Source organism: Pseudoalteromonas sp. S2721 (assembly GCF_005887425.1).
Taxonomy (GTDB): Bacteria; Pseudomonadota; Gammaproteobacteria; order Enterobacterales; family Alteromonadaceae; genus Pseudoalteromonas; species Pseudoalteromonas simplex.
The window spans coordinates 173,015-256,375 of record NZ_PNCZ01000014.1; the positions used below are offsets into that span (position 1 = coordinate 173,015).

An 83,361-nucleotide genomic window follows, 5' to 3' on the forward strand; every position below is an offset into this window, starting at 1 on the left:
AATCTCGTAAATTAAAACGCGCGTATAATAACATAAAAACGCATAATCACTGATATGTTATCTAGTTAATCAGGCTGGCTTACAGGTAAATAATGAACTCTTTTCACTCCTTTGAGACTGTTAAGTGTTTGAATGTGGGACTTTAATAAGCTTGGCTCTATGTTTTTATCGAACTCAATGATTACACGCCCGAGCTCTGGGTCTACAGCTCTTAAATAGCCACTATTCACTTTTGAAAAATCAGCTAACTCAGCAGACTCAACATATTCTTTTGCTACAGACAAAACGAGTACACCACATTCATACTTTAAACCTTCGTAAACGCACTGATTTCGATCTTGCTTACAAGCACTTATAAAGCTCGTAAACAAAAGGATGTTGAAAATAAAAATACGCTTAAACATTATTGCCCCTAAAAAGCGGGTATTTATTAAAAATACCCGCTATTACTTTACTCTGCTACAGGAACTGTAATTGGTAGAACAACCCTTCTTAGAACAGCACTTTCATCACCTCTAACCCATAAAATAACTTCATAGTTTAGTGGTTCTATTGATGCACTTTTAACGCCTTGCAATGTTACATCAAAAGTTACTGTGTCACCTGGTTTAGCCGCCTGGATGACTTCTGGTGTGATATTAGCTACCCACTCTTCTCCAGAGATATGTTCAATCGAAATATCAATCTCTTTCAGCGCTTCATCTAATGCTTCAGAGATTCTATCTGCGATTTCATTACTGTCTGTTGATAGCATAAATGATACACCGCCCGTTGCGCTTACAACACGGTTGATATCTTCTGTTGTATCACTGTTACTACCACTTTGAAGTCCAAACACCGTGATGCCGTTATCTTGCAGCTCACTAATAACTTGTGTGAAACCTGCACCTGGATAGTCAGTTTCGAGATCAGAATCATGGAAAGCGGCATCGGTCGCAAGTAGCACAACCTTTAATGCCCCTTCACGCCAACCTATACTAGAAGGCGATATTTCACCCGCGTCTGTGTATTGACCGTCGTCGTTGATATCGCGTCCTGCACCTGTTGCTACTTGATAAAGGCCTTCAAGTTGTGACTCTTGATAATCACCGCCATAAAAGGTCTCTAAACTAGTAATACCTGACTTCACATCATCAACATTAGTGGTAACTTCTTGAAGTAAATAAAACGCTTCATCACCACTTCCTGCACTACCATACCCATCAATTGGAAAATCAGAAAATGCCGATACACCAAAGGCTACGTTAATACCCCGACCAGTTAAGTTATCAAGGATTGCATCAGCTTGTGTCTTTAAATTACTAATGTCATCGTCATAGCTACCGCTAACATCAATTAAAAACATAATATCTAATGCATTTACTGTTGTTTCTGGTAAAGAAAACTCAATGGTTTTATTAATTTCAGTGCCTTTGCTCAATGAAGTAGCTGCCATAACCTCAAGATCAGAGTCCACTGTTAATTGTGCTGTTTTAACTGCCGAATTAAGGTTTAGTAGTTTTGTAGGTGATGTAGTGCCTACATCTTTAGACTCATCAGATAAAACAACTGTATTACTTGCAGTTGAAAGTAAAATATCACGAACTTCAGCGGCTTTTAACGATGAGTTGATACCTTTGATCAAACCAGCAGAACCTGTGACTAAAGGCGCAGCATATGATGTCCCGCTTCCAACTTCGCCATTACCCCAACCTAAATCGACACCGGGCGCAGCTATATTTACCACTTCTCCCATACGTGAAAAAGTAGCATCCATATTGCTACTATCAGTCGCAGCAACAATTAGCGCGTTTGTTTTCCACGCATCAGCGCCAATATCATCTTCAGATAGTAATAGTTGGTGATCAGCTTTTTCGCAGTTGTTACCTGCAGAATACACAAGTAACGCATCTTTTGATTTTGCATATTCAACAAGGTTGGTTTGATTTAATCGCCAGCTACGACGGCTTTGTAACCTTACTTCAGTTGGATCTGAGCACTTACTTGTATCACCCCAAGATAAGTTAACAATACTTGCGCCATTATCTATTGTTGCTTTAGCACCAGCAATTAAGTCAGTTACAAATGTTTTCTCGCCAATGCCAAATGGGCAATCAGCCGCATTTAAAATTCCATCACAACGTCTAAAATACACATCGGCATGAATAACATTTGCATACGGGTTAACCCCCGAATAACTTTTACCTTCTGCCATATTGTACGCTGCAACAAAGCTAGTAACCCACAAGCCATGCTCTGAATCAGTATCGTCAGTATCTGTGGTTACATAACCTCCGTCTGCTAATATCTGTAATCGAGATAGTCGTGACTCACCTAAACTAGTTTGTGAATCTGAGATACCTGTATCTACAACTCCCACTTTTACTGATTCTAAACTGTCTTCTTCAATAGCTTGCCATGCTTTATCTGCAGAAATGATACTGTGCCAATAATCACCTGTGTAAGTCGATTCATCTTCAACACTTGCAACCTTCTTAGCCATTGCCAGCTGCATCGATTTATTCGATTTTCGCTTTTTAAATTTGATCGGATTTTCTCGTAGGCTATCTGGCGCTACAATTTCATTTAATCCAGAGTGACGTACCCCTTCAAGGTTTGCTAGATCATTAATCAACACAGACTCTTCAGCTGTATCTCTAACCCTTACTTGCATTAATTTTAATTTTTTGTCGTAGCTGTTTAATGAACCACCCAATGAATCAATTTTATCGAGTACTGCCTGCTGCTCTTCAAGGGTAATATCTTCTTTTAAATGCACTAGTACTTCATTTTGAGCTGCTTCAACGCTTCTTCCATTAACCTCAATAGTTTCTAAGCCTTTAGGTGAACCAAGCGCGTCTGTAGGTACATTGACAACAATTACATCAAGCGTTTGAGTAAATGTTTGACCATCGTTATCAGTAACAAGAAGCTCAAATTGAAGCTCTTCATCAAAGTCTACATCTGGGGCTGTGAACTCAAGGTTAGTGTTTGAATTATCGGCTATTTCTACCTCAACGCCACTTACTTGCGACCATGCATAAGAGATAACTTCACCATTTGGATCAGATGCCTCAAGATTTAAGGTCGACGCTGTATTTTCATTAATTTCTTGGGGATCTTTAGCATCAATTACAGGAGCAATTAATACATTTTTAATAGTCAATGTTGTTGTATGTTTAGCCGAAGCACCTTGGTTATCTGTTGCTGTTAATTCAATTTCAACAGTCGTATCTTCATCAACCTCGGGGGCGGTAATTGAAAAAGTAGCGTCAGTCGTATTAGATAAATCTATTTCTGGGCCTGAGAGTTGTGCCCATTGATAACTACTGATAGTGCCATCGGAGTCCGTTACTTCAGGTTCAAGAGTTAAAGTTGTAAGTTCATCGAAGCTAACTTGATTCTCTGCGCTTATAACAGGTGCAATATTTTGTTTTTCATCATTACTGTCATTATCGCTACCACATGCTGCTAACAATGAAGTAGCAATTAAGGTAAGCGCAAAATTGCGAGGGTGTTTCATTATTTAATCCTTAAATAATTTAATCGTTATTACGAATAAAAGAACACTTTGGAGATATAAGCCTTTCCATGGTTTATTAACTAGAAATGCTAGGAAATATAACAATGGGCTATATATCCAAAACATAAGCACGCTAACATCTTGTCAGTGCGCTCTAGGTGGGAAAGTTTAATACAAAAGAACTATAATGCAACAATCACAAACAAATTTTTCATTTAAACACAACAATTTAACAAGCGAAGCTTACTAAAACCCACTAATAGCAATAATACAAAAAGATGAATTTTGCTCATTTTGTCATCAAGCACCTTGCTATATAGCTAGTTAAATCCTGCCGTTATTTATTTGAATGATGATTTATAAAACCAGTAATTAAGAAAAATTGCGCAATGTAATACATTATCATTATTGCGATATCTGCATGCGCTATTTCTAAATAAAAACGGTTAAGGCCAAGTATAGAGTCTGATATAACAAACACGGCCCCACCTAACACTAAAAAGCCGTTCGATTTATCCGTCATCCAAGTAAGGCTTGCCATTATAGTAAGCACCAGCATGTAGAAAAGCACAGGAAAGAGCATGTCATTTAAGTTTGGATAAAATAAGCAAAAAATGATGATGGCCAAAAAGAGATAAAGAAGTAAAACGTCTAGTCGCCAGTTTTTAATTGGCAACATGGTAATGATATAAAAGGTATGGCTTATAAAAAATGCCGCTAAACCGCCTATAAACAGTTGCCCTGTATCAAGGGCTAGCAGCACATCACCTAGTGCTGAAAAACTAAGAGCGACTAATAAAGTAATAAAAGTGCGATTTTGTAACTGATTGCGCCCTTTTAACACCATCACAATCAACAGGCCGATTGGTAATGTTTTAAATAGCGCCATAATAGGCTGAGTTAATGATGGTATAAAGAGCAGTAAAGCAATGTAAACCGAGCTTAGGGTTAGAAAGAGAATGTTCATATTCTTATTATTGTTACTTGTTCCCAATAACGAGAATAGCAAGCTTTACTCTAAATGTTTATAAAAAATGCTGCTTTTGTCTTTCGGTCAGTAACTTACACTGTGTCCGTTTGCCAAAAAAATGATAACGATGGCGGCCAACCCAATCATACATACGATCGCGAAAGCCTTTTGGCAGCAGCTTGAGCACCTTAGCCAAAGAGAATGGAAAACCTAATTGAGCTGCGATAAATAACACAGCGTCACTTTGTTTATATAACTGGTTATTATCAATCACTAACATTGAAGAGAGTGGATCGTCAACTTGATGCGCCTTTAGTAAACGCTCACCTTTATCGCTTTGCATGGGGCATAACTTAAAGGTTATTTGCTTATCAAAGCGAAGAATAAACTGCACACAAAAATGGCACAGATTGCACTGACCATCAAACAAGATGACTGGGCAGTGAGTTTGCAAGATTAGCCGCTTACTTGCACAACTTGTTTACCGGTAAAGCCACCAGCAAGTTGTTTATTTAAAGCTGCTGAAACAGCCTCTGCGATAAAATCAACGGCATGAATTTGTGGCAGTTTGATCTCGCCACGGGCTGCATTATCGAGTAATAAGTTACCCATAAAGCTCAGCTTTTGCTGCGCACATAAGCTATTTGCAAGCCACGCTCCGCCTAAGGATACAATGCCAATATTTGGTGCGCGCCTAAACATAAGTTCTTGTTCAAATTTAGGTAATTCATTTAAACAGGCAATACGGCCACAAAAGCGCATTAGCTCAACATTACGAATGGTGGTATCGCCACCAATACAATCAAGCACCGCGTCAAAGCCTTGTGGACCTAATTCACGGCGAATTTTATCTTCAAGTTTTGGGTCTTTGTAATCAAACACCACATCAGCACCTAATTGCTTAAGTAACTTATGATTGTGTTTGCTGGCAGTGGTAAACACGGTGGCACCACGTTGCTTAGCAAATTGAATAGCGAATTGGCCAACACCGCCCGCACCTGCATCAATAAACAGTGAATCCCCTTCGCTTAGCTGCAACTTATCAAGAGCAATTAATGCCGTCATACCTGAACAAGGTAAGGTTGCAGCATCTGCCGGTGATACGTTATCTGGCACAACCGAAACCGCATAGTTTGGTACCGTTGTGTATTCAGATAACACACCTTGGTCACCAAGACTGGCGTGCCATACAACACGCGCGCCCACACCTGGGAATACACCTTTATTTGCCTGAACAACCACCCCAACAGCATCATGGCCTAATACATGAGGGTAATGCCATTTACAAAAACCTTGTTTTGCAAAGTTGGCATCACCATGATTTAAGCCTACATATTCAACTTTAACCAAAAGCTCATTGCCTTCAGGGCTCGGTACTGGCACAGAAAGCTCAGATAACGCAATCGCGTCATTTGGCTCAAGCAGTGCAAGCGCGCGCATTGTTGACGGAAGATCTGTAGTTTGTTGAATATGTGACATTGAATACTCTGGGTTAAAGGTTGTTTAGTTCAAAGCTCCAACGACCATTAAATGCTTGATAAGCACTTACTTTGGCCTGTAATGAAGCAATTGTTGAATCAACAGCGTTCTCTTGCGCTATTAAAACATCCTGTCTCGCATCTAACAACTCTAAGTAAGGAATTTGTCCTTCTTGGTACATTGCTTGTGCCTGACCAAATGCTTTATTGGCATAATTAAAACGTTGATCAGCATAACTTAACTGTTGCTGCTGTTTGACTAGTCTTTGTAAAGTAAGTTCACTATCGCTAATGGCTTTTAATACTTTACTTTGATAGTCACTGTAAGCGGCTTCACTTAAAAATTGCTGTGCATCACGCTGCGCTAATAATGCAGGATAGCTGAGTAATGACCATTCAACTTTTGGGGTTACTTGCCATTGTTGCACGGTATCTTCTAAGCCATTGCTGGTTAAGCTCACCACACCTGCAAACCCTGCCAGACTAATATCTGGCATTAATGCTTTTGAGGCGGCAACACTTAGCGAATAAGCCTGACTAAACTGATATAAAGCACTGGTGATATCTGGTCTCAGTGCCATTGCTTCACTGGCTTTAGTAAACGATACGCTAAATTCGTGACTGAGTAACTCAGGCTCTTCTATCAAAGTTATGTCACTGGCAAGTCGCCCTGTTAGCACCGCAAGGGTTGCGAGGTCGCGATATTGCAAGTAACTAAGCTCAGGAATAAGCGCTTGTTGCTGCTTTAACTGCGCAAGAGTACGGTTAAGATCAAGCTCATTCGCAACCCCTTCTTCTACTCGCGCTTTAAGCACATCAATACTTTGCTCGAGCGCCTCGATTTGCATTTCAATAATCGCTTGCTTTTGTACATTACCTTGATAGCTGACATAGCCTTGCACCACGGCAGAAACCACTTCAACCTGTAATGCTCTTAACTGCTCGGCTTGGTTTAGCGCGCCCGCATTAGCTGCATCAACAAGTGCGGTAATACGACCAAACAAATCAAGCTGCCAATTTACGTTCACACCTGCGTTTGATTGGCGCGTAATTGCGCCATCTAAGCTGCTGCGCTCTGCGCCCACACTTAGGCTGCCCTGCGGATAATAATCCGCGCGGGCTGCACCTAAACGGGCAATGGCTGCATCAAGCTGAAGTTGACTGGTTTTTAGGTCGTGATTCATTGCTAATGCATCAGTCACTAAATTGTTTAACTGCGGCGAATCTAAACGGCGCCACCAATTATTCTCGCTTGCACCTTCGTTTTGTTCACCAATTTGTGTATCGCTAACAAATTGTGTCAGGCTCACTTGCTGCTCTTGCATATCAACGCTTTGTGCGCAGCCAGCCAGTGCTCCAGCTAACAGCATCGCACTGACTAGTTTGCCGTGTTTAAAGATTCCATGAAGAGGCTTATGCATCGTGTTGCTCCTTCTGCGATTTTTTAGTAACTAACATATAAAACACCGGGGTGAACAATAAGCCAAACACAGTTACACCAATCATGCCTGAGAACACTGCGTTACCCATGGCATGACGCATCTCTGCACCTGCCCCTGTGGCTAAAACAAGAGGTACAACGCCTGCCGTAAAGGCAATTGATGTCATTAAAATTGGGCGAAGTCGTAAGCGACACGCTTTAATAATGGCTTCAAGGTGAGACAACCCCGTTTTATGCTGATCTCGTGCAAACTCTACCATCAAGATGGCATTTTTACTTGCCAGTGCAACCAGTACGATTAATGCGATTTGCGTAAAGATGTTGTTGTCATCACCAACAAACCACACACCTAATAAGGCGGAGAAAATCGTCATAGGTACAATCAGAATAATAGCCAGTGGTAATCTTAAGCTCTCGTATTGCGCTGCAAGTACCATAAACACAAGCAATACAACAAGTGGGAAAACATACACCATGGTATTACCCGCTAATATTTGCTGATAAGTTACTTCTGTCCACTCAAACTCAATACCATTTGGTAATGTATCGGCAAGGATTGCTTCAATAGCATGTTGCGCTTGATCAGAGCTATAACCTGGTGCTGGGCTACCATTTAATTCAGCTGTAGGGTAACCATTGTAGTGCATTACACGATCTGGGCCTGTTGTTGGTGTGACCGTTAATACAGAGCCTAATGGCACCATTTCACCCATGCGGTTACGTACTTTAAGATTCAAGATTTGCTCAGGATCTTGGCGGTAGTCAGCATCAGCTTGCGCATTAACCTGATATGTACGACCAAACAAGTTAAAGTCATTCACATACACAGAACCTAAGTACACTTGTAAGGCATTGAATACTTCATCAAGTGGGATACCTTGGATCAGCGCTTGCTCACGGTCAATGTCGATATCCATTTGCGGTACTTGAATTCTAAAGCTTGAATAAAGTCCCATTAATGCTGGGTCTTGCTGCGCTTTCGCAATAGTTGCTTGTAAGCTGTTAAAGAGTGCTTCAAAGCCTTTGTTTGCACGGTCTTCAATTTGCAGTTTAAAGCCACCCGTTGTACCTAAACCTTGAATTGGCGGTGGCGGGAATACCGCAACAAATGCTTCATCAATACTAGCAAACTTTTGATTTAACTGAGCCGCAATCGCCATTGCCGACATGCTCGGATCTTGACGCTCTTCAAAAGGGGCAAGCGGTGTAAATACAATGCCGCTATTAGGGCTATTTGTGAAACCATTCACCGATAAACCAGGAAACGATACTGTGTTTGCAACACCCGGTACTTGTAATGCAATTTTTTCCATTTCTTGCACGACTTCTTGGGTTCTGTCTAAACTTGCCGCATCAGGCAACTGTGCAACAGCCACTAAATATTGCTTATCTTGCTGTGGGATAAAACCACCTGGTACTGCGTCAAACAATTTTACTGTGCCACCAACAAGTGCAACATAAGCAACTAATACAATCACACTCATACGAATTAGCTTTTGTACCAGCTTTTCGTAGCCATTGGCGCCTTTATCAAATAAGCGGTTAAAAGGTTTAAATAACCAGTTACCAAATACACGGTTTAATAGTTTAGTTAAACGATCTGGTTTTGCATCATGACCTTTTAATAGTAACGCCGATAACGCAGGCGATAGTGTTAACGAGTTAAACGCAGAGATAACCGTCGAAATAGTAATGGTTAAAGCAAATTGCTTATAAAATTGACCAGATAAACCCGTAATAAATGCCGTTGGAATAAATACCGCACACAATACAAGTGCAATGGCGATAATTGGCCCTGTTACTTCTGTCATTGCAACACGGGTTGCTTCAAGTGGTGATAAACCCTGCTCGATATTACGCTCTACGTTCTCAACCACAACAATGGCATCATCAACAACAATACCAATGGCAAGAACCAAACCAAATAGCGATAAGGTATTAATCGAAACCCCCAACCATTGCATAACCGCAAACGTACCAATTAAAGATACCGGTACTGCAATCAGTGGGATTACTGATGCACGCCAAGTTTGTAAGAACACCACAACAACGATTACAACTAATGCGATTGCTTCTAGTAGCGTTTTAATAACAGCATCAATTGAACCGCGTACGAATACAGTTGGGTCATAAACAATGTCGTATTCAACACCTGCCGGAAAGTCTTTTGATAATACTTTCATGGTTTCACGCACTTGATCAGAAAGCTCAATCGCATTTGAACCTGGGCGCTGGAAAATCGGCATTGCAAGTGCAGGTTGACCATCTAACATCGCTCTTAATGCATAGGTGTTTTGGCCTAATTCAAGGCGTGCTACATCACTTAGGCGTGTAAGCTGACCTTGCTCACCTACTTTGATGATCACATTTTCAAATTCTTCTTGTGAGCTTAAGCGCCCTTTTACATTCATCAGAATTTGAAATTGATTACTTTTCGAGGTAGGTTGCGCACCTAAACTACCCGCAGCAACCTGTTGGTTCTGAGCGCGTAATGCATTTACTACGTCCATTGCTGTTAAATCGCGAGCAGAGAGTGCATCAGGGTTAAGCCAAACACGCATTGAATATTGACCACCACCAAACATTTGCACATCACCCACACCGCCTAAGCGCGCAATTTGGTCTTTGATATACAAATCAGCATAGTTCGCTAAGTAAGTCGTATCATGCGTTTTTTCAGGCGAATACAAATGCACCACCATGGTTAAATCAGGTGATGATTTTTCGGCTACAACACCTAAACGCTGAACTTCTTGCGGTAAGCGTGGAAGCGCACTGTTAACACGATTTTGCACTTGAACTTGTGCACGGTCTAAATCAGTACCTAATGCAAAAGTAACTGTTAAAGTCATGCGGCCATCACTGGTTGCTTGTGAAAACATATACAACATGTTTTCTGTACCATTGATTTCTTGCTCAAGTGGCGTTGCCACTGTTTCGGCAATCACCGTTGGGTTAGCACCCGGGTAATTTGCTGTAACTACAACCGTTGGCGGTACAACCTCAGGGTACTCACTCACTGGCAATTGAAATAGCGAAATTGCCCCTGCAATGAGAAATATAAGCGACAGCATCGCTGCGAAGATGGGTCGCTGGATAAAAAAGTGTGAAAATTTCATTTTGACCTACTGTTTAGCAACCAAATCTGAGTGATTATTTGAAAGAGTAAATGCAATTCCGTCACTATTGATTGTGACTGTGTTTGGTGAAATTGGCATACCAGGGCCAACACGCGCCGGGCCATTCACAGCAATCACATCGTTTTCGTTTAGTCCTGATGTAATCGCACGTAAACTGCCGTAACGCTCACCCACCGTTACTAATTTGTATTCAAGAACATTGCCTTCACCCACAGTGAGTACAAAGCGATTCTTTAAATCAGTCCCAATTGCACGCTCAGGCACAATGACTTTTTCACTTACTTTATTGGCAGCAAGCTTAATACGTGCAAATGAGCCCGCACGTAATTGTTGTTCATCGTTTTCGAACACCGCACGCACACGAAGAGTGCCGGTAGTTTCATTAATTTGGTTATCAATGAAGTTGATTTTGCCATTGTAGTTAAAGCTGGTTTGACCCACTTTTTGCATCACAACCGCTTGTTCACTTTGCGCTGTCACATCAGTAAAAGATTGATTCCATGTACGCTCATCAATATCAAAATAAGCATACATTTGCTGGTTTGAAACAATGCTTGTTAACACGCTTTGACCAGCAAGCACGTTATTACCTTTGGTAATATTCGCACGCGATACAACGCCATCAATGGGTGAACGCACTTGAGTAAATTCTAAATCAAGCTCTGCGGCCGTAAGTTCAGCCTGTAGCGCTAGCAATTGCGCTTCGCGTTGTCTTAGCGTTGATTTACGAGACTCCGCTTGCTCCGTTGAAATTGCTTTACGCTCAGTTAAGCGCTCTGCACGTTTTGCTTCACTTTTAGCCTGCTCTAATGCGGCCTTGGCGCTCTCTATCTGCGCTTTTAAGCTATCTACTACTGCTGCAAAAGGGCGTGCATCAAGGGTGAAAAGCAAATCACCTTCTTTAACACTGTCACCTTCTTTAAAGTTAATTTTATCGATCACACCTGAAACACGCGGCATAAGTGCAACCTCTTGCGGTGCCTCTAAACGCGTTGTGTAGGTGTGCCAATTTTGTACTGGCTTTACAAGTACTTGCGCTACATCGATAGGTTGTAATTGTTGCTGTTGCGCTGATTGGCTAGCTTCGCTACCACATCCTGCCAACGTTAAGCTCGCAATGGTCACTGCCACTGCAAGAATAGATTTGTTCATAACGACTCTCCTGTATTTAGATAGGAGACAATGTTACGCAACTAATTAGTGGATAAAAATGATAGATTTTTAAATTCATTAATGCCAGAATTGCACCAATAGAATTTAAGGAACTGCTATGGATACCACCAGCCGCTTATTAATGTTGCTTGAAGTAATTGAACGAGGCTCATTTGCCAAAGCCGCCGAATCTAGAAATATAGATCGCTCAGTTATTTCAAAACAAATTAGCCGCCTCGAAGATGAATTAGGTGTTCGTTTACTAAATCGTACTACACGTTCTTTTTCGTTGACTGCCGCTGGTGCTGAAATGGTAAAAAAAGCAGCTGAACTGAGAGATTTGTTATCAGATACCGTCAGACTTGCTGAAAATTACCACCAAGAACCCCGTGGTACGTTAAAAATTACCTCATCAAGTATTATTGGTAAACGCTATATTCAACCAGTCATTAACGACTTTCAAAAACGCTTTCCGCAAGTTGAGGTGGAACTTCGTTTAGACGACAGGCTGATTGATTTAGTATCAGAAGGCTATGATTTAGCTTTTCGTGTTGGCGAACCAAAAGACTCGTCATTTATTGCCCGTAAAATTGCCCGCAACCGTATGTTGCTGTTGGCTTCACCGGAATTTATTGAAACTTACGGTATGCCAAAACAGGTTGAAGATTTAAAAGAGCTACCCGCTGCTAGCTATTCAAGCCCAAGTAAACGCATCAGCGGAATTCGTTATCGTAATGCCGATGGCGATATTATTGAGCAAAATATTAAAAGCGTCTTTCGTGCGAACGATGCAGAAGTACTTTTAATGAAAGCTATTTCAGGCAATGCGTATGTTTTGGCGCCGGCATTTATTCTTGACGATGAAGTTAAGCGAGGCGATCTCGTACCCATTTTAACCGATATGGAATTACTCGATTACAGCGCGGTGTATGCTGTTTACCCACACAGAGACTTACCAGTAAGAACGCGTTTATTCTTTGATGCTATGCGTGAATACATAGGCAAAGATATTCCTATTTGGGAGGCAAACATCCCTGATTTCGACACCATGTACAAAAGCTAAATTTATAAACGCTAACTCGCTTTATTATGCTCAATTGACTCTTGGCTCAACTCATAAGCTGTTACAACTTTATTTCGTCCTTGCTGCTTTGCTTGGTATAGCGCATCGTCAGCACGTTTAATAAAGTTTTTCAGGGTTTGATTTGGCATGTAGCAAGCAACACCAATACTAATGGTCAGATTAATTACTTGCTCATCAATATTGTGGATAGTGGTTGATAAGTGCTCGCGCAGCATATCTGCGAATTCATAAGCACTTCTTGGGTCACTACTGGGTAAGAAGATAGCAAACTCCTCACCGCCAATACGAAATACATAGCCTTTACTAATGCGTTGCCTAAAGAAACTGGTTACTTCAATCAAAATGCGATCGCCAACATCATGGCCATACTGATCATTAATATTCTTAAAATAATCAAGGTCGAGCATTAAGATAAACAAGCCATTTTTGTTTTTTAATTCAACTTCAAAATAATGGGTCATTGCCAAGCGGTTCCCCGCGCCAGTCAAAGGGTCGAGCAAGGCTAAGTTTTCAAGTCGCTGTCCATATTCAGCACGACTATTTTCAAAGGTGTGAGATACTGCCCAAATACAGATATATGTAAATGAAAAATTGAGTAAAAAATTAACACTATTGAGAGGTTCAAGACTTGATTTACTAAATAAAATCAGTGCTTGTAATAGTGCAACCATCAAAGACAACACTTGCCCATATTGCTTACCAAGTAATAGATAGAACAATACAGGCAATGAACATGTCCAGATAAAAAGTAAACTCTTAATACTGCTTAAGTAAGTACCTAATGTAATGAGTAAACTTAAAAACAAACACAGAGTAAGTGATTGCCAGAGCTGAGCATTACGTTTTCGGGTATAGAAAAAGATATAAAAACAAAACGAAGCAAAAACGACTTCTAACGCACCTAGAACAACAAAGTCATTTATAAATAGATTAAAAACCGCGAACACGCCCGCTAAAACACCTAGACAAAAGCCCATCCATTTAAGAACGTTATTACGTAAAGCTTGAGTGCCTCTTAGCGCACCAATATCCATTCAGTTTCTCGTTATTATTCTAGTGACTAGATTTTAACTCCAAATTAAAAAATTAGGAACAAATTATTAAGCGAACCCTCATTAAACTACGTTTATTAACATAAAATCTTGAAAAACTGATACTTACTAACTTTTATTTTCAAAACATAAGCTGCTAGCTGCCATCGATTTCATATCACGTGCAAACACATCTAGCCCATTAATCATCAATCAAGTCACTTACCTCTTCGATTAACTCATCAAACTCATCGCGAACGTTACGACGCTGTTTATCGGTTAATGTAGGTTTTAGTTCCACTAACAAATTAACGTAGTTATCGAGATTTTTATCATCGGCTGCAATTAACTCGTCGCTCATAAAAGCTAAGCGATTATTAATGATGACTGCCAACTGGCTATCAAAGTCTGTTGGTTTTTGCTTTTGCATAAATAACGTTTTTAATGCATCTAAACGCCTTTGTTTGTACTGCATCCACATTAAAAATGTACTGACTCGAGAATTTGATGAACTCTCTATGAGTGTTTTTTGCTGCGCAGTGAGTTTGCTACCGAACCACTCTTTATAGTTTTCAAGGTTTTCTTCTAAACGTTCTTTTTTATGTTGCTCAGGCGATCTTTCTTCGTGTTCTTTGTACTCATCATTAATGTTTTCTTGCAGTGCAGCAACAAACTCTACGCGCTGCTTATAAGAAAGTGAATTCGCTAAAGCGATAAGTTCAGGCTCAATTTTATTAATCAATGTTTGCCAGTGCTGCTTCGCTTGTACAAAGTGTGCTTTAAGCTCGTTATGGTCAACTTGCTTATCTAACATGGTCTTTAAATTTTCAAGGTCGCGTTTATATAAGGGGAGTTGTGTTTCTCGATGCCAATCTCGGCTGGCTTTGACAATATGCTCAAATTTATCAGCCTGGTCACTGTTAAGGTCAACATAATCATCAATCCAAAACCCTGATAACCAACCTAAATTATTGTAAGTAAAGCTCGGAGAACACCCTGCTGCTGTAAACAATAAACTAAATACTATTAGATACTTTGATAGCTTTTTCATTGTAGTTTTTTCAAATCCTATTTCAAAACAAAGTAAACTTACCACTAAGAACAAAAATTCAGCAACCAAATTAAATGAAATTAATTATCATTTGAGTATTGACGAACGGTTAAACCTAAGTAATAATCGTTATCAACAACTTGGTTCGCTAGACTATTCTCACAGCAACATCATACTGTTAAAGGTTTTGATGCTGTTTTACCAAGTTAGTTCAAGATGTAACTCTTGATTGTCATCTGTTTCCTCGACCCAAACATAGACATAAAACGTTACACTTTACTTGCTACATTGCTCATATCGGTGACGGTAGATATGACACGAAAAAGCCCGCTAAGGGCTTTTTTTATTTCTTTAATTTTTCTGGAAAATCTGTATCTTAAGCCTACTTGTTAATTGCAAAGCTTGCCGCTGTCTATAAATTGGGCATTTGCAGCTGTTGGGGCTAAACTAAAAGTGATGTTTTGCTCTGAGGCTGTTTGGCAAGGCATTTTATCAATAGCTCAATGCTTTGTTATTGATACCTAACACACATTTGGAGGCAGACTATGATCAAGCCTAATTTTAAATCACTATTGCTCGCTAGCACGTTAATCTTGTCACCTTTAGCAAATGCCAGTCTTGAAGATGCCCAATTAGCGGCAAATGAAGGACGTTTTGAAGAAGCGCTTCATGAATTTAATTACCTTGCAGACAGAGGTTATGCCCCTGCAATGTATGAGCTTGCTAAAATGTACGAAGGTGGCTTTGGTGTGCAACGAGACTATCGTAAAGCAGCAGAGTTGTACGAAAAAGCAGTAAAGAAAGTGCATGCTGATTCAATGTTCGCATTGGGTGTACTTTATCAAGAAGGTAAAGGTGTCAAACTTGATAAAGAAAAAGCCATTTCATTGTATGAAATGGCGTCACAAAAAAACCATCCAGCGGCACAGTTTAATTTAGGGGTTATGTATGCCAATGGCGAAGGGGTAATTCAAGATTACCGTACCGCGCTTAGTTGGTACCAAAAGGCGGCTGCAAATAACTTTACTCTTGCGCAATTCAACATGGCTTTAATGTATTACGAAGGGTTGGGAGTTCCTAAAAATCTCGAAAAATCATACATTTGGAATACCATTGCTGAATACAACGGCAACATGGATGCAAGCCATAGCCGTAAGCTTGATGAGCGAAGTATGATGCCTGCAGAAATTGAAGCTGCTAAAGAAAAAGCAGATGCCATTTATGCAAAAATACAGGCTGGTTTATACGCACCTGACGGTCGTCTATAAATAAACTTCGTACTTGCGCTTAAGGGCGCAAGTACAGCCATTTTAATAGTTTGATCAGCAACTTATTTTGTTTTAGCAATAAGCTAGTGCGAGGGTTAAACTTACCGGATACCAAGGTATTTCGTGCATGGCTAAAGGTTTTAAAACCTTCAATGCCATGATAGTGCCCCATCCCTGACTCACCAATACCACCAAACGGTAGCTGATCTGCTGTTACCTGCATCAATACATCATTAATTGCTAATGTACCGCTTCTGATTGATGTGCTTAATTTACTGATTTTCTCTTTATCGTGCCCCAAAATATACAAAGCAAGAGGTAATGAGTCACCATTGATCGTATCAATCACCTGCTGCAATGACTCATAACCGATAATGGGCAGTAAGGGGCCAAAGATCTCGTCTTGCATGACGCGCATATCATCATTCACTTGCGTTAAAATGTGCAAGCCCATACGGTGTTTTAGTTCATCAACTTGATGACCTTCTATCGGCTCAAATACTTGCGCGCCTTTGTCTTTTGCGTCAACTAAATAAGCAGCTAATCGCTGGTATTGACTCTCGGAGATAATTGAAGTTAGGTTTTTACCTTCAACACCTTGTTTAAAATGTTTTCGGTAAATATCACAAAGCTGCATTACCAACTGATGTTCAAGGCGCTTTGGAACAAATACGTAATCAGGAGCAACACAAATTTGCCCTGCATTGTTCAATTTACCAAATAAAATTGTTTTCGCTGCTTCTTTGATATTTGCATCATCAAGAACAATTACTGGCGATTTACCACCTAGCTCTAACGTCACTGGGGTAAGGTTTTTACTAGCACTTTGCATTACTTTACGGCCGACAGCGGTTGAACCAGTAAACAGCATATGAGCAAAAGGAAGTTGGCAAAATTTTGCAGCAAGTTCTGCTTCGCCTTCAATCACGATACAATGCTCTTTCAATTCATCAGCCAAAATCGTTTTTATAACTGCGTTAGTGTGAGGTGTATATTCGCTTAACTTTAGCATTACGCGATTGCCTGCGGCTAATGCGGTTATGGCAGGAACTAACGCAAGTTGAATTGGATAATTCCATGGGGCAATGATGCCTACAACCCCTTTCGGCTGATAACTGATATGTGCAGACGAAGGCCATAAACTAAGTCCAACACCACGAGATTCATTTCTTGCCCACTTTGGCAAACGCTTAATCACATCACTGATTGTTTTAACTGTTGGGAAAATATCGCCTAGTACAGTATCGAAAGCTGTACGGTATCCAAAATCTTTACTTGAAGCATTCACTAAAGCCTGTTCGTTCTCAATAAGCGCTGCTTTGACGCGTTTTAGAAGCTTTATTCTAATATCTATTGGTAAGTAAGGTTCAGCTAAAAATGCATCGTTCAGCTGATAATATTGTTCTTGTAATTGTGAATCTAGATCGACCAAAACGAGTACTCATCAAAAAGGTTTAAACAACTATAACGATGAATAAAATCGAGAGCAAATAAAAACAGCGCCCATAAAGAGCGCTGTGAGTGGTTGGTAAGAGTTGAAACTATTGTTCTGTATTCATTAATTTTTACATTTAAAAAGCAAATACACTCGCTGCTAAAGTCATTGTTACTAAGGTGATCATGGCAATAGCTATTAAGTTAAGTGCGAACCCAGAACGGATCATATCGCGCATTTGAATTTGCCCTGATCCAAACACAATCGCGTTTGGTGGTGTCGCGACTGGCATCATAAACGCACAGCTACATGCAATTGCAGCAGGAATGACCCACACAAGCGGTGTACCAAATACTGACTCAGCAACTGGGCCTAATAGTGGTAAGAAACCTGCAGCTGTGGCTGTGTTACTGGTTATTTCTGTTAAGAATGTAATAAGAGCCGTTACCGCTAAAACACTTAAAACTAACGGAATAGCGCTTGCGCCCTCGATCATATGGGCAATATATTCAGCAAGGCCAGACGACTTGATTTGTGCAGCTAGTGTTAAACCGCCACCGAATAGTAGCAACACGCCCCACGGCACTTTAGCTGCACTTTCCCAATCAAGGATTCGTTCACCATCGCCTTTATTTGCTGGTAACACAAATAACATCAATGCTGCAGCAATCGCTATGCCCGTATCAGAAATTTTAAGGCCAGAGAAATCAGCAATCATAGGTCTAAAAATCCAGCATACTGCAGCTAAAGCAAATACAACAGCTACGCCTTTTTCAGCGCGCTGCATAGCTCCTAACTCTTGTAACTGTGACAAGAATAAAGATTTAGTGTCTTTGCTTGCACTTTTTGCACATTGTGTATCAACTTTATAAGCAAACTTAGTTAACCACACCCAGCATAAAATAAGCATAACTGTCGCAAGTGGTACACCTACTTTCATCCACTCAGCAAAGCCAATATCAATCTTGTAGCTATCTGATAGGTATGCAGCCATTAATGCGTTTGGTGGCGTACCGATTAAGGTTGCGATACCACCGATGCTAGCACCATAGGCAATTGATAATAACAATGCTTTACCAAATTGGTCATTATCTGGGTTAGACTGTTTAACCAACATAGTAATCGACATTGCAATCGGTAACATCATCACAGCAGTCGCTGTATTTGACATCCACATTGATAAAAATGCCGTTACTAACATCATGGCTAAAATTTGTAGGCTTGGCTTAGTACCAGCACGAAGCATGGTATTAAGTGCAATACGCTTGTGTAAACCCCAACGCTCCATCGCGATTGAGATCAAAAAGCCGCCTAAGAATAAAAAGATCAAAGGGTGTGCATAAGGTGACGCGACCCCTTTGATTGCTGCAATGCCAGCAAGAGGTGATATAACCAGTGGCAATAAAGACGTAGCAGGAATTGGCACAACTTCGCTTACCCACCAAGAAGCCATCCAAAATGCAAGGCCTGCAGTACGTAATGCAGATACACTCATACCCGCTGGTGGATCAATTAAGCAAGTTAATAACATCACTAATGGGCCTAGCAGTAACATCACTGTGCTCATTAATGGGCGTGGCTGTGAGCCATCTTTTGTTTGATTTACTAATGACATACCGACTCCTTAGAACTTGTATTTAAGGCCAAGTGCAACGCTGTTATCTGATTCAAGTTCTAAATCTAAATCAGTATAGAATAAGTAAGCAGTGGTTTGTTTATCGAACACATAGTCAACACCTGCTGTCCATTGTTTACCTTCTTCAGCATGGCGAATCTTTGAGTCGTCTTTAACGTATTGCAGTTTAGGTACCCATTTATCGATTGCATAGCTTGCACTAATTGCATAGCCATTGCCTTCTTTCGTACCATCGGTAGATTCGCTACGCTGGAATAAACCCGCTAACTGTAGGTTTTCATGTTTCCATGCGGCAACCACACGACTTGCTGTTAACTTGTTCAGCGCATCAACATGACTGATAGCGACATAGTAGTCTTTAGATTTTAATGCACGGTCACCATAAATAACCGTTGCCGCAAAACCATCTTCATCGTTGCTACTGTCATCTTTTGGTGCATAAGTTAGCGCAAGTGATGCACCACCATACGTTTTTGAGCTGTAAGTAATGGTATCGCCGATACGGTCTTGACCCGGGATCAACTGAGCGATATCAGCTTGGGTTTCGTTAAAGCCGTCTACTTTACCTTCTGAATATTTAAAACGCGTGTCGTTACGACCGACAACCACTTCACCAAAATCGCCTGCAAGACCTAAGTAAGTATTACGAGCTGAAAATGGCTCATTTGTATCATCATGCTCAAAGCCTTTTACTTGTACTTCGTATTTGAATACTGCTTTAAGTGACTCAGTTAGTTTGTGACTACCTTTAATACCAATACGAGAAAAAGGTGCTTCGATTTGCGTACCTTCATCTGCATAGCGCATAACGCCTGTATCTGTGTTTGCTATTTGAACTTCTGCTTTACCGTATACCGCGTAGTCTGCTGCCATTGCTGAGCCAGCTGTGCTCGCTAAAATCACAGCCGCTGCTACGCGTGTTTTTGTATGAGTGAATATTGTTGTCATTATGCGCCCCTTATTAGGTTCAAATTGTTGTTCCTAACTATTAAGGCAAGTTGGTTGCCAACTTAGATAATTTCAAAAAAGCTTTTAAATAACAGTAAATTAACTTTGCTGACGTAAAAGAGGCTGTTTTTTATGGGTGGATATCCACACATTTTTAAAAGTGTGCTGTCACCAGTTCCACCCATTGTGAAGAGTTTAATGTGAGAGAGTTGCTTAGTCTTTGAACATTTCGCGATTAATACCGTACTTGGTCATCTTGTCGTAAAGGGTTTTACGAGCAATTTGTAATGTAGCCATAGTCTCTTTTATGCTGCCGTTATTACGCTCGAGCGCTTCTTCGATAAGTGATTGCTCATAAAAACTAATCTTTTCGGCAAGACTTAAATCCTGAGCAAGTTCATTTTGATTATTTGTGTCGCTATAAGAAGCAAAAGCCAGATCAGAACCTAGCAATACCGCACGTTCGGCCTGATTTCTTAGTTCTCGCACATTACCCGGCCAGTCATAAGCAAGGAGTCGTTGTTTAGCTTCACTACTCAATGGCGCAGGCGGCTTATGAAAACGTGTCGCCGCTATCGAGCTGAAGTGTTTAAAAAGCAGTGGAATATCAGCTTTTCTATCGCGTAATGCCGGGATGCTCACTTTCACTAAGTTTAAGCGGTAATATAAATCGGCTCTAAACTCCCCTGCTTCGACTAGTGTCATTAAGTCAACTTTGGTAGCAGCAACTATACGTACATCTAAATCAATGGCGTGGTTGTCGCCTACAGGGGTTACTTTGCGCTCTTCAAGCACCCTCAACAACTTTACTTGTAAACTCGCAGGCGTAGACTCTATTTCATCTAAAAAGACAGTGCCGCCTTTGGCAAATTCAAACTTACCTTGGCGAGATTGTGTCGCCCCTGTGTATGCACCACTGGCTGCACCAAAAAGCTCACTTTCAATAAGTTGCTCAGGTATTGCGCCGCAGTTTATAGCAACAAAATTAGCCGCTGAACGATTACTTTGATCGTGTAAATAGCGAGCAACTAACTCTTTACCCGTGCCTGTTTCACCTTCTATTAGCACATCTGCTGGCGTATCGATTACCGCATTAAGTAAATGCATCATTTGTTGCATTTGTTCGGTTTCACCCAAAATACGCACACCGGGTGCAGAGGTTTTCTCTACAGCAATTTTTAAGGCTCGGTTTTCCATCACTAAAGCACGTTTTTCTGAAGCGCGCGCAATACAGTCTAATAACTGCTCAGTTAGCGGCTTTTCAAATAGATCATAAGCACCAAGCTGCATGGCTTTAACGGCTACAGATACATCAGCAAAGCCGGTAAGAAAAATAACGGGTAGCTCGCTATCAAAGGCTTTAACTTGCTCTAAAAATGCCAAGCCATCCATTTTTGGCATGTTTATGTCGCTTAGTACAATACCTTCGAAGCGACGACTTAATTTTGAAAGTGCCGCTGTAGGCTCACTAAAACACTGAACTTGATAACCTTCAATCTCAAGGAGCTGCTTCAATGAATCACGGATCACCGCTTCGTCATCGATAACGATTACCTGATCACAGGTCGCTGCAACTTCACTCATGATGTTTCCTTGTTAGTTTGTAAAGTTATAATAAATTGTGCTCCGCCCTTAGGGCGATTATGGGCCGTTAGGCGGCCATTAAATGAGTCGATTATTTGCCTTGAAATAGACAAGCCCAGGCCTAAACCATTGCTGGTTTTAGTGCTATAAAATGGCTCAAAAATATTACCTAATGCATGTTGATCAATACCCGGGCCAGTATCGAGAATTGATAGCTTTACTCGGTCGTCAAACAGTTCAAGCTCAAAGCTCAGTTCGCGTTTGTCAGATTCACTCATTGCTTGGCTGGCATTAGTGATCACGTTAACCAAGACTTGCTCAAACTTAACGCTGTCGACCCATACTGTTATGTTTGCATCAATATCTGCAGCTTTTACTTCGATATCATCTTGCTTTAACTGTGCGCTTGCAATCATTAAAGCATTTTTTAACATACTCGCTAGGCTTTGCTGTCTCAGTTGAGTTTGTGCCGGTTTACTAAAATGCTTTAGCTGTGCAACAATTTTGTGTACACGCTCTATTAACGACTGCACCAAGACTAAATTTTCGCTGGCTTGCTCAATATTTCCTTTGATAAGTAACCTTTTTGCACTCACTAAGTAGGTATTCATGGCACTTAATGGCTGATTGATTTCATGGTTAATGCCTGCACTTAACTGACCAATAGTCGCAAGTTTAGCTGTTTGGATCAGCGCTTTTTGAGCCTTTTCGAGAGCCTGAGTACGCTCTATAACCTCTTGCTCAAGACTGTGCCTAGAAAACAAAAGCTTTTTATAACCAGCAAAACGTACCATTGCCGTATGAATAAGTACTACCGCAATAGCATAAAACACACTAAACCAAAGAAGCCTAGGGATTTGTGCAAGCTCGACATTCGTCACATCCACCAACACACTCGCTTTGGCGTTAATGATATCAATGCTTTCAACAGCACTAATAAAGCGCGATTGCTTACCGTTTAATAAAACTTTTTGCAGTATGGTTTGTTCATTTAGAGGCTTATGGGTATAGGGCAGTAAAGTGGGTTTATGTGACAGATATCGGCGCGATTTAACTAATGCAGCCATTTGTTCATTATCAAGGGGCTTAAGTGACTTTAAACGCCAATCAGCTACATCAGACATAACAATAACGTTGTCTTCAAGAGCAATGTAGAAATGTGAAGTGTCTGATGCATTGAGTAGCTGGCGGTCTTGTTCAAATTTTTTGGCATTAACTTTTAGTGCCACTACCGCAACCACCTCGCCTTGATAAAATAACGGCTCAGAAAAATAAAAGCCTCGCTCACTAGAGCGCATACCCAAAGCAAAATAAGCAACTTTTTCACCTTGTTTGGCTAAATAAAAATACGGCCGAAAAGCAAAATTACTTCCTAAGAAAGTATAGTCAACTTGCCAGTTACTACTTGCTAAAACAGTGCCTGACAAATCCATTACGTAAACATCTGAAGCCCCACTCGCTCGTTGAATATCTTCAAGATAATCATTGACCGCATCTCCACCAGCACCTTTTTCGACAATAAATGATTTTACCAAATCATTGGCACTTACTAAGCTAGGTATGGTTTTAAATCGTGCTAATTCACTTGCGATATAATGGCTTAGCTGAGTAGCTTGTGTTTGACTTTGATGCTGAGCTTGTTCGTAATCATGGCTTCTACCGAGATAAAAAACTAATATTAACAGCATTATTAGCAATACACCTGCTGCAATAAATTTTTTACTTAATGACGACATTCAAACCTTACGAACAGGACTACTAGAAATTGAATTGGTAGTGTAACGATAATTCCTCAGTTGTACCAGCGACTGCGCCATTGTCAATGCGAGGATCAAATGCGTTGTATTTTTTTCCTAACAAATTTTCTGCTTTTAGCATTAGTTGGCTGTTGTTGTTTAACTGCCATTTTAAACTACCACCCAATAAGCTGTAAGCAGATTGTTTAAAGTGAGCACCTGTATCTGAGCTTACTTCAACTGTATCGCGCCACAATAAGTTTAAGCTCACCTGCCATGAATCAGATAAGTTATAACTACTGATTATGCTTGCAAAGCGCTTAAAGCTCGCATTGATTGGATCTTCAAAGTATTGCGTATAAGTGCCTGTAATCGAAAAATCTTTACTTGATTGCCAAGTGCTATCAAGCTCGATACCACTGTTTTGGGTGTTGAATGAGTTTGTAAAGGTAAACAATGCATCATCTGATAATGTTGGCTCAATATTTATAAAATCATTAAGTTCATTATAAAAAAGCACTGCATTAGCTTGTAACTCTGAGGTTTTATAATGCCAAACAAGCTCAGTGGTTTTAATCGACTCAGAGCGAAGCGATGGGTTACCTATTGTCACATCATCATTTGAAAACAGCTCATTGGTAACCGGTGTTCTAAACGATTCACCATATTGCAGCTTAACAGTATGCTCTGAATTTATTTTATAGACACCCGCAAGACGTGGAGAAAGTTTACTGTCAATGTCCTTCACATCGTCATAGCGTGCGCCAATAAATAAAGTAAGTGCATCTGAGTATGGTATTTTTAGCTGCCCATAAGCACTCAAGGTTTCGAATGTAAACCTAAGTGACGAAAACTCAGGAAAGTCCATCACAGACACGATCCCTTGCTGTTCAAAGGCAGGGTCGATAATTATTTGCTCTGAATCGAAATCATAATAAGACGTGCGAACTCCTGCTTCAGTTTGCTTAGCTTCTGAGTATTCAATTCCCGCAGCAAGCTGCCATTGGTTATCGAATTGATAACTTAACTCAGTTTCGAATTTACTGTCAGTTGTTTGCCACGCAGGGCCAACGAGAAAGTCTGGAATATCGTCAAATGTAGCGATTAACCCTGCACTTGAAATATTATGCTTTGTGAATGAGTAACTAGAATCTAGCTTTAACTTATCGTTATTGATCCAGTTGTATTTAATTCCCACAAAGGTGTTATCACTGTTATGTTGGTTTTGCTTAGAATATCCAGCGAGGTTTAAAAATTCATCAAGAGAGGTTTCGTTGTAACGGGCACGTAATTGCAGTTTTTTATAATCAATACCTGCGTCTAGATAAATTGCCTCAAGTGGATCTTTGACCCCCTGCGGATAACTTTCACCGTCCTTTTGTTCATAAGCGAAATTTGCAAAAATACGTGTATTGTCACTAAATATCCTGTTGAACTGACCTGTTGCACCGTATCGGCCATTGTTACCAACTACAAATTGCAGTGCATTTCGCTCTTTAGACGTAACAATGTTCATAACACCTAAAAATGCATTACTGCCATAAAGTGCTGACCCAGGGCCGCGAATAAACTCTATTTTTTCGATAACTTCCACAGGTATGTAAGGCAAATAAACAGAAGCCTTACCAAATGATGATTCATTTATTCGCTCACCATTTATCATCACCAAAACATTACCGCTATCTAGATAAACGCCCCGAGCATGATCTTTAGGCACCGCCCCTACCCAATCACCTCGAGTTGATTGCATACCAGGCACAAAATTCATCACTTCGTAGGCGTTATCAACCCCTAATGCTTGAATTTGCTTACGACTAAAAACACTTATTGTAGAAGGGACTGATGATAAAGTTTCGTTGGTTTTACTTGCTATATCGACTTGAACATTAAGTAAGTCTTCAAAACTTAAAGAGAATAAGTCTTGCTCTTCAGCCGCGTTTGCAACCACTGGCGAGGTTGAGGCAACTGCAATAGTAAAAAGTGCTGAACATCTGAAAAGATCCACGGTAAGCGATACCTGTACTTATAGCCCGTGTTGCAAAAGCAACACCATGTTTACACTATTAATACAAAAGATTGGTAAGCTTGCAATGTTTTTATAATTTTAGTTTATAAAGTTTTCTTAAATAGCGACAAAAAAACCCATTTTCAACTGTAAATGGGTTTCTAAAAACGTCTGTTTTAATGAGCCAAGCTTAATTAAGCTGTTTCAACATTTCCAGTACGCTTTGCTTTGATGTACTTATATAATCCAATAAGTGACGCCGCTATCCAGAAAATCTCAATAACAAAACTAGCAAGGTTAAAGTTATAACAAAGACTGATCAGTAACAGAATTGCGCCCGTTAAGTTCATCATGTTATACACAAGGCCGGTTGGCGATGCTTTATTCAGTTGTAGTAAAAAGAAAGCACCAACCACTAAGAATGTGCCTGTCATGCCAATAATATCAAATAAAAGTGCTATCACGTGCGTGAGTCCATTTTGTTCATATGTTTATACCCATACAACTGGCCCAATCCATGGGGAGGGTTGTTTTCATTCATTGAAACAGCAAACCGGTCAATAGTATCAGAGCATGAGTAAGAAACGAGGATAAATGTCCGTATTCTAATTCTATTTATGTGTCACCTTACCACCGATTATTTTTAAAGCTGGAGTACCACGGATCATGGTCTGGCGGGCAAATGGGCGTTGGCAGTCAGGGCAAATACCGGTGTCATTGGTAAAATCTTGGCTAATCCGTTCAACAAAGCATTTAACCAACGCGCCTTTTCCACCTTTACGGTATTTAAATAACTGCGTTTTACATTGTGAACAAAAAATATCGACCGTTTTAGTTGGCCCTTTTTTATTTGGTTTTGCCATTAATCCATTCATTATTTCAAAAAGTGCATGCTATCACGCTATGACCAGAGACCCAAAACCAAGCCAATTAATGAAAATTGTAAAATAGCATAACCTGAATTTACCAAAAACAGTTTTAACGGCCGCTGCTCGAATATGTAGCCTATGCCTATAGCAAGGCTTACCCAACATAAACCAATTATAAAACCTGTACCAACAGCTACCCCAACAGCAACATTGGGCCCAACAAATAATGAAAAGCTAAATGAGATCAAACAGCATAAAATTAAACTGCTACCAAAAACTTTAAATGGATTAATTTGTTGCAAATCTAACTCAGTTAGACCACAGCTCTCCATCCAAATACGCTTAAATAACCAAGGTGAATACCAGACAATTCCCAATAAGAATGAAGCAAGACCTGCAAAAAAAATTGCGAAAAAGTTAAGTTGATAAAAATGCATACACCAGACTCATACAACGATTAGGTTTAACATGACTTTAGTTAAGGATCAGCGATGCAGCAAATTTAAAACACGTAATTTTGTACCTATTTAGAATTCAATCCTGTACTGATTTACGCCTTCTAATTATTTTACTTACGTTAATAATCACTTTACTGCTTAACTGGTTTTTTCTGTAATTTACGCTGTAATGTTCTTCTGTGCATATTCAGTTGGCGCGCAGTTTCGGAAATATTACCATCGTTACTGTGCAAAACATGTTGGATATGCTCCCACTCAAGGCGCTCTGGCGACATAATTTTGTTTGGCTTTGATTCTTCAAGTGATAGGTTTACCTCGGCGTCTCCCAAGATTGTTTTTAAAAGTGAATTAAAATCGACAGGTTTTGGTAAATAGTCGTCAGCACCTAATCGTATGGCTTCGACTGCACTGGCAATACTGGCAAACCCAGTGAGTAACACAATACGAGCTGAAGGAAATTGTTCTCTTAAGGGTTTAATTAGCGCAAGGCCGTTATCATCCCCGAGTTTTAAATCCACCAGAAAATGGCTCGCCTCAAAAGTGGTTATATGCTGTAAAGCTTGCTCAGCGTTATGAGCAAGTGAACATGTGAAGCCTTGTTTTGTAAAACGCCTTGCCAGTGTGCTGGCAAGATTTTCATCGTCTTCAATAATTAAAAGTTTCATACAATTTTTAAACTAACCATCGCAATTGCACCTTGCTGTGGGTGATTGCTTAGTGTTAATGAGCCATTTAAGCGCTCTAAAGTCACATTCGAAAGCATAACTGCCATCCCCATACCATTGTTACTTGGCATGAGTTGGCCACCTAATGATGCCATTTGTTGTTCGCTAAAACCTTGACCGAAATCACGTAACGACAATGAAACTGTTTGCTGATCTATGTGCCACTTAGCTTCTACGCAGTATTGCTGATTATGGTTATTCGCCGATACGGCGTTTTGCAGCAAGTTTAAAATAGCCGGTAACAGCATGGCATCACTTAAAATCGAACAATCAGGGGCGTTATTTAGCCACTGTAAGTTTTGCTCTGGAAAATGCAGTGTCATCGCATCTTGAATGGTGCTTTGTAGTGTTTCAGCGCTGATCACTTGCCGTGTTTGACCGGTCCTTAAGGCATTTGAAAGCGACCTAAAATGAGCAAGCTGTTCTTTACACTGGGCTAATGGCTTAGCCATTTCTTGTACAATGGGGTCATCAGCTCGTTGTTCTTTCAGTTCTTCAAATAACAGCTGTAAGTTTGCGATAGGCGTTGCAAGTTGGTGCGTTACTTGTGCAGCAGCGCCATCAAGCGTTAATAATTGCTCATGCCTTAATTGTTGCTCACGAGTTCGTGCAATGGTGGCTTCTCTTGCTCTCAATGTACTGTTTAATGTACCAATAACAAAAGCAATAACAATGGCGCTAATAACAAAGTTAATCCACATACCAATAAAATGATGCGTCATCTGCATTTGGTGCATAGTGTGCTCAGGCATATTTATCAGTAAAAAGCTATAAGCGGCGATTGCCAGCACTGCGGTATAAGCAAGCCCTTTCGCATTAACAGAGACCGCAGCGATCATTATCGGTAACAGTAATAACGACACAAATGCATTGGTAGCCCCGCCACTTAATGACAGCAAAATCGTTAAAAACAGTAAATCGGCTGTCAGCTGCATCAGTACAGCGGCTGGTCTGGCTTTGGTTACTTTTCTATAAGCGAATATACTTAGCAGCTGAAAGATTGCTTCAACACAAATAACAGCAAGTAAAGGCAGTAAGGGGATTTGGTATTCAAATAGAAAGTACACCGCAATAACAGCAACAAATTGTACGGCGATTGCGGCGCTTCTTAAAATTAGTAGGCGACTAATCGCCGGATCGGTTTGCATAACGGACTCTTTAAAACTTAATCATCGTCCATTGAAATTGTAAAAACAGCACAAGGCGTTCCTTGATGAAACACCATTTGCCATTGTTTACCATTAAAACGCCACAGTGACATACGAATGGAGTAATTAAACTCTGACCGCGCAGAACGTCTAAAGGCTGCTTGATAGCTCAGCTGTGCAATATCATCACTGAGCATTCGACCTTTAAAGTGTTGATTATAAAACTGCGGTACTACCTCAGTTGGCAGACGGGTTAACACTTGGAACTTATTAAAAGACGTACCATCAGCAGCTATTTCAATAAAATCATCATCAAGTAATGCATCAAGCGCTTCAGCAGATTGCCGAACTTCTGGCTCAAGTAGCTGCCGCTCAGCATCAATTAAATGATTAAATAACGTCTCTTTAATTTTACCGCCCATAGTAACCCTTACTGTTTGAGCACTTTACCGCCCTTCATAACAAACTGAACCTGACTAAGTTCATTAATGTTATCAAGCACATTCATATTAACGCTGATAATATCTGCTTGTTTACCAACACTCAAGTCACCGAGGTTATCACTTTGACCTAATAGTTTAGCAGCTTCAACGGTGGCTGATTTAATTGCTTGTTTTGGTGTCATGCCATATTTAACTAATAACTCGAACTCTTTAGCATTATCACCATGCTTAGATACGCCTGAATCTGTACCAAAGGCTATTTTAACCTTGTTTTTTAATGCTAATTTAAACGACTCTTCCATTTTTGGCGCCACAAATTCAACCTTCTCAGCAATAGCTTTTGGCATATTAGGGTTATTTAGCACTTCTTCTTTTACTGTCGCGCCAGCGAGTAAGGTTGGAACTAAATACGCGTCTTGCTTTTTAAATAATTTAACTGTGTCTTTATCTAAAAAAGAGCCATGTTCGATTGAATCAACACCCGCTCTGAGAGCTGCTTTTATACCTTCTGTGCCATGAGCATGAGCGGTGACTTTTCGGCCTAAATGATGAGCAGTGTTAACAATGGCACTGAGCTCTTCATCAGTAAATTGCTGATTAACCCCGGCCGCTGTATTACTTAAAACACCCCCTGTTGCCGTAATTTTGATCACATCGGCACCACTTTTAATTACATCGCGTACCGCACGAGTACAATCGTCAGCACCATCACACACACCTAAGCCCCCACCCTCTGTCGCTTTGGTAATATCACGGCGATAGCCATGCATGTCAGCGTGGCCGCCGGTCGGTGTGATCATATCACCTGCTGCAAAAATGCGCGGGCCAACAATGTCGCCACGCTCAACCGCTCGTTTTAATGGGAAGATAACTTGATAGCTGCTACCTAGGTCGCGCACAGAGGTAAAACCCGCATTAACCGTGCGTTTTAAGTATTTTAAAGAACGTAGTGCATAATCTGCTTCGTATTCAGTGACCCATTGATGTGGGTTACGCGTTGCATCTCGCTCAAAGGTAACATGAACGTGCATATCAATTAGACCCGGCAAGACCATCTGATTTTTTAAATCAAAAACATCTGCATCACTGAGGCCTAACTGCTGTGTTGTTAAGTAGCCTGCTTTTATTGCAGCAATTTTATTACCTTCAATAACCAGCGTTTGCTGCTCTTTAACACTCTGTTCAGTGCCAACAAGTACCTTTCCTGCATGAATAAGGGTGGTTTGTGCATTAACCACAAACGTAGATAACAAAGATAGTACCGATAATGTGCTTATTTTTAGATTTATTTTTTTCATAATCGCCTCTTTTTTATACTAGGTTTAACTTAAATACTGAGTAAATGCCATTATTTACGACATAGCGCGGCAATGAACTAGTGTTAACAAGTGAATTTTGATATAACTTCGGGAAAATTTAACAAGTCTGACCACATAAAGAGAACACATTATGTCTTATGCCCAAATTACTGGCTGGGGTAAATGTATACCACCAGCAAGCATCAGCAATGATGAAATTAGCAATATTGTTGATACCAATGACGAATGGATCACAACACGTACAGGCATCAAATCTCGCCGTGTCAGCCATGTTTCTACTGCCGATTTAGCGACCGTTGCCGCAAAGCAAGCGCTTGCTTGTGCTGGTGTTGATGGTAAAGACATTGATCTTGTACTTCTTGCGACTTGTACACCATCAACCATGGTGGCAAATACGGCCTCTTTAGTGCAAAAAAACATTGGCGCGATTGGCGCTGCAGCAATGGACACAAACGCTGCATGTTCAGGCTTTTTATATGCATTACAAGCAGCAACGGCACAAATTCGTGCAGGTATGATCAAAAAAGCAGTCGTTATTGCCGCTGAACGTATGACGTGGTACATCAACTGGGCTCGTCGCGACAGTGCTGTATTATTCGGTGATGGTGCTGGTGCCGTGGTATTAGAAGCCTCAGACACACCATCAGGTTTACTTGCCACTAAAACAGGTTGCGACAGTGAAGATCGCGACATTCTGCATATCGAAAACTTCGGTAGCGATTTAAATAAGTACGAGCCAATTGGCCCTTCTAACTTATTATTCGAAGGTCGCGAAATCTTCAAACGTGCTGTTAAAGGGATGAGCGAAGCTTGTGACGACGTGCTGAACCAGGCGCAGTTAGAGCTTGATGACATTGACGTATTAGTTCCTCACCAAGCCAATTTACGTATTATCCAAGCTATTCAGCAACGTTTGAAAGTAGCTGACGAAAAAGTCATGGTGAACATTGCCGATTACGGTAATACGTCTGCTGCAACAATTGCGATTGCCATTTGTGAAGCGGTTGAGCAAGGCCTTATCAAACCTAACTCAAACATTATGTCAGCAGCCTTTGGTGCTGGTTTAACTTGGGCGGCGAGTTACATTAAATGGGGCGAGCGTGTAACACCTATCGCGGTTTCTGATGCAGCTCTACCTGAGTATGATAAAACAGGTCTTGAACTGGTTGCACCGGCTGTTGCAGCATGTAAAGCGGCAGAGTAATACCCCTATCATTTATAGAGAAGCGCGGCTTAGTCCGCGTTTTTTTATGGGCATAAAAGGATTAATTTATGGATCTATTAGGCATACATCATGCTGCAATCATCTGTAGCAACTATGAAAAATCAAAGCATTTTTATAATGAAATATTAAAGCTACCAATCATTCACGAACAATACCGCGCTGAACGTGACTCGTATAAATTAGATTTAGCACTTCCTGATGGCAGCCAAATAGAGCTTTTTTCGTTTCCTGGAGCGCCACCGAGACCAAGCTATCCAGAAGCACAAGGGCTACGCCATTTGGCGTTTAAAGTCGCCGATATTGCAAAATCTAAGCATTATTTAGAACAACAAGGCATTTCGGTTGAAGAAATAAGAGTGGATGAAATCACCGGGAAGCAATTTACGTTTTTTGCCGATCCCGATGATTTACCGTTAGAGCTTTACCAGCTTTAACTTATTGGAAGCGATCTTGTAGGTAGTTGAACACAGCACGAATACCCAGTGCCTCACCGCCTGCAGGACGACCCGGTAATGCACGTAAGTTCCAGGCCATCACATCAAAGTGCACCCATGGCGTACTTGGCTCGACGAACTCTTTTAAGTAAAGTGCCGCGGTGATCGCACCACCAAATGGAGTGGAAGCACAATTAGCAATATCTGCTACGTCACTTTTTAATAATGCTTTGTATTGATCAAATAACGGCAGTTGCCATACAGGATCATGACAGCTTTCACCTGCATCCATCAGTTTATTAGCCACTTCACGGTTATTTGCGAAAAAGCCAGGTAATTCTGTACCGAGCGCAACACGACAAGCACCAGTTAAGGTTGCAAAGTCAACGATAAGATCGGGGTTATCATTTTGCGCTTCAGCAAGTGCATCACACAGCACTAAACGGCCCTCAGCGTCCGTGTTATCAATTTCTACTGTGATCCCTTTACGTGTTTTGATCACATCACCCGGTCTAAATGCATTTCGAGAAACCGCATTTTCAACCGCAGGTACCAGAACACGTAAGCGAATTGGTAAGTTGGCAGCCATAATTAACTGCGCAAGGCCAATAACATGTGCCGCACCGCCCATGTCTTTTTTCATGTTGCGCATACCAGAGCTTGGTTTCAAATCTAAACCGCCAGAATCAAAACACACGCCTTTACCGACTAAGGTAATTTGCGGTGCATCTTTTGCGCCCCAACGTAGATCAAGTAAGCGAGGTTTATTCTCAGACGCACGACCAACCATATGAATCGTTGGGTAGTTTTGCTCTAATAATTCATCACCCACCCACTCACTGAACTCACCATCAAAGGTATCAGCTAAATCAGCCATTACTTGTGATAAATGCTGCGGCATCATATCCGCAGCAGGCGTATTCACTAAATCACGCACTAAATTAATTGCACTTGCATACTGAGATAAACGCTTTACTAACGATTCGTCTTTAATTGCAAGGGTAGCGCGTGGCGAAGGTTTTTCTTTATATTCACTAAACTCGTAACCGCCTAACACAAAGCCCAGTGTTACTTGCTCTACAAACTTTTCATCACCTTGTATTTGGTAACAACCTGCTGGCAGTTTTGTTGACAAGTCACCTGCTAACCAAAAGTCTTGTAAATCATTTACCAGACAATAAACATGCTCAAGTGAGCCGGTTTCATTATTAGCAACTAAGGCCATGCCTTTGTTTTTAAAATCACAATTTGTTAGCCAATTTTGTAAGGCTTGCGGCTGCTCGGTTAACCACGTTGATAGGTCAGCTTTAGCAATAAATGACAGGGGAATTCCCGAAGAAGAATGGCGAATTAATGAACTCATTAAACGACTCGATATAAAGAAAAGGTATTTAAGCATACCAATATCTTGATACAAAAGGTATAGGCAAAATCAGATAAAAAACCTAATCAGTCTTTGTTTTGTTTCTCTTTTTCTTCTTTTGCTACTTGTTGATCTAGCTCTTTAATTGACTTATTAATATTGAATGAACTAGGTAGCACATCGACACCCACCCATTGCCCCAGCTTTACAACCAAAGGAATAGTAATAGGTGCAAAGGGTAAAACTGCAAACACACCTAAACCAAGCCCTTTTAAGATATCTAAAAACTGCTCATTAGCAGTATGTAACTCTTCTTTAGTAGCTTGGCCTTGGGTGTATCGTCTATAGATATGAAGCATTTCTTTTGTTTCTTGCTTTTCTTGGGCAAGTGCGATTTTGAGTGCTACCATAGCGCGCTTAAAACGTAATGTTTGACGCTTTTTGGTAATTTTAGCCACTCGAAATGGGGCTCGATGAATAACTTTATATAATCGCATTTAGTTATTTTCACACAGCATGCGACGTTCACAAAGCATAATTTACTTATATTAGATTTTACTTTATCCTTAATACTCTATTCGTAACTATTTTTCAGTATTAAAAATGAACCAACCTAAACAACAAGCTGAGCCAAAACCCAAAAAACCAGCTTCAGATGAGTGTTGTGGAGGTGGTAGCTGTTGCCCATGTGTATGGGATGAATACCGAGAAAAACTGCAACAATGGCGGTTAAGCAATAATCCACAACAAGCTTAATAGACCGTTCCAAATCAAAAACCGCTCAAAAACCATCCAAAAAAGCCTTCTATCTAATTATTTTTGCATAATCTATATATTTTCTTACGCTGAAATCCAATATCGAGAATAAATTATCCCCTTTACTTTCAATAAGATAATCCACAAAAGAACGACAAAAAACAAAGAAACACCCACAAAACAACATAAAATTAACAATTTGCAAAAATTATTTACAGGATGTATAAGAGATTTACACCAGGTTCTAATACTTTATTTGGTGACATAATCATAACTATTCTAACTGGGGAAGTCGGAATGAAATTCAAAAATAATGCGCTACAACAAGCAATTAAATTTGCTTTAGCGACAACAACAGCAGGCCTGTTTGTGTCGGGTTCGGTTGTTGCTGCAGAGCAAGCAGCTGAAGAGACGAAAGTTAACAAAAATGTAGAGAAAATTGCCGTGGTGGGTACTCGTTCAGCACCACGTTCAATCGGTGATTCACCAGTACCCATTGATATCATTGGTGGTGAAGAGCTAGATAAAGGTGGTAACACCGATATGCTTGAGCTTTTAAAAGGCTCCGTTCCTTCTTTTAACGTTCACCAAAACCCAATTAGTGATGCTGCGTCACTTGTTCGCCCAGCTAACTTACGTGGCCTTCCTTCTGACAGTACTTTAGTACTTGTTAATGGTAAACGCCGTCACCGTGCATCTGTTATCGCTTTCTTAGGCGGTGGTATTAATGATGGTGCTCAAGGTGCCGATATCTCTGTTATTCCAAGTATTGCCTTAAAGCAAGTAGAAGTACTTCGTGATGGTGCTGCTGCACAGTATGGTTCTGATGCAATCGCGGGTGTAATGAACTTTGTATTAAAAGATGCCTCTGAAGGCGGCTCATTCGAAATACGTCAAGGTGAATACTACGAAGGCGATGGCGATACAACGCAAATTTCTGGTAACGTGGGTCTACCGTTTACCGATAGTGGTTTTGCTAACTTAAGCTTCCAATATAAAACAGCTGATGCGACTAGCCGCTCAGTACAACGCCCTGATGCAGCCGCACTAGATGCCGCAGGTGTGCCTGAAGTATCTTCGTTAGCACAAGTTTGGGGTGCGCCAGAAGTTGATGATGATATTACTATCTTTGGTAACATCGGTCTTGAGTTAAGTAATTCATCTGAATTCTACATGTTTGGTAACTACTCTGAGCGTGATGTACGTGGTGGTTTCTACTATCGTAACCCACACACTCGCCCAGGTGTTTACTCAAATGACGGCGGTGAAACACTGCTTGTTGGTGATTTAACTGGCGATATGAGCGGTAACTGTCCTACCGATATCATGATTGATGATAACGTTTTAGATAACCAAAGATACATCGATGAAGTTGCTAACAACCCAGACTGTTTTGCGTTTAACGAAATGCTTCCGGGCGGTTTTACACCTAACTTCGGTGGTAACATCACAGATACTGCATTAACAATTGGTACTAAAGGTGAAATCACATCTGGTTTCCTTGAAGGTGCATACTATGACTTAAGCGGTACAGTTGGTTACAACGAATCACGCTACTTCATCTATGACACAATCAATGCGTCATTAGGTCCAGAAAGCCCGCGCGATTTCAGCCCAGGTAAATACTCACAGTTAGAGAAAAACTTTAATGCTGATTTATCAAAAGGTTTTGACTTTGGTTTAGCTTACGATGTAAACGTTGCCGGTGGTCTAGAATGGCACGAAGAAACATTCACAGTTGTTTCTGGTGACGAAGCGTCTTTCACAGCTGGCCCACTAACAGAACAAGGTTTTGGTATCGGTTCAAATGGTTTCCCTGGTTTCAAACCATCTGATGCGGGCGAGTATACACGTCGTAACTATGCTGCATACGTTGATGTTGAAGCACCATTCACAGAAGACTTCTTAATGGGCTTAGCACTACGTTATGAAGATTATGATTCATTTGGTTCAACAACTAACTACAAGTTAACGGGTCAATACCACGTAACTGAAGACTTGAACATTCGTGGTTCAATCAGTACTGGTTTCCGTGCACCAACAGTTGGTCAAGCAAACGTAAGTAACGTTCAAACTAACCTAAGCAGCGGTGTACTTGTTGACTCGGCACTTTTACCACCAACAAACCCAATTGCAGTGCAATTAGGTGGTACAGAGCTACAACCTGAAGAGTCTCAAAGCTACACGTTTGGTGCAGTATGGACACTTGGCGACTTATTCTTCACAGTTGACTACTACAACATCCAAGTAGATGACCGTATCAGTCAATCAGATAAAATTGAATTAAGTCAAGCAGATAAAGACACACTTGAAGCAGCAGGCGTGCCAAACGTACAAAACTTAGCGCAAGTAAGCTTCTTCACCAATGACTTTGATACAACAACGCAAGGTATTGATGCAGTAGCTAACTACTCAACTGATTTGTTAGGCGGTAGCTCAACATTCAGCTTAGCGTACAACTGGAACGACACTGAAGTAACTAAGTCAACAGACATTACTGGTGAATTTAAAGTAAGCCGTTTAGAAAATGACTTACCAAACCACCGTGCAACACTTAGCTGGGCACAACAATGGGAGAGCTTCTCTGCATTTACACGTGTTAACTACTATGGCGAATACCAAGGTGTTCACGTAGATTACGATGCAACAGCGAAAACAGCTGATGCTGCAATAACGATTGATGCAGAAGTAACTTACTTCCTAACTGAAGAGCTTAGCTTCTCTGTTGGTGCGACAAACTTATTCGATCAAGAAGCAGAGAAACTTGATTTCTTCGATAGTACTGGCATCCCTAATAATAACTGGGGTGGTAAATACTACGAAACGTCGCCATATGGTATCAACGGCGGCTTCTATTACGTGAAAGCTACGTATACTTTCTAAATAGAACAGCTTTCTAGGTTGAGCAATCAACCTAGAAAGTCGATACCCCGGATTTTTTCTGGATATTTATAGTTAACCAAGGCGAAAGACATTTCGCCTTTTTCGTTTTATAGTAAATAAAAATAACAAATAACCCGCCATTCCTATGCTGTTAGAAAAAGCGAATCAACTACTGAATGAAAACAAGCTTAAAGAGGCCGAATTTCATTTTAAAACCATTCTCGATTCAGATCCTGAAAATGGCGAAGCGTTATTTGGATTGGGCCGCATTGCACTGCGTTTAGAACGTTATGATGCAGCGGTTTACCTTCTACAAAGAGCCTGTGAACGACTACCGCACATGCTTGAACCACTCCATGCCCTTGCCGATGCTTTTAATGGCGTGCATTCACCGCAAGATGCCTTAACTGTACTCGAATATGCTAAATCAATTGCCAGCCATAACCCTGAGCCACATTACTACCTTGCCCAGCATTATTTAACTTATGGTGAGTTAGACAAAGCGTACAGTATTTTAAAGCATGCACTCGGTATGGGAAATTACCCAGTGACGGCGTACATTTTATTTGAAATAGTGCAGTTTGGGCGCTTTAACAACGAACAAAATTACATAAATGAGCTACACCAGTTTTTAACTTTGACCAATAACCTGCGCTTAAAAATGGTGTGTTATTATGCCCTTGGTAAAAGCTATGATCAGTTAAATGATACAGAACAAGCTTTTAACTACTTCAGCCTAGCTAATAAGCTACAAACAAAACTCACGCAGTTTAAAACCCGTGACTTAGTGCCTTTTTATCAGCGCATCATAGAGCAAAATACAGCTGAGCTAATTGATGCCAGAGACAAAACATTTACAGGCACAATTACCCCCATTTTTATAATTGGCATGCCAAGAAGTGGCTCAACGCTGGTAGAGCAAATGCTGGCAAGCCACAATGACTTTGCCAGCCTTGGCGAAGATGCCAGTATCAGTAATCAGGTTGTTGCATACCTTGAACAACAAACGCAACTCCCCTACCCAGATTGCCTAGCAGAGCTAAACCAAGGGCTAATTAACAATGCCCGCAATATTTATATTGAACGAATAAAACAAGCGCCAGTTGTGCGCCCTTTTATGATCAACAAGCTACCTGCTAACTATCAGTCACTTGGATTGATTTACTTACTCTTTCCTAACGCCAAGTTTATTAATATGCAGCGCGAGTATGATGCAATTGCGTGGTCGGTGTTTAGCAACTATTTTGCTGAAAACGAACCTTATTTTTGTTCACTCCCAGAGTTTAAACAGTACTTTGATTTGTATCAGCAATTAATGGAACATTGGCAAAATGTGATGCCAGAAGCGGTTTTTTATTTAAGCTATGAAGCACTTATCAGTGACAGCGAACAAACACTAACAGCCCTGTGTAAGTTCTTAAACATCGAGTACAGCACACAGTTCTTAGATTTTTATAAGTCAAAAAAACCGGTGGCAACGCTCAGCAAAACGGCTGTAAGACAGCCGTTAACTGATAAAGCATTAGAAAAATACAAACGCTACGAGAGCGCAATGCACACGCTTATACGTGAGTCTCAAACCAGTTCAACAAGTCAACAAACTGATCAAAACGCGCCTGTGGGTGAGTAAGCATATTAATGTGATCATAATCGACCTTATGGCCAAACTTACGGCCATAAATGGTCATCCTTTGCTTACCGATGCCCGACTCTTCCATAAATTTTTCAATATCAATCGGCTGGCATAGGGCTTTATCTTTAACACCCGCCACATGCATAATGGGCGGCAGTGCCTTATCAGCTAATGCGTTAGCGTAATCAAAGCCATCGTCAGTATCGACCCAAGGTTTTCGCTTAGCCCACTGCATACTTTGATAATGTGATTTACGGGTTTCATCATCACTGCCCCATTTCAGTTTTTTAGCCGGCACAAAGCCATGCTTACGGGCAACTAAGGGCGCCAACCCATACCAAATCAAATTACCTTGAATATACTTGCTTGGATGATGGTTATACAAAGACCGTTTAGAACCAAAATAGCCGCAGGCTTTCACATCATCAATCAACTCGGGAAAACGGGCAAACACACTGTTCATTAGCACCCCGCCCCATGAGTGTGCCACCCAATAACGAGCAGGCTCACCTTCAAGCTGCTTAATTTTATCTAAAAATGCGGGTATATCTTCTAAAATAGCCTCGGTTTGACCATACTTTGCATGCTTTGAAATCGCAGGTTTACTCTCACCACGACCACGCAAATCAGCCACATAGCAAACATAGCCATGCTCAGCTAAAAATGGTGCTAAACCCTTATTGCTGTGGGTGTAAAAGATTTTGCCATTTTCAACGGCACCATGCATAAAAAACACCGCAGGGCCTTTCGCATCAGTCTTACTGATACGGCGTAAATGTAAAGTTTGGCTTTCGGCGAGTTTAATAAACACCGATTCTTGTTTAATCGTCACGTTTGACCTTTTTATTCTTATAGACTCATCGTACCAGTGTTAAGTTACGCCAGTCTATTTAGCAAAGCAAGTTTTGCGTGTGGCGATTGCCATTCAATATGAGAATCTCAGGCACGATGAAATTTTGATTAAATAGTAACACCAATGCAGAGCCATTATTCGTTGAAGTTAGAAGTCGACTCTCAGGAGCCTCTTACTAAATGCTTGATGATTCATATGTTACGTAATTAACATATGCGGAGGGGATGGCCTTTTGCCATTAGCCGCCTTAAGGCCTTCATTCAATGTGAGCAAACGTTGCGTATAACCATATTTGGATTAAAACGTTTAGAATATTAATTCGGTAACGTTCCATTAAGTGAAAATTTATAGTAGGTTAAAACGTTTGTACGCAGTGAAACCAGCCAAATGTTAATTATCCCGCTTCACTGCCTTGTTGGTATGCAATTTATAACCAGCCATCTTTTTGCGGATCATCGCCCAATACTTCAATTGCAACAGCGCACAAATCTTCACCTAATATTTGATTGGTACCCCAATCTTTATCCCATTTAATTGCGCATTCCTCTGCAATACCACGGAACGAGTACTCTTCGTCAACTCTCAAATATTTAATCCATTTGGCAGCTTCAATGCTTATCAATGGTCTTAATTCATCCTTAAAATCCAAACTCCTACTCCTTGCCGACTAACACCCGCATACTGGGCAGATAATGCTTGGCTAAAACTAGTGAAGAATCAGTGCCAACCAAGCGTTTAGCATCATTTTTGATGCACTTATTAGGTTTACCTTATTGACTGTACTTTAATTTCCCTAACTCTTTTGCTTCTGTAACTGCTTCAACACCATCATCCAAAAGTATTTTACCTAATATTTCCTTACTTCTTTCCGCTGCCATTTTCGAATATTTGTTGCCAATTTTTTCAGCGACGTAGCACCACGAATAAGCTTCTTTTAAATCCAAAACCTCTTTTGTAGTTGATAAGGAAACACATAACCCGAAAGGAGCAAACTGATATTTGAATTTTGCTGATTCAAGCATGAATTCTAAACCCAATTTAGGATTAAATTCATTTCTTTCTTCTTTGAATAATTCAGTACCAATAACAAACAATTGCTCTGGTGTGTATTGAGTCTTATCTATTGCAAATGCATTCAATGAAGTTATACACAATGCAAGAAATATGCATGGTCTCATTAGTACTCCTAATGCCCCAATAATGGGCTGGTAATATCTGGCTAAACTGTTTTTCGAAGCGGAACCGAGCTAAGCTTTAGTAGTCCATTCACTTAATGCGTTTGTTAGAGGTTCTGAAATTCCTTCTCAAATTCTTCTTTTGAACCGTGAAAAGGAACTTCCTCAATACGATGATTTATAACCTCACCATTTTCGTCAAAATCCAAAAATATATAGTGAATTAAATGCATTTCAATTTCTTGAGCTTTCTCATCAACGTAAACAATACGCTTATGATTTGAGCCTTCAACGAGAGAGTTCGAATGCATAAACATAACATTAAGGTTATAATGTTGATGTTGAAACGAATAACTAGCATTAACTCGAATTAGCTTTATCTCAACACTCTTTAGTTCTGGGAACTTTGATTTAATGTAGTCATCTGCTTCGGTGGCAAGTACATGATGATTAATCTCAGCCACGCCTTTCCAATTTATTTTATCTGATGCGTACGTAGCGAAAGAAACTACACATACTAAGGTGAAAACAATTAACCAGAAATTTTTCATAGATCTTCCCTGAAACTCTAACGCCTTATTAATGGGCGTAAAATACTTGGCTAAAATTAGCGTCGAAGGAGCACAAGCCTGCTGTTTTGCGTCCTTTGGTTTAGATACTTGTTAGGTACAACTTACCCATCAAGGTTATTTAGATCTTTACTTTCATATTTATGCAACTGGTTGAGTTTAACTTTTTTTAATAAACGCAACAGGCCTAAAATAGAAAACAATAAAGCTAAACCAAAAAATATGAATGTGATAACACCAACAGATTGAAAGTCACTACATACTGCGCCATAACATCCATCTCTTGGAACACTCACGACAGATAAAATACCAAACGAAAGAGCTAGAATTATATATACGATTGATAATTTCATCTCTAACCTCTCGTTTTACCTAACGTTCAGCACAACGGCAATAGCGCGGGGCTGTATATTTGTTAAAGCAAAAAATAACTTTTTAATAGTGCGCGCGACACGCACCTTTCTGCCAATGTCACGCTCAGGTATTAATCAATCTATTAGTAACAAATAACGTAAAGCATTGCCAACTCGTATTTTTAATTAATCCTAAAGGGTTTCGGAAAAATAAAATGCGCTCGTCGCTAATTATCTTGAATATAAGAACGAAATAACTATGCTGTGTATTTTTACAGCAACCGATATTGGTATCACACAAAACGTCTCATCTGAATTTTAATTAATCTTGTCATGTGATGACTTACACAGTTCATGATGCCTGAGGCGGTTACCAAACAACGAAGTGAGTCTATCTGTACCACCTGTTTTTTCATAAAACTCTTGTACTGTGATTTCTTTTTGCTCGTAGTTCAATAACTGCCAAAAACCGTAAAAGCCTCTAAACCAAAAATAATAGAACACAGCTCCTACGCCTAATAAAAGATATACCGCTTTACCTGCTTTTTGTTTGTATTTTATGGCGCAATAAAAAAACCAGATACAACTTAGTACAGCGACAATGGAAAACCCTAAAAAAGGTGTCACTACAGAGTTGGCATTATCCCAAAGTGAGCTTAGACAGGTTGAATGCCAATTTAACTGCATAGAAAAAATTAACGTAATTTTAAAAAGGAAGTACAATAAAACGGTTGTAAATACAGCATATAAGATACCACTTTCCTTGCTTTGTTCTTTTTTCAATTCTTTCCCTTTATGTTATTAAAAGCCCTGCATGATTATTTTACTGTTGAGTGGTTAGGTTGCTGTTTAAACCAAGTATGATAATTTCAGGTGTACTATTTGTTTTACTAATCTCGATTAGTCTTTACACTCAAAACCTTTAGAGTCGACTTTAGCGATGTTGTCTTTATTGCCACACTCTTTAATTGCCATCTCTGTGTGATTGTGCTCATTGTATTGTTTAGCAATTGCGCCAAGGCTTAGCACAATTACTACAGCTATCACTATTTTTTTAATTTTAGACATAAACATTCCTTTGAAAATAAACTATTTAAATACAACCAGTTGCGCGCACTATTTTTGATAAAACTTAATCAATAAGCGCCATCGAATTTAAATTGAAGTTATAAATAGAGAATGACTCACCTTCTTCTTTTAACGTGACGGTTATTTGTGCGTCTCCATTAGTATATGAAGCTGGAATTAAATAAGTAACATAAGTACCAGAACCACCTCCGGTAACAGCATTAGAGCTAACATTTATAAATTCAAATTCACCTAGTTCTTTTAATTCGCCCAACTTTGAGAATGCACGCATGATTTTAGAAATATCTTCATCTGTGGCATTTTCAATTGATGATGGGGTCATATAGTTTTTGAGAATTTGAGGGTCCCATTTAGAGATATCTGTAATTGCTGAATTTAGGTAAGGAATAGCAGTTTCTTTGTAAGCAGAGGATTTATTCGCAGTCCAAATTGCTAAAAGTACAAATAAGCTAATTAACACTAAAAATGTTATACCAATTCCTTTAAGTATCTTTTTAACCATGATTTTTATTATTCTTTCCTTAATTGAATCACTTACGAATTTATCAGCTTTAGGTGTTTTATGGTAGTACCCAATGTGACCCAATTTGAGTAGAAATTTTTAAACACTAATTTTAGTTGCTTGTATCATGGCCAATATACCCGATCTTTCGCTCTTAACCTCAAGTAGCCCATACTTTAAGCAAAGCAACCTATCAGTTATCAAATAATTTTGCTTACCATATTTAATAGACTAAATAAAATAGCCAGAACCACTGGCTATTTTTATAAACACCGCCTATTCGCAGTAGTTATCTACGAAAGTTAAATCATTAATGTGCTCTGGTGCATCCATAACGTAACTAGAGTCAGCCGTTTGAGGATTAACACTGTAAATCTTCGCATTTTCGCCTGCTTTTCTTCCTGAAACATACAACGTTCCATCATCAGCAATCGCTAATCCTGAAGCCCAATTAATGCCGTGTTCACCAACTAAGGTTAACTCCATCGAACCATCATCAATGGTATAGAGTGATTGACCTGTTAATACGTAAAGTACATTATTATCAGCAGAATATGCTACATCACCATGTGAGAAAGAATCTCCCGAATAGCGCATCTTGCCTAGTACTGTTTTTTCTCCAGTTTGCAAGTTGTAGTCATACATATAAGTTTTACTTGTCGCACGTAAAGATTGTCCGTCTGCCGTGACTGCTGAACGATAAATTGGCCAAGATGTAGCATCAGCCTCAGCAACTTGAGCGCCCGTTTCTAAATCTAACGACCAAAGTTTTGACGCTTTCGTGCCCGACTCAAGTTGTTCCATAAAATAAAGTTTGCCATCATAACTTGCAATGTTTGAAGCCGTATTTTGCGCTCCTGCGACCACACTGTAAGTATTTGTCTCTAGGTCAAATTTATAAACATAACCCGTTTCAGAAGAACCAAAATTGTTAATACCAAATATACCAGAATGACAAGCCTGCTTTTGAGTGACAACAACGTTATCAATAAAACCGCCTAGACTATCACTCGCACCTGCGCCGCTAAAACGAATTTCTGAAGAGTTTGAATCTGCTTCTACAGATAATGTAAATGATTGCCAGCCTCTTTGCGTCGCATTTACGTTTAGTACTGTTGTTCCATTCCACTTCACATCAACTTTATTTGTATCATTGTTACCGTTAATACGAGGCGAGTAGTAAAATGAAACTTCATAAGTTTTTCCAGCCTCAGTTGCGACTGTTTGAAAGATGCTGTAATTAGAAGTAGAGTCTAGCTCGACATATTGATTACCTTGCTGAGCAGTAATAAGACCTAGACGCGATGTTTGAATTTCAAATCTTGCACCTTCACTTTGCCATCCGTTAACTTCATCTAACAATGTCCATGTTGAATTTACGACATCCAGTTCAAATGAGCCGTTTGCAATTAAATTGTCTGCAATTGCAATTTGCGAAGCAAAAAGTGAAGACATTGCTAAAATAGATAACTTCATATAATAATTCCCCAAGATTAGTTGTATTCACTGCATTGTGAAAAAACAAACCACCTCAATCATTAAACTACTTATGAGTAGAAAAAGTTAATTGATAAAAAACTAACTTCTCTCTGCAATTGAGCGGTTTGAAATGGACTGTACATAAGAGAAAGCACAAATGATGCCAAAATTAAAAAATTGATTATCAGCGTGCTCTGAATCGCACGAAAGTTAAATTATCTATAATTAGTGAATAACTGATAAAGTGATTATTAGATTAGCACTCCTACATTTTAAAAATTTATTTGGTACAATCAGCCTTTGATATGGCTAACAGATAGGTTTTCCTTAATGCATCCGCGAAATCGCCACTTTAATGGCTACGACTTTACTTTGCTATGTAAAGATACTCCTGCCCTAACACCTTATATAACGCAAACGCCAGCGGGCACTGATACCATTGATTTCACCAATGCGTTAGCAGTTAAAACCCTCAACCAAGCGTTATTAAAAAGCCATTATAAAATCGATTTTTGGGATTTACCCGACAACTACCTTTGCCCGCCAGTTCCTGGCAGAGTGGATTACATTCATCATTTGGCCGATTTATTAGCAAGCGATAGCCAAGGTCGTATTCCTACGGGTAAGCAAGTAAAAGTGCTTGATGTAGGCACGGGTGCAAATGTGATTTACCCGCTTACGGGTAATCACGAATATGGCTGGCACTTCACAGGCTCAGATATTGATGTATTGTCTGTTAAAATTGCTAAGCAAATTGTGCAATTTAACCGCCTCAAAATAAATGTTAAGCAGCAAAGTAACGCCAATAAAATGTTTACGGGCGTAATATCGAATAAAGATGTCTTTCATCTAACTTTATGCAACCCACCGTTTCATGCCAGCGAGCAACAGGCAAATGCAGGTACTGAACGTAAATGGAAAAACTTAAACAAAGCGCCACAAAAAGCGCTTAATTTTGGTGGCCGTCAAAACGAGCTTTGGTGTGAAGGCGGTGAACGCGAATTTATCAGTAAAATGTGTATTGAGAGCCAAGAGTTTGCAGAGCAATGTATTTGGTTTACATCACTTGTTTCAAAGTCTGACACTTTACCTCATATAAAAAAGTTACTCAGCACACTTGATGTGAAAGAAGTAAAAGTTATAAAAATGGCACAAGGCCAAAAAATAAGTCGCTTTATTGCTTGGAGCTATTTTGACCAAACCGACCGCGAAGCCATTCTTAACGAACTAGTATAAGGATAATAAAATGATCGACTTTCGTTCAGACACAGTTACAAAACCAACAGCAGCCATGCGCGCGGTCATGAATGACGCCCCAGTAGGCGACGACGTTTATGGTGACGACCCAAGCGTTAATCAGCTTGAACAATTTGCTGTTGAGCGCCATGGCTTCGAAAGCGCCCTTTATTGTTGCTCAGGTACGCAAGCCAATTTACTAGCATTAATGGCGCATTGTGAACGTGGCGACGAATACATTTGTGGTCAACAAGCGCATAACTACAAATTTGAGGGTGGCGGTGCCGCTGTATTAGGTTCTATTCAGCCGCAACCAATTGAAAATAATGCCGATGGCAGCATAGATTTAAACAAAGTTGTGGCTGCAATTAAAGCTGATGACTTTCACTTTGCTAGAACCAAACTACTTAGCTTAGAAAACACCATTGGTGGCAAAGTTCTCCCGCTAAGTTATCTTAAACAAGCTAGAGAGTGTGTTGATAAACATAACCTTGCTCTGCACTTAGACGGTGCCCGCGTGTATAACGCGGCGGTTAAGTTAGGTGTTGATATCACTGAGATCACCCAGTATTTTGATTCAGTGTCTATTTGCTTATCAAAAGGACTCGGTGCGCCGGTTGGCTCACTATTACTAGGTAGCAAAGCACTGATTGATAAAGCGCGCCGCTGGCGTAAAGTACTTGGTGGTGGTATGCGCCAAGCGGGTATGCTGGCAGCCGCTGGTCAGTATGCACTTGAGCATCACGTAACAAGACTTGCTGAAGATCACGATAACGCGGCGTATTTAGCAGAGCAATTAAACACGTTAGCTGGTTTTGATACATCACCTTTTCAAATCGATACCAACATTGTTTACGCAAACGTTGCCGAACATATCGACTTAAAAGCAGTGGCACATGCGCTAAAAGAACAAAATATGTTATTTTCGCCAGGAAAACCACTGCGATTAGTGACCCATTTAGGCGTCACTAAGCAAGGTATTGATAGCTTTATCTCAGCATTAGCGGCCGAGATTTAACGCTTCTTTATAATGTTTGCGGCACACTGATACATACCGGTCGTTGCCGCCAATTTCTACCTGATTACCGTCTGCAATCGCATTGCCATGCTCATCGGTACGCAGTACATGATTAGCTTTACGACCACAATGACATACTGTTTTCAACTCAATTAGTTTGTCAGCCCATGCAAGTAAGTATTGTGAGCCACTAAATAACTCACCTCTAAAATCGTTACGTAAGCCATAACACAGCACTGGAATACCAAGCTCATCAACCACATCCGTTAATTGCATTACTTGGTCTTTTGATAAGAACTGGCATTCATCAACTAAAATACAATGGCGCTTTTGCTCTGCATTTAAAGATTTGATTAGCTCAAATACATCTTTCTCTGCATCAAAAATATGCGCATCAGCCTGTAAGCCAATACGTGAAGACACCTTGCCAACACCTGCTCTATCATCAATAGCCGCTGTTAAGATAACCGGTTCCATACCACGTTCGCGGTAGTTAAATGCAGATTGTAAAAGTGTGGTAGATTTGCCTGCATTCATTGCAGAATAATAAAAGTACAGCTGTGCCATGATGTTGCCCAAATTTTAAAGTCGCAATATGCTACCCTAATCGAACGACAACATCATCCTTTACCTTATTCTTTTGTCCCATAATGAGTGTTTTGTTCTGAGCTCATATTTTGCAACATTCTTGCATAAACCCCTGCCAATTTTTTACTAGCGAGCTGCTCCCAAACTAGGTTTGCATCTAGTTTATGCTTATAGAAAAACTCATTTGAAAAAGCCAAATATGCTATTGAGGTATTGATCGGTGGGAACAGTGGAGCAAGTTTAAATTGGTAGTACTGACTAAGGTCGACTTTATTCTTAGAAATCTCACAAATCACAAGTGCTGCATCAGCATTTCCCTGAGCAACTCGTTCAATCGCAGTTTGTAACGTAAATGTGTGCTCAATAAAAAACGCATCTTCACTTGCGGCATCACCAACAAAATGGCCATTAGCAACAGCTAACGAGAATGCTTTTGATTGAAATACCTCACGTGAATTCCACTTTGAATGAAAACGTCGTTTACCGATTAAACATTGGCTCAAAGATGCGAATGAATATTTATCGAGAGGTTTGCCCTGTTTATTAACAGGGAAAACAGCATAGTCACTTTTAAGCGCGTTAAAACCAGAAATAAATGCATCAACAGTGCCGTGCTTTATTGATGATATACATTCTTGCCAAGGCATTTGTTGGTATTGAAATTGAACTTCATCTATTGCGAGATCTAATTCCTTTAGAGTATTAATTTGTGCTTGGCTATTAATAATGGGGATTTCGTTTTTAGCATCGATAAACATCGGCGCTTTATTATGATCCGCCACACAAATTTTAATTAGTAAGGGAGACGCCTCTTTCGCATAACAAGTAAAAGTAAAAAACAACCCTGTACACAAAAATACTCTAGTAAAAAACAACATCACTGTCATAATAAGTTACTAATTTAGTTAAGCTTTAAATAGTGTAGATGGCAATTTAACTTTTTACAAAATTCCTTCGTGTTTCAGTAACCACTCTTTTCTTTCAAGGCCACCCGCATAGCCTGTGAGTTTACCGTTTGCGCCAATAATCCGATGGCACGGTACAATAATGCTAATCGGGTTTTTACCATTTGCAGCCCCCACTGCACGCACCGCTTTTGGGTTATTAATCGCAAGTGCAATATCTTGGTAGCTTTTGATTTGACCAAACTCAACATCCATCAGCGCACGCCACACTTGCCTTTGAAATTGGGTACCTTGGGTATCAAGGGGTACTGTAAAACGTGTACGCTCACCGTTAAAGTATTCATTAAGCTCACTTATACAAATTAAAATGGGTGTAAGGGTGTGCTCATCAACAACCTCTGTTTGCATTGCAACCACCGGATAAAAGCCAACGTAACTGACGCCTTTTGATGTACTTTGAATGGTAATATCGCCAATCGGGCTTGGCATTATAACTTGTTGCATACTCATAATTGTTGCCATAGTTGAAAAGTTAAATAAGAGCGAAATGGCGCGCAGTGCTCGCTATTAAATTCGCTTATTCCAGCGAGGGCTTTTTTAACCCCTAAGTCGCCCGCCAATAGAATATCGGGGTGGCTTTGACCGCGTAGTTTGGCGTAATTAACTGTCCACGGGCCAATACCTTTGAGCTCAAGCCAATTATCAAGCTCTTGATTATCTGGGTTTTGCTGACAATAAGCACTTAAACGCCTTAGCGCATCTTTGCGTGATTGTGGCATTTTAAAAAAATCGAGTTCAGAATTGGCAACCCAATCAGGGCTTGGAAAATAGTGGTTAGTACTTTGCTGATTAAATTCATTCACAAGCTGAGTTACGAGATTGTGAGCCGCAGTAACACTCACTTGCTGACCAAGAACCGCACGTATGCCCGCTTCATAGTCTGACCAAATTCCCGGCAAACGAAGCCCAACACAAAGCGGCATTGCGCCTTTAAGCTCTGCATCTAAATGCTGTTCAATAGTGTGCGTGTCGGCGTCTAAATCAAGCACACGACGAATGTTATGGATCACTTGCTGTAAATAGCGGGTGTTATCGATATCAATAACCACTTTAAAATGATTTTTATGCTCAACAAAATGCGCTGTGAATTGCCCTTGGCAATATTTGTCTTTAAAAGTGCGTCCATAGCTTGTTGCGCTCAACCATTCTAAACCACTGATTAATCTGCGCTGCAAAAAATCATGGAGTGCTTGCCAGTTATAAGGCGGCCTAAATGCCAGTGTTAGAGTTAATGTTGAGGCTGGTTTTTTATCTGTCTTACGTAACTTTGAAGGGGCAATATTTAACTGCTTTAAAAAAGCATCATTAAAACGACGAATACTATTAAAGCCAGAAGCAAATGCGATATCTGCCACCGACAAATCTGTTTCTTGTAATAACTGTTTAGCAAAATTACATTGGTTAAATAATCGATATTGGGTGATCGAGAGTCCAAAGTGTTGGTTAAACAAACGGCGTAAATAGCGGCTCGACACGCCGAGTCTGTCGGCTAAAACCTCACAATCGTAGGCCTCGCCTTTATCAATCAGTTGTTTGGCGCGTAATGCGGTGGTTTTAGTACCTAACCAAGCAGGGCTATTCGGTGCGCTATCTGGGCGACAGCGAATACAGGGTCGAAAACCATCCTGCGCAGCCAAGTGCGCGTATTGGTAGTATTCAACGTTCTTTTCTTGTGCTGTTGGTGCGGGGCAAATGGGTCTGCAATAAATGCCAGTACTTTTTACCGCCACAAAAAACACCCCATCAAAGCGTGGGTCGCGGCTTTGCCTCGCAGTTTGCCATTGTTGGCTAGTCATAATTTTTCTCGTTACACGCTAATACCGTTAGCTTAACTGAATATTATTTTTTGACTAGCCAGTTTCGGACCTTAACTAATTAAACAGCTATTTAATTGCAGCTAAATATCGGCGCTCAACTTCCGGCCAATTGATCACTTCGTAAAATGCCGCAATATATTCAGGGCGACGATTTTGATACTTCAAGTAATATGCATGCTCCCACACATCTAGCCCTAAAATAGGTATGTGATTTTGCATAAGTGGACTATCTTGATTGAGGCTACTTTCAACAATCAATTGGTTATTTTCATCAACACATAACCACGCCCAGCCACTGCCAAAGCGACTTACCGCTGCATTCGTAAATTGCTCTTTAAATGCGTCAAAGCTGCCAAATGTATCAACAATGGCGGTGTTTAACTCTGCACTTGGCTCACCACCGCCGTTTGGTGTCATTATTTGCCAAAATAATGAATGATTATGGTGACCACCCACATGCTCTTGTACTGCTTTTTGTAAAGACTCAGGCATTGATGAAATAGTGCGTAGTAATGTTTCAGCATCTTGTTCAGAGTAATGGCTGCCCTCGAGTGCAGCATTCGCTTTATTGATATAGGTTTGATGATGCAAGGTGTGATGTATTTCCATGGTTTTCGCATCAATGTGCGGTTCAAGTGCATCATAGTCATAAGCTAAATCGGGTAATGTAAAAGGCATACTGATTCCTTATCGTTAATGTAATAACTGCGTTTTATGGGGATGGTCAGCTAATAGCTGGTTGATTCGGTTAATGAGTGTCGGAAATGCCGATGCCATGCTGGCAAACTTAACCAGTTCATAATAGGTTTTGTGATGATGGTGCAGCACCAAGATGCGGACCTGCTGCTCTGGGTGATTTAACAGCGCGCTTAATCGCTGATGAGCATGACAAAGCCAGGTGCAGGCTTTATCTGGTTTTTGCATTACCTTAAAGGTGTCGGCAAGATTCAAAGTGGCAACAACAAATGCTGCAATACAATGCTCTAACGAGCGTGTTACCGACTGGTTGATTGGGATATTAGAAAACTGTGCGAGTAGTGTTTCAGCGCAGCTGCTGGCAACCGTGTAATGATCACGCGCAGTAATGAGCTCACCAGATTCAAATGCTAAGTTGCCTTGATAAATTGCACTTTGCCAAGGGGCCAGCGCATCATCAATGGCGTTCGAAGTTAACGGTGTGTGGCCTGTTGTTTGAGTCATAAAAATCACCTGCACTTATACCAATCATTCTATGTGTATTTAAACTACACACAGAAAAGATCAAATGCAAATGATTTTTATTTATATTGTTATTTGTTAATTTTAAGCTATAACAACATTAGTTATTGATGCGCAAAGTCGATAAGCTCTTGGCCTGTTAGGCGGTAAATAATCCATTCGTTTTGCGGTTTAGCACCAATGCTGTCGTAAAAATCAATGGCTGGTTTATTCCAATCAAGTACCACCCACTCAAAACGACCACAGTCTTTTTCGAGTGCTTGCTTAGCTAGATATTGCATAATTTGCTTACCAGCACCTTTACCACGGCTATCTGCACTGACGTAAAGATCTTCTAAATACAAACCATTTTTGCCAAGCCATGTAGAGTAATTATAAAAATAAACTGCAAAACCAATTGGTGTGTCGCCCTCTAAACAAATAACACTGTGAGCTGTAGCACCTTCACTGAATAACGTTTTTAAAATAGCTTGCTCGTCTGTTTTAACTGCGTCAGGTTCTTTTTCGTAAATAGCAAGTTCGGTAATAAAATGTAGGATTGTTGCAGCATCACTTGCGACTGCCGGACGAATTGTAATTGCGTTACTCACTCTGTATTCCTTTTTTACATCATTATTGTAACGCCCAGTTTATAAGGGCTTTAGCATGGTGTAAACGCCCTTTACAGAAATACACGGCATTAAAAAGGGGCTACTAAAAGTTAGCCCCATATGCTTTATTTACTCATCGACTTATTTTATTTACTCATCGACTTATAAAGTACCGGAAGTACAAATAAAGTTAAAAAGGTAGCACTAACCAAGCCGCCAACAATAACCGTGGCAAGGGGCTTTTGTATTTCAGCCCCTATGCCAGTGCTAAGTAGCATTGGAATTAGCCCAAGCATTGAAGTAAGCGCAGTCATGAGTACGGGTCTAAGCCTTGAAACAGCGCCTTCAAATACTGCTTTGTCTTTGCTATCTCCCGCACTAATCCTTTGATTAATGCTTTCGACCATCACCACACCATTCAATACCGCAACACCAAATAGTGTAATAAACCCTACTGAGCTGGGTACAGACAAGTATTGCCCAGAGACATACAATGCAATCACTCCCCCAATCACAGCCAAAGGAACATTGACAAGAATAAGTACCACTTGCGATAGGTTACTAAAGGCAAAATACAGCAATAACGCAATGAGTAATAAGGCTACTGGCACTACTATCATCAGCCGCTGCTGTGCCCTTTGCTGGTTTTCGAACTGCCCACCAATGGCTACACTGTAACCACTTGGTAGCTGTATTTTATCGGCTATGGCAGCGCGTATATCGGCAACTACAGAGCCCATATCTCGCCCCTGCACATTCGCTTGAATAACCACCCGCCTTTGAACATCATCGCGACGAACTTGTGGAGCGCCAGACTCTATTTGTACATCGGCTACATCCCCCACCCTAACAATGGCACCCGCTGGGGTTCGCAGTCGAAGATCAGCGATCACATTTGGGTTTTGCCGAAAGCTTTTTGCTATACGCACATAAATATCATAGCGCTCATTGGCATTAATGATTTGCCCTGCAGATTGCCCGCCAATACCGTGCTGAACTACATCCATCAAATCAGACACCGATAAACCAAAGCGCGACAATGCCAAACGGTTAGGTTTAACTATCAGCTGCGCTTCACCGCCTATTTGCTCCATAGCAACATCTTTTGCACCAGATATTTGCTGAACTAGCTGCTCAATTTGTTGGCCTTTTTCAGTTAAAACGCCTAGGTCACTGCCGAATAATTTAATGGCCAATTGCGCTTTAACACCGGATAAAAGCTCATCGACTCGGGTTGCTATGGGCTGCGAAAAGTTAAACAAAAGCCCTGGGAACTGCTCAAGCTTGGCTTCCATTAGTTGCTGTAATTCGACCCGCGTTTTCGCGTTTACCCATTGCTCATGAGGTTTTAAGCCTAAATAGATTTCAATGTTATTAACCGGTTCAGGATCTCCCCCCACTTCAGCCCGACCGATTCGGCTCAGCGCATATTCCACCTCACTAAATTCAAGCAACATGGCTTCAAGCTTAGGCGCCACTGAGATTGCCGTATCGAGACTTGCTGATGGAGCAAGTGTCACACGTAGGTTAATAGTGCCTTCTTCAAGCTCTGGCACAAATTCAGTACCCAGCCTTGGTAGCATAACGGCCGCTACAATTAGTAATAACCCTGCTATCGCTAAAACGCTGCGTTTAGCCTGCAATGCTTTTTGTAAAGCCCGTTGATAAAGCATATCGATAGGTTTTAACAGAATACTTTTCTTTACTGTCACGCCCTTAGCAAATAAGTACACACACAGAGCTGGCACCACAACCAAGGCAACGAACACAGCACTAATAATCGCAAGCATAATACTTACAGCCATTGGCTGAAATAACTTCGCCTCAACGCCTTCAAAGCTAAACAGCGGTAAAAATACCGTTAGTATGATCAAAGAGGCAAAAAAGATAGGCCGTGCGACTTCTTTTGCAGCAATAGCCACCAGCTGCGAAGAAGGCTTATGTTGATTATGTTTAAGCCCTAAGTGCCTAAATACATTCTCAACCATCACAACAGAGCCATCTACCAGCATACCGATTGCAACAGCAATCCCACCTAACGACATTAAGTTTGCCGACAAGCCAAGCCATGCCATTACACTCAGTGCTAAGCCTATCGAGATAGGGATCGACAACAACACCAAAAATGTTGCCCTTAAATCCAACAAAAATAGCGCTAATACAATGATAATAAATACAAAAGCTAAAAGCAGTGCGTCAATAACCGTTTGTACCGCTTGGCTTATAAGCTCTGCTTGGTCGTAAATGGCTTTAAATTCAACCCCTTTTGGCAGTGCTTGATTTATCATCTCGACACGCGCGTTAATGCCATCAATCGTTTGCTTGGTATTAGCGCCCATTCGCTTGAGCACTATACCAGTCACCACTTCACCACGATTGACTATTTCGCCTTGTTCATTGCGTTTAGATAAGGTGACAGCGCCTTGGCGAATTTCACTACCAAGCTCAACATTCGCAACATCAGCCACTTGAACAACCGTCCCATCAATGGTTTTGATAGGTGTTTGTGCAATCTCAGCAAGCCCTTTTTCGCCTGGGGTAAACCAACCTGTACCACGAATAACAAGCTGCTCTTGACCACGGTTCATATACCAGCCACCCACATTACTGTTGTTAGCATCTAGTGCGTTACTAACATCTTGCTGTGTTAAGTCATAAGCAAGGAGCTTATTGGGGTTTATGTTCACTTGATACTGCTTTACCTCACCGCCAAATGACAGAATATCGGTCACACCATCAATAGGTAATATAAGTAATTTAACCACCCAATCATTTAAACTACGCAATGCCATGCTATCTATGTTGGCATCTGGCTTTGCTTCAAGTAAATACTGATAGACTTGTCCAAGTCCTGATGTATTAGGGCCCATGGTTGGCATACCCACACCAGCTGGGATCAACTCTTTAGCAGACTGCAAACGTTCAAAAACCAGTTGCCTAGCAAAGTAAATATCGACACCTTCTTTAAACACCACAGTGACGCCCGATAACCCTGTTTTAGAAATAGAGCGTACCTGCTCTACATCGGGCAGCGCATACATAACCGCTTCTATCGGGTATGTGATCAGCTGCTCAACTTCTTCAGCCGCAAGCCCTGGCGCTTCGGTATTCACTGCAACTTGCACATTCGTCACATCAGGAAAGGCGTCTAAATTAAGTTTTGGGATCATAAATGCACTCACTGCAATCGCTGCAAGCAAGGCCAATACAACCAGTAAACGGTTCTTTATCACCGCCTCTATTAATAAATTAAACATATATCACCTCTAGTGGTTATGCGGATCAAATCCGCCTTTAGCTAGCTGTGATGCAATAAAAAAAGCACCTTGGGTGACAACTTCAAGCCCGGCTTTGATACCTAACACTTCGCGATAATCACCAAAACGTCTGCCAAGGGTTACTTCATGGGCAGCAAAGCCACCATCGTCATCAACGACAAATAACTGCCAGTCACCATCTGCACTCCGTGTTAATGCGTTTTCAGGTACGGCAAGTAACTCTTGGTCTGTTTCAAAATGAAAATACACATCCGCAAACATGCCTGGGTGCAAACTATGCTGGGTGTTTTTTACCTCGAGCCTAACAGTTCGTGAACGTGTTTGTTCATCAATGGTATGTGCTTCTTGAATAACCCTTGCTTGATAGCGATTGCCGTTAACTTCTAACAGCGCCGTAGAGCCATTACTGATAGTACGGTCTTGATTAGCTGAAAGCTGAGCAGCAACCCAAAGCGCAGATTCATCGGCTATTAGCATTAGCTCAATCCCCGAATCTACTCGCTGACCTTGGGCAAAGTTATCGGTTAAAACAGCCCCAGATGTTTGTGCAAACAAGGTGTATTCACCGAGTTTTTCTGGGCTTATGGTGAGTGTTTGTACAATAGCTTGTTTTGATAAACCAAAGGCAACTAATCGGCTATAAGCCACTTCATACTCGGCTTTGGCAGTTAAGATTTGTTTTTCGCTGACTGTGCCTGCGGTCATTTTAGTAACGCGTTGCCACTCGGCTTCTGCTAATCTAAATTCTGTTTGCTGGCTAGCCACTTCGCCACTAAATAAAGTGACTAAAGAGTCTCCTTTATTTACATGCTGCCCTAATAAGGCATGGCGTTTTACAACGATAGAATCAACACGTGGTGACACCACATAACTGGCGTAGCCATTGGCTTTAATTTCGCCCGGTGCATACAAGGTTTGCTTGTGTTTTTTCAGTACAAGGCGCTCAACCTTAATATTAGCGAGTTGCTGTTGCTGCTCAGTTAAAATGACTTCATTAGCATGCTCAGCTTGCTCATTTTCTTGGTGGTTATGCGCTTGTTCTGTCGCATAAATATTTGTCACAGTCATATAGCATACGCACAGCAATGCATAACGCATAAAATTTCTTAAATACATAGAGTGTCTCTTACTTAAAATGGGCTAAGCCCAAAAAATCTAAAAAAGGGTTTTTGATTAAGTAAGAGCTAAAATAGGTGGGCGATGTAGCGGTGCTAAGTCAGCCGATTTGAAGTTGAAATCAAGTGATTCAATTTTAGCGAAATAAACATCAGTAGGTTCAGACAATTGCAGCGAATCAACAAACGCAGGGCTGTGACAAACATGACAATGGCCTTTCTCGGCTGAGTCAGACAACTGTTTGCTAAGCTCGGCATGCTCTGATTGATGTAACTGGTGATCGCCATTGGCTGCGCAATGGGCTTCAAGGTCAATTTCTTCTGATAACAGTACCGAGGTGTGATTAAACGCAGCATTATGATCGGCCACATCAAAGCTATCCAGCAGTGGCTGGAGCAATAATACGCTAATCAAAATAATAAATGCAGCTTTCACATTGAGCCTAAAAATTAGAACTAAAAATTGGTACAACGGCGCTAAATTAACAAATCCACCGGCATTTGAACAGTAAATTATAATCTGTACACGAACAATGCATTACAAACATTTCAATACCACGGCACGCATGGTATAAAAATAAAGCAAATCAATAACTCGGTATTTTTATGGGACACGGACACCACCACCATCATCACGATACAAATAACCAAAGCACCCGCCAACTCATGCTGGCAGTTGCAATCAATGTGTTATTAACTGTCGCTCAGGTGATTGGCGGCCTTGTTTCTGGCAGTTTATCGTTAATTGCTGATGCACTGCATAATTTAAGTGATGCCTCGTCGTTATTCATTGCCCTAATTGCCCGAAAAATTGGTGCCAAACCTGCCAATGATCGTTATCAATACGGTTATAAACGCGCTGAAATTTTAGCAACCTTATTTAATAGTTTAAGTTTAATTGTGATTGGTGGTTACTTAATTGTTGAAGCTATCTCCAACTATTTAAATCCTGAGCCCATTGATGGCTGGATCATCATCTGGGTTGCGGGTTTTGCGCTAGTTGTTGATCTTGTCACCGCTCTTTTAACTTACAAAGCAGGTGCTAAAGACAGCATGAATATTCGTGCTGCGTTTATACATAATGTGTCTGATGCATTAGCTTCAGTGGTGGTGATCATAGCAGGTACCTTAATTATTCTTTATCAATGGTATATTGTTGATTTAATTGCCACTATGCTGATTTCTTTGTATGTCATTTACCATGGTGTTTTGCTGTTAATAGCGAGCAGTAAAATATTGATGCAGGCAGCCCCTGATAATTTTGCTTTAACAGCAGCTATTACTGAGCTCAAAACCCAATTTGCAATTACTGATATTGATTATCTCAAAACGTGGCAAATAGACGATCATCACGTTCATTGCGAGCTAAAGTTTAGTGCCAAGCACAACATCAATAACGATGAAATACGTCACTTTTTGCATGATAACTTTGCAATTGAAAGCTGCACCATTGAACAAGTTTTAGTGTAAATGTTACGCGTTATCATTTACTATTCAGTTTTGTTTTAACAGCAAACTGAAGGAACAAACCTTGTTGAAGTTGTGGTTACGTCGTACGCATTTATTGCTTGCCTTAGTAAGCGGTTTATTTTTGATTTGTTTAAGTTTGACCGGTGCGTTGCTTATTTACGCAAAAGACATTCAATACCTTACTCAAAGCGATAAATGGACTGTAACACCAGCGGCTTCAGCACTTGATTTTGATAGCCTCATAAAACATGTTTCAGCTTCAACTAAACAACCGGTTACCCTGTTAATGCCTGAGCAGCGCAGTGATCTTGCCTGGCAATTACAGTTAGCTAATAACCGCTATGTCAGTGTTAACCCATACAATGGTCAAGTTCTACATGAGTACGATTACTACAGCACGATTTATGGTTTTACCATGGCTTTGCACCGCTGGTTGCTTTATGAAGATGCCGATAAGAACCGCCCGCTAAGAAATTGGGTTTCGGTATGTGCTCTAATACTCATTTTTGAGATTCTGCTCGGTTTTTATATTTGGGTTAAGCCAAAAAATCGTATTAAACGTTTGGCTATTAAGCGTAAAGCAAAATTCAGAGTGTTAATGTATCAGCTACATACCGTTCTGGGTGTGTATTTTTTAATTCCACTCATTTTAATTGCTTACACAGGTATGGCGTTTAACTGGAAGCCACAAACCAAAGCCGTATTAGAATTTGTGATGCAAGGTACAGTTGAAGATAGACCAAAACCACCAGCCGTTATTCCCCCTTTAGATGCTACGCCATTTCAAGTGCAAAAAGCGTTTGATAACGCACAAACTGTATTTCCTGAGGGTAAGTTGTTTAGAATTTATTTACCGAAAAAACCAACTGATAACATAGGTTTTAGAATAGAGAACCCGGGTGAAAGCCATGCTTATAGTTGGGTATGGGCGAACCCATATTCAGCAGATATTGTTGCAAGCTATGATGCCAGCCAAAGCTCATGGACCACGCAAACATGGAACTTTAAATATAAGTTTCATATTGGTGATTTTGCAGGCTCTATCGTGCAATTACTGTGGTTACTATTTGCTTTATCACCGTTGTTTTTCACGATTTCAGGTGTTTACTTTTGGTACAAACGGCATTACAAATAAACAACCATTACTAAACATACCATTCGCCATGAATAATGAGCTCAAAAATGCCTTTAACACCGAAATGATATTGGCTAAAACGAGTTATAAGAAAGCAGATTACACAACCGCTTTTTATCACTTAGAGCGGGCTCATATTCTCGGTCAAAGCTATATTATTCCGAACACTTACTCACATTGGTGGATGTGTAAAATTGGTTTTAAAACCCATAATACCAAGGAAATAATTGGTCAGTTTGTTCGTATGGCTGCTTCAATTGTATTTTCGCGTATTTGGGTACCACTCGGTAACACTGGCAGCACTAATGTTAGCCCTTTCAAACCAATGCCTATACCTGACGACTTAAAACGCTTTTTAAACTAGTGCCAGCTAAAAATACATCGTTCTTCTTGCTAAACCTAATAGCTATTTGCTTAATAACTAATTTAAAAAAGTAGGTACTAAACAACACTGTTAATTATTGCAAACAATTATCATTAGCCTTGCCTTTACACTTCTTTACATTTAGACTGCCGCACAATCACAAAATAAATACCGATTTAACAAGGACAAGCATGTTAAAAACCTCACTTACTCTGGTCGCTCTTGCAATTAGCGGCCAATCATTTGCTGATAATGCCATCAATAAAAAACTTACCGCAGAAGAAATGGAACACGTTGTTGTATCGGGCAGCCGTGTATTTGAAAGCATTGATGAAGTACCCGCTTCTGTCACGATTATTAGCCAAAAGCAAATTGAAGAGCATTTAAAAGTTAATCCAGAACTACAAAGCTTACTTGCGCAAATGGTACCTGGTCTTGCACCTGATACAGGTAGTTCGAGTAATACAGGTCAGAGTTTACGTGGCCGTGCACCACTTGTGATGATTGATGGTGTGCCACAATCTACACCACTCAGAAACGGTTCGTTAGGGGTCAAAACACTCGACCCAAGTGCCATTGCACGTATTGAAGTGATCAAAGGGGCTACCTCTGTTTATGGTAATGGTGCATCGGGCGGCATTATTAACTACATCACAAAGCAGGCTACAAGTGATGGTCAGCCTGAAGGTGAAATTAGCCTATCTTCACGCTTTAGTGCAGTAAAACTAGAAGAAAGCGCTGGTGCCCGTGTCTCCGCGGCAATTAATGGTCGTGCTGATAAAATTAGCTATTTATTCACCGCAAGTTACGAAGAAAATGGTGTTCAACGTGACGCAGAAGGCGATATTCTTGGCTTACAGTATGGTTTATCTGATGCAGTAACCGAAAACTACTTCACCAAACTAGGTTATGATTTTGACGATGAGAAGCAACTGCAATTTAGCTATAACTACTTTAGCTCTCAACAAAAAACCGATTTAGGTGACGTAGTTGGTAACCTAAACGATGGCGAAAAAACCTATGCCATTCATGTACCTAAAGAGCTGCAAAAGAAAGGTAAACCACAAGGCCCAGATGGTAACGAAAACATTACCTTAAAATACACAGACTATGCCCTGTTTACTAATACCCAAATGACGCTCGATCTTTACATGCAAGACATCGAGAACGTGTTTTTCTTTTCTACCAACCTAGCTAACCCAGACGAAGGCTACGAAGGCGGCCAATCAATTATTCGCTCTGAAAAGAAAGGGGCGCGCGCTACCTTTAATACCCTTGTAGATTTTGACAATGTTGAAGCTACCTTCATTTATGGCCTAGATGCACTGAATGATGTGACGTCTCAGCCACTTGTAGATGGCCGTGTTTGGGTACCAGAAATGGATATGGAAAGCCTTGCTGGCTTTTTACAAACAAAATGGGTTATCAATAATGATTTAGTTATTAAAGCGGGTGTGCGCCAAGAGAGCATTGATTTAACCGTTGATGACTATGAAACCTTAAAGCTTTGCCGCTCAGAAACACAGTGCTCAGTGCCGCTTAGTGTAAAGGGTGACACCATAGATTATGATGCAACCACTTATAATGTAGGTGTGAAATACAATTTACTTGAGGCCTTCAGCCCGTTTGCCAATTATTCACAAGGCTCTGATATCTCAGATATTGGCCGCCTATTACGTGCAGCAACGGTAAATGATATTGGCTTAATTCAAACAGAAGCATCAATCATCGATAACTATGAAATTGGTTTTACCTCACAGTTTGATGACTTACGTTTTGAATTTGCAGCCTATCGCAGTACATCAGAATTTGGCACCACGAATAGCTTTAATGAAGTAACTGGTGTGTATGAGCCGGTACGTGCACCGCAAGAGATTTGGGGTTACGAAACATTAGTTGATTATAAAATTAATCCAACTCTAAAACTGGTTGCAACTTACAGCTATGTTGAAGGTAAAAACACCGAAGACGACATTTACTTAGGTTCGCGCCAAATAAGCCCACCAAAAGGCACTGCTAACTTAAACTGGCAGCCTAATGATGAATTATCACTGACGGTGAGTTATTTATATGTGGGTTCACGCAAACGCTTTGAACCAAATACAGACGGCGATTATGTTGGCGACCAAGGGCCAATTAGCAGTTACAACCTGTTCAACCTAAGCGGCCGTTATAACTTTAGCGATAACTGGCAAGCGTTTATGGGTGTAGAAAATCTATTTAACAATGATTACTACCCTGCCCGTGCCCAGTCATACACCTACGGTGGCTATAACATTAAAGGTTTAGGTACCACTGTGACACTTGGTGCAACCTATAGTTTCTAAATTAAACTTTGTTTAGAACAACAAGCCCTTCTTAGTAAGGGCTTTTTTCATTTAAAAATAGAAACGATAAACTGTTCATTTATCAACCATTAACGCAAACTTAAACGAGAATCACAATCAATAGTAAACAACTGATTTACAAAGGAAAAAGTTTGCAATCTTGTTTTTATATACTACAATTACCGCAACTTGGAATTTGAGGACAGCATTATGAAAGGTAACCAAAAAGTCATAGATAGTTTTAACAAACTACTCGCAAACGAATTAGCTGCTATAGATCAATACTTTATTCATTCTCGTATGTATGACGATTGGGGCCTAAATAAGCTGTATGAGCGCCTTAACCACGAAATGGAAGAAGAAAAAGATCACGCTGATTGGTTGATCAAACGTATTCTGTTCTTAGAAGGCGTACCAAACATGACTAAGCGTCGTGACCTATTAATTGGCTCAGACGTAAAGAGCATGATGCAAAATGATTTAACACTTGAACTAGAAGTGGTTGACTGTGTTAAAGAAGCCATTGCTATCTGTGAACAAGAAAAAGACTATCAATCACGCGAAGTCCTTGAAAAGCTATTGTTTGATACAGAAGAAGATCATGTTTACTGGTTAGAACAACAGCTTGGTCTAATCGACAAAATTGGTAGCCAAAACTACCATCAATCTCAAATGGGCGAATAGAGGCTAATTGTATGAAAGGTGATAAAAGCGTCATTGCTGCACTTAATAAAGTATTAGCGAATGAATTAGTAGGTATTAACCAATACTTTTTACACGCTCGTATGTTTAAAGATTTTGGATTTTCAAAACTAGACAAAGCTGATTACAAAGTATCTATTCAAAAAATGAAAAACGCCGACCGTTTAATTGAGCGTATTTTGTTTTTAGAAGGTTTACCAAACTTACAAGATTTAGGCCGCCTACGTATAGGTGAAAACTCTGAAGAAATGATCGAAGCGAATATGAGCTTTGAACTTGATTCATTACCTGATCTGAAAGCGGCAATTAAACTTGCTGAAGAGAAAAAAGATTACATCAGCCGTGAAGCGCTAGATAACATCTTAAATGAGCAAGAAGAACAGATTGATTGGCTTGAAACACAGCAGCAGTTAATCAAAACCGCAGGGCTTGAGAATTACCTGCAATCTCAAATGTAATTTGCTAAAACTTAAAAAAGCAGCCTAGGCTGCTTTTTTTATGGCTGAAATTTGTGATTAATCGTCTTCGCGATCAATGATTGACACTTTATTACTTAAAATCAAAGAATTAGGAATTAAATGCACCGCTCCCTCGCCTTTAATTGTGATATAGCGCAAATTAAGGTCAATCACTGTGCCCTTTGAATTACTCACTTCAATGTAATTACCAAGCTTAATGGGTTTATAAAGCACAATCATGACACCTGCTACTAGGTTTGAAATAGCATCCTTCAACGCAAAACCCAAAGCAAAGCCTGTTAGGCCTAAACCGGCAACTAACGCGGCTACGTCAAAACCCAGTTTCGATAATGCCAGCACAATACCAATGAATAATAAAATAGCGCGCTGCGAGTTAGAAATCAGCCGGAAAGTTTCAAGAGCGGTTGAATCAAAGCGACGTTGAAACTGTTTAATAGCGCGGTCAATAATAAGGCTTGCTATATAAAAAGCAGCAAGCACTAAAAATGCTTGAATAAATTGGCTAGTCATAGAATTATCAGTTAAAAAATAAAGCCATCATAGGCTTAAAATTGTATGAGGCAAACTATTATTGCTTTTCAAACACACAAGACACGTCAGGTTTACTCAGTGTATAAGTGATAATGCCATTATCTTTAAAACGCAAATCTTCAGTTGTTGAACCGTTGTCGTCCTCATTATCACAGCGAAAGTAGCGCTTAGTTCTAACAATGCCATTTACAAAGTATTTTAACTTCGAACTGACAACACAATAGTTAGGAATTTTCTTCACCTGGGTTCCGTTATGTAAGTCACTAAAGTCGATCAATGTTCCTAACCTAAAGCCTTGCGTAGGCTCTTTTATCAATGCAAAGGATGCGTTTTGGCAAACCGCATCGCTATCCTCTTTTACTTTATAATTGCCTTGTTTATCTTTTATCAAAGCCAAAAACTGCGTTTTATTGCTTGGCTTTACATCAAGCAAAGCACTTGCATAAGACGATGTTGAAAACAAAAAAAACACTAAACAAAAGTAATATCTCATTGAAAATCCATAAACTTATAGACACTTAACTAGCATAGCATGCTGATTATGGTTGGTGAATTAATTACCTACTAGTTAATACGACTAAAACATGAAATTAGTTCTGTGATTTAACTTCTCATAGGAAACGAAGCTGTTTATATGCTATAAATTTTAAAGTGACATCTTTGGAGGGAATCTTATGAAATTAATCAAACTAATTACCTTAACGACATTTCTTGCTTTAACAAGCATGCAAAGCCTGGCGAGTGATGGCGAATGGAAATCGATTGCCGAGAAAAAGGTAAGCTACAAAAGCGAAACCGATACTGTTAACCCAATCACTAGCAGTCGTTACAGCCATATTAAAATTAAATGTACTCATGGCACAGTGAATCTTAAGAAAATTAAAGTTATTATGAATACCGGTGAAGAAAAGGTGTTTGATAACCTTGGTGTTTTAACCAAAGGAATGTCATCACGTAGCTTAAGTTTACCTGACAAAAACGACGCCAAACTCGATAAAATCAAACTTGAATATGAATCGGTAGGCAGCACAGCCCTGAGTATGGCAGGTGTAACCGAAAAAGCCGAAGTCGAAATTCTCGCGAAAAAAGCTAAGAAAGATGATTAAAGTTGCGAGTCAATGATCTTTGAGACCATGCACCTTAAGTAGCAGCAGCTTTATACTGCTACTTTTTAAATACAAACGCGCGAAACACGTTTCACGCCTACGAGTGCCCTTGTAGGTCGTCATTTATGGCGACAAAAACCGTAGATATTTTCACGTAGGAACGGCTTCAGCCGTGAACCTTAAACATTCGGTGTTCCCCCCCCTACAAACAAACTTTTTCGATTATTCCTGTCTTATATAATATAGGTTGTGCCCATTGATAATAATCAGAAGTGCCTTCATCCCATGGCCATAAACCTTTTGTTGTTGGCCAAACCATTTGAAGCATCTTAAAATTACTTCCATTATGTAACCATAGGCCATAACCTAAGTATTCATTGTAATGTGAACTGTCTACATCTACGAAAGTAACATCGAAACCTTCAAGAAAATCACTATAAAATTTACCTACTTCAAAAACCTCACCTTTAAGTAACCTATCTTTGTAGTTATTAATCATTGAGTGAGCTAAGGAATTATCTAGGCCTAAGATGATTAAATCTGGTTTCTTCTGTTTTTTATTAATACCAATTGATTAAGTAAATTCAGGCGTACCTTCCCCTTCCATGACTTTCAAAACATGGCATCCAAAGTGTTCAATGTTGTCTAAAGCTGTCTGATCTTGTTCGTTCATGAGAACCTTTAATTTAAGTTATTTTTTACAGTCGAAAATAGACTAGGAAATTTAAACATTATTTGTAAAAAGCAGGCAATTTTTTTGCTCTAAAGTTTTTGGCATAAATCCACCATTTAACTCCTACATCATCAACTAATTGATAAAAGTTAAAACTTGTTTCAAGGTAATTCTCATTTAGGTAGCTTGATACAAGCTCATTTGAGATAACGATTTTAACAGGCCCAACTAAACTAAATGCTAAACTTAATGAATCAACATCAAAAAACTCAACTTCTATTTCCCCGTTGTCTCTAGTACCAATATCTCCATTAAACTTTATTTTTAAGGAACCAGAAGCTTGTTCTGTTGGTACATTAATTTTTTCAACTGTTGCCTGCCCATGCAACCTTGCGAGGTAAGCATTTAATTCATCTAAATCCATTTGTGTATTAACCTTAAAATTTATATCTAACGTGCTAAAGCATAACTTACAAACCTACAAACGCGCGAAACACGTTTCACGCCTACGAGTGCCCATGTAGGTCGTCATTTATGGCGACAAAAACCGTGGAAATTTTCACATAGAATCGGCTTCAGCCGTGAACCTTTAGTGTTCAGCGTAAAAACGCCTCCCAAACGATGCGCTATTTAATAATTTTTGGCAATAAAAAAGGCCATGTTGCGCTTACAACATGGCCTTTTTGCATTGACACAACTTAGAAATCTAAGTTTGATAAAACTTCATCATCAACGTTATTAGACAAGGTCACTTTAAGCTTAGGGGTACGAGCCATTTCACGTTTAATCGCAAAATTAGCTTCTTCGTTACGCGCCCAACTACGACGAGCAATACCGTTGTTTACATCAAATAAGAGCATAGATTTCAAACGACGCTCGGCAGCTTCACTACCATCGAGTAGCATACCAAAACCGCCGTTGATCACTTCGCCCCAGCCAACACCGCCACCGTTGTGGATAGATACCCAAGTAGCACCGCGGAAACCATCACCAATTACATTGTGAATCGCCATATCTGCTGTGAAGCGGCTACCATCATAAATGTTTGATGTTTCACGGAAAGGTGAATCAGTACCACTTACATCATGGTGGTCACGCCCAAGAACAACCGGACCAATTTCGCCACGATTAATGGCATCATTAAACGCTTTAGCGATTTCAGCGCGGCCTTGTGCGTCTGCATAAAGAATACGAGCTTGCGAACCAACTACGAGCTTGTTCTGCTTCGCATCTTTGATCCACGTGATGTTGTCTTGCATTTGCTGTTGGATCTCTTCAGGCGAGTCTGCCATGATTTTATTTAAAACGTCTGCAGCAATCGCATCTGTTTTATCAAGATCTTCAGGTTTACCTGACGTACATACCCAGCGGAATGGGCCAAAACCGTAGTCAAAACACATTGGGCCAAGAATATCTTGTACATATGATGGGTATTTAAAATCAATACCGTTTTCAGCCATTACATCGCCACCAGCGCGTGATGCCTCTAGCAAGAACGCATTACCGTAATCAAAGAAGTAAGTTCCTTTTGCCGTGTGCTTGTTAACAGCATCGGCATGGCGCTTAAGCGTCGCTTGTACTTTTTCTTTAAATACTTCTGGCTCTTCACGAATTAAACGATTTGACTCTTCATAGCTGATATCAACCGGGTAGTAACCGCCTGACCAAGGGTTATGAAGTGAAGTTTGGTCTGAACCTAAGTGAATGAAAATATCTTCTGCTAAGAAGCTTTCCCATACATCAACCACGTTACCGATAAAGGCAATTGAAACCACTTCTTCATTTTGCTGTGCCGTACGTACACGCTCAACAAGCTCTGGCATGTTATCAATTAGCTCATCAACCCAACCTTGTTGATGACGCTTAATAGCCGCCTTAGGGTTAACCTCAGCACATACGGTGATACAGTTAGCAATGTTACCCGCTTTAGGCTGAGCACCACTCATACCGCCTAAACCAGCAGTTAAGAAGATCTTACCTTTTGGTGATTCGCCTTTTTCGAGCACTTTACGGAACGCATTCATTACCGTAATGGTTGTACCGTGAACAATACCTTGTGGGCCAATGTACATAAATGAACCCGCAGTCATTTGACCGTATTGGGTTACACCCAGTGCATTGAATTTTTCCCAGTCATCCGGCTTCGAATAGTTCGGGATCATCATACCGTTCGTTACAACCACGCGCGGTGCTTCAACTGATGATGGAAATAACCCCATAGGGTGACCCGAGTACATGTGTAGCGTTTGGTCTTCTTCCATTTCGCTTAAGTACTTCATAGTTAATAAGTACTGCGCCCAGTTTTGGAATACCGCACCGTTACCACCGTAAGTGATTAGCTCTTCAGGATGCTGTGCTACTGCAGGATCAAGGTTATTGTCGATCATTAACATGATAGCGGCAGCTTGTTCGCATTTAGCCGGGTAATCACTGATTGAGCGCGCTTTAAGCTCATAGTTAGGCTTAAAGCGATACATGTAAATACGGCCAAATTGCTTAAGCTCAGCGGCAAATTCAGCGGCTAATTCGGTGTGCCATTCTTTAGGGAAATAACGCAATGCGTTACGAATCGCTAATTGCTTTTCGTCAGCCGATAAAATGTCTTTACGTTTTGGAGCACGGTTTGCATCACTTGGATACGGTTTTGGCTCTGGTAATACGCTTGGGATACCTTGCTTAATTTGTTCTTGAAAAGTCATTATTTGCTCCCTTAGTTAACTTTAAACGCTTGCGATTTAACAAGTTCTACCATGGCATCAATGTCTGGCTTAAGTAAGCGGTCTTCTTCTAATTTGGCAACTTTGCTGCGAATGAGCGCAAAGTTTTCTTCAATGATGTCTGAACACTTGTTAGGACGTCTAAATTCGATTGCTTGCGCTGCATACATCAGCTCAATAGCAAAGATTTTATCAAGGTTACCTAAAATCTGGTTTAACTTACGACCAGAGATACTACCCATAGATACGTGATCTTCTTGGCCCATTGATGTTGGTACGCTGTCTGCTGATGGTGGGAAACACAATGATTTATTTTCTGTTACCAATGCCGCAGTCACATATTGCGGGATCATCATGCCAGAGTTTAAGCCACCCGATGTCGTTAACAAACGTGGTAAGCCGTGTAAGCCCTCAAGCAGTAAGTAACAACGACGATCAGCAATGTTACCAAGCTCTGCCGCTGCGATTGATGCGTAATCTAATACCATAGCAAGTGGTTGACCGTGGAAACCACCACCCGAAATGGCTTCTTCTTCGCTGATCACAATTGGGTTATCTGTTACAGAGTTCATTTCTGTTTCAGCAAGCTCTTTTAAATGGTAGTACGCGTTACGCGATGCACCATGAACTTGTGGAATACAACGTAATGAGTAAGGGTCTTGAACACGGTCACAATCAGTGTGTGAAGCCATGTTTTCAGAGCCTGCAAAAAAGCTACGCATACGTGCTGCAACTTCAACATTACCTTTAAAAGCACGAATTGCATGTAACTCCTCACGGAACGGTGATTCGCTACCTTGCATACCTTCAATGCTCATAGCACCTGCGATATCTGCAAGGTCTAATAAGTAACGCATTTTAGTAAGCGCAGTAATGGCATGCGATAAAATAAACTGAGTACCGTTAATTAATGCTAGGCCTTCTTTAGCATGTAAATCTAAAGGCGCTAAACCATGCTCTTTTAATACCTCTGCTGCTGGCTTGATTGTGTCGTTTACCCAAAACTCACCTTCACCTAAAAGAGGTAAGAATAAGTGTGATAACGGTGCTAAGTCGCCTGATGCGCCTACTGAGCCTTGCTCTGGAACAACTGGGATAATATCAAGTTCAATAAACTTAAGCATACGCTCAACAACGGTTAAACGAATACCTGAAAAACCTTGGCTTAATGCATGTACTTTGGTGATTAGCATCAGCTTTGAAATAGGTTTAGCGATTGGCTCACCCACACCAACAGCGTGTGTGATCAATAAGTTCTTTTGTAAAAGGTTAGTTTCTTCTGGAGAAATTTGTGTATCACATAATGGGCCAAAGCCCGTATTGATACCATAAATGGCTTTATCTGAGGCAGCCATTTTGTCTACGTTTTGGCGGCTTTTATTAATTTTATCAATTGCTTCTTGGCAAAGCTCTGCCTGTAACGTACCGGCTGCAATAGCATTAACGCTATCTAACGTTAATTGGTCAACACCATACTTAAATGTCATTTATAACTCCTAAAGAACAGGATTAAGTTTTATTTAGGTGGAGTCTAGCTTGCTCTAGTTGTTTTGCAAATGCATAATTATCGTTATTCATTCCAGATTTATCGAACTTAAAGAAGAGCTATGCAAGTTCATGACGTAGACCTGCGCTTATTGCGCGTTTTTGTAGCAATTGTTGAGTGTGGCGGGCTTTCAGCCGCAGAGTCACGTTTGAATATTGGCCGCTCCACCATCAGTGCGCATTTATCAGATTTAGAAGTAAGGCTTGGTATTAAATTATGTAAACGTGGCCGCAGTGGTTTTGAAATTACAGACGCTGGCGCCATCACTTATCAGGCATCGATAGAACTGCTTCAGCAATGCGAAGCCTTTGCTAATACCGTAGCCAGCTCTAAAAACGAGTTATCGGGACGTTTAAGTATTGCCATGATAGATACCATGGTCAGCGACCCGCGTTGTGCCATTCCCCGCGCGATAGCAAGATTAAAAGGCAAAGGTAAAAACATTCAGTTCGATATTAATGTGTGCGAGGCACGAGAGGTAGAAACCGCAGTAGCCAATGGCCGCTCGTTGGTGGGGATTGGTGTTAGCCGCCATCATATTCGCGGACTTAATTACACAGCCCTACATAACGAAACTAACTTTTTGTATTGCGCAGTCGGTCACCCATTATTTGAGTGTGAAGACAAACAAATAGATAAGCTCATTAAAGAAGCCGAAGTCATTACCAGTAACTACATGCGTGATAAAGAAAGCCGAAACGACGGTTTAAACTATCAAAACAGTGCTGTTGCCTATCACGATGAAGGTATTGCACATTTAATTTTATCAGGTGAGTTTATTGGTTATTTACCCGACCACTACGCACAGTTCTGGGTTGATAAAGGTATTTTCAAAGCTATTCAACCGAGTAAATATCACTACGATATTCCTGTGGTATTGATCACCTCAAAAACAAATGCCAGCTCGCCTTTAGCAAATGCCATGATTGACGAAATTAGGCGTTGTTACGCGGTCTAGTGTTTTTGTTTAAAGCTTTTTGCTCATTTATTAGCACGAGGCTAAAGGCGATCATGGCAAGATTTGTGGTCACAGGATTAAACGCTTCGATTAAAAGTGCGGGTTGTAAAACGGCAACAAACAGAGCTAGCCCAACTAAAGCGGCGATATTGAGAATATTGATAAAGATTGAACGATAAAAAATAAAGAACAGCACGGCAAATATAATTTCACCTATGCCAGCTGCTCGGGTGATGAGCGTTGAGATTTCAGCATTGAAGCCAAAACTGGCCGTCATTTTTAATTCAAGAGGAGCAATATGAATTAGTTTTGGCATCAGCCCATGATAAAGCCAACTAAAGCTGATAATAAATCTAGCTATTTGAATCGTTGTTAAATGCTTCATTAGACACGTTTGTTTTGTGTGCTCTGATATTCAGAGCACACAGTAAAGCTTATAAGCTAGTAGGTTTACCGAAACGGTTCTCAGCTTCATCACCTGCTAAAAAGCCATTTTCGATTAACGCCCAAATACCACCAATCAGTGGAACTAAGCCAATCAGCACCCACCAACCTGATTTATTACGGTCGTGCCAGCGTTTAACTTGAACCGCAAGCGAAACCCACATAAGCGGGATATAAAAGATGAGTGTGATTACAGAGATTGCTGTTTCATTACCACCTGTTAATAATGCAACTACGAACATAAAAACAAATGAAGCTACAATAATACCTAAGAAAGAATACCAATAAGTCTTACGAGGAATACGTCCTTTAAAAGAAAATAAGATTTCTTTCATGCTTAAGGTAGTTGTTTCTGTTGACGCTGTAGCAAGGTTTGCTTCTGGTGCTTGATATACGTTTTCTGACACTGTCATTTCCTTTGATATGTGTTAAGCAAACTAATTAAACTTAGCTTGCTGATTTATATTGTTAAATTAGCTGAATATAGCGTGAATAAGATACCACAAAATGATTAAATATAGGTACTAAAAATTTCTGAAAGCTATAGAAAAGTAAGTATTAGCGCATAAAAAAGCACCCTTAGGTGCTTTTAATTAGTTCGGTTGTTGCCAATATTTGGCGTATAAATTTGGATAGGTTTGCTTTAAAAACTTGGCCTTATCTTTAAAGCGTTTACCTTTTGGTTGCTCAAGGCCTGATGGTACAAAGGGTAATTCGTCATCATTACGCTCTTCGTAAAGCATACCGGCAATTAAATCGTACTCATCTAAATACGGGTAAGGCTGCTCGTTTAAATGATAAACAGGCGTACACTCAGCAATTGAGTCTGGGTTTTCAAGCGCTTTCAAAAAAGCCTGTTCACCACGTGAAATAAGCCAACATAAAAACTCAGAAAAACCATAATCGTCGTTACAACCGGCCATTACATAAGCGGCACCAAATAAGTCCCAGGTATAGGCTTTGCGCATACGTAGATTAAACTGCTTATCAAATTCCATCAGCTGCTGGTCAGATAAATCAGTCAGCTTTGCTTTTAATGCGTTACAAACAGACTCAGGCTCGGCAGTTTTATCTTCGGTGGTCACAAGTTGCCAAAATTCACTTTCGCTTAAAACACTCATGATAAAATCTCTTTCACGCGCCCTACTTGACCATCATCAAGTTGAACTTTAATACCATGCGGGTGGTTTGGTGATTTAGTTAATATACGTGACACCAAACCTTGAGTTAACTGACCTGTTCGTTGATCTTGTTTTAAAACAATGTTGACTTCGCAGCCAATTGAAATTTGTGAACGCGTAGGCACTGCCATTGCTATATCTCTTTCAATAATTTTTGCCGATTATAGCCATTTGCAGCTGGCTTACCAAATTAAACCTGTTTGATTGGGCTGTTTTTAAGCAGCGCCTTTGGCAATACCTCAATCAAACGTTCAGTGATGGCTTCAGCTTTACCTTTTATTTGAAAGTCATAACCTTGGCCGTTGCCATCTAATATGACGGCTAAATAGTTATCAGCAACTTTCAATTGAGAAATACGACTTAATTCAAGTATCTCTTCTTTTTCGCATTGGTAGTACACCTGCTTAACCGTTAGGCTTGTGTCTGTTGCAGTGATTGTATTACTAAGCGCTGCTTTGGCTACGAATTTTTCTGTTGAGTAATAAGCCTGCACCACACATGCAATTGCCAAGGTAAAGCAGGTATAAGGTGAAATAGGTAATGAATCAGATTGCAAGCCGTACACGCCTACACCACTAAACAACACAGCAAGAGCTCGATTGAATCTAACCATCTGTTTAGGGGTTAAATTTAAGTACATTATTATTCCTTTAAAAACGCAATTGCTTTTGCATTGATAGCTAAATCTATTGCACTCAATTCTTTGATAATTAGACTGCTAATTAACTGGGTTTGCTCAGCAGTTATCGGCAGCTCTTTACAATAACAACTGACTTTTAGTGATTGCGGTAGCTTTTTTAGATCAGCAGTATGCGTTAACCATGAAAATTCGTGTACGTGCTCTTTTGCTAGTTCGCACGCTTGCGTTAAAGCAACTCGAATAACCTTATCTAGACGCTTTTCTGTTTTAGTCATGTTCTGCTTGTTGTTTTTTAAATTCTTCGTAACTGTCTTGCTGGCGTTTAACACACTCATGGTATTCTTTATCTGCCAAATAATTGCATTCACTTAAACGTGCTGATTGAATTTCATGATAACGGGCATCAGAGCTACACGCTGATAAAACCACAGCAAGCGTTGCAATCACGGCTAATTTTAAAGCGTTATAAAACATTAAATTTCCTTCATGTAGTTATACATTGGTGCTGCAATTTCCTGTATATTGCGTGGGTTTAAATATTACAACCAAAGGGTTCTATATGATGTTGTCGCAGTTACAACAGCTGTTTCAGCGTATCGATAAAAGTAAAATTTTTCAATCATTTGTTATTGCTGTCATTGTTATTTCAGCACTAACTGTGGGGGCACACACCTATTCGTTACATCCAACAGTTGAGCTTGCCTTACATTGGATGGACTTAGGTATCACGGTATTCTTTTTAGTTGAACTGGTGATCCGCTTTATCGCAAGCCGAGGCTTTAAAGACTTTTTCAGCAAAGGTTGGAACATTTTCGATTTTATAATCGTGGTGGGTAGCCTTTACCCTGCAGCAGGCTCAACAATTTTTATCGCTCGATTACTGCGTATTTTCCGCGTATTGCGACTTGTATCTATGATCCCAGAGCTTAGACTGCTGGTTAACTCGCTTCTAAAAGCTATTCCGCAAATGGGCTATATCGCCCTGCTTATGTTCGTGATCTTCTATATATATGCCGCCATGGGTAGCATGCTGTTTGATGACATCAACCCAGTACTGTGGGGCGATGTGTCTATTTCGATGCTCACCCTATTCAGGATTGCCACGTTTGAGGATTGGACCGATGTTATGTATGAAACGATGGCTGTGTATGAGCTCAGCTGGATTTTTTATCTAACCTTCATCTTTTTAACAGCCTTTGTATTTTTAAACATGATGGTTGGTGCGATTTTAGAAGTTATGTCTGAAGAGCATCGTAACGCCCGTGAAGAGCAAACATCTGATGCCGACATGCCCGCAACCAAAGGGCAAATAGCTCAGCTGCAAGCTGAAATGGCTGAACTAAAACAACTACTGAAAGAAAAGCAGTAAGGTTTTTAAATAATTGTTTTTAGCTATTAGGCGCTAGACCTTAGCGCCTTTTTTTACCCTCTTTTTCTACCTTCCATGGTGGGTCTAAGCGGTTTTCTCCGGCCCAATATAATTTGATTTTATTCCCTGATGGGTCTTTTAGAATTGCTTCCGTCCATAAATAACGCTGTGCAGTAGGCGGCTGTTCAAAGCGAATGCCTTTTTCAACAAGGCTTGCATAGAGCTCATCGAGCTGCTCATGTTCAAAATAAATTACCGCACTATTATTATAATTACCGGTTTCTAATGACAGCGAAAATGTGGCATCACCATCAGGGCATTGAAAGCGTGCGTAATGCGGAGTATCTACTATCTGAATCATTCCCAATGTTAAGTAAAAAGACACCGCTTCATTCATATCCTTTACAGGTAACGTCACCTGATTGAGATTCATTTACTACTCCTATGTAATGTTTTATTCGCTGCTTCAGCATATCGTGTTCATTAAATTAAGCAAAAGATAAGTGACGACAGTAAAGTTAGTAAGAGTTTGTAGGAGGCGTTTCAACGCCGAACATCTAAATTCACGGCTGAAGCCGTTCCTACGAGATTCATCGTAGGCGTGAAACTTGTTTCGCGCGTTTGTAAGTCGTGCTTTAGCGCGTAATTAGAAAAATGTTTAAAGTTTTGTCGCTATAAATTTCGACTTTCACGGCTGAAGCCGTTCCTACACGAGCTCCATGTGCAATATTGGAAATGGCTTGCCCATATCATCTAAGGGCGAGCGTGAGGCAATTTTAAAGCCCCTATGTTGATAAAATCCAACCGCAAGTGGGTTTTGCTCATTAACATCCACTTTGTTGGCAGCTAATTGCTCAACTGCATAGTTGAGTAGTGCTTTACCTATGCCCTTACCTCTTGCGGCATCTAAAATGAACAACATTTCTATTTTGCATTCATGTACGCCTATAAAGCCTAAAATTGCCTGATGCTCATCCTTAATGCACTTTAAAGTCACATTCGGAAACGCTTGCTCGATAATAATTGGCTTAAAAAAAGCGATGTCGTCTTCTGTTATAAAATCATGGGTTGCTCGAACTGAGTTTTCCCATACAGCAAGTAGCTCTGGGTAATCTTCAGCGTTCACACTATCTATTTTCATTATTTGCCATTTTATAGGAGTTTTGTGCCTTGTGTTCTCTAATCAAATAACAAAATGATTCGTTACACGCTTTAGTTATTTATTCCATTAAAGCATGCAAAGTATATGAAACAAAGAGTATTTTACACTTTAAACTTACCCACTAAATCATTTAGAGTTTTCGATAACAGGTTTAGTTTGTCACCATTGCCTCTGGCACTATGGGCAATTTCGCTTACATCATCAGCCGCATTTTTTATTTCAACAACATTGCGGTTAATGTCTTCTGCTACATGCTGTTGCTCTTCAGCTGCAGTGGCAATCTGTGTATTTAAATCGCTGATATTGACGATAGACGCAGTTATTTCGCTAAATTGTTGCTGTGCTGAATGGGCTAACTCCACTGTTTTGTTTGTGCGGTCTAAGCTGGTTGTCATCTCTTTTGACACTTGATCAGACATCTTGCGCAACGTATCTAACTGACTTGCTATTTCTTCTGTCGATTCTGAGGTTCTTTGTGATAACGCACGCACCTCATCTGCGACAACTGCAAAACCTCGACCATGTTCACCCGCCCTCGCCGCTTCAATTGCTGCGTTTAAAGCTAACAAATTGGTTTGCTCTGCGATGCCTCTTATCACGCTTAATATCGACATGATATTTTCGCTTTCAGCGTCGAGTTGGTTTATATCTTTAGTTGCTTTGGTGATCACCTTAGATAGAGATACAACGCTATCAACCGTTTTAGATATAACACTTTGTCCAAGCTCAGAGGCCTGTTGTGTTTGCGATGCAAGTTCGGCTGCATTGGCACAACTGGCAGAGACTTCATTGGCTGTCGCTGCCATTTCATTAATCGCTGTGGCCGCCATTTCGAGGGCTTGTTGTTGCTGAGATGTTGAGCCAGATAATTGCGCCGCTTGTGATGACGTTTGCGCCGAGGTATCACTCACATTTTGCGCACACTCATTAATTTGCGTGACTAAATCAGAAATCAAATTCAAAAATAAATTAAAGCTGTTAGCCAGTTTGGCCGTTTCATCGCGTGTTTTAATCACTAAACGTTTAGTTAAGTCACCACCACCTTGCGATATTTCAGTTAGACCATCACTCACTTCAACAATAGGTGCAGAAATTAATTTAGAAATATAGCTAGCTACAAGAATGAATACAGCAATCAAGATTGCACTGATGACTAAAATAGTAATCGTCATTGCATTTGCGCCACTCATTACTTCAGATTTTTCTACTAAGCCTATAAATTTCCAGCCTAGTTTTTGCGAGGTGTAAATATTCGCTAAGTAATCTTTGCCATTAATGTCAATTTCAAATTGACCCTGATTATTTTCAGCGAGCTGTTTGTATTTTCCGTTATTGACTTGTGCTAGCTGCTTAAACCTGTAATCAGCATTTTTTACGTCAACGAGTACATTGCCACTATCTTCAATCAACATTAAATAGCCAGTTTCACCAAGTTTAATGTTCGCAATAATATCGGTAAGACCCTGCAAGGATACATCCATGCCCTGCACACCAATAAGCTCTCCTGCTTGTTTAATCGCTTTAACAGTAGAAACAATTACCATGTCATCTGCTGCCCAATAATAGGCATTGGTTCTTACCGTTTTACCATTTGCTGCTTTGCCAGTTTCGTACCAAGGCCTTACTCTTGGGTCATAATTCGCTGTGACTTCACCCTCTGGCCATTGAATATAACCACCTTGCTCATTCCCCATATAGATATAAGCAAGTCCCGGGTGGGTGGCACCAAAGTGATCAAATAAACGAAAGGCGTTTTTTTCGATGTTACTACCACTTAGATGATCAAGCTTTTCTGCACTAGGTGATTGCATATGGGTTTTAACACCTTGCTTGGCGTCTAAGATAGCGGAATGGGATGCAAGATAATTGACGTTTTTCTCTATTTCAGCAAAAAACATACTGATACCGTTATCAACTTGTTTCGCTTCTCTTTGACTAAGCTCGGCGAAACTATCGAGGGCTTGTTGTCTTGTTTGTGTAATTACAAGCACAGCAATAATGATCAACGGCAGCGCAATTGCTGACGCAAAGGCGAGTTTTAATTTTTTTGAAATGTTCATAGCCAACTTCCAACTAAGCACTTAAGAAAATATAGTGAGGCCTTGGAAGTTCAGCAAATAATTAAGTGTTTATTTTTATGGGGCAAAGCAAGCTTGACCACATAAAGTTAACGTGAAATTTATACCCCTTATGCTTACTTTTACTCAAAACTTACCTGTTAAAAATATGACATTTAGTTGACAGACACGTGGAATGTACTAACTTTAGTTTTAGTAATTAACATGCTTCTAACAAAGTATTGCTAGATACTTTCCAACCAATTGGCAGCATTTGCTGGATGCAAATTAGCTGCCTATTCCTACTTCATGTTTAAGCATATAGCAAAGTAAAGCTTGGGCATCAGGGTGTTTATCTGCTTTTAACCCTGTTAAAACACCTTGTTGATCCGCCGCCGACTTATGCTGGCCTAACTTCTCTTTTGCCTGAATTGAGTCAAGTTCGATTTTAATACCCACTATGCCACGCAGTAATTTGGCTTGATAATCAGCTGGTAACAAACTGGTGTCGTTTAAAATACTTGGCTCGTATTGGCTAATTAACTCATTTAGGCAGGCTAAGGTGTTGTCATCATCAAGGTATTCTACTATGCCTTGGGCATGCACCGCAGCGTAGTTCCAGGTCGATACAGCTGGCTTTTCTGCATACCAAGTGGGAGATATATAACTATGCGGGCCGTTAAAAACCACTAATACACGGGTACCTTGCAAGCTTTTGCCGTGACTATTAGCCCGTGACACATGACCATATAAGGTACCAAACTCGCCCTCATCGGGCTTATAAACTAAAGGTAAATGAGTTGCCTCAAACTCACTATCAACCATCAGTGCAAAGCTGTAGGTTTTAATGAACTGCGATACTCGCTCTGGTGTCATTTTCCACTTGTTGGGTGTGTGCATGCTTTTCTCAATTTATTAAAAATTGCTCCGATTGCTTGAATCTAACATTGTAATTGATCAAGAGTTTTCTACTAGCCTTTAGCCACGACTTAAATCACAAATAATGTTATGTCCTTTAACCAATTCGAAAAAACTAACAAATAAAAAGGCCTTTTAACTACACACCTAATAAATGATAATGATTTACATTACTGTTCATTAAATGATATATTCCCATTAATCGGTACAGGGTGTTGCGGATTTTAATTAATTGGAGACTGAAGAAAAACTCTTCTTATCTCTTGGTTACTAAATCAATGTTAAAGGATATACACAATGGAAATTTTTAAACTGCCGCAATATCTATGGATTAATGATTCCAACTATCTAAAGAGAAAAACCTCCGTTTTGCTGGGGATATCATAAGCCCACTCCATGATTTTCCACTCGTCATGACTTTCAACATGACACAACAATAGCCTAAGCATAGGCCTCACTATTTATAGACGTAATAGGACTACGGATAAAAAATGACAAAGACTAACTACTTTAAACTCACGCCTGTCGCACTTTCTTGTTTAGCGATATTTAGTCAATCTTTACAGGCTGAGCAAAAAAAGCATAACGATATGGAAGTACTCACAGTCGTGGGTGAACAAAACAATGCTCAAAGCTATAAAGTTGAGCAAATGAGTACCGCAACGGGTTTAGAGTTATCATTTCTTGAAACACCACAATCAACCACAGTCGTGACTGAGCAAGGGATAAAAGATCAACAACTAAACTCTGTTATTGAAGTGATGAACAGCGTAGCGGGGATTAATACCCGCCCTTCTGACAACGACCGATACTCAATCAGTGCCCGCGGTATTGGCGTAAGTAGTATTTTGTATGACGGTGTGGCGACAACCTACGATACACGCTTTAACTATGGTGACAACTTAATGGATAGCGCAATTTATCAGCGCATAGAAGTTGTTCGCGGAGCAACTGGTTTGATGTTAGGTGCGGGCAGTCCATCGGCAGCTATCAATTTAGTGCGTAAGCGTCCGACAGAACAATTTCAAGCAAACGTAAGCCTAAGTATTGGTTCATGGCAACAGTTACGCGGTATTGTTGACTTATCGGGAGGTTTGAATCAAGACGCAAGCGTTCGAGGTCGAGTCGTCATAGCATATCAAGATCGCGAAAGTTATCAGCATCGTTACGAGCAACAAAGACAAACCCTTTACGGTATTATAGAAGCAGATTTAGGGCGTGACACATTACTAACCTTAGGAACTGATTATCAAGATACCAAGCCTGAAGGCTCAATGTCTGGTGGATTACCGCTATTTGACAACCAAGGTAATAGAACTAATTACAGTCACCACACATCAACTGCTCCTCGCTGGGCATCATCTAAAACCAAAGCGTTGAACAGCTTTGCCACGATTGAACATAACTTTAGTGATGACTGGCAAGTTAAAGCAAGCTACATCTATGGCGATAACGATTTAGAATATGATGTGTTATGGCCAACAGGTAACCCAGACCCAATAACCAATGAAGGAATGATACCTGGCTCACTTGCATTTATTGATGGCAATCGCACTCAACATACATACGACTTAAAATTATCGGGCCGTTTTATGTTACTCGATCGTTCTCAACAAGTTCTAATTGGTGTAAATCAGCAGAAACAAGAGTTTGCCAACCCATATTATGGCTCTTTAAATGAAGCACCGCCTTTGGGTGATTTTAGAGATAAAAACTTTACTTATCCCACCCCTCAATGGAGTGATGAAATCTTGTATGGCTCATGGGGAGAAACAAAGCAACAAGCAATATATCTTGCTTCTGATATTGAAGTAACTGACGCGCTTTCAATGGTTGTAGGCGGACGGATTGATAATTGGGAAACTGAGCAAGACAATTTCGGAACCATTCATAATTACGAAGTTGATAATGAATTTACCAGTTACATTGGCGCTACCTATACTGTTGGGCAAAATGTATCTTTGTATGCTAACTACACCGATATTTTCACACCACAAAGTAGAGTTCAATCCGATGGCAGCTACCTAGATCCTGTTAAGGGAAAAAACTACGAAGCAGGTGTTAAAGCAAGCCTATTTGAAGAAGCGCTAGACACCTCATTTTCAGTGTTTGAGATCCGTCAAGATAATGTTGGCGAAGCAACAGGAGAAACATTACCTGGTACTACTGTGCCTATTTACCGTGGTATTGATGGCACCAAAACGCAAGGATTCGAATTTGAAGCAAATGGTTCAATTAATGAGCATTGGAATGTTTATTTTGGATATAGCCAATTTGAAACAAAAGACCCTGATGGAGAAAAGATAACGACCACGAGCCCAAAACACCAAGTAAAGCTTTTCAGTACTTATGAATTAAATAATATACTAAGTGGTCTACAACTGGGAGCTGGTTTTAATTGGCAAAGTGAAATCAATAGAAATGTCACTAAGCCTGATAGAAGTTCAGTTGAGGTTAGTCAGCAAAGTTATGCGCTTTTTCGACTAATGGCAAGATACAACGTAAACGAACAACTTACATTGCGCGCTAATTTAGAGAACGCATTTGATAAACGTTATTACAGCCAAATTGGGTTTTATAACCAGTATCAATATGGCGCACCGAGAAACTTTAGTATCACTGCTCAATATCGTTTTTAATAACATACACGAGTATTAACTAAATTCGCCTCTATATACGAGGCGAATTTAGAAACAGAGTAAAAATCAGCTGAGTTTTCAACAGAAGCTCTGAGTTAGTTGAATAAGGTTTTTTTACCCAAGTAAAACCAGTTCTAGCCATCGACAATAATACGTAACATGCGACGCAGTGGCTCAGCAGCACCCCATAACAGTTGGTCACCAACCGTAAACGCACTGATATACTCTGGGCCCATCGCTAATTTACGAATACGACCTACCGGAATAGACAGCGTGCCAGTTACTTTTACAGGCGTTAAATCTGTAGCGGTAATGTCGCGATCATTCGGGATCACTTTGACCCACTCATTGTGAGAAGCCAGAATTTCTTCAATTTGCTCAACGCTAATGTCTTTGCGCAGCTTAATTGTCATTGCTTGTGAGTGACAACGCATTGCACCAATGCGAACGCATAAGCCATCAACAGGGATAGGTTGTTCACTGCTGCCTAAAATCTTGTTCGCTTCAACTTGCGCTTTCCACTCTTCTTTACTTTGACCGCTTGGCATTGGTACATCAATCCAAGGGATAAGGCTACCGGCTAAAGGCACTCCAAACTGGTCTTGTGGTAAATCGCTTGAGGCAATTTTTTCGGTGACTAACTTATCAATTTCAAGAATCGCAGCATTTGGATCTGCCAGTTTGTCTGCCACTGTTTCGTGAATTGCACCCATTTGCGCAATTAGCTCTTTCATGTTGCGTGCGCCTGCGCCAGAAGCGGCTTGATATGTCATTGGGCTAACCCATTCAATCAAGTCTTGCTCAAATAAACCGCCCAGTGCTAATAGCATTAGTGATACGGTACAGTTACCGCCCACATAGGTTTTAACACCTTGCTCTAAACCTGCACTGATAACGTCTTTGTTTACTGGGTCTAGCACAATAATACTGTCGTCACTCATACGCAGTGCCGATGCCGCATCAATCCAGTAACCTTGCCAACCTGATTCACGTAATTGCGGGTAAACGGCTTTGGTATAGTCACCGCCTTGGCAAGTGACAATAATATCCATCTTCGCAAGCTCAGCGATATCATTAGCATCTAAAAGCGGTTTAGCAGGACCCGCAAGATCAGGGCCTAATTGACCGGTTTGTGAGGTGGTGAAAAAAGTCGTGTCGATATTAGAAAAATCATTTTCTTGCTGCATACGTTCTAATAACACAGAGCCAACCATGCCCCGCCAACCGACTAATCCTACTTTTTTCATTGTTTGTTCCACTGTTTGATTCATTCAAATTACCTAAACTGTTAAAAATTAAAGTCCATTGCGTGAGAGTTTAATTTTTACAGGAGTAATCTAGCATTGCGGTCTTAGCAAAACCAGCGCAAACCGAGTAACATCAAAATTTTTCATCATCGTTTATTTAAGTAATGGGCAAGCTTCTGGTAGTACCATGTTCAGCGCGCCAGCATGCACTTTAAAATGCTGTTGTTTTGAGGTGATTGGCTCGCCATCTAAGTTTATTGGCATTTCTGTTTGTGTTTGCCATTCAAGCCAAGGCACTTGATATCGTTTTACCCACTGTTGTGATGAATTAGGGTAATTGCTGAGCTCTTCGATAACTGCAGGTACATCTGAGATTGCAAATGATGTAAACGCCACTAGATCAACCAAACCATCATTTATGTAGGCATGTGGCGCAAGTGGCTGGCCACCGCCCGCTTGGCGGCCATTACATACGGCAGCGGCAATAATATCACCCGAAGTACGTTCACCATCAGGCAGCGTTAACTCGCCACTGTAAGGTACAAAACTCAGCGCTTGTACAAGACCAGCCAAGGTATACGCGCCACCACCGAGTAAGTTTTTCAATGCAGGCGGTGTGGTTGCGGTAATTTTTGCCCCAAAGCCTGCACTGGCTACGTTCACAAAATAACGCTTATCAACCTCTACCGTATCAATTGCATGCGGCTGACCCTGCGCGGCAAGTTTCAGTGCTGGCAGGTAACCGTGTGGAATATTAGCGGCTGTAGCAAAATCATTCGCCGTGCCCATAGGTAAAATAGCAAGCTCTAAACGTTGTGACTTTTCCAGTTTCATTAATGCATTAACGGCTTCATTAACTGTGCCATCGCCACCAGCTACGACAACACGCTTTACACCCTCTGCGACGGCTTCATTAATAAAACGCTCAATGTCACCGCCTTCATAGGTAACACGCACCGCAAGTGGCTGACTAGTTCGAAATTGACCGATGGCGTCACGAAGCTGCTCATCAGCCGCTTTTTTGCCATTTATAATTAACCGTAAGTCCATTTTTAATCCCTGTTTTAACACTTAGAACTACCATAACACGCAATGGTTTAATATACCCAAACTACCTCAAGATGCGAGTTTCAG

Annotated in this window: 82 protein-coding genes; 19 read left to right on the forward strand and 63 right to left on the reverse strand. The window is 40.4% G+C overall.

Features of this window, described 5'->3' with window-relative positions; genetic code table 11:
• Window positions 1-65: 65 nt before the first annotated feature.
• The 8 genes from CWC02_RS07370 to CWC02_RS07405 form a co-directional block, all read right to left on the reverse strand.
• Complete coding sequence (locus CWC02_RS07370; protein ID WP_138617368.1) at window positions 66-404, reverse strand: hypothetical protein; 339 nt, start codon at window positions 402-404, stop codon at window positions 66-68.
• A gap of 47 nt (window positions 405-451) precedes the next feature.
• A complete protein-coding gene (locus tag CWC02_RS07375; RefSeq protein WP_138617370.1) occupies window positions 452-3,502 on the reverse strand; it encodes a S8 family serine peptidase in 3,051 nt (1,016 codons plus the stop codon).
• 337 nt (window positions 3,503-3,839) lie between these two features.
• The gene (locus tag CWC02_RS07380) at window positions 3,840-4,469 is read right to left on the reverse strand and encodes a lysoplasmalogenase (protein ID WP_138617372.1); all 630 of its coding nucleotides are present in this window, start codon (window positions 4,467-4,469) and stop codon (window positions 3,840-3,842) included.
• A 58-nt stretch (window positions 4,470-4,527) separates the two neighbouring features.
• Complete coding sequence (locus tag CWC02_RS07385) at window positions 4,528-4,926, reverse strand: thiol-disulfide oxidoreductase DCC family protein (RefSeq protein ID WP_349304108.1); 399 nt, start codon at window positions 4,924-4,926, stop codon at window positions 4,528-4,530.
• Between the two features lie 2 nt (window positions 4,927-4,928).
• Window positions 4,929-5,951, reverse strand: coding sequence for a zinc-binding dehydrogenase (locus tag CWC02_RS07390; RefSeq protein WP_138617376.1), 1,023 nt, complete (start codon window positions 5,949-5,951; stop codon window positions 4,929-4,931).
• 13 nt (window positions 5,952-5,964) lie between these two features.
• Window positions 5,965-7,371: a TolC family protein gene (locus CWC02_RS07395; RefSeq protein WP_138617378.1), complete on the reverse strand. Its 1,407-nt coding sequence runs from the start codon at window positions 7,369-7,371 to the stop codon at window positions 5,965-5,967.
• Window positions 7,364-10,510 carry an efflux RND transporter permease subunit gene (locus CWC02_RS07400; RefSeq protein ID WP_054552138.1) on the reverse strand — a complete coding sequence of 1,049 codons (3,147 nt, stop codon included), beginning with the start codon at window positions 10,508-10,510 and terminating at the stop codon, window positions 7,364-7,366. The genes CWC02_RS07395 and CWC02_RS07400 overlap by 8 nt, the downstream gene beginning before the upstream one ends.
• A 6-nt stretch (window positions 10,511-10,516) precedes the next feature.
• Complete coding sequence (locus CWC02_RS07405) at window positions 10,517-11,683, reverse strand: efflux RND transporter periplasmic adaptor subunit (RefSeq protein ID WP_054552137.1); 1,167 nt, start codon at window positions 11,681-11,683, stop codon at window positions 10,517-10,519.
• 118 nt (window positions 11,684-11,801) lie between these two features.
• Here CWC02_RS07405 and CWC02_RS07410 point away from each other — a divergent pair, with 118 nt between their 5' ends.
• Complete coding sequence (locus CWC02_RS07410; RefSeq protein ID WP_054552136.1) at window positions 11,802-12,746, forward strand: LysR family transcriptional regulator; 945 nt, start codon at window positions 11,802-11,804, stop codon at window positions 12,744-12,746.
• Between the two features lie 11 nt (window positions 12,747-12,757).
• Here CWC02_RS07410 and CWC02_RS07415 read toward each other — a convergent pair whose 3' ends face one another.
• On the reverse strand, window positions 12,758-13,801 hold the full coding sequence (locus CWC02_RS07415; protein ID WP_054552135.1) for a GGDEF domain-containing protein: 1,044 nt from the start codon (window positions 13,799-13,801) through the stop codon (window positions 12,758-12,760).
• Between the two features lie 199 nt (window positions 13,802-14,000).
• Window positions 14,001-14,849, reverse strand: a complete 849-nt coding sequence (locus tag CWC02_RS07420) for a DUF6279 family lipoprotein (RefSeq protein WP_138617380.1) — start codon at window positions 14,847-14,849, stop codon at window positions 14,001-14,003.
• A 545-nt stretch (window positions 14,850-15,394) separates the two neighbouring features.
• Here CWC02_RS07420 and CWC02_RS07425 point away from each other — a divergent pair.
• On the forward strand, window positions 15,395-16,117 hold the full coding sequence (locus tag CWC02_RS07425) for a tetratricopeptide repeat protein (protein WP_054552133.1): 723 nt from the start codon (window positions 15,395-15,397) through the stop codon (window positions 16,115-16,117).
• Window positions 16,118-16,136: 19 nt separating this feature from the next.
• Here the strand turns inward: CWC02_RS07425 and CWC02_RS07430 are convergent, their stop codons facing one another.
• From CWC02_RS07430 to CWC02_RS07490, 13 genes are all read right to left on the reverse strand, one after another.
• Window positions 16,137-17,549: a coniferyl aldehyde dehydrogenase gene (locus tag CWC02_RS07430; RefSeq protein ID WP_138617382.1), complete on the reverse strand. Its 1,413-nt coding sequence runs from the start codon at window positions 17,547-17,549 to the stop codon at window positions 16,137-16,139.
• Window positions 17,550-17,688: 139 nt separating this feature from the next.
• Window positions 17,689-19,119 carry an SLC13 family permease gene (locus CWC02_RS07435; protein ID WP_249364084.1) on the reverse strand — a complete coding sequence of 477 codons (1,431 nt, stop codon included), beginning with the start codon at window positions 19,117-19,119 and terminating at the stop codon, window positions 17,689-17,691.
• A 57-nt stretch (window positions 19,120-19,176) separates the two neighbouring features.
• Complete coding sequence (locus CWC02_RS07440) at window positions 19,177-20,136, reverse strand: porin (protein WP_138617386.1); 960 nt, start codon at window positions 20,134-20,136, stop codon at window positions 19,177-19,179.
• 213 nt (window positions 20,137-20,349) lie between these two features.
• A complete protein-coding gene (locus CWC02_RS07445) occupies window positions 20,350-21,720 on the reverse strand; it encodes a sigma-54-dependent transcriptional regulator (RefSeq protein ID WP_138599843.1) in 1,371 nt (456 codons plus the stop codon).
• Complete coding sequence (locus CWC02_RS07450; protein ID WP_138617388.1) at window positions 21,717-23,456, reverse strand: sensor histidine kinase; 1,740 nt, start codon at window positions 23,454-23,456, stop codon at window positions 21,717-21,719. The genes CWC02_RS07445 and CWC02_RS07450 overlap by 4 nt, the downstream gene beginning before the upstream one ends.
• Window positions 23,457-23,478: 22 nt before the next feature.
• Complete coding sequence (locus CWC02_RS07455; RefSeq protein ID WP_138617390.1) at window positions 23,479-25,461, reverse strand: TonB-dependent receptor plug domain-containing protein; 1,983 nt, start codon at window positions 25,459-25,461, stop codon at window positions 23,479-23,481.
• Between the two features lie 194 nt (window positions 25,462-25,655).
• Window positions 25,656-25,925 (reverse strand): CBU_0592 family membrane protein, encoded by a 270-nt coding sequence (locus tag CWC02_RS07460; protein WP_054552127.1) that lies wholly within the window; start codon window positions 25,923-25,925, stop codon window positions 25,656-25,658.
• Window positions 25,926-26,072: 147 nt separating this feature from the next.
• Window positions 26,073-26,324, reverse strand: a complete 252-nt coding sequence (locus tag CWC02_RS07465) for a hypothetical protein (protein ID WP_054552126.1) — start codon at window positions 26,322-26,324, stop codon at window positions 26,073-26,075.
• A gap of 38 nt (window positions 26,325-26,362) precedes the next feature.
• A complete protein-coding gene (locus CWC02_RS07470) occupies window positions 26,363-26,767 on the reverse strand; it encodes a DUF1761 domain-containing protein (protein ID WP_054552125.1) in 405 nt (134 codons plus the stop codon).
• Between the two features lie 152 nt (window positions 26,768-26,919).
• Entirely contained in the window at window positions 26,920-27,453 is a 534-nt protein-coding gene (locus CWC02_RS07475) for a response regulator transcription factor (protein WP_054552124.1), read from the reverse strand.
• Complete coding sequence (locus CWC02_RS07480) at window positions 27,450-28,661, reverse strand: sensor histidine kinase (protein ID WP_138617392.1); 1,212 nt, start codon at window positions 28,659-28,661, stop codon at window positions 27,450-27,452. Before CWC02_RS07480 ends, CWC02_RS07475 begins: the two co-directional genes overlap by 4 nt.
• Window positions 28,662-28,678: 17 nt before the next feature.
• On the reverse strand, window positions 28,679-29,083 hold the full coding sequence (locus tag CWC02_RS07485; protein ID WP_054552122.1) for a nuclear transport factor 2 family protein: 405 nt from the start codon (window positions 29,081-29,083) through the stop codon (window positions 28,679-28,681).
• 8 nt (window positions 29,084-29,091) lie between these two features.
• Complete coding sequence (locus CWC02_RS07490) at window positions 29,092-30,393, reverse strand: metal-dependent hydrolase family protein (RefSeq protein WP_327077882.1); 1,302 nt, start codon at window positions 30,391-30,393, stop codon at window positions 29,092-29,094.
• A 160-nt stretch (window positions 30,394-30,553) separates the two neighbouring features.
• Between CWC02_RS07490 and CWC02_RS07495 the strand changes: the two genes are divergently transcribed.
• Both CWC02_RS07495 and gloA2 read left to right on the forward strand, forming a co-directional pair.
• Window positions 30,554-31,627, forward strand: a complete 1,074-nt coding sequence (locus CWC02_RS07495) for a ketoacyl-ACP synthase III (RefSeq protein ID WP_138617394.1) — start codon at window positions 30,554-30,556, stop codon at window positions 31,625-31,627.
• 68 nt (window positions 31,628-31,695) lie between these two features.
• Window positions 31,696-32,082: an SMU1112c/YaeR family gloxylase I-like metalloprotein gene (gloA2, locus tag CWC02_RS07500; protein WP_138617396.1), complete on the forward strand. Its 387-nt coding sequence runs from the start codon at window positions 31,696-31,698 to the stop codon at window positions 32,080-32,082.
• 1 nt (window position 32,083) lies between these two features.
• Here gloA2 and CWC02_RS07505 read toward each other — a convergent pair whose 3' ends face one another.
• Both CWC02_RS07505 and CWC02_RS07510 read right to left on the reverse strand, forming a co-directional pair.
• A complete protein-coding gene (locus tag CWC02_RS07505) occupies window positions 32,084-33,445 on the reverse strand; it encodes a leucyl aminopeptidase family protein (RefSeq protein WP_138617398.1) in 1,362 nt (453 codons plus the stop codon).
• 86 nt (window positions 33,446-33,531) lie between these two features.
• Window positions 33,532-33,942 carry a hypothetical protein gene (locus CWC02_RS07510; RefSeq protein ID WP_054552118.1) on the reverse strand — a complete coding sequence of 137 codons (411 nt, stop codon included), beginning with the start codon at window positions 33,940-33,942 and terminating at the stop codon, window positions 33,532-33,534.
• Between the two features lie 106 nt (window positions 33,943-34,048).
• Here CWC02_RS07510 and CWC02_RS07515 point away from each other — a divergent pair, with 106 nt between their 5' ends.
• The 3 genes from CWC02_RS07515 (at window position 34,049) to CWC02_RS07525 (ending at window position 38,714) form a co-directional block, all read left to right on the forward strand.
• Window positions 34,049-34,201, forward strand: a complete 153-nt coding sequence (locus tag CWC02_RS07515) for an oxidoreductase-like domain-containing protein (protein ID WP_138617400.1) — start codon at window positions 34,049-34,051, stop codon at window positions 34,199-34,201.
• Window positions 34,202-34,498: 297 nt separating this feature from the next.
• The gene (locus CWC02_RS07520; protein WP_138617402.1) at window positions 34,499-37,084 is read left to right on the forward strand and encodes a TonB-dependent receptor plug domain-containing protein; all 2,586 of its coding nucleotides are present in this window, start codon (window positions 34,499-34,501) and stop codon (window positions 37,082-37,084) included.
• A gap of 145 nt (window positions 37,085-37,229) precedes the next feature.
• Complete coding sequence (locus CWC02_RS07525; protein ID WP_138617404.1) at window positions 37,230-38,714, forward strand: tetratricopeptide repeat-containing sulfotransferase family protein; 1,485 nt, start codon at window positions 37,230-37,232, stop codon at window positions 38,712-38,714.
• On the opposite strand, the gene CWC02_RS07530 is transcribed toward CWC02_RS07525, so the two are convergent.
• The 9 genes from CWC02_RS07530 to CWC02_RS07565 all read right to left on the reverse strand — a co-directional run bounded on the left by CWC02_RS07530 (window position 38,647) and on the right by CWC02_RS07565 (window position 44,734).
• On the reverse strand, window positions 38,647-39,549 hold the full coding sequence (locus CWC02_RS07530; protein ID WP_138617406.1) for an alpha/beta fold hydrolase: 903 nt from the start codon (window positions 39,547-39,549) through the stop codon (window positions 38,647-38,649). The genes CWC02_RS07525 and CWC02_RS07530 overlap by 68 nt on opposite strands.
• Before the next feature lie 448 nt (window positions 39,550-39,997).
• A complete protein-coding gene (locus CWC02_RS07535) occupies window positions 39,998-40,219 on the reverse strand; it encodes a hypothetical protein (RefSeq protein WP_138617408.1) in 222 nt (73 codons plus the stop codon).
• A 121-nt stretch (window positions 40,220-40,340) separates the two neighbouring features.
• The gene (locus CWC02_RS07540; protein WP_171043825.1) at window positions 40,341-40,748 is read right to left on the reverse strand and encodes a hypothetical protein; all 408 of its coding nucleotides are present in this window, start codon (window positions 40,746-40,748) and stop codon (window positions 40,341-40,343) included.
• Window positions 40,749-40,852: 104 nt separating this feature from the next.
• Entirely contained in the window at window positions 40,853-41,296 is a 444-nt protein-coding gene (locus CWC02_RS07545) for a hypothetical protein (RefSeq protein WP_138617412.1), read from the reverse strand.
• A gap of 122 nt (window positions 41,297-41,418) precedes the next feature.
• Window positions 41,419-41,667 (reverse strand): hypothetical protein, encoded by a 249-nt coding sequence (locus CWC02_RS07550; RefSeq protein WP_138617414.1) that lies wholly within the window; start codon window positions 41,665-41,667, stop codon window positions 41,419-41,421.
• 318 nt (window positions 41,668-41,985) lie between these two features.
• Window positions 41,986-42,450 (reverse strand): hypothetical protein, encoded by a 465-nt coding sequence (locus tag CWC02_RS07555; protein WP_138617416.1) that lies wholly within the window; start codon window positions 42,448-42,450, stop codon window positions 41,986-41,988.
• Between the two features lie 117 nt (window positions 42,451-42,567).
• Window positions 42,568-42,735 (reverse strand): hypothetical protein, encoded by a 168-nt coding sequence (locus CWC02_RS20740; protein WP_165385119.1) that lies wholly within the window; start codon window positions 42,733-42,735, stop codon window positions 42,568-42,570.
• A gap of 64 nt (window positions 42,736-42,799) precedes the next feature.
• Window positions 42,800-43,258, reverse strand: coding sequence for a hypothetical protein (locus CWC02_RS07560; protein ID WP_138617418.1), 459 nt, complete (start codon window positions 43,256-43,258; stop codon window positions 42,800-42,802).
• Window positions 43,259-43,534: 276 nt separating this feature from the next.
• Window positions 43,535-44,734: a DUF642 domain-containing protein gene (locus tag CWC02_RS07565; RefSeq protein ID WP_138617420.1), complete on the reverse strand. Its 1,200-nt coding sequence runs from the start codon at window positions 44,732-44,734 to the stop codon at window positions 43,535-43,537.
• 333 nt (window positions 44,735-45,067) lie between these two features.
• Here CWC02_RS07565 and rlmF point away from each other — a divergent pair, with 333 nt between their 5' ends.
• Window positions 45,068-45,973 (forward strand): 23S rRNA (adenine(1618)-N(6))-methyltransferase RlmF, encoded by a 906-nt coding sequence (gene rlmF / locus CWC02_RS07570; RefSeq protein ID WP_138617422.1) that lies wholly within the window; start codon window positions 45,068-45,070, stop codon window positions 45,971-45,973.
• A gap of 10 nt (window positions 45,974-45,983) precedes the next feature.
• On the forward strand, window positions 45,984-46,991 hold the full coding sequence (gene ltaE / locus CWC02_RS07575) for a low-specificity L-threonine aldolase (protein ID WP_138617424.1): 1,008 nt from the start codon (window positions 45,984-45,986) through the stop codon (window positions 46,989-46,991).
• Here the strand turns inward: ltaE and CWC02_RS07580 are convergent.
• From CWC02_RS07580 to CWC02_RS07625, 10 genes are all read right to left on the reverse strand, one after another.
• A complete protein-coding gene (locus tag CWC02_RS07580) occupies window positions 46,974-47,558 on the reverse strand; it encodes a thymidine kinase (protein WP_054552107.1) in 585 nt (194 codons plus the stop codon). The two genes, ltaE and CWC02_RS07580, sit on opposite strands and share 18 nt — an antisense overlap.
• Window positions 47,559-47,623: 65 nt before the next feature.
• Window positions 47,624-48,361, reverse strand: coding sequence for a transporter substrate-binding domain-containing protein (locus tag CWC02_RS07585; RefSeq protein ID WP_054552106.1), 738 nt, complete (start codon window positions 48,359-48,361; stop codon window positions 47,624-47,626).
• A gap of 159 nt (window positions 48,362-48,520) precedes the next feature.
• Window positions 48,521-48,988, reverse strand: a complete 468-nt coding sequence (locus CWC02_RS07590) for a methylated-DNA--[protein]-cysteine S-methyltransferase (protein WP_138617479.1) — start codon at window positions 48,986-48,988, stop codon at window positions 48,521-48,523.
• 2 nt (window positions 48,989-48,990) lie between these two features.
• On the reverse strand, window positions 48,991-50,340 hold the full coding sequence (locus tag CWC02_RS07595; protein WP_054552105.1) for a DNA-3-methyladenine glycosylase 2 family protein: 1,350 nt from the start codon (window positions 50,338-50,340) through the stop codon (window positions 48,991-48,993).
• 87 nt (window positions 50,341-50,427) lie between these two features.
• Window positions 50,428-51,039: a superoxide dismutase gene (locus CWC02_RS07600; protein ID WP_054552104.1), complete on the reverse strand. Its 612-nt coding sequence runs from the start codon at window positions 51,037-51,039 to the stop codon at window positions 50,428-50,430.
• A gap of 15 nt (window positions 51,040-51,054) precedes the next feature.
• Window positions 51,055-51,561, reverse strand: coding sequence for a DUF2753 family protein (locus CWC02_RS07605; RefSeq protein ID WP_054552103.1), 507 nt, complete (start codon window positions 51,559-51,561; stop codon window positions 51,055-51,057).
• A 122-nt stretch (window positions 51,562-51,683) separates the two neighbouring features.
• Entirely contained in the window at window positions 51,684-52,169 is a 486-nt protein-coding gene (locus CWC02_RS07610) for a GNAT family N-acetyltransferase (RefSeq protein WP_054552102.1), read from the reverse strand.
• Window positions 52,170-52,315: 146 nt separating this feature from the next.
• The gene (locus CWC02_RS07615) at window positions 52,316-55,426 is read right to left on the reverse strand and encodes an efflux RND transporter permease subunit (protein WP_054552101.1); all 3,111 of its coding nucleotides are present in this window, start codon (window positions 55,424-55,426) and stop codon (window positions 52,316-52,318) included.
• Between the two features lie 9 nt (window positions 55,427-55,435).
• Window positions 55,436-56,563: an efflux RND transporter periplasmic adaptor subunit gene (locus tag CWC02_RS07620; RefSeq protein WP_138617426.1), complete on the reverse strand. Its 1,128-nt coding sequence runs from the start codon at window positions 56,561-56,563 to the stop codon at window positions 55,436-55,438.
• Window positions 56,564-56,620: 57 nt separating this feature from the next.
• Window positions 56,621-56,998 carry a hypothetical protein gene (locus CWC02_RS07625; protein ID WP_054552100.1) on the reverse strand — a complete coding sequence of 126 codons (378 nt, stop codon included), beginning with the start codon at window positions 56,996-56,998 and terminating at the stop codon, window positions 56,621-56,623.
• A gap of 170 nt (window positions 56,999-57,168) precedes the next feature.
• On the opposite strand from CWC02_RS07625, the gene CWC02_RS07630 reads away from it, so the two are divergent.
• From CWC02_RS07630 to bfr (CWC02_RS07655), 6 genes are all read left to right on the forward strand, one after another.
• Window positions 57,169-58,032: a cation diffusion facilitator family transporter gene (locus tag CWC02_RS07630; RefSeq protein ID WP_138617428.1), complete on the forward strand. Its 864-nt coding sequence runs from the start codon at window positions 57,169-57,171 to the stop codon at window positions 58,030-58,032.
• A 64-nt stretch (window positions 58,033-58,096) separates the two neighbouring features.
• Complete coding sequence (locus CWC02_RS07635; RefSeq protein ID WP_054552233.1) at window positions 58,097-59,167, forward strand: PepSY-associated TM helix domain-containing protein; 1,071 nt, start codon at window positions 58,097-58,099, stop codon at window positions 59,165-59,167.
• 28 nt (window positions 59,168-59,195) lie between these two features.
• Window positions 59,196-59,531: a DUF3703 domain-containing protein gene (locus CWC02_RS07640; RefSeq protein ID WP_138617430.1), complete on the forward strand. Its 336-nt coding sequence runs from the start codon at window positions 59,196-59,198 to the stop codon at window positions 59,529-59,531.
• Window positions 59,532-59,722: 191 nt separating this feature from the next.
• A complete protein-coding gene (locus CWC02_RS07645; protein WP_138617432.1) occupies window positions 59,723-61,858 on the forward strand; it encodes a TonB-dependent receptor in 2,136 nt (711 codons plus the stop codon).
• A gap of 210 nt (window positions 61,859-62,068) precedes the next feature.
• Window positions 62,069-62,542, forward strand: a complete 474-nt coding sequence (gene bfr / locus CWC02_RS07650) for a bacterioferritin (protein WP_054552096.1) — start codon at window positions 62,069-62,071, stop codon at window positions 62,540-62,542.
• Window positions 62,543-62,553: 11 nt separating this feature from the next.
• The gene (gene bfr, locus CWC02_RS07655) at window positions 62,554-63,018 is read left to right on the forward strand and encodes a bacterioferritin (RefSeq protein WP_054552095.1); all 465 of its coding nucleotides are present in this window, start codon (window positions 62,554-62,556) and stop codon (window positions 63,016-63,018) included.
• A gap of 57 nt (window positions 63,019-63,075) precedes the next feature.
• On the opposite strand, the gene CWC02_RS07660 is transcribed toward bfr (CWC02_RS07655), so the two are convergent.
• Together CWC02_RS07660 and CWC02_RS07665 are read right to left on the reverse strand one after the other, a co-directional pair.
• Complete coding sequence (locus CWC02_RS07660; protein WP_054552094.1) at window positions 63,076-63,549, reverse strand: mechanosensitive ion channel family protein; 474 nt, start codon at window positions 63,547-63,549, stop codon at window positions 63,076-63,078.
• Window positions 63,550-63,607: 58 nt separating this feature from the next.
• On the reverse strand, window positions 63,608-64,063 hold the full coding sequence (locus CWC02_RS07665; protein ID WP_138617434.1) for a hypothetical protein: 456 nt from the start codon (window positions 64,061-64,063) through the stop codon (window positions 63,608-63,610).
• Window positions 64,064-64,244: 181 nt separating this feature from the next.
• Between CWC02_RS07665 and CWC02_RS07670 the strand changes: the two genes are divergently transcribed.
• Window positions 64,245-64,676: a DUF2541 family protein gene (locus CWC02_RS07670; RefSeq protein ID WP_138617436.1), complete on the forward strand. Its 432-nt coding sequence runs from the start codon at window positions 64,245-64,247 to the stop codon at window positions 64,674-64,676.
• A gap of 202 nt (window positions 64,677-64,878) precedes the next feature.
• On the opposite strand, the gene CWC02_RS07675 is transcribed toward CWC02_RS07670, so the two are convergent.
• The 4 genes from CWC02_RS07675 to hutH form a co-directional block, all read right to left on the reverse strand.
• Window positions 64,879-65,247, reverse strand: a complete 369-nt coding sequence (locus CWC02_RS07675) for a DUF4262 domain-containing protein (protein ID WP_138617438.1) — start codon at window positions 65,245-65,247, stop codon at window positions 64,879-64,881.
• A gap of 160 nt (window positions 65,248-65,407) precedes the next feature.
• Complete coding sequence (locus CWC02_RS07680) at window positions 65,408-65,773, reverse strand: hypothetical protein (protein WP_138617440.1); 366 nt, start codon at window positions 65,771-65,773, stop codon at window positions 65,408-65,410.
• A gap of 274 nt (window positions 65,774-66,047) precedes the next feature.
• Window positions 66,048-68,048, reverse strand: coding sequence for a urocanate hydratase (hutU, locus tag CWC02_RS07685; protein WP_138617442.1), 2,001 nt, complete (start codon window positions 68,046-68,048; stop codon window positions 66,048-66,050).
• 11 nt (window positions 68,049-68,059) lie between these two features.
• The gene (gene hutH / locus CWC02_RS07690) at window positions 68,060-69,553 is read right to left on the reverse strand and encodes a histidine ammonia-lyase (RefSeq protein ID WP_138599965.1); all 1,494 of its coding nucleotides are present in this window, start codon (window positions 69,551-69,553) and stop codon (window positions 68,060-68,062) included.
• Window positions 69,554-69,673: 120 nt separating this feature from the next.
• Here hutH and CWC02_RS07695 point away from each other — a divergent pair, with 120 nt between their 5' ends.
• On the forward strand, window positions 69,674-70,570 hold the full coding sequence (locus tag CWC02_RS07695) for a LysR family transcriptional regulator (RefSeq protein WP_138617444.1): 897 nt from the start codon (window positions 69,674-69,676) through the stop codon (window positions 70,568-70,570).
• Here the strand turns inward: CWC02_RS07695 and CWC02_RS07700 are convergent.
• From CWC02_RS07700 to CWC02_RS07730, 7 genes are all read right to left on the reverse strand, one after another.
• Window positions 70,548-70,955: a DoxX-like family protein gene (locus tag CWC02_RS07700; protein WP_138617446.1), complete on the reverse strand. Its 408-nt coding sequence runs from the start codon at window positions 70,953-70,955 to the stop codon at window positions 70,548-70,550. The two genes, CWC02_RS07695 and CWC02_RS07700, sit on opposite strands and share 23 nt — an antisense overlap.
• Before the next feature lie 49 nt (window positions 70,956-71,004).
• Window positions 71,005-71,421, reverse strand: coding sequence for a DUF805 domain-containing protein (locus CWC02_RS07705; protein ID WP_138599969.1), 417 nt, complete (start codon window positions 71,419-71,421; stop codon window positions 71,005-71,007).
• 186 nt (window positions 71,422-71,607) lie between these two features.
• Complete coding sequence (locus CWC02_RS07710; RefSeq protein WP_138617448.1) at window positions 71,608-72,135, reverse strand: DUF4240 domain-containing protein; 528 nt, start codon at window positions 72,133-72,135, stop codon at window positions 71,608-71,610.
• Window positions 72,132-72,326 carry a YwbE family protein gene (locus CWC02_RS07715; protein WP_138617450.1) on the reverse strand — a complete coding sequence of 65 codons (195 nt, stop codon included), beginning with the start codon at window positions 72,324-72,326 and terminating at the stop codon, window positions 72,132-72,134. Before CWC02_RS07715 ends, CWC02_RS07710 begins: the two co-directional genes overlap by 4 nt.
• A 59-nt stretch (window positions 72,327-72,385) precedes the next feature.
• On the reverse strand, window positions 72,386-72,835 hold the full coding sequence (locus CWC02_RS07720) for a hypothetical protein (RefSeq protein WP_138617452.1): 450 nt from the start codon (window positions 72,833-72,835) through the stop codon (window positions 72,386-72,388).
• Window positions 72,836-72,837: 2 nt separating this feature from the next.
• Window positions 72,838-73,110 carry a hypothetical protein gene (locus CWC02_RS07725; protein WP_138617454.1) on the reverse strand — a complete coding sequence of 91 codons (273 nt, stop codon included), beginning with the start codon at window positions 73,108-73,110 and terminating at the stop codon, window positions 72,838-72,840.
• A complete protein-coding gene (locus CWC02_RS07730; protein ID WP_138617456.1) occupies window positions 73,103-73,309 on the reverse strand; it encodes a hypothetical protein in 207 nt (68 codons plus the stop codon). The genes CWC02_RS07725 and CWC02_RS07730 overlap by 8 nt, the downstream gene beginning before the upstream one ends.
• 88 nt (window positions 73,310-73,397) lie before the next feature.
• On the opposite strand from CWC02_RS07730, the gene CWC02_RS07735 reads away from it, so the two are divergent.
• Window positions 73,398-74,204: an ion transporter gene (locus tag CWC02_RS07735; protein ID WP_171043826.1), complete on the forward strand. Its 807-nt coding sequence runs from the start codon at window positions 73,398-73,400 to the stop codon at window positions 74,202-74,204.
• Window positions 74,205-74,244: 40 nt separating this feature from the next.
• On the opposite strand, the gene CWC02_RS07740 is transcribed toward CWC02_RS07735, so the two are convergent.
• From CWC02_RS07740 to CWC02_RS07755, 4 genes are all read right to left on the reverse strand, one after another.
• Window positions 74,245-74,637, reverse strand: a complete 393-nt coding sequence (locus CWC02_RS07740; protein WP_138617461.1) for a VOC family protein — start codon at window positions 74,635-74,637, stop codon at window positions 74,245-74,247.
• A gap of 273 nt (window positions 74,638-74,910) precedes the next feature.
• Entirely contained in the window at window positions 74,911-75,345 is a 435-nt protein-coding gene (locus CWC02_RS07745) for a GNAT family N-acetyltransferase (protein ID WP_054552080.1), read from the reverse strand.
• Window positions 75,346-75,467: 122 nt separating this feature from the next.
• Window positions 75,468-77,426 carry a methyl-accepting chemotaxis protein gene (locus CWC02_RS07750; RefSeq protein WP_138617463.1) on the reverse strand — a complete coding sequence of 653 codons (1,959 nt, stop codon included), beginning with the start codon at window positions 77,424-77,426 and terminating at the stop codon, window positions 75,468-75,470.
• A 285-nt stretch (window positions 77,427-77,711) separates the two neighbouring features.
• Complete coding sequence (locus CWC02_RS07755) at window positions 77,712-78,323, reverse strand: FMN-binding negative transcriptional regulator (RefSeq protein WP_138617465.1); 612 nt, start codon at window positions 78,321-78,323, stop codon at window positions 77,712-77,714.
• Between the two features lie 509 nt (window positions 78,324-78,832).
• Here CWC02_RS07755 and CWC02_RS07760 point away from each other — a divergent pair.
• A complete protein-coding gene (locus CWC02_RS07760; RefSeq protein ID WP_502705400.1) occupies window positions 78,833-80,980 on the forward strand; it encodes a TonB-dependent siderophore receptor in 2,148 nt (715 codons plus the stop codon).
• Between the two features lie 134 nt (window positions 80,981-81,114).
• Here CWC02_RS07760 and asd read toward each other — a convergent pair whose 3' ends face one another.
• Together asd and yegS are read right to left on the reverse strand one after the other, a co-directional pair.
• The gene (gene asd / locus CWC02_RS07765; protein ID WP_054552076.1) at window positions 81,115-82,251 is read right to left on the reverse strand and encodes an aspartate-semialdehyde dehydrogenase; all 1,137 of its coding nucleotides are present in this window, start codon (window positions 82,249-82,251) and stop codon (window positions 81,115-81,117) included.
• Between the two features lie 129 nt (window positions 82,252-82,380).
• Window positions 82,381-83,277 (reverse strand): lipid kinase YegS, encoded by an 897-nt coding sequence (yegS, locus tag CWC02_RS07770; RefSeq protein ID WP_138617467.1) that lies wholly within the window; start codon window positions 83,275-83,277, stop codon window positions 82,381-82,383.
• Between the last annotated feature and the right edge of the window lie 84 nt (window positions 83,278-83,361).

What these genes read in the sequence shown, in the direction of transcription:
- CWC02_RS07370 (WP_138617368.1), bottom strand. Translation starts at nt 404, where the DNA reads ATGTTTAAGCGTATTTTTATTTTCAACATCCTTTTGTTTACGAGCTTT.
- CWC02_RS07375 (WP_138617370.1), bottom strand. Translation starts at nt 3,502, where the DNA reads ATGAAACACCCTCGCAATTTTGCGCTTACCTTAATTGCTACTTCATTG.
- CWC02_RS07380 (WP_138617372.1), bottom strand. Translation starts at nt 4,469, where the DNA reads ATGAACATTCTCTTTCTAACCCTAAGCTCGGTTTACATTGCTTTACTG.
- CWC02_RS07390 (WP_138617376.1), bottom strand. Translation starts at nt 5,951, where the DNA reads ATGTCACATATTCAACAAACTACAGATCTTCCGTCAACAATGCGCGCG.
- CWC02_RS07395 (WP_138617378.1), bottom strand. Translation starts at nt 7,371, where the DNA reads ATGCATAAGCCTCTTCATGGAATCTTTAAACACGGCAAACTAGTCAGT.
- CWC02_RS07400 (WP_054552138.1), bottom strand. Translation starts at nt 10,510, where the DNA reads ATGAAATTTTCACACTTTTTTATCCAGCGACCCATCTTCGCAGCGATG.
- CWC02_RS07405 (WP_054552137.1), bottom strand. Translation starts at nt 11,683, where the DNA reads ATGAACAAATCTATTCTTGCAGTGGCAGTGACCATTGCGAGCTTAACG.
- CWC02_RS07410 (WP_054552136.1), top strand. Translation starts at nt 11,802, where the DNA reads ATGGATACCACCAGCCGCTTATTAATGTTGCTTGAAGTAATTGAACGA.
- CWC02_RS07415 (WP_054552135.1), bottom strand. Translation starts at nt 13,801, where the DNA reads ATGGATATTGGTGCGCTAAGAGGCACTCAAGCTTTACGTAATAACGTT.
- CWC02_RS07420 (WP_138617380.1), bottom strand. Translation starts at nt 14,849, where the DNA reads ATGAAAAAGCTATCAAAGTATCTAATAGTATTTAGTTTATTGTTTACA.
- CWC02_RS07425 (WP_054552133.1), top strand. Translation starts at nt 15,395, where the DNA reads ATGATCAAGCCTAATTTTAAATCACTATTGCTCGCTAGCACGTTAATC.
- CWC02_RS07435 (WP_249364084.1), bottom strand. Translation starts at nt 19,119, where the DNA reads ATGAGCACAGTGATGTTACTGCTAGGCCCATTAGTGATGTTATTAACT.
- CWC02_RS07440 (WP_138617386.1), bottom strand. Translation starts at nt 20,136, where the DNA reads ATGACAACAATATTCACTCATACAAAAACACGCGTAGCAGCGGCTGTG.
- CWC02_RS07445 (WP_138599843.1), bottom strand. Translation starts at nt 21,720, where the DNA reads ATGAGTGAAGTTGCAGCGACCTGTGATCAGGTAATCGTTATCGATGAC.
- CWC02_RS07450 (WP_138617388.1), bottom strand. Translation starts at nt 23,456, where the DNA reads ATGTCGTCATTAAGTAAAAAATTTATTGCAGCAGGTGTATTGCTAATA.
- CWC02_RS07465 (WP_054552126.1), bottom strand. Translation starts at nt 26,324, where the DNA reads ATGGCAAAACCAAATAAAAAAGGGCCAACTAAAACGGTCGATATTTTT.
- CWC02_RS07470 (WP_054552125.1), bottom strand. Translation starts at nt 26,767, where the DNA reads ATGCATTTTTATCAACTTAACTTTTTCGCAATTTTTTTTGCAGGTCTT.
- CWC02_RS07475 (WP_054552124.1), bottom strand. Translation starts at nt 27,453, where the DNA reads ATGAAACTTTTAATTATTGAAGACGATGAAAATCTTGCCAGCACACTG.
- CWC02_RS07480 (WP_138617392.1), bottom strand. Translation starts at nt 28,661, where the DNA reads ATGCAAACCGATCCGGCGATTAGTCGCCTACTAATTTTAAGAAGCGCC.
- CWC02_RS07485 (WP_054552122.1), bottom strand. Translation starts at nt 29,083, where the DNA reads ATGGGCGGTAAAATTAAAGAGACGTTATTTAATCATTTAATTGATGCT.
- CWC02_RS07495 (WP_138617394.1), top strand. Translation starts at nt 30,554, where the DNA reads ATGTCTTATGCCCAAATTACTGGCTGGGGTAAATGTATACCACCAGCA.
- gloA2 (WP_138617396.1), top strand. Translation starts at nt 31,696, where the DNA reads ATGGATCTATTAGGCATACATCATGCTGCAATCATCTGTAGCAACTAT.
- CWC02_RS07505 (WP_138617398.1), bottom strand. Translation starts at nt 33,445, where the DNA reads ATGAGTTCATTAATTCGCCATTCTTCTTCGGGAATTCCCCTGTCATTT.
- CWC02_RS07510 (WP_054552118.1), bottom strand. Translation starts at nt 33,942, where the DNA reads ATGCGATTATATAAAGTTATTCATCGAGCCCCATTTCGAGTGGCTAAA.
- CWC02_RS07515 (WP_138617400.1), top strand. Translation starts at nt 34,049, where the DNA reads ATGAACCAACCTAAACAACAAGCTGAGCCAAAACCCAAAAAACCAGCT.
- CWC02_RS07520 (WP_138617402.1), top strand. Translation starts at nt 34,499, where the DNA reads ATGAAATTCAAAAATAATGCGCTACAACAAGCAATTAAATTTGCTTTA.
- CWC02_RS07525 (WP_138617404.1), top strand. Translation starts at nt 37,230, where the DNA reads ATGCTGTTAGAAAAAGCGAATCAACTACTGAATGAAAACAAGCTTAAA.
- CWC02_RS07540 (WP_171043825.1), bottom strand. Translation starts at nt 40,748, where the DNA reads ATGAGACCATGCATATTTCTTGCATTGTGTATAACTTCATTGAATGCA.
- CWC02_RS07545 (WP_138617412.1), bottom strand. Translation starts at nt 41,296, where the DNA reads ATGAAAAATTTCTGGTTAATTGTTTTCACCTTAGTATGTGTAGTTTCT.
- CWC02_RS07550 (WP_138617414.1), bottom strand. Translation starts at nt 41,667, where the DNA reads ATGAAATTATCAATCGTATATATAATTCTAGCTCTTTCGTTTGGTATT.
- CWC02_RS20740 (WP_165385119.1), bottom strand. Translation starts at nt 42,735, where the DNA reads ATGTCTAAAATTAAAAAAATAGTGATAGCTGTAGTAATTGTGCTAAGC.
- CWC02_RS07560 (WP_138617418.1), bottom strand. Translation starts at nt 43,258, where the DNA reads ATGGTTAAAAAGATACTTAAAGGAATTGGTATAACATTTTTAGTGTTA.
- CWC02_RS07565 (WP_138617420.1), bottom strand. Translation starts at nt 44,734, where the DNA reads ATGAAGTTATCTATTTTAGCAATGTCTTCACTTTTTGCTTCGCAAATT.
- rlmF (WP_138617422.1), top strand. Translation starts at nt 45,068, where the DNA reads ATGCATCCGCGAAATCGCCACTTTAATGGCTACGACTTTACTTTGCTA.
- ltaE (WP_138617424.1), top strand. Translation starts at nt 45,984, where the DNA reads ATGATCGACTTTCGTTCAGACACAGTTACAAAACCAACAGCAGCCATG.
- CWC02_RS07580 (WP_054552107.1), bottom strand. Translation starts at nt 47,558, where the DNA reads ATGGCACAGCTGTACTTTTATTATTCTGCAATGAATGCAGGCAAATCT.
- CWC02_RS07590 (WP_138617479.1), bottom strand. Translation starts at nt 48,988, where the DNA reads ATGCAACAAGTTATAATGCCAAGCCCGATTGGCGATATTACCATTCAA.
- CWC02_RS07595 (WP_054552105.1), bottom strand. Translation starts at nt 50,340, where the DNA reads ATGACTAGCCAACAATGGCAAACTGCGAGGCAAAGCCGCGACCCACGC.
- CWC02_RS07600 (WP_054552104.1), bottom strand. Translation starts at nt 51,039, where the DNA reads ATGCCTTTTACATTACCCGATTTAGCTTATGACTATGATGCACTTGAA.
- CWC02_RS07605 (WP_054552103.1), bottom strand. Translation starts at nt 51,561, where the DNA reads ATGACTCAAACAACAGGCCACACACCGTTAACTTCGAACGCCATTGAT.
- CWC02_RS07615 (WP_054552101.1), bottom strand. Translation starts at nt 55,426, where the DNA reads ATGTTTAATTTATTAATAGAGGCGGTGATAAAGAACCGTTTACTGGTT.
- CWC02_RS07620 (WP_138617426.1), bottom strand. Translation starts at nt 56,563, where the DNA reads ATGTATTTAAGAAATTTTATGCGTTATGCATTGCTGTGCGTATGCTAT.
- CWC02_RS07630 (WP_138617428.1), top strand. Translation starts at nt 57,169, where the DNA reads ATGGGACACGGACACCACCACCATCATCACGATACAAATAACCAAAGC.
- CWC02_RS07640 (WP_138617430.1), top strand. Translation starts at nt 59,196, where the DNA reads ATGAATAATGAGCTCAAAAATGCCTTTAACACCGAAATGATATTGGCT.
- CWC02_RS07645 (WP_138617432.1), top strand. Translation starts at nt 59,723, where the DNA reads ATGTTAAAAACCTCACTTACTCTGGTCGCTCTTGCAATTAGCGGCCAA.
- bfr (WP_054552096.1), top strand. Translation starts at nt 62,069, where the DNA reads ATGAAAGGTAACCAAAAAGTCATAGATAGTTTTAACAAACTACTCGCA.
- bfr (WP_054552095.1), top strand. Translation starts at nt 62,554, where the DNA reads ATGAAAGGTGATAAAAGCGTCATTGCTGCACTTAATAAAGTATTAGCG.
- CWC02_RS07660 (WP_054552094.1), bottom strand. Translation starts at nt 63,549, where the DNA reads ATGACTAGCCAATTTATTCAAGCATTTTTAGTGCTTGCTGCTTTTTAT.
- CWC02_RS07665 (WP_138617434.1), bottom strand. Translation starts at nt 64,063, where the DNA reads ATGAGATATTACTTTTGTTTAGTGTTTTTTTTGTTTTCAACATCGTCT.
- CWC02_RS07670 (WP_138617436.1), top strand. Translation starts at nt 64,245, where the DNA reads ATGAAATTAATCAAACTAATTACCTTAACGACATTTCTTGCTTTAACA.
- CWC02_RS07680 (WP_138617440.1), bottom strand. Translation starts at nt 65,773, where the DNA reads ATGGATTTAGATGAATTAAATGCTTACCTCGCAAGGTTGCATGGGCAG.
- hutU (WP_138617442.1), bottom strand. Translation starts at nt 68,048, where the DNA reads ATGACTTTTCAAGAACAAATTAAGCAAGGTATCCCAAGCGTATTACCA.
- hutH (WP_138599965.1), bottom strand. Translation starts at nt 69,553, where the DNA reads ATGACATTTAAGTATGGTGTTGACCAATTAACGTTAGATAGCGTTAAT.
- CWC02_RS07695 (WP_138617444.1), top strand. Translation starts at nt 69,674, where the DNA reads ATGCAAGTTCATGACGTAGACCTGCGCTTATTGCGCGTTTTTGTAGCA.
- CWC02_RS07700 (WP_138617446.1), bottom strand. Translation starts at nt 70,955, where the DNA reads ATGAAGCATTTAACAACGATTCAAATAGCTAGATTTATTATCAGCTTT.
- CWC02_RS07710 (WP_138617448.1), bottom strand. Translation starts at nt 72,135, where the DNA reads ATGAGTGTTTTAAGCGAAAGTGAATTTTGGCAACTTGTGACCACCGAA.
- CWC02_RS07715 (WP_138617450.1), bottom strand. Translation starts at nt 72,326, where the DNA reads ATGGCAGTGCCTACGCGTTCACAAATTTCAATTGGCTGCGAAGTCAAC.
- CWC02_RS07720 (WP_138617452.1), bottom strand. Translation starts at nt 72,835, where the DNA reads ATGTACTTAAATTTAACCCCTAAACAGATGGTTAGATTCAATCGAGCT.
- CWC02_RS07725 (WP_138617454.1), bottom strand. Translation starts at nt 73,110, where the DNA reads ATGACTAAAACAGAAAAGCGTCTAGATAAGGTTATTCGAGTTGCTTTA.
- CWC02_RS07730 (WP_138617456.1), bottom strand. Translation starts at nt 73,309, where the DNA reads ATGTTTTATAACGCTTTAAAATTAGCCGTGATTGCAACGCTTGCTGTG.
- CWC02_RS07735 (WP_171043826.1), top strand. Translation starts at nt 73,398, where the DNA reads ATGTTGTCGCAGTTACAACAGCTGTTTCAGCGTATCGATAAAAGTAAA.
- CWC02_RS07740 (WP_138617461.1), bottom strand. Translation starts at nt 74,637, where the DNA reads ATGAATCTCAATCAGGTGACGTTACCTGTAAAGGATATGAATGAAGCG.
- CWC02_RS07745 (WP_054552080.1), bottom strand. Translation starts at nt 75,345, where the DNA reads ATGAAAATAGATAGTGTGAACGCTGAAGATTACCCAGAGCTACTTGCT.
- CWC02_RS07750 (WP_138617463.1), bottom strand. Translation starts at nt 77,426, where the DNA reads ATGAACATTTCAAAAAAATTAAAACTCGCCTTTGCGTCAGCAATTGCG.
- CWC02_RS07755 (WP_138617465.1), bottom strand. Translation starts at nt 78,323, where the DNA reads ATGCACACACCCAACAAGTGGAAAATGACACCAGAGCGAGTATCGCAG.
- CWC02_RS07760 (WP_502705400.1), top strand. Translation starts at nt 78,833, where the DNA reads ATGACAAAGACTAACTACTTTAAACTCACGCCTGTCGCACTTTCTTGT.
- asd (WP_054552076.1), bottom strand. Translation starts at nt 82,251, where the DNA reads ATGAATCAAACAGTGGAACAAACAATGAAAAAAGTAGGATTAGTCGGT.
- yegS (WP_138617467.1), bottom strand. Translation starts at nt 83,277, where the DNA reads ATGGACTTACGGTTAATTATAAATGGCAAAAAAGCGGCTGATGAGCAG.